At 50.6% G+C, this 115,343-nt stretch carries 97 protein-coding genes and 1 tRNA gene (1 of these 98 running past the window's edge); 46 read left to right on the top strand and 52 right to left on the bottom strand.

What is annotated here, in order from left to right; all coding sequences use genetic code 11:
- The 4 genes from NTU47_04405 to NTU47_04390 all read left to right on the top strand — a co-directional run.
- Positions 1 to 1,335: the 3' portion of a serine/threonine-protein kinase gene (locus NTU47_04405; GenBank protein MCX6133038.1), read on the top strand. The gene continues 1,062 nt to the left of window position 1, outside the view; 1,335 of the gene's 2,397 nt are visible here — the last part of the coding sequence; its start codon lies beyond the left edge, outside the window; it ends in the stop codon at positions 1,333 to 1,335.
- A 26-nt stretch (positions 1,336 to 1,361) separates the two neighbouring features.
- Complete coding sequence (locus tag NTU47_04400; GenBank protein ID MCX6133037.1) at positions 1,362 to 1,799, top strand: hypothetical protein; 438 nt, start codon at positions 1,362 to 1,364, stop codon at positions 1,797 to 1,799.
- A 45-nt stretch (positions 1,800 to 1,844) separates the two neighbouring features.
- On the top strand, positions 1,845 to 2,750 hold the full coding sequence (locus tag NTU47_04395) for a class 1 isoprenoid biosynthesis enzyme (GenBank protein MCX6133036.1): 906 nt from the start codon (positions 1,845 to 1,847) through the stop codon (positions 2,748 to 2,750).
- Between the two features lie 135 nt (positions 2,751 to 2,885).
- Positions 2,886 to 5,786, top strand: coding sequence for a PAS domain S-box protein (locus tag NTU47_04390; protein ID MCX6133035.1), 2,901 nt, complete (start codon positions 2,886 to 2,888; stop codon positions 5,784 to 5,786).
- Positions 5,787 to 5,843: 57 nt separating this feature from the next.
- On the opposite strand, the gene NTU47_04385 is transcribed toward NTU47_04390, so the two are convergent.
- Complete coding sequence (locus NTU47_04385) at positions 5,844 to 7,655, bottom strand: DUF4153 domain-containing protein (GenBank protein ID MCX6133034.1); 1,812 nt, start codon at positions 7,653 to 7,655, stop codon at positions 5,844 to 5,846.
- 166 nt (positions 7,656 to 7,821) lie between these two features.
- Here NTU47_04385 and NTU47_04380 point away from each other — a divergent pair, with 166 nt between their 5' ends.
- The 3 genes from NTU47_04380 (at position 7,822) to NTU47_04370 (ending at position 12,720) form a co-directional block, all read left to right on the top strand.
- The gene (locus tag NTU47_04380) at positions 7,822 to 8,430 is read left to right on the top strand and encodes a mobile mystery protein A (GenBank protein MCX6133033.1); all 609 of its coding nucleotides are present in this window, start codon (positions 7,822 to 7,824) and stop codon (positions 8,428 to 8,430) included.
- Positions 8,421 to 9,017 (top strand): mobile mystery protein B, encoded by a 597-nt coding sequence (locus NTU47_04375; protein MCX6133032.1) that lies wholly within the window; start codon positions 8,421 to 8,423, stop codon positions 9,015 to 9,017. Before NTU47_04380 ends, NTU47_04375 begins: the two co-directional genes overlap by 10 nt.
- A gap of 643 nt (positions 9,018 to 9,660) precedes the next feature.
- The gene (locus tag NTU47_04370; protein MCX6133031.1) at positions 9,661 to 12,720 is read left to right on the top strand and encodes an Eco57I restriction-modification methylase domain-containing protein; all 3,060 of its coding nucleotides are present in this window, start codon (positions 9,661 to 9,663) and stop codon (positions 12,718 to 12,720) included.
- 134 nt (positions 12,721 to 12,854) lie between these two features.
- On the opposite strand, the gene NTU47_04365 is transcribed toward NTU47_04370, so the two are convergent.
- The 22 genes from NTU47_04365 to NTU47_04260 all read right to left on the bottom strand — a co-directional run bounded on the left by NTU47_04365 (position 12,855) and on the right by NTU47_04260 (position 39,908).
- The gene (locus NTU47_04365; GenBank protein ID MCX6133030.1) at positions 12,855 to 16,649 is read right to left on the bottom strand and encodes a PAS domain S-box protein; all 3,795 of its coding nucleotides are present in this window, start codon (positions 16,647 to 16,649) and stop codon (positions 12,855 to 12,857) included.
- A gap of 472 nt (positions 16,650 to 17,121) precedes the next feature.
- On the bottom strand, positions 17,122 to 17,370 hold the full coding sequence (locus NTU47_04360; GenBank protein ID MCX6133029.1) for a hypothetical protein: 249 nt from the start codon (positions 17,368 to 17,370) through the stop codon (positions 17,122 to 17,124).
- A gap of 70 nt (positions 17,371 to 17,440) precedes the next feature.
- A tRNA-Pro gene (locus tag NTU47_04355) sits at positions 17,441 to 17,514 on the bottom strand.
- A 337-nt stretch (positions 17,515 to 17,851) separates the two neighbouring features.
- A complete protein-coding gene (locus NTU47_04350) occupies positions 17,852 to 18,847 on the bottom strand; it encodes a hypothetical protein (GenBank protein MCX6133028.1) in 996 nt (331 codons plus the stop codon).
- A complete protein-coding gene (locus tag NTU47_04345; GenBank protein MCX6133027.1) occupies positions 18,837 to 19,184 on the bottom strand; it encodes a hypothetical protein in 348 nt (115 codons plus the stop codon). The genes NTU47_04350 and NTU47_04345 overlap by 11 nt, the downstream gene beginning before the upstream one ends.
- A 13-nt stretch (positions 19,185 to 19,197) precedes the next feature.
- Complete coding sequence (locus NTU47_04340; protein ID MCX6133026.1) at positions 19,198 to 21,615, bottom strand: CHC2 zinc finger domain-containing protein; 2,418 nt, start codon at positions 21,613 to 21,615, stop codon at positions 19,198 to 19,200.
- Positions 21,615 to 22,328 (bottom strand): hypothetical protein, encoded by a 714-nt coding sequence (locus NTU47_04335; GenBank protein ID MCX6133025.1) that lies wholly within the window; start codon positions 22,326 to 22,328, stop codon positions 21,615 to 21,617. The genes NTU47_04340 and NTU47_04335 overlap by 1 nt, the downstream gene beginning before the upstream one ends.
- An 89-nt stretch (positions 22,329 to 22,417) precedes the next feature.
- A complete protein-coding gene (locus tag NTU47_04330; GenBank protein MCX6133024.1) occupies positions 22,418 to 23,011 on the bottom strand; it encodes a hypothetical protein in 594 nt (197 codons plus the stop codon).
- Positions 23,012 to 23,085: 74 nt separating this feature from the next.
- Complete coding sequence (locus NTU47_04325; GenBank protein MCX6133023.1) at positions 23,086 to 23,484, bottom strand: hypothetical protein; 399 nt, start codon at positions 23,482 to 23,484, stop codon at positions 23,086 to 23,088.
- A 74-nt stretch (positions 23,485 to 23,558) separates the two neighbouring features.
- Entirely contained in the window at positions 23,559 to 24,008 is a 450-nt protein-coding gene (locus tag NTU47_04320; protein MCX6133022.1) for a hypothetical protein, read from the bottom strand.
- Positions 24,009 to 24,195: 187 nt separating this feature from the next.
- A complete protein-coding gene (locus NTU47_04315) occupies positions 24,196 to 24,975 on the bottom strand; it encodes a hypothetical protein (protein ID MCX6133021.1) in 780 nt (259 codons plus the stop codon).
- Between the two features lie 250 nt (positions 24,976 to 25,225).
- Positions 25,226 to 25,411 (bottom strand): hypothetical protein, encoded by a 186-nt coding sequence (locus NTU47_04310; GenBank protein ID MCX6133020.1) that lies wholly within the window; start codon positions 25,409 to 25,411, stop codon positions 25,226 to 25,228.
- Positions 25,412 to 25,457: 46 nt separating this feature from the next.
- A complete protein-coding gene (locus tag NTU47_04305) occupies positions 25,458 to 26,027 on the bottom strand; it encodes a hypothetical protein (protein MCX6133019.1) in 570 nt (189 codons plus the stop codon).
- A gap of 92 nt (positions 26,028 to 26,119) precedes the next feature.
- Entirely contained in the window at positions 26,120 to 27,202 is a 1,083-nt protein-coding gene (locus tag NTU47_04300; protein ID MCX6133018.1) for a phosphopantetheine-binding protein, read from the bottom strand.
- A gap of 38 nt (positions 27,203 to 27,240) precedes the next feature.
- On the bottom strand, positions 27,241 to 27,885 hold the full coding sequence (locus NTU47_04295) for a hypothetical protein (GenBank protein MCX6133017.1): 645 nt from the start codon (positions 27,883 to 27,885) through the stop codon (positions 27,241 to 27,243).
- A 12-nt stretch (positions 27,886 to 27,897) separates the two neighbouring features.
- On the bottom strand, positions 27,898 to 28,338 hold the full coding sequence (locus NTU47_04290) for a DUF488 domain-containing protein (protein MCX6133016.1): 441 nt from the start codon (positions 28,336 to 28,338) through the stop codon (positions 27,898 to 27,900).
- Positions 28,335 to 28,964 carry a DUF488 domain-containing protein gene (locus NTU47_04285; GenBank protein MCX6133015.1) on the bottom strand — a complete coding sequence of 210 codons (630 nt, stop codon included), beginning with the start codon at positions 28,962 to 28,964 and terminating at the stop codon, positions 28,335 to 28,337. The genes NTU47_04290 and NTU47_04285 overlap by 4 nt, the downstream gene beginning before the upstream one ends.
- A 126-nt stretch (positions 28,965 to 29,090) precedes the next feature.
- On the bottom strand, positions 29,091 to 29,840 hold the full coding sequence (locus NTU47_04280; GenBank protein MCX6133014.1) for a hypothetical protein: 750 nt from the start codon (positions 29,838 to 29,840) through the stop codon (positions 29,091 to 29,093).
- 95 nt (positions 29,841 to 29,935) lie between these two features.
- Positions 29,936 to 32,854 (bottom strand): DUF499 domain-containing protein, encoded by a 2,919-nt coding sequence (locus NTU47_04275; protein MCX6133013.1) that lies wholly within the window; start codon positions 32,852 to 32,854, stop codon positions 29,936 to 29,938.
- An 11-nt stretch (positions 32,855 to 32,865) separates the two neighbouring features.
- The gene (locus NTU47_04270; GenBank protein ID MCX6133012.1) at positions 32,866 to 33,441 is read right to left on the bottom strand and encodes a hypothetical protein; all 576 of its coding nucleotides are present in this window, start codon (positions 33,439 to 33,441) and stop codon (positions 32,866 to 32,868) included.
- A gap of 17 nt (positions 33,442 to 33,458) precedes the next feature.
- The gene (locus NTU47_04265; protein MCX6133011.1) at positions 33,459 to 36,200 is read right to left on the bottom strand and encodes a hypothetical protein; all 2,742 of its coding nucleotides are present in this window, start codon (positions 36,198 to 36,200) and stop codon (positions 33,459 to 33,461) included.
- Positions 36,201 to 36,503: 303 nt separating this feature from the next.
- Entirely contained in the window at positions 36,504 to 39,908 is a 3,405-nt protein-coding gene (locus NTU47_04260) for an SNF2-related protein (protein ID MCX6133010.1), read from the bottom strand.
- A 765-nt stretch (positions 39,909 to 40,673) separates the two neighbouring features.
- Between NTU47_04260 and NTU47_04255 the strand changes: the two genes are divergently transcribed.
- The 6 genes from NTU47_04255 to NTU47_04230 all read left to right on the top strand — a co-directional run bounded on the left by NTU47_04255 (position 40,674) and on the right by NTU47_04230 (position 44,433).
- Complete coding sequence (locus NTU47_04255) at positions 40,674 to 40,895, top strand: DUF3276 family protein (GenBank protein ID MCX6133009.1); 222 nt, start codon at positions 40,674 to 40,676, stop codon at positions 40,893 to 40,895.
- Positions 40,896 to 40,922: 27 nt separating this feature from the next.
- Positions 40,923 to 41,891 (top strand): DUF932 domain-containing protein, encoded by a 969-nt coding sequence (locus tag NTU47_04250; GenBank protein ID MCX6133008.1) that lies wholly within the window; start codon positions 40,923 to 40,925, stop codon positions 41,889 to 41,891.
- Between the two features lie 114 nt (positions 41,892 to 42,005).
- Complete coding sequence (locus NTU47_04245) at positions 42,006 to 42,281, top strand: WGR domain-containing protein (protein MCX6133007.1); 276 nt, start codon at positions 42,006 to 42,008, stop codon at positions 42,279 to 42,281.
- 8 nt (positions 42,282 to 42,289) lie between these two features.
- Positions 42,290 to 43,192, top strand: a complete 903-nt coding sequence (locus tag NTU47_04240) for a hypothetical protein (GenBank protein MCX6133006.1) — start codon at positions 42,290 to 42,292, stop codon at positions 43,190 to 43,192.
- 256 nt (positions 43,193 to 43,448) lie between these two features.
- Positions 43,449 to 43,985 (top strand): host-nuclease inhibitor Gam family protein, encoded by a 537-nt coding sequence (locus NTU47_04235; GenBank protein ID MCX6133005.1) that lies wholly within the window; start codon positions 43,449 to 43,451, stop codon positions 43,983 to 43,985.
- The gene (locus tag NTU47_04230; protein ID MCX6133004.1) at positions 43,972 to 44,433 is read left to right on the top strand and encodes a hypothetical protein; all 462 of its coding nucleotides are present in this window, start codon (positions 43,972 to 43,974) and stop codon (positions 44,431 to 44,433) included. The genes NTU47_04235 and NTU47_04230 overlap by 14 nt, the downstream gene beginning before the upstream one ends.
- Before the next feature lie 69 nt (positions 44,434 to 44,502).
- Here NTU47_04230 and NTU47_04225 read toward each other — a convergent pair whose 3' ends face one another.
- The 9 genes from NTU47_04225 to NTU47_04185 all read right to left on the bottom strand — a co-directional run bounded on the left by NTU47_04225 (position 44,503) and on the right by NTU47_04185 (position 52,472).
- Positions 44,503 to 45,090, bottom strand: coding sequence for a hypothetical protein (locus NTU47_04225; GenBank protein ID MCX6133003.1), 588 nt, complete (start codon positions 45,088 to 45,090; stop codon positions 44,503 to 44,505).
- 247 nt (positions 45,091 to 45,337) lie between these two features.
- Entirely contained in the window at positions 45,338 to 46,237 is a 900-nt protein-coding gene (locus tag NTU47_04220) for a hypothetical protein (protein ID MCX6133002.1), read from the bottom strand.
- A gap of 13 nt (positions 46,238 to 46,250) precedes the next feature.
- Positions 46,251 to 47,249: a hypothetical protein gene (locus NTU47_04215; GenBank protein MCX6133001.1), complete on the bottom strand. Its 999-nt coding sequence runs from the start codon at positions 47,247 to 47,249 to the stop codon at positions 46,251 to 46,253.
- A 120-nt stretch (positions 47,250 to 47,369) separates the two neighbouring features.
- Complete coding sequence (locus NTU47_04210; GenBank protein ID MCX6133000.1) at positions 47,370 to 48,377, bottom strand: hypothetical protein; 1,008 nt, start codon at positions 48,375 to 48,377, stop codon at positions 47,370 to 47,372.
- An 18-nt stretch (positions 48,378 to 48,395) separates the two neighbouring features.
- Positions 48,396 to 49,040, bottom strand: coding sequence for a hypothetical protein (locus NTU47_04205; protein MCX6132999.1), 645 nt, complete (start codon positions 49,038 to 49,040; stop codon positions 48,396 to 48,398).
- Positions 49,041 to 49,205: 165 nt separating this feature from the next.
- A complete protein-coding gene (locus NTU47_04200; GenBank protein ID MCX6132998.1) occupies positions 49,206 to 49,718 on the bottom strand; it encodes a pyridoxamine 5'-phosphate oxidase family protein in 513 nt (170 codons plus the stop codon).
- Positions 49,719 to 49,759: 41 nt separating this feature from the next.
- The gene (locus tag NTU47_04195; GenBank protein MCX6132997.1) at positions 49,760 to 50,590 is read right to left on the bottom strand and encodes a 2-amino-3,7-dideoxy-D-threo-hept-6-ulosonate synthase; all 831 of its coding nucleotides are present in this window, start codon (positions 50,588 to 50,590) and stop codon (positions 49,760 to 49,762) included.
- Between the two features lie 25 nt (positions 50,591 to 50,615).
- Complete coding sequence (locus NTU47_04190) at positions 50,616 to 51,347, bottom strand: SDR family oxidoreductase (GenBank protein ID MCX6132996.1); 732 nt, start codon at positions 51,345 to 51,347, stop codon at positions 50,616 to 50,618.
- 357 nt (positions 51,348 to 51,704) lie between these two features.
- A complete protein-coding gene (locus NTU47_04185; protein MCX6132995.1) occupies positions 51,705 to 52,472 on the bottom strand; it encodes a hypothetical protein in 768 nt (255 codons plus the stop codon).
- A gap of 407 nt (positions 52,473 to 52,879) precedes the next feature.
- On the opposite strand from NTU47_04185, the gene NTU47_04180 reads away from it, so the two are divergent.
- Positions 52,880 to 53,806, top strand: coding sequence for a M48 family metalloprotease (locus NTU47_04180; protein MCX6132994.1), 927 nt, complete (start codon positions 52,880 to 52,882; stop codon positions 53,804 to 53,806).
- A gap of 64 nt (positions 53,807 to 53,870) precedes the next feature.
- Entirely contained in the window at positions 53,871 to 54,875 is a 1,005-nt protein-coding gene (locus NTU47_04175) for a hypothetical protein (protein MCX6132993.1), read from the top strand.
- 342 nt (positions 54,876 to 55,217) lie between these two features.
- Here the strand turns inward: NTU47_04175 and NTU47_04170 are convergent, their stop codons facing one another.
- Together NTU47_04170 and NTU47_04165 are read right to left on the bottom strand one after the other, a co-directional pair.
- Complete coding sequence (locus NTU47_04170) at positions 55,218 to 56,303, bottom strand: tyrosine-type recombinase/integrase (GenBank protein ID MCX6132992.1); 1,086 nt, start codon at positions 56,301 to 56,303, stop codon at positions 55,218 to 55,220.
- Positions 56,304 to 57,005: 702 nt separating this feature from the next.
- Complete coding sequence (locus NTU47_04165; protein MCX6132991.1) at positions 57,006 to 59,030, bottom strand: DUF5906 domain-containing protein; 2,025 nt, start codon at positions 59,028 to 59,030, stop codon at positions 57,006 to 57,008.
- Between the two features lie 383 nt (positions 59,031 to 59,413).
- Between NTU47_04165 and NTU47_04160 the strand changes: the two genes are divergently transcribed.
- Positions 59,414 to 59,761, top strand: a complete 348-nt coding sequence (locus NTU47_04160) for a hypothetical protein (protein ID MCX6132990.1) — start codon at positions 59,414 to 59,416, stop codon at positions 59,759 to 59,761.
- A gap of 64 nt (positions 59,762 to 59,825) precedes the next feature.
- Here NTU47_04160 and NTU47_04155 read toward each other — a convergent pair whose 3' ends face one another.
- The 11 genes from NTU47_04155 to NTU47_04105 form a co-directional block, all read right to left on the bottom strand.
- A complete protein-coding gene (locus tag NTU47_04155) occupies positions 59,826 to 60,296 on the bottom strand; it encodes a hypothetical protein (GenBank protein MCX6132989.1) in 471 nt (156 codons plus the stop codon).
- Positions 60,293 to 60,985 (bottom strand): hypothetical protein, encoded by a 693-nt coding sequence (locus NTU47_04150; GenBank protein ID MCX6132988.1) that lies wholly within the window; start codon positions 60,983 to 60,985, stop codon positions 60,293 to 60,295. The genes NTU47_04155 and NTU47_04150 overlap by 4 nt, the downstream gene beginning before the upstream one ends.
- 91 nt (positions 60,986 to 61,076) lie before the next feature.
- Positions 61,077 to 61,676, bottom strand: coding sequence for a hypothetical protein (locus NTU47_04145; protein ID MCX6132987.1), 600 nt, complete (start codon positions 61,674 to 61,676; stop codon positions 61,077 to 61,079).
- 163 nt (positions 61,677 to 61,839) lie between these two features.
- Positions 61,840 to 62,817, bottom strand: a complete 978-nt coding sequence (locus tag NTU47_04140; GenBank protein MCX6132986.1) for a hypothetical protein — start codon at positions 62,815 to 62,817, stop codon at positions 61,840 to 61,842.
- Between the two features lie 107 nt (positions 62,818 to 62,924).
- Positions 62,925 to 63,215 (bottom strand): hypothetical protein, encoded by a 291-nt coding sequence (locus NTU47_04135; protein MCX6132985.1) that lies wholly within the window; start codon positions 63,213 to 63,215, stop codon positions 62,925 to 62,927.
- A 224-nt stretch (positions 63,216 to 63,439) separates the two neighbouring features.
- Entirely contained in the window at positions 63,440 to 63,871 is a 432-nt protein-coding gene (locus NTU47_04130) for a very short patch repair endonuclease (protein MCX6132984.1), read from the bottom strand.
- A 2-nt stretch (positions 63,872 to 63,873) separates the two neighbouring features.
- Positions 63,874 to 65,073 carry a restriction endonuclease gene (locus tag NTU47_04125; GenBank protein ID MCX6132983.1) on the bottom strand — a complete coding sequence of 400 codons (1,200 nt, stop codon included), beginning with the start codon at positions 65,071 to 65,073 and terminating at the stop codon, positions 63,874 to 63,876.
- Between the two features lie 10 nt (positions 65,074 to 65,083).
- A complete protein-coding gene (locus NTU47_04120) occupies positions 65,084 to 66,625 on the bottom strand; it encodes a DNA cytosine methyltransferase (protein MCX6132982.1) in 1,542 nt (513 codons plus the stop codon).
- A gap of 47 nt (positions 66,626 to 66,672) precedes the next feature.
- Complete coding sequence (locus NTU47_04115; protein MCX6132981.1) at positions 66,673 to 69,627, bottom strand: Z1 domain-containing protein; 2,955 nt, start codon at positions 69,625 to 69,627, stop codon at positions 66,673 to 66,675.
- A 13-nt stretch (positions 69,628 to 69,640) separates the two neighbouring features.
- Positions 69,641 to 70,624 (bottom strand): PD-(D/E)XK motif protein, encoded by a 984-nt coding sequence (locus NTU47_04110; GenBank protein MCX6132980.1) that lies wholly within the window; start codon positions 70,622 to 70,624, stop codon positions 69,641 to 69,643.
- A 1-nt stretch (position 70,625) separates the two neighbouring features.
- Positions 70,626 to 72,116 (bottom strand): ATP-binding protein, encoded by a 1,491-nt coding sequence (locus tag NTU47_04105; protein ID MCX6132979.1) that lies wholly within the window; start codon positions 72,114 to 72,116, stop codon positions 70,626 to 70,628.
- Between the two features lie 946 nt (positions 72,117 to 73,062).
- Between NTU47_04105 and NTU47_04100 the strand changes: the two genes are divergently transcribed.
- The 9 genes from NTU47_04100 (at position 73,063) to NTU47_04060 (ending at position 81,987) form a co-directional block, all read left to right on the top strand.
- A complete protein-coding gene (locus NTU47_04100; GenBank protein MCX6132978.1) occupies positions 73,063 to 73,278 on the top strand; it encodes a DUF3276 family protein in 216 nt (71 codons plus the stop codon).
- Positions 73,279 to 73,305: 27 nt separating this feature from the next.
- Positions 73,306 to 74,274, top strand: coding sequence for a DUF932 domain-containing protein (locus NTU47_04095; protein MCX6132977.1), 969 nt, complete (start codon positions 73,306 to 73,308; stop codon positions 74,272 to 74,274).
- Positions 74,275 to 74,629: 355 nt separating this feature from the next.
- Positions 74,630 to 75,172, top strand: coding sequence for a host-nuclease inhibitor Gam family protein (locus NTU47_04090; GenBank protein ID MCX6132976.1), 543 nt, complete (start codon positions 74,630 to 74,632; stop codon positions 75,170 to 75,172).
- Positions 75,159 to 75,623 (top strand): hypothetical protein, encoded by a 465-nt coding sequence (locus tag NTU47_04085; GenBank protein MCX6132975.1) that lies wholly within the window; start codon positions 75,159 to 75,161, stop codon positions 75,621 to 75,623. The genes NTU47_04090 and NTU47_04085 overlap by 14 nt, the downstream gene beginning before the upstream one ends.
- 294 nt (positions 75,624 to 75,917) lie before the next feature.
- Entirely contained in the window at positions 75,918 to 76,568 is a 651-nt protein-coding gene (locus NTU47_04080; GenBank protein MCX6132974.1) for a zinc ribbon domain-containing protein, read from the top strand.
- Positions 76,569 to 77,390: 822 nt separating this feature from the next.
- Complete coding sequence (locus NTU47_04075; protein MCX6132973.1) at positions 77,391 to 77,723, top strand: hypothetical protein; 333 nt, start codon at positions 77,391 to 77,393, stop codon at positions 77,721 to 77,723.
- A 50-nt stretch (positions 77,724 to 77,773) separates the two neighbouring features.
- Positions 77,774 to 78,115: a hypothetical protein gene (locus tag NTU47_04070; GenBank protein ID MCX6132972.1), complete on the top strand. Its 342-nt coding sequence runs from the start codon at positions 77,774 to 77,776 to the stop codon at positions 78,113 to 78,115.
- 193 nt (positions 78,116 to 78,308) lie between these two features.
- A complete protein-coding gene (locus NTU47_04065; protein ID MCX6132971.1) occupies positions 78,309 to 80,402 on the top strand; it encodes an ATP-binding protein in 2,094 nt (697 codons plus the stop codon).
- Complete coding sequence (locus NTU47_04060) at positions 80,341 to 81,987, top strand: hypothetical protein (GenBank protein MCX6132970.1); 1,647 nt, start codon at positions 80,341 to 80,343, stop codon at positions 81,985 to 81,987. The genes NTU47_04065 and NTU47_04060 overlap by 62 nt, the downstream gene beginning before the upstream one ends.
- A gap of 203 nt (positions 81,988 to 82,190) precedes the next feature.
- Here NTU47_04060 and NTU47_04055 read toward each other — a convergent pair whose 3' ends face one another.
- From NTU47_04055 to NTU47_04035, 5 genes are all read right to left on the bottom strand, one after another.
- Positions 82,191 to 82,901 carry a hypothetical protein gene (locus NTU47_04055; GenBank protein ID MCX6132969.1) on the bottom strand — a complete coding sequence of 237 codons (711 nt, stop codon included), beginning with the start codon at positions 82,899 to 82,901 and terminating at the stop codon, positions 82,191 to 82,193.
- Between the two features lie 499 nt (positions 82,902 to 83,400).
- Complete coding sequence (locus tag NTU47_04050) at positions 83,401 to 85,431, bottom strand: hypothetical protein (GenBank protein MCX6132968.1); 2,031 nt, start codon at positions 85,429 to 85,431, stop codon at positions 83,401 to 83,403.
- A 795-nt stretch (positions 85,432 to 86,226) separates the two neighbouring features.
- Positions 86,227 to 87,312, bottom strand: a complete 1,086-nt coding sequence (locus tag NTU47_04045) for a tyrosine-type recombinase/integrase (GenBank protein MCX6132967.1) — start codon at positions 87,310 to 87,312, stop codon at positions 86,227 to 86,229.
- 371 nt (positions 87,313 to 87,683) lie between these two features.
- Positions 87,684 to 88,226 carry a DUF3332 family protein gene (locus tag NTU47_04040; GenBank protein MCX6132966.1) on the bottom strand — a complete coding sequence of 181 codons (543 nt, stop codon included), beginning with the start codon at positions 88,224 to 88,226 and terminating at the stop codon, positions 87,684 to 87,686.
- 486 nt (positions 88,227 to 88,712) lie between these two features.
- On the bottom strand, positions 88,713 to 90,404 hold the full coding sequence (locus tag NTU47_04035; protein MCX6132965.1) for a T9SS type A sorting domain-containing protein: 1,692 nt from the start codon (positions 90,402 to 90,404) through the stop codon (positions 88,713 to 88,715).
- Between the two features lie 462 nt (positions 90,405 to 90,866).
- On the opposite strand from NTU47_04035, the gene NTU47_04030 reads away from it, so the two are divergent.
- The 13 genes from NTU47_04030 to NTU47_03970 all read left to right on the top strand — a co-directional run bounded on the left by NTU47_04030 (position 90,867) and on the right by NTU47_03970 (position 103,353).
- Positions 90,867 to 91,256 carry a co-chaperone GroES family protein gene (locus tag NTU47_04030; protein MCX6132964.1) on the top strand — a complete coding sequence of 130 codons (390 nt, stop codon included), beginning with the start codon at positions 90,867 to 90,869 and terminating at the stop codon, positions 91,254 to 91,256.
- A gap of 5 nt (positions 91,257 to 91,261) precedes the next feature.
- Positions 91,262 to 91,516 (top strand): hypothetical protein, encoded by a 255-nt coding sequence (locus NTU47_04025; protein MCX6132963.1) that lies wholly within the window; start codon positions 91,262 to 91,264, stop codon positions 91,514 to 91,516.
- 641 nt (positions 91,517 to 92,157) lie between these two features.
- Positions 92,158 to 92,592 carry a BrxA/BrxB family bacilliredoxin gene (locus NTU47_04020; protein ID MCX6132962.1) on the top strand — a complete coding sequence of 145 codons (435 nt, stop codon included), beginning with the start codon at positions 92,158 to 92,160 and terminating at the stop codon, positions 92,590 to 92,592.
- Positions 92,593 to 93,011: 419 nt separating this feature from the next.
- Positions 93,012 to 93,743: a carboxypeptidase regulatory-like domain-containing protein gene (locus NTU47_04015; protein MCX6132961.1), complete on the top strand. Its 732-nt coding sequence runs from the start codon at positions 93,012 to 93,014 to the stop codon at positions 93,741 to 93,743.
- A 9-nt stretch (positions 93,744 to 93,752) separates the two neighbouring features.
- Positions 93,753 to 94,868 carry a hypothetical protein gene (locus NTU47_04010; protein MCX6132960.1) on the top strand — a complete coding sequence of 372 codons (1,116 nt, stop codon included), beginning with the start codon at positions 93,753 to 93,755 and terminating at the stop codon, positions 94,866 to 94,868.
- A gap of 155 nt (positions 94,869 to 95,023) precedes the next feature.
- Entirely contained in the window at positions 95,024 to 96,871 is a 1,848-nt protein-coding gene (locus NTU47_04005) for an ATP-binding protein (GenBank protein ID MCX6132959.1), read from the top strand.
- A 7-nt stretch (positions 96,872 to 96,878) separates the two neighbouring features.
- On the top strand, positions 96,879 to 98,288 hold the full coding sequence (locus NTU47_04000) for a sigma-54 dependent transcriptional regulator (protein ID MCX6132958.1): 1,410 nt from the start codon (positions 96,879 to 96,881) through the stop codon (positions 98,286 to 98,288).
- 272 nt (positions 98,289 to 98,560) lie between these two features.
- Positions 98,561 to 99,385 (top strand): T9SS type A sorting domain-containing protein, encoded by an 825-nt coding sequence (locus NTU47_03995; protein MCX6132957.1) that lies wholly within the window; start codon positions 98,561 to 98,563, stop codon positions 99,383 to 99,385.
- Between the two features lie 102 nt (positions 99,386 to 99,487).
- Complete coding sequence (locus NTU47_03990) at positions 99,488 to 99,961, top strand: hypothetical protein (GenBank protein ID MCX6132956.1); 474 nt, start codon at positions 99,488 to 99,490, stop codon at positions 99,959 to 99,961.
- A gap of 26 nt (positions 99,962 to 99,987) precedes the next feature.
- A complete protein-coding gene (locus tag NTU47_03985; GenBank protein ID MCX6132955.1) occupies positions 99,988 to 100,389 on the top strand; it encodes a hypothetical protein in 402 nt (133 codons plus the stop codon).
- Between the two features lie 44 nt (positions 100,390 to 100,433).
- The gene (locus NTU47_03980; GenBank protein MCX6132954.1) at positions 100,434 to 101,102 is read left to right on the top strand and encodes an alpha/beta fold hydrolase; all 669 of its coding nucleotides are present in this window, start codon (positions 100,434 to 100,436) and stop codon (positions 101,100 to 101,102) included.
- A 59-nt stretch (positions 101,103 to 101,161) separates the two neighbouring features.
- Complete coding sequence (locus tag NTU47_03975; protein ID MCX6132953.1) at positions 101,162 to 102,079, top strand: site-specific DNA-methyltransferase; 918 nt, start codon at positions 101,162 to 101,164, stop codon at positions 102,077 to 102,079.
- Positions 102,080 to 102,168: 89 nt separating this feature from the next.
- Entirely contained in the window at positions 102,169 to 103,353 is a 1,185-nt protein-coding gene (locus tag NTU47_03970; protein MCX6132952.1) for a C40 family peptidase, read from the top strand.
- Positions 103,354 to 103,489: 136 nt separating this feature from the next.
- On the opposite strand, the gene NTU47_03965 is transcribed toward NTU47_03970, so the two are convergent.
- A complete protein-coding gene (locus NTU47_03965; protein MCX6132951.1) occupies positions 103,490 to 104,605 on the bottom strand; it encodes a dipeptide epimerase in 1,116 nt (371 codons plus the stop codon).
- Positions 104,606 to 104,808: 203 nt separating this feature from the next.
- On the opposite strand from NTU47_03965, the gene NTU47_03960 reads away from it, so the two are divergent.
- From NTU47_03960 to xerD, 8 genes are all read left to right on the top strand, one after another.
- The gene (locus tag NTU47_03960; GenBank protein ID MCX6132950.1) at positions 104,809 to 105,186 is read left to right on the top strand and encodes a response regulator; all 378 of its coding nucleotides are present in this window, start codon (positions 104,809 to 104,811) and stop codon (positions 105,184 to 105,186) included.
- An 87-nt stretch (positions 105,187 to 105,273) separates the two neighbouring features.
- Positions 105,274 to 107,502: a response regulator gene (locus tag NTU47_03955; protein MCX6132949.1), complete on the top strand. Its 2,229-nt coding sequence runs from the start codon at positions 105,274 to 105,276 to the stop codon at positions 107,500 to 107,502.
- A gap of 141 nt (positions 107,503 to 107,643) precedes the next feature.
- Positions 107,644 to 108,510, top strand: a complete 867-nt coding sequence (locus NTU47_03950) for a DUF4115 domain-containing protein (GenBank protein MCX6132948.1) — start codon at positions 107,644 to 107,646, stop codon at positions 108,508 to 108,510.
- Positions 108,470 to 110,539: an NAD-dependent DNA ligase LigA gene (ligA, locus tag NTU47_03945; protein MCX6132947.1), complete on the top strand. Its 2,070-nt coding sequence runs from the start codon at positions 108,470 to 108,472 to the stop codon at positions 110,537 to 110,539. Before NTU47_03950 ends, ligA begins: the two co-directional genes overlap by 41 nt.
- Positions 110,540 to 110,640: 101 nt before the next feature.
- Positions 110,641 to 111,180 carry a hypothetical protein gene (locus NTU47_03940; protein ID MCX6132946.1) on the top strand — a complete coding sequence of 180 codons (540 nt, stop codon included), beginning with the start codon at positions 110,641 to 110,643 and terminating at the stop codon, positions 111,178 to 111,180.
- 61 nt (positions 111,181 to 111,241) lie between these two features.
- Positions 111,242 to 111,574 (top strand): STAS domain-containing protein, encoded by a 333-nt coding sequence (locus tag NTU47_03935; GenBank protein MCX6132945.1) that lies wholly within the window; start codon positions 111,242 to 111,244, stop codon positions 111,572 to 111,574.
- A gap of 77 nt (positions 111,575 to 111,651) precedes the next feature.
- On the top strand, positions 111,652 to 113,106 hold the full coding sequence (locus NTU47_03930; protein ID MCX6132944.1) for a sodium:solute symporter: 1,455 nt from the start codon (positions 111,652 to 111,654) through the stop codon (positions 113,104 to 113,106).
- A gap of 32 nt (positions 113,107 to 113,138) precedes the next feature.
- Complete coding sequence (xerD, locus tag NTU47_03925; protein MCX6132943.1) at positions 113,139 to 114,086, top strand: site-specific tyrosine recombinase XerD; 948 nt, start codon at positions 113,139 to 113,141, stop codon at positions 114,084 to 114,086.
- Between the two features lie 306 nt (positions 114,087 to 114,392).
- Here the strand turns inward: xerD and NTU47_03920 are convergent.
- Positions 114,393 to 115,343: hypothetical protein (locus NTU47_03920; GenBank protein MCX6132942.1), on the bottom strand; the 951-nt coding region annotated here is incomplete at its 5' end.

Raw genomic sequence — 115,343 nt, 5'->3', positions numbered from 1 at the left:
CCGCTGCTGCGACTGAATGCGAACATCAGGGAATCGTTCGGGGAAGAGAATCCGCCCCGTACCGACAGATTCCTCTCCTTCCTGAGAAACCAGACGGTCGACTATGTGATCGATGGAAGCATTACCAATTCGCCCGGGGGAGGAAGAATCCTTCAGGCAAGTCTGGTGAAGGCGAGTTCCTTTGACCCGGTTCAGGTGTTTCAGGGTGCGTTTGCTTCCCCGCGGCAACTCGACTCGCTCTGCCGGAATCTTGCCCGGCAAGCAAGCGCGTTCCTGCGTCTGGAGATTCTCGAGGAGAAACCGAATCTGGGCATTTGGAGCAAGAACAAGCCCGCCAACTATGGCGCACTCGAACGGCTGTACAGAGCATATGAGTTCTATTGTGATGGGGAGTTGTCGGCGGGGAGTGCAGCGCTTCAGGAAGCGGTCGCGCTTGATTCAACGTTCATCTCTCCCCGCGTGTGGATCTCATCGTACTACCGAAAGGTGAATCCGGAAGCTGCGCGGCAGAATCAGAATACGCTTCTTCGGTTGCGGCCGGCGGCCGACAAATTCGAGCAAGCCATGATAGATTGGGCCGGGGCTTCTATTTCCTATGATAGTGAGAACCAGATCCGCCATCTCCGCCGTGCGCTTGGTTTTGAACCTGCCAATCGCATCCTCCTCGCGAACCTCGCGGTTCCATTCTTGGAAAAACACGACACGCTGCGCGCCCTCGAAGCATATAGATACTGCGTGACGAGCAAATGGGAGCATAAGCCCATATACCGGGCCGCGGTTCCCCTCCAGCTCAGTGTTCGCTGGTATGACTCAGCCAAAGTCGCCTTGCACAATTGGACTCAGGTCGATACGTCGGTCCATGCGTATTCTCCGGAGATGTTCGGCTGGCTTCACGCACTCCACCTTCGTTCGGGGGAACTCAAAGAGGCAAAGAAGTGGAAAGACCGGTTCGACATGGCCTGCTCGGATCTCGCCGGCGTTGGTCCGATCGCCTTCACGCTTGGAGCATGTTATGCCGATGCGGGCATGTTTACAGAAGGGGATTCGTTGATGCAGTTCGCCATTTCACTGGACAGCCGCAACGCTGCCTACCATCAAAAATATGGATACGTGTTGTTGCAGTACGGTAAGATCGATACCGCACTTCAGGAACTGAGTCTTGCGGCACAGCTCATTCCTCCATCGAAGGGATTGACACTGAAGCTGGGGAACATCTATCGTATGAAAGGAAACATACCACGAGCATACGAATACTTCAGAAAGTATCTCCAGCAGGATTCAACCAGCTATGATTCGAGACAGATTCAGAAATGGATTGCCGAAAACCACCAGTAACGTAATCACAATCTGAGGAGGTTCTCATGCCAGAAACAGGGACACTCACCAAGATCCGAATACCCCTCCAACTTCAGGTGGGGGACGTAGATCAGTACTCTCTCATATCGTTGATGCACTTGTACAACGCTTGCTCGGGAAACGTGTCGTATTTTGATCAACTTGTCGCAGCCGCTACATCCCAAGAAGATGCAGACAGCAGAAGCAAGAACCTCGGCATTCTGCTACTCAAGGACAACAGGGTTTTGCCGCTCAAATGTTTCGACGAACTCTTCACAAGGCTCAACGACGAGAAGCTCGTCGCTTTCGTCAGGCCGCTTCTGGAGGTCAAAGTGGACTGGAAGAAGATGCAGAAAGCTGCAAAAAAACAGGCCAAGAGCAAGACCTTACGAAAGTACGTGCTTGGCACAACCCGCGGGGAAATCATGTGTGCCTGGCCCGACTGCCCGGATGAGAAGACATAGCATCGGGTATTACAGCGGACGAATGACCACGGTGACATCAAGCGCATGAAAATTCCAAGCACGTTACTTCTACGCAGGGCTTTCGTAGCGGCACAGCCAGGTGGAGTTCGAAAAGTCTTCAACTCGTTCTTTCGAAGGAAGTCCGCCGGCGCGCAGAAACGCAAGTCCGGATCGGACTACTGGTTGCGCCTGCCGTACTGGCGAATCCTGCCGGTCGCGCTTCATAGGCACCCTGGCATGAACCGTCGGCGAATCCCGGTGCCGTCCGGATTCCTCAGAGACATCCAGTGGGCGCAGTACTGCCTCTTTCTCTTCATCCGTTTCCAGGACGACGTCTTCGACGGGCAATCTGCTGATTCTGCGATGATCTATGCTTCCGACCAGTGTCTGTTCGAAGCGGAGCGCATATTCGCGAAGTACTTCGATCGGAGATCCTGGTTCTGGAGGGAATACCGCCGCTCCCTTATCCTGACGACACAATCGATCGTGGAGGTGGACGCGCTGCAATGCAAGTCCACCTCCCGGCCTGAAGATCTTCTCGGGGGATACGTCAACGTGAGCTCGATCCTGAAGGTCGGCTCCGCTGCGGTGTGCGCGAAGCTTCATCAGAAGTCAGTCTACAGGCGAGTATCCTCTTTTTGTAATGAAATGGCGAAGGCAGGGCAACTCATTGACGATCTCCGTGATTTGAACGAAGACCTTGTGCGAAACCGCCACAATTACGCTGCGAAGGTCCTTTCCCGCTCAGAGAATCGAATGCTATCAAGTGGAGGGACCGATGAAATTATCAGCGGTCTCCGCGTTCTGGCGGCGAGCGAACAGATCTATCTCGAAGTTCACTCTCATATGAAGGCGGCTTCCAAAGCAATCGGGCCGCTGGCGATTCCGGAGGTGAACAACTACATTGAGCATCATTCGAGTCTCGTCCCAACGACGATGCCTTCCCGCTAACAGACTGTCCTTCCTGCGCCGAAACCAGCGTTGTGGTCAAGTTGCTTTCATACAATGAATCGTTTATCTTTTTCAGACAATTGCTATGGAGAGATTAATGGCAATCCATTTCGAATTGGCCAAAGGGGAGAAAACTTGAAATCTGGGAGAGACAACACTGCGATAGCGTTCCATCGTCACGGCCTGCACTTGGTCCCGATTCTCCTGATCGTATCGGTCTTCGGGGTCTTGATTCCGCCCGTTCTGCACGCTCAGCATCGCGGTCCCTTGATTCTGACGAACTCGCAAGGTTCCTACAGGCTTGGATTGCATCTGGAGTATCTCGAAGACAAAGATCGATCATTGACAATCCAGGATGTGAGTTCGCTGGGTTTCGCAGGCCGATTCGTCAAAAGCGATTTCGAAGTTCCGAACTTTGGCATCACGAGGTCCGCTTTTTGGGTTCGACTGAAAGTGAAGAATGAAAGCGACAAGGAATACCGTTGGATGCTTGAATATCCCGGATCCGGGGCGAACTCCATTCGGTATTATGTCCCGAGGGAAGACAGCACCGGCTTCACGATCAAGACGACCGGGAGCGCGTATCCTTTCAGTTCGCGGGATGTCCCGCACCGCAATCTTGTTTTCAAAGCGGAACTTCCCTTTGGGAAAGAGACCACGTTGTATCTGCGGGTTGAGGATGACGGACCCGTGAGTATCCCGCTTGTGCTCTGGGCCAGCGAAGAGTTCGGTGCCAAAGACCGCAATGAGCTTCTTATCATTGGACTTCTTCTCGGCGTCCTCCTCATCATGCTGGTGTACAATCTGATCCTGGGCGTGATGTTGCGCGACGTGGGATACCTCTCGTTTGCACTCTTTCTCTTCGCGCTCGCAGGAATGTATGCCGACGGTCGTGGAATAAATCAGCAATACGTTTGGCCGAATCATCCTCTCAGCCTCTACGCAGGTCCCGGGTTCATCGCTCTGGCAATCGCAGCTCTCTTCTGGTTTACACGATCGTTTCTCGTGACGAAAACCAGTTTCCCTCTTGCTGACCGGGTCATTCGCTGGCTGCTTGTACTTCTTGCTGTCGATATTTTCATGGTCTTCACTACGGTGTGGACGGTGCCAAGATTTGTCCTGGCGTTCTTGTTCCTGACGGCTGTTTCTACATTGAGCGCACTTGCAGTCATCGCGTGGCGGAGAGGATTCAGACCGGCAGTCTTTCTGCTGATCGCGTGGCCCCCGGTTGGAATCGGATTTATTCTGTATCTCCTGGCCCGCCTTTCTGTCATTCCCAGCGACCCGATCACGAGTCAGATGGCCTGGGCCGGAACGGTCGTCCTCGTCACACTGTGGTCTCTCGCGCTTGCAGATCGGATCACGGTTACGACGAGAGAAAAAGATCGGGCCAAGGAGGATCTCCTGCGCGGGCAGCGTGATGCGCTGACATTGAAGGATGCATTCAACGCAGAATTGCAGCACAAGAACCGGGAGCTTGAACTTGCCATCGCAGAACGTGAGAAGACAGCGGAAGCTCTCGGGTTGAGCGAACGGCGATATGGCAACCTCTTCCAATCCGCCCGTGATGCAATGTTCACCCTTTCCCTCGAAGGAACGATTGTCACAGCGAACAGGACTTTTGGAGAGATCACAGGATGGCCAGAAGAAGAATGCAAGGGGGCCTCGATGGAGAAATTCCTTCATCCGAAAGATGTGGCAGGGGCGGTCGAACGATTCCGGGAGAATCTGGCAGGTCGGTTTCACGGTCCCATGGAACTTCGGGTGCTGTCGAAAAACGGCGGAGTGACTGTGGCCGAGGTTTCCATTACGCCCGAAATCCGGCATGGGAAAACTGTCGGTTTCCTCGGGATCGCCAGGGACATCACCGCCCGTAGAAAGTTCGAAGAGCAGATCCGTGAAGCGCAAAAAATGGAAAGCATCGGCTTGCTGGCTGGTGGAGTGGCGCACGATTTCAACAACATCCTTGCTGCAATTATCGGCAATGCAGACCTTATCGCTGGCAGTCCCGACAACAAGGAAAAGCTCGAACGACGCCTCCATGCGATATCATCGGCTGCTCAGCGCGGCGCTGATGTCGTCAGACAATTGCTGACCTTTGCCCGCAAAACTGACACCAAGATGGTATCGCTCGGCATCGGTGATGTAATTCGGGAGACCACAAAACTGCTCGAGGAGACGTTACCGAAAACGATTGTAGTCCGGGTCGACGTGCAGCCCGGGGTGCCGGAGATCATCGGTGATTGGGGGCAGCTTCATCAGGTGTTCCTCAACCTGAGCGTGAATGCGAGAGATGCCATGCCTGCCGGCGGCGTTCTGTCATTCTCATCGGATGTTGTTCGCGGGGAAGAGCTGCCGGAGAAGTTCCAGACGGGGGATGACAGCGCGTACGTTCGTGTCATCATCGCCGACAGCGGGACAGGAATCAGAGATGAGTTGTTGAAGAATATCTTCGATCCGTTTTTCACAACGAAGGGGGTCGGTGAGGGGACGGGCCTCGGTCTTGCTGTTGTCTTTGCCATTGTGCAAAGTCATCGCGGCTTCATCGATGTCAGGAGCAAGGTCGGAAAAGGAACGGAGTTCCTGATCTATCTTCCGGTCAGTGCGCCCGGACCGGAGAACCAGAAAGAACCGCAAGTCTCCCGTATGGGCGATGTTCGCGGCAACGGTGAACTCATCCTTCTTATCGAGGATGAAATCCTGGTGAGCGATGCGACCATGGAGATGATTGAGGCCAGCGGCTATCGCGTCCTGTTGGCCAGTGATGGAATTGAGGGTGTGGAGACCTTTGAGAGGCACAAAGACGAAATCGCTCTTGTCCTGTCAGATTTAGGATTGCCGAAGTTGAACGGTATTGAGGTGTTTCGAAGGATCCGTGCGATCAAACCGAACGTTCAGTTTATCCTTGCCAGCGGTTTCATGCAACCCGAGGAAAAAAGCGCTCTGGACAAAGCGGGCCTGGAGTTCTTCATACAGAAACCTTATCTCGCGAGCGCTCTCCTTCGTATGATGCGGACGGCGTTGAATCAGAAGTAGTTGCCTGCCGGCTTGATGATGCGGTCGTCGAATCAAGATTCTGTTCGAAAGAACGTATCACCGGCCAATCGTGTAGAGGATATCCCCGTCGTACGCCATCGGCTTCAACACTCCCGCCTTTCGCTCGATCCTCAGAAACGTCAGATTCACTTTGACCTTGAAGTGCTCGTTGGCGGCACCCGCACTCATTTTCTCCGGTGCCACCCGGTTGTTGTTGCCGAAGCCGTAGCTCTTCACAAGTCCGTCGATCGCAGGACCGAGATCAACCACGAGCGAGTCTGACGGCGTTCCATCGCCCGGGGCAAAGATCGTCACGGAATTCATCCCGGCATCCAGACGGTAACGAATGGTTCCGTTTGAAACGGATTTCGTTTCGCCGGCAATAAAACGCTGGCCGCGCCACATCTGATCGTAGCCGCCGATCTCCATCGGGCGTTCCTTGTCGGTGAAGAAGACCATCATTCCTCCCCCTCCGGTTCTCCACACCTCGACATACTCAACGCCCATGAGCTTCGCGATCCCTGCGGGATCCTGGTAGGCCGACAGGGAGCCGCCTGAGTCTTTCAGCAGACTTTGCGCGAACCAGGGCTGAATCCGGCTGTACCCATGAATGTCATGCAGATACGAGATGATCGCACTAATCTGTTTCGTGTCCTCGAATGGGATCGAGTCGCGCTGTGCGTGGACCGAACCATTGACGAGAATCTTGTTCTTCGTCAGCAAGTCCTGAAGGCGCGCAATCTGACTCCGCTCCGAGACGGCGAACGTGCTCCACGGGCCAAAGGTCACAAGAAACGACGCGAGGCAGAGGGAAGCGGGCAGCATCATGATGTTTTTCGCCTTGCTGATGATGAAGTACACCACGATGATGCAAAGCCATATCCCAAGCGCAATCGCGAGATATCTCCCCTCGGTGACGCCATATTCAGACACACGCCGCCAGATTGCCAGGAAAAGCATGATGATAAGAGGAATGATGACAACAAAGAACCATCGGGAAGCGGTGTTGATCCAGACATTTTCGGTCCGGCCGTTGATCGGGTGGAGGAGTACGATGGAGAACAAGCCGGTACTGATGAATCCAAGTATGAGAGCGCTGACCCAGCCCTGAGGCCAATCCCACGCGAGTAGAATTTTCCCCAGATATGCGTAGAGAATAACAAGGTACGTAAGGACGAGAGGAAGAAGAATGTATTGAGAAAAGATTTTGAGCCCTTTCGGGTACTCGGTCAGCGTGTCCAGTTCGTTAAGATCATCGGGCATGCCCGCCAGGAAAAACCAGGGCGTGAAGATCCCCTGGAGTGCCACCCAGAGTTCGAAGTAGCGTCTCCCCGGGATTTCGACTCCGAACAGGTTGTTGAGGGCAGCGAGTGCAAGGGCAAGTCCTATCCAGAGAACCACGGCGTAGAGAAAAGCGATGAGAAGTCTGAGCACAATCGTCTTGCAGTACTGCCAGAATCCATGCACGCTTCCTGTCAACATGTACGGAGCCACGAGCGCGGCCAGAACCAGTCCCGTCCCCAGAAGTGCCATGCGGATCATGTGGATTGCCGGTGCGTTGATGAGATCCTGAGGAACCGAAAGCGAATATAGCGCCACCAGGACCAGGCCTACGAACTGGGCACCAAGTGAAATCGATTTGCCCCACTTCTTTTTTTCGGCCGTGATGGCCAGACAGGCGAGGAGAGGAAAGCCCAGAACAGCGGCAGACACCACCTGGAAAAGGAAGGATGGATTCGGGGGCTGCTCATGATCTATCAGGATCAACATTGCGACCGTTCCGATCAAGGCATCTGTGATCACCAAAGGGAAACGAACGAACGTGAGGCGTGCATCGCGCACGGCCTGGGTGATGGAAGGGAGTTTCATGTGCCCTCGTGATGATGATTGGATACGGTGGTGGCTGGTTCGCCGGTCGCGTGAAAGGTATGTCAAGAATTCCGGCGGAGGAATCTAGCACTCCTCATGTTTGAAAGCAAACGCGGGGAAACAGGATACCCGTCCTAAGGTCTGCCTTGATTTCCTTGGGATTACTATGCGTATAGCGGTATACGTTATCCTTATTTCTGGTTTTAGCCATAAAACCATCTTATTTTCTTATGGCTATAGCCATAAAATTGACTTGCTTGTTTCAGGCTATAGCCTTAATTTCAATGGAACAATTGAGGGTGACATGGCTTCAAAAATACCAAAACAGAAACTTCTGATCGATCAACTCGAGAAGAAAATGAAGAGATTCGCACCTGTTGAGACCGTAGAAACCCCGCAGAGAGGGTGGATACACACGATCAGGACCGCCATGAGAATGTCGATGAGACAACTCGGAAAGAGGATCGGAAAAACAGCGCAGACAGTGAACGACCTCGAAAGGGCCGAGTCAAGCGGGTCCATCACAATCAAATCTCTGCGCGAGGCGGGCAGAGCCCTGGATATGAAACTCGTCTACGGATTCGTGCCGTGCGGAGAGTCCCTCGAGAAGCTGATAGAAAAACGTGCGCTCCAGGTTGCCAGCGAGATAGTCACGCGCACTTCTCAGAGCATGAAACTGGAGGATCAGGAAAACGTCGGCGAACGAATAGCGAAAGCTATCAAAGAGAGGGCAAGCGAAATCAAAAGGGAGATGCCAAAATATTTATGGGACTAGATTTTGACATCACCAATGGCCAGACGCCGCTGGAAGAGGACGAAAGAGAAGGACTCCTCGTAAAGTCCGTTACCACGCGTGGCGAACTTGACGAGTTCGAGCAGCTGAACATCGAGAAAGCGGTTGAGTGGTCGATACGAAGATCGTTGAGCCGTGAAACTCTGCTGAGTGAGTCTTTTGTGAAGGAACTGCATCGCCGGATGTACGATGAGGTATGGAGATGGGCAGGAGAATTTCGTAAGACAAACAAGAACATCGGCGTGGATAAACAAGAAATCGGAATCGAGCTCCGCAAACTTCTGGACGACACAGCGTTCTGGCTCGACAATATCACTTTTCCTGCAGACGAGATCGCCGTCCGCTTCAGCCACAGGGTTGTGAGCATTCATTGCTTCTCCAACGGCAATGGAAGGCACTCACGCCTGATGGCAGACATTCTTGTGAGTCACCTCCTCGATCGCCCCGTCTTTACCTGGGGAAGTGCAAATCTTGTGAAGCAGGGTGATCCAAGAAGTGTATATCTGTCGGCGATACGCGAAGCAGACGGTGGAACAATCGCCCCGCTCGTTGCTTTTGCGAGGTCATAAGACCAGGACCCTGCAGATAAAGCAATTCTAGTATCTTGTCTCTGAAGTTGTCTGAAGAAGTCCCGTCAGGGACGAGATGTACATTGATCTGAAAACAAGCTGTCTTCTGAGAACTCCGTCAGGAGTGACATCTCAAATTATTCAAGGTGCTTACGAGATGGGCCACTAGGGCCCATCTCAAAAACGCCAACCGCGTCATTGCGAGGCGTTTCTTGCCAAAGCAATCTCTCTTTTGCCCCGGCATACGTTGGTGAGATTGCCCGCCTGCCCTCTTCGATTCGCGGAGGCGGGCAGGCTTCGCTCGCCCTTGCGGGGCATCGCTCGCAATGACTTTGAAGGTTTTTGAGATAACCTCTGGCAGGCTGTTGAAATTCTAGTTTCAAAGAATAAGATGAACCGCCCCCGAACCAACATCGTTCGGGGCAAGCAAGGACGCCAAGAGGCGCCAAGAAAAAAATGAGTGGTGATTCTATTCCAAAAACAATGACTTTGCGTCTCTCTGCGGTTTCGCTTTCTGAATCCCGCTTATGAGCGGAATCCGAGAGCGGGACTTGGCGGTTTGATTCTGTCAATTGAAATATGAATTTCAACAACCTGCTAGTATGTTTTTGAGACAGCTTCTCATCATAAGGATAGAGATCACATGGACCGAGCATTCGATGCAGTAAAGCGACTCGTGACCGATTTCAAGGCGCAGGAAAGCGCTTACCTCGCGCCGGGCTATCAGGAATCTCAGGTACGCCAGGATTTCATCGATAAGTTTTTCACGGCGCTGGGCTGGGATGTCACACACGAGAAACAGAAAAATCCATACGAGCAGGAAGTCCACATTGAAAACAAAGTGAAGATGGCCGGATCGTCGCAAAGGAGAGCCGACTATGCGTTCTTCCTCAACCCGAATTTCCGTGATCCGAAGTTCTTTGTCGAGGCAAAGAAGCCCTCCCGCAACCTTGCCAACCGCGACGACTATTATCAGGCGATCCGCTACGCCTGGAACGCCAAAACCCCGCTTGCCGTGCTGACAGACTTTGAGGAATTCCACATCCTCGATTGCCGCTTCAAGCCGGACATCAACGATGCATTGAACCGCAAAGTGGCCTCCTTCCACTATGCCGACTACGCGGACGCAGATACGTTCGCCTATATCAATTACCTCTTTTCACGGGAGGCGGTTGCTGCAGGCTCGATCGAAAAGCGGGCTGCAGAATTGCCCAAGCCCCGCGGCAAAGGCGGACAGAAAGGAGCCTCCAGAGGCGCGTACCAGGCCGTCGATGAAGCGTTTCTGGAAGAGCTTGATGCGTACCGGTCGACGCTCGCAAAAGCATTCAAGAAAGCGGACGACAAACTGGACGGAGAGGAGCTCACCGAAGCCGTTCAGCGAACCATTGACCGGCTTGTGTTCATTCGCTTCCTCGAGGATAAGGGGATCGAAGAGAAGGGAATCATCGGCATCAAGGGGCAGAAATCGGCGCGGAAGGCCTTCGTTAATATCTGCAAGAAATACGAGCCGAAATACAACGGACTTGTTTTCAAGCCGCATCGCATACTCGACGAGATTACGTTTGGACCAGCAGAGGAGAAGACGTTTGCCGGGATCTGCGCCGAGCTGGCCGACCCGGCATCGCCGTATGATTTCAACCAGATACCGATTTCAATTCTTGGCAGCATCTACGAGCGCTTTCTCGGGAAGGTCGTGCATGCAACCGATAAGCGGGTAAAGGTCGAGGAGAAACCAGAGGTGCGCAAGGCGGGGGGCGTTTATTATACTCCCGAGTACATCGTTCGGTACATCGTGAAAGAGACTGTGGGGAAGCTCATCGAAGGCAAGACTCCCGCCGAGATTGCGCCGATGGCTTTCGCAGACATCGCTTGCGGCTCGGGCTCATTCCTGATCGAAGTGTATGCCCAACTGCTCGACTATCACGTTCGCTATTATGAGGCGAACCGGGAGAAAGCGAAGCCGGATGAGGTCTTTGAGCGTGACGGGCATCTACAGCTCACGCTGAAGAAGAAAAAGGAGATTCTCCTTAACAATATTTACGGAGTGGACATAGATTTCCAGGCAACGGAGGTGACGCAGCTTTCGTTGTATCTGAAGCTGCTCGAAGATGCGACGATGAGCGATGCTCATCAGTTTGGGCTGTTCAAGGAAACGATTCTTCCTGATTTGAAGCAGAATATTGTATGTGGAAACTCGCTTATCGGGCGTGATATCGCTGAGGGTTCATTGTTCTCGAATGTGGATGAGGCGAAGTTGAAGCCGATGAACTTCAATGAGGTGTTTCGGAAAGTCATGAAGCGAGGAGGATTTGACGCAATTGTTGGCAACCCGCCGTACATCAAGATTCAGGCGATAACAGAGAACGATCCAATAACTGTCCATTACTTGAAATCGCACTATGAGAGCGCAAAGAGTGGTAACTATGATATTTATGTAGCTTTTGTCGAGAAAGCAGCCGCTACATCGAAGAGTGGAGCCCTAGTGGGTTATATTCTTCCTTACAAGTTTTTCAATTCTGGTTACGGCGTAGGACTGAGAGATTTCTTGTGGAAAAACAAACTGGTCTCGAGAGCGATTCACTTTGGTGATCACCAAGTTTTTGAAGGGGCAACAACCTATACGTGTCTCCTGTTTCTAATGAAAGATTATCACGAATCAATCGAGGTTGCAAAGCTTCAGGGAGATGAAGCGCCGGAAAGGTTCCTTCTCAATCCGCAATTTGAGAAGATTGCAATTGGAAAATGGAGCGAGCAGGATTGGTTGATTCAGGACTTGAAATCTGAGAACATATTCGGAAGACTAAGTGCACTTCCAAGGCTGGGCGATCTCACAACAAATATCTTCCAGGGACCCAAGGCGGGTGCTGACAATGTCTTCATTTTGAAGCTTCTGACGAGAGGCACAGGCAAATGCCGCTGCTATTCCGAATCTCTCGATAGGGAAGTTGATCTAGAAGCCGGGATTCTACGAACCTATGTAAAGGGCAAGTTCATAAGGAGATACAATATTCACCGCGAAGCCAATGAAGTGACAATTTTTCCATACGACAGTAACGCGACATTGTTGTCCGCTGAACATATGGCAAAAGAATTTCCATTGACTTGGCAATACCTAAACGATTCAGCGAACAAGAAGATCTTGAATCAAAGAGAAGAGGGGAGGTTCGGGAAGAATTGGTGGTGCTATAGCAGACCTCAGAACATGAAGATTCTTTGGCATAGGAAGATTCTTACGCCCTTTAATGCTTTCAAATGTTCCTTCGGACTGGACGATCGCGGTGACTTTGTTTTCAGTGCGGGGGTCAGCGGGGCGTATGGAATTGTGCTTAAGCATGAAGCTAAAGCCTCTTATGAATTCCTCTTGGCCATATTGAATTCGAGCCTGACGTTCTTTGTAATCAAGAATATCTCAACGGCGCTGCGAGGTAACTTCTGGTCCTTTGAGAACAAGTACCTTCTGAAACTTCCAATTAGGACCGTGGATCTGGAAGATCCAAGAGACAAACAAGCGCACGATCAGATAGTGAAACTTGCCAATGAAATGCTTCAATCGAAGGAGAAGCTTGCAGGAGCAAAAACCGATGCCGAAAAGAATCGACTGGAATTACAATGCGAAAGCCTTGATCGTCAGATTGATGAGGCTGTTTACGAGCTGTATGGATTGACGGAAGAAGAAATCAAGATTGTGGAAGGGAAGGAATGACAACTTCCCACGCTGCCGTCATTTCGAGGAGCCCCGCGATGAGAAATCTTACACGGGCTCTGATCAGATTTCACCCTATCGGTCGAAATGGCAGTCTAGTTGAAACGACAATACAGGATGAAAGCAGTCGTTTTTCAAATCAGGCGTGAAATTCGTTCCAGGAGTGCAGCTGGCTGGTACGGTTTCTGTATGAACCCAGCCGGCCGGATATCACCAAAGACAGCTGACGTTTCCTCCTCCGAATATCCCGAGCACAGAAGAACCTTGACGTCTTTGTTAATTCTCGCCAGTTCCTCAAAGGCTGCCTTTCCGTCCATTCCCGGCATGGAGTAGTCCAGTACCACCGCGGCGATGTCAGGCTGGTGACGGCGATAGAGTTCGATACCTTCCAACGGGTTGAGTGCTCCGATCACCGTGAACTTGGCGTCAGAGAAGATATCCGTCAAGAGCTCGAGCACGGAAGCTTCGTCATCGATCACAAGAATGGTTTTTCCTGCGCCATCGGTCACCGGTGCCATCTGCTTTTCCCGGGCATCGGCAGTCAGAGAAGTCCCCACCAGCGGGAAGACTACGTCAAACCGCGTTCCTTTTCCTTCTTCACTTGTGATGTGGACACCTCCTTTGTGTCCCCGGATGATACCCAGAACGGCTGCCAGACCGAGTCCCCGGCCCGTGAACTTGGTGGTGAAAAAAGGATCGAAAATGCGATCCAGCACCTCTTGCTTCATCCCGTGTCCATTGTCGCTTACCTGCAACAAGGCATAGCTGCCTGGTGCGAGCGGAGTGGCGGAATACTTCCAATACTTCGTTTCATTCTGCGCGAGCTCGATGCGGCCTGTGCGAACGGTGACGGTTCCGGGATTCGGCCCCACGGCCTCACCGGCATTGATGATGAGGTTCATGATAACTTGCTGGATCTGACCGACGTCTCCCTGAATACGGGGAGGGGGAGAGCCCAATTCAAAACGTATCTGAGTAGTCTTGGGGACTGAGACTTCGAGTATCTGGACGTTTTCTTTCACGACGAGGTTGAGATCGATTTCTTCGACGAGGAACCTCCCCTTGCCCGAGTAGGCGAGCAACTGCCTCGTCAGATCGGCCGCCCTATCAGCCGCCTTGATCGACTTTTCGATGTGACTCCTTGCCGGACTTTCGTGAGACAGTTTTCCCAAGGCGAGGCTCGATTGACCGAGCATTGCATTGAGAAGATTGTTGAAGTCGTGCGCAATACCGCCCGCCAGCGTTCCGATACTTTCCGACTTCTGTGCCTGACGCAAGGCCTCTTCAGAACGCTCGCGTTGGGTGATGTCGCGAAAAAGGGAAAGGAGCATTGTTCCGTGACCGGTGATCTCGATAAATGAGCTCGTCACCTCAAGGTGAACCACTTCACCAGTTCGGAGCGTCGCCCTGCCGATCAGATTGGTAATAGTCTCGCTTCTATCGAATCGTTTTTGGTACACGCTGAGATCATCAGTCGGACCTTCTCTCTGGTAGGTGATTGAGAATAGTTGGCCCAACAACTCTTCACGCGGTATCTTCACAAGTTTGCAGTATGCGTCGTTCACATCCAGGATCCGACCCTCACGATCAGTCAATCGCATACCATCCGCGGAATTGTTCCATACGGATCGGAACCGCAGTTCTGAATGAAGTAGTTTTTCTTCCGCCCGTTTACGTTCGGTGATGTTCTCATGCATGAGAACGAATTTTTCAGGCTTGTCATCGCTGTCGTTGAGCGGGAAACCGATAGCCCTTATCCAGGCAGGGACATCCGGGAACTCCGGGACCGAATCATGCGCGTTGAAATACGTATCAGGAAAGTGAACAATCTCACCATTTCTTAGATGTTCGAAGATCTCTCCCATTCCGAGTTGTGCTAATTGAAGATCATGAAACATCGAATAGTCCGAAGGTGGAACAGATCCGAAAAGCACTTTGAACGACGTGTTCACTTCCAGTGTGAACCCCTCCTTATCCAGAATTTGAATCGACATCGGATTCTTGAGCACAATTTCGTTCAACATTCTCTCCGCCTGCTTGCGCTCGGTGATGTCAAGGCAATGGCCTATATAGCCGATGAAAAGCCCTTTGCTGTCGTAGCGTGGGTTGCCATTGTCCAGAATCCAGCGATACTCGCCGTCGTGTCGGCGGAGTCGATACTCCATGCTGAAAGGTTCGCGCCGATCGAATGCGCCCACATAGATGTCGAAGCAATGCTGCAGGTCGTCTGCATAGACGCCATCCGCCCAGCCATTCCCCAACTCCTGTTCCAAGGTGCGTCCTGTGAAGTTCAGCCAAGTGTTATTGAAATAATTGCAGAGCTTGTCAGTCCCTGCGGTCCAAATGAGCGCCAGGCCCGAGTCGGCCAACGTTCTGTAGTTCTGTTCGCTTTCCCGCAACGCGTCCTCGGCCCGCCTGCGACGTAACGAGACAGCTATGATGTTCGCACACGACTCAAGGAATTCAGCAGCTGGCTCCGGTTCACCGGTCTTGAGAACCAGCATTGAGGCGCCATAGAGTTCACCTTCAATGACTGAAGCGATACCGATGAATCGATCGACGCCCGTCAGTTTCTCTATGGCAGCACCGATGATTGGTGGAATCGTTCCAAAACTCACGTCGGTTAATGTGTGTCGTGTCCCAACTACCTCAGTGGTTATCTTTTTGTAGATGTCGTCATTGACAGAGTATTTGAGATCGCCTATCTTGTTCCCCAATATTTTGGTAACCTTCTCAAGTATTCCAGGATCCACTTCGAGATTCGTCGTTCTGAGAACTCTGTTGTCCGGCTCGTACACACTGAATGCAACCGCATAGGCACCGGTTGTCTCTTTGAGCTTCTTCGCGATAAACTCATGCATATCCTGACTCGAAGGTAACGATGCAAGTCCAAGTGCCAGCGCGTTCAATTTGACCAGCACAAGGTTTTGCTGTTCGAGAGCTTTCTCCGCCTTCTTGCGCTCGGTGATGTCCTTGTCCACGCCGCGGTAACCTTTAAGATTCCCCTCTTCGTCGAGTATGGGCACACCATTGGTGAGGAGGCAGATTCTCTCGCCATCGTTCCCAATGATCCAGTTTTCGAGATCCTTGATGGGCGCCTTGGTTGCCGCGATCTCAGAGAATATCGCTGCCACTCTCTTGGCTTCATCGGGTGGCATGAAATTGAATGGTGTCTTCCCGATAATCTCTTCATGGGATTGCCCAAAAAGGTCAGCGCGCTTCTGCGAAGTGTACGTATAGACACCATTCTCGTCAACCTCCCACACCCACTCTGCCATGCTGAACATGATATCGTTCATCCGCTTTTCATTCAGACTCAGTGATTCCTCCGCCTTCTTTCGCTGCTCAAGTTCCTGCTTCGTGCGGGCAGTGGATTGGTCAATGCGGTGAATGGCGATTCCGGTAAAAAGTGCAGTGAATGAAAGATACACGGCGAAATCGGCGAAGATATTCATCTCCGAATATATAAGCACCGGCGGAGGCAACAAATCGTGATGTGAGAGGTAGACAAGGAGTCCCGCCGCAACAATACTTACACCGGCGGTGGTAATGGCGCCCCGCAGGCCAAGCACCAGCCCCGCGAAAATGATGATCGCTACGTTCCCTGCGAAGGAACTCGACGTGATGCCCCCCTCCGTAAACGCTCCAGCTGTGAAGACAATCCAAAGCGTGGAAACTGTCAGAACACTCGAGAGATGGAGATAGCGAAAGCGGAGGAGAAGACTCCCAATCATGCCGCACAGCATCGCCGCACCGTAGTACATGCCTTGTCCGGCGAGGATTGATGACGGCAGGATGGCATAGAGAAGCCCGGCAACAAAGATGAGGATAAAAGAAATATGGAGTACCTCGGCCTGACGTTGTTGTTCGTCGTTCCACTTGCCGGGAGGTCTTGCAAGGCTTCGCAGGCGTTGCCAAATAGTCTTCATTACATACCTTTGAGGGTTGAGTTTACAGAGGCGCTATGGTCGCCTTTAAGAGGATACTCCGCATCATGGCACGTCGCCTCGTTTGAACAATGAGGGGCCTGATTCGCCACGGTGGGTATCATGGTGCACAGGTCAACCGCCATCCGGGATGACATACGTCCCACATTGTTTCAAATGTGGCTGTTGCCCCAACACTCAATAGAAGGGGGAAGCCGTCTTCTGTGCGAGGAGGGTTCGCACACTTCGATCAACGGCTTCGACTATGAGAGCTGTGCATTTTCCGCAACAAAGTAAGCTATCGATATGGCAAGCATCTCACAATACACGATAAAGCGTATTTTTTTTGTTCGCTCTCACGTTGGGCAATCGTCAGATAACTCAACAATTCTTCACAAGCGGCGTGATCAATCCTCTGGAGAAACCGCCGTGACAATCTGTTGGTCCGCGAGGCTGGACGGAAGCAGCGAAAACGTCAACCGAGCTCGTACGAGCCGCGAAAGTCGTTCGCTTCTGCAAAGGCAAGGAACTCCTTCGTGAACTCTGAGAGGCTTATTGATTTGGGCTGATCGGAGGGAGGCTCCTGGAAACTTTTGAGACGCTTCAGGGCTTCAGCTTTCTGCTTCGTCTTCGTTGAAATCCAACGTTGACGACCCTGATGGGTGTAGAGGATATACCAAACGCCGTTGGCGCGTTTGAAGAGAGATGCAAATAGAAAACCCACTGGCTACCTCGACTGTTATGAGCAGTCTATTAGCAGTGGGTTTCAGTGCTCGTGAAATTGCCGCTTTTCGTCGGAACGGCGGGATTTGAACCCGCGACCCCTTGCACCCCAAGCAAGTGCGCTACCGGGCTGCGCTACGTTCCGAGGTCTTTCCCGGCATTTTTCGGTACACGCCTCTCAGAATCCCTGAATTTGCTCAGAAATTGAGAGCGCTTCAAATGCCACTATCATTACTTTCTAGCCTGCTTTGAAAGAACTGGGTAAAAAGTGTTACCACCTTGTTACCACTTTGTTACCACCTGTCTCGGTGTGTTTTCAATATACTAAAAAGGAGTTCCGTCTGCAATCAGGAAAATCCTTCCCACCCGCCGCGGTAGCAGAGGGTGGGTATTAATATATCATAGATATATCATAAAGGTCCAAATGGTCGATGAAACCGCGATGGACATGGATCGATATGATGCTCACACTACCAACAGTACTAGACTCCGCTACTGATGATGGTAGACTTTCCTACCATAGGTACTAGACCCAACTTCCCTCTGATTTCTTCGAACTTGGTCTTGTTCAGGCCGAGGACGTCGACAAATCTGGCTTTGGAGCCCGGTTGATCCACTGAGTATGAATCCAGGAAACCGATCTCCTTGCCAAACGCATAGAGATCGTTTATCGTCCCCCGCAATCTTGACCTCTGATTTGCCGATATCAGGCCTTCAAGCCGAAGCCGATGAGCAATCACTCCTGGTTGAAGCCTAACTTCGTAATCTGAGGATTCTTCGTCTCTGACCTCTTTCCGCCTTTTCATTTCCGCTTGGTATAGCAGAAACTCGAGAAAGCGTAATCGAGTCGGTGATCGTCCGTCAACCAATGTGAAGATGTCAGCTGGCTTTAGAACATAGTAACTGTCAATGTGATCCACAAGAACAGGATTGGGGACAATTCTTATCATCCGGTTCCCCTTCATCCATTCGAGTTTTATCAATGGGGCCACAGCCTCAACTCGGTGCATTTTTCGAGTGTCTTGGCCTCGGCTCTTGTCGTACGCTAAAAGATATTTCTGCTCGTCTAAGCTCCGCAGAACGTCGAGAGCGTCCCGCCTCGCTTCTGGACTGTATTCATTCTTATGCCGCTGTGTTTTCAACTTCCGAACACCATATGCGTCAAGATACTCGGTCGATTTGATCTCGAGAACCGGCAGCTCGTCATAGTAATAGTACGTGTCCGGCATGGTTGATTTGACCGGCCGTGAATTACCCTTGAAGTCTGTTCTGTCGAGCAGTTTCTGGACAGCAAAGAGAGCCCTATCCTCGGCATAGCTCAGATTGTATCCTATACTCGTGATCCCTTCTTTCTGGGCGTCAGCAAGGACGGAATTGTCAACCACAAGGTCCTTCAGATCAGGCTTGAGCGGATCTGGTGTTTGCCCAAACTTCAACGCCTCAGAATGTATGCTTACTCGAATGCATTCAGTTGGCATTTTGCACCTCCACGAATCCATGCATTCGCTCGTCGGCGGAGTATGACCCAATCTGCGTGAGTAATTTGGCCATATGTTCTTTTGTTGCCACGATCTGCTTCCGTAGGTATTCCCGCTTGTCCTTTGCTCTCAGGCGCAGATACTTCTGATTCGCATCTCGCAGCCATTTCAAACTACGCGTGTATTCCTGTTTGGTCGCGAGGATTTGCGCCTGTATAATCTTGACCAGACGATGATCCCCAGGAAGGTCGAATACTTGTGGAACAGCAGGTGCAGCTGTGGTAGCCTGCACCTGTTTTTGTTTCATTTGTTGGATTATGTTATGCACGTGTCCCATGATTTTGTTCCTTTCAGAAAAGTTGTTGAGAAGCAGTTGTCGTAACGATTCCACCCATTGGAATCATTGTGGATTTCGCACGAATGAATTTGAGTTCGATTCTGCCACGGAATGACTCCAGCTTGTTCTTGCCGAACTCCATCAAGATGATCGGTTCATCCTCAGTGGCATATTTGTCTGGATCTTTCGGAGACAGCAACCAGATCAAATCCGCGTTGTAACCGTACTTGCCAGTTTCCATGATATCGTGAATAGTTCTGGCTCCCCGACCTGCGGCTGGCTCTTCACGCCCTTGCTTGCGGAATTCTGCGGTTGCGATGACTGGAATCTTGAAGAGTTTCACCAGCTGCTTCACTTGATTAGCACGTTGAATGTTCTCTTCACGCAACGACCGGAAGTTCTCGTCCATCGGAACGTTATAGAGTCCATCGATGAAAACCACAAGTTTATCCCGATGTGGATGACTTTGGATGTCATTCTGTATTGCGCTCATCGTTAGCCATTCTGAGATCTCCTTTATGTCGAGTCTCCCTGAGGACGCCCACTGTCCCATTTCTTTGTAGGCTGTGTCGATCATCTGTTCCTCGGGTGTGCCGACTGGCTTAAAGCGGATCGAGTTGATTGCCATATCTGTCCGGTTCGCCAGGAATCGATTAATTATTGTATCCCGGCTATCATCCATCGTATAGAACAGAGAATGAACGTCTGGATTGGCTTTCAGGACATCGATGGCCAGACTGACCATGAATGCGGTCTTACCGATATTCGGATCAGCTGCTGCAATGTATAACCCTGCCTGGAGCCCACACAGCTTTGAATCGACCTCTGAGAAGGTGTTGAGCTGATAACCGATCCGTTTTCCAGCAGTCCGATTGCGATCAGCCAGTTTCTTTTCGCCAAGATATTCCGACAACGGGGTCTGTGGCGCTTGCTTTGTCTTCCGAAAATCCGCCAACAGGTCGAGAGGCGCTACGGCTACAAGTCGAGCAGCTTCCTCCGGCTCACCATTTTGGATGAGCTGCCTCACCTGTGAACCGACATTCGCGATGCCTTCCTGCAGACGCTCGGCTGCCTTTTTCTGCTGCGTGCGCTCGAACTCTTTCTCCAGGTTCTCCGGTGTCAGGCTGAGTTCTAGTGCAAGAGCCCCGACGATAGCCTCAGCTTCCAGTGCGTTCTTCAGCGAATCGGCATAGTCGAGTGCCTCATCGATTGCATGTGTTCGGCCAAGATCAGACTTGAGATCGTGCTTAGACATCAGGCGTTTCGCCATCCACTTCGAGGCACTCTCTGCGTTCGCCACCAACTTTTTGAACGCATCGATTCCATTGATCTGCACATACTCATCAGGATCTTTCTCTTTCCCCATGGTTGGCGGATCGATAACGAATACCCCGATGTCAGAATCGGCCAAACGCTGGCATATATCTTCCGTGTTTTTGTCACCTGTACCACCGTCATTGTCGAGTGCAAGGATAATTCGCCTGACCTCTTTTGACAGCAAGCCGTTGATGTACTTGTCCGAAAATGCAGCTTGCCCCAAAGCGACAATATTCGTCAGACCCAATGCCGGTAGGTACGTAGCGTCCGGATATCCCTCCACCACGACGAGATCCTCGGCTTTTCGGATCCGATTTAGACCAAATAGATCCGACTTGTCGAGTCCAGGAGTTGAATCCCACCGAATACCTGGTTTGCCCCTCAAAGTGAATCCAGCCTTCTCGTGGGCCCGTTTCATAAAACCAGTGATGACTCCATGACGGTCTCTGAACGGAATTGCTAGACGGAAATTGTCACCGTATCCGCCCTGCAGTCTGAGAGCTTCGATCTGATCCTGCATTTGAGGTGCTTTTGAGACCAGATACGCCCGGATGTCCTTGTCCGTGTCCCAATAGATGAACTCCGTATCCGCCAACTTTGTAGCATCATACCCACGATCCTTCACCAAGTAGTCCATCACCAGTTGAGCATTTGGTAAAGAGAGCTGACGTTTCCCTTCTTCGAAAATCATTTGGTACAGGACGCCTCGTTGGTGATATTCCTTTTGCTCGGGCGTCTCCTGGTCAGCGGCGGCATCCAACTGAGAGATAACGCTCTGATCGAACTGTTCAGCAATCCACCGGACGGCCTGAAACCTCCCAATGTGATTGACTAAAGCGACGAGCTCTACAATGTCTCCTGCCTCACCACAGTGAAAGCAGTGGTAGAGATTGTTAGCTGTATCCAGACTGAAGCATCGCCCACTGGTAGAGGAGTGCCCGGTTGGGCACTCCCCCTGAAGTGAACTACCTGTCTTCTGAAGATTGAGTTTCTTTGGAAGGCCTAGTCGCTCAACCACCTCCTCCAAAGTCACCCGATCTTTCAGGGATGCAATCAGCGACCCCAGCTTCGGGGTCGCCTTTCGTTTGGTATCTTTGAGATTGTAGTAATTCATTAGACACCTCCTTCAACTGCTGCAACTGCACCGGTAAGGGTTTCGGAGTTGTCATTCGCTTTACCTGCCGAGAACTCATCCATAAGGGCATGGATAATCTCGGTCTTCACGCTACTGATACCTGAGATGGTCACGTAGTGTGACGGATCGAACTTCTCGACAAACTCATCAAACGCCGATCTGAAACCCTTTACATCATCGTTGACTGCAAGAGTTGTCAGGAGGTCGAGTTCCAGAGCTCCACCATTCCTACCTTCTTTCTCTAGAATGGCTTTGGTCTTTCTGAGAAGCGCTCTTGCATCACGGCGAAGCCGGTTTTCTTCACGCACCATTTTCACCGATTTGCGTGCCACCTGGATGTTCTGTTCCACTGCCTTTCGGTAGGCTCTCTTCCATTGGAGATAGTCCCCAGATGCAATGGCCAGTTGCTCTTCGATGCCAGTACGTTTCAACCGATAACCCTCGACCTGCGCAGGATTTAGCTGAAGCTGCGTGGTCGCATTTCCTTTGCTATCCTGACGCTCGACATATTTGCGCCGGATAATGGCACGGCACTCAAGTAGCTCGGTCTTGAGACGGAGCATGCGCCTCTCGGCTCCGTCCATCGCCAACTTCAACTGGGCCACCTTTCGAGCAGGAATTGATCTGACCACGACGGTTTTGTCGGTATCAGAATCGTTGATTGTATTATCTAAAGCAGACATATTTTTCATTGCTTCGTTCCTTTCTTGGTACTTTGCTGAGAGATCCAGCTTACTCTCAGTCGTTATTGTTTGGGTGCTGGTTTTCAGAGTGAATAACTTTAATGCATGTTTGTAGTGATGGAAGGACCGGGCAATATGCCCCTTTCTTCCAAGTACTGGATTCTTCTTACTACTCCTTTCTCTATGGACTCCAGTCCGCTCAGTGTGTCAGAGAAGATCTTCTCACCAGCCGCTACAACTGCTCCCACCGTGTGACCCTTGCAGGGAATCACCGCCGCAACAAGTGAGCTGTGCTCGCAGCAATGGTCAACGAGGAGCTGGATGTCTTTCTGTTTTTCCTCGCGTTGCCGTATGAGATTTGCTGCCAGACCGAAGTGCACGCTGCGGTCGAGAAGCATTGGATCATCTGGCGAAGTGCGAGTGAGGATGACTACCTCTGCTCCCGTTTTGGTGATTTTCTGGATCGCCTGGACGTGAAAGCCGGCCCCTTTATCGGGGAATTCGACTATCGAGCCTGGGGGAAAATCGGACAGGCTGATGCTCTCAGCGTCTCTTCGATCCATCTTAATCGCTCCGCGGACAATGGGATATTCCTTCCCAGCAACTGCCACTTTTCCTTTCTCGCTGGATTTGCGTTCGTGATGATTGCCACCGTTAGCCGGTGAATCTGTATTTCCTTTTGGTTTGCTCATGGTGTTGCCCTTTATGTTTGAAATGCGCCAAGCGAATCAGCGACGCCCAGCAGTTGGTTTTGTTTGGTTGCTGATTATGCTGCGAGTTCAAGCTCCATTGTTTCGTCCAATTCGAAAATCTCTTCCTGCATGAATGCGGAGTTGGCGTCAAAATACGGCCGGCCTTTGTCGTCAGCGAAAACGACAAGTCCAACAAGCTGTTCCCAGGTAATCAGCAGAGGCTCTGCATTTTCGATGCGAGCTACGATTTCTCGTCCCGTGACTTGCACCGACATCACTGGGACTGTCTGATATCCGGAGATTGTTTGAAACCTGGTGTAAATAGGCAATTGAGCCGATTTGCGGGCCAAGAGCCTGACGAGCTTCTTTACTTCGTGAAGATGACGGCCTTGGCCAGTGGACCCGTTGGTGGAAATCAAAGTCCGACTGGGTATGTGGTTTGAACTGATATAAGAAAGCGCTGTATGTGACATAGGAACCTCCGTGTGATTGAATTGTGCCGGGCGAATCAGCTGACGCCCGGCGATTGGTTTTGTTTGGTTGCTGATTATGCTGCTAGTGCAAATCGGTACGCACGTTTGCGTGAAGCCATTCTCCTTGCTTCCCACCAGGCCTCACGAGCATCATCCTCCGACATATACTCATGCTGATGCTTGAAGCGGATAAGGAGCATTTGATCTGAGTTTTCCTCAAGCTCAGAGAAAATGGTTGCGGCGATGTCGCTGCCGTTGGATATTTCAGCCAGGAACACTGGCTTGCCATTACCGTCGACGAAAGTGACTATGTCCAGCAATTCGTCCCAAGCAATCTGGGATGGTGCGCCGTTCGAGGTGTGGACCGTGATCCCAGAGTTTGAGACTTCAATAGAAGTCACCGGAACTGTCAGGTACAAGTCTGTTTTCTGGAACCGGGTATATACTGGGAGCTGAATGAAGCTAGATGTGAGAATCTGGTTAAGGCTGATCGCCTTGGACTGGCAACTGGTGATCTGGTTCATGATATCCTCTGAAGTAGTGGTGTGTAGTTTTGCGCGTTATCGCGCTCACTAGAAGAGAGGATATTCAGGGATGGGTGTGCGGAAGGGGCGAACTGGTCAATACAAACAAAAAACGCCAACCGGGAGGCTGGCGTTCTATTCAACAGCTATTCAATGTGGTGTTTCAGCGGCTATTCATCCAGCCCTTTCACGGGAACAGTAGCTTGGCTAGTAGAGTTCTCAGCTTGAACAACGGTTCTCTCTCGAGATCTCCAGGAATAATATCAGGGCGTTCGTTAACTATCGCACGAATGAGCTGAGGTCTGGTCATTTCATCAATAAGGTCCTTAGCATCAATCTTGTCATCGATGTCATAGGAGTCGATTTCCTCGATACTCGCAACATTCACCAAGTCAACATCATCGCGTTTATTGGTTTCAGTCACCTCCTTAAGCTTGAGCAACTTGTCATCAGCGTCATTTGCTGCTTTCACCATCAGGTCTTTTCGGTCGTTAGCCTTCTTCAATTCCTTCACTTCTTCATCGACTCTTTGATTGCCAAGCTCACGCACTTCGAGCCAGAAGCTTTTTCGTTTGTAAGCTCTATGCCAGGTGGGCTGCGACACAGGAGTGCCAGATTCCAACTCAGGGGTAGAGGGGAGTGATTTCCCACTTTGCGAACAATACTCCAAATACATCAAAGCGAGTTCCTGATTAGAATACTTGGCAACCTTTCGACGAGCACCTTGTGGTAATTCACCATATTGGTTTTTGAATTCCTTGCTGAAATTCTCAAGTTCTTGGCCGAGGGTTACCTTCAAGCTCTCGACGGCAGGCTTGACTGTTGAATCGGGTGGGTATTGAGCGGCAATCTCACCGAGCTGATCGATCCATTGTGAAAGCTCTTCGAACTCGTTTAAGTTCCGAAAGTAATGGTTCTTGTCTCCTTTCTGGAACTTGATCCCTCTCGCTCTTTGCCCCAGCATCATCCTGTTATGCAAGAAGTTGTTAAGGTCCGAAAGTTTGGAGGTCTTGCGGTTTTCGGTGACTTTGCCAAATGAGCTAGAGGGCGGGCCCTCAAAGAATGTGATTGTCTTTCTCCGGAGTCCGCGTAAGCCGAGAGTCATTTTTTCAATCCGCGTCTAGATTTGTTCAGGATGAAAGGTCAAGCGAGGGGACTAGGCGGATGGTTTGACCTTTTTCGAATTGCTACTTGCCTACCACCATTCGCCTGGATGTTCATTCTTCCGCAAACTTCTTTATCGAATCAAAATACTTCACGATCGCTTTCGCTTTATTCTTTCCAAACGACATCCAATGCCAGGTGGTATCGGGATTTGGCTTGTCGACGGTTGGGATGCGTATGATCGGCTTGCCCTGATATTCACCAAACGTAGGCCCTACTTCCTTTTGCTCTTCTTCCATTGTTGCCTCATTGATGTTTCAGTAGTCTGTTATTTGTCGAGAATCATCACCGATACGGGTAGCAGCCTTGATCAATCCAAGACCAGAGAGCCATCTTGTCTCCAGTCAGTTCTGTAAACACGGAATCACGTTCCTCGTCAACCGTCTCTTTCTCATCGAATCGACTCAACCAAAGGGATTCAAATAGGCCGTTGCGCCCTCCAAGTCCTTTGGTAATCGCCGTAACCACTTCTTCCCGAACGCTTGACGCCAGAACCCGGATCAAATCATCGGAGGCATAATCCTCGATATCATTGTCATCGATATCCTTCGAGCGACCGATTAGAACTCCGAGGATAAAATCCGAAAAGCCAAGATCTGCAATCCACGCGGAATAGTCCGACTCACATTCTTCCTCACGTCCCACCTTGCAGAAATCAAGATATATGTCGCAAAGAGAAATGAAACGAAGACCAACTTTATGACGCTCTAGCTCAGTCGAGTATTCTGCCAGACCCGCGTCTAAGATGGCAACCCAAGCCCTTTCAGCCCATCGCTGCTCAGCTCCTCCGACCCAGACATTAAGGGCGTTCTGGGCAACCGGGCCGACATCTTCCCAAGTCATCACTTCAGGCATTGCGATGTCTCTTCATGGTTGGCATATCCGTATCTTCTGCAGAGGAGCACAGGGCAGAATCAAACCACACCCTAACTCCACATTCTCGACCTTCAGTGTTCGTTGGTTTGGTGCCTTCCTTGTTCGCGATCTTTGACCGTGAAGATTCTCGCCATTAGAGTCATGTCGCTTTTTCGATAGAGCGATGATGCAGACTTCACTTTCCCATCCGCTACGCTGTCATGGCTATTGAGTCGGAATATGATCGAGTCCTCAATATTGCAGTTCGCAAAATAGTGAACGTCACGACAACTCGTCGAATAATCTGTTTCCCACCTTGATGACCCATGGCCACCGTTGAAGTACTTAGATTCACAAAAGTCAGCGATCACGGGATAAGATGCGAAGTAGAGCAAACCCACACCATTGAGGTCATAATAAGGATTCAGAGTGTATTCGCGCTCGTAGATATAGTCATCGCCAACTCTAAATGAATGACCAGCAATATCGATCTGATCCGATAGTCCTTTCTTGATCAAACGGTACTCATTCAGGAACTCCGGGGTCGTAGCATATTCAGGTATCCCTCTGATCTGCTCGGATGGCTGACACTTCAACAATTTCGTGTTGTCAGTCATTTCCCTTGACGCAAAACAAGTCATGAGTCTGGCTTCTAGAGCAATTCGGGTATTCTTTAGCGCTGCCTCAGATACGAAAGTACCTTTGCCGAAACGTCGAATAGCCGCATCGATCGTGATTTCGTCATTCTCCTTGTAGGCGCTAAGCGAAGCTGAGCAGAATTGGATACGTGCGAATGTGGCATAGAGCCTGTTGCCATCCTCGTCAACTACTTCGCTGGAACATTTGCCCAATCCTCGAAACAGAAGGTCCCAGTGTATATCCCCCAATTCTTTGAATAGCCAATTTTCCGACAAGCCCGATATGGCCATCTGGGGCATGTTGATCGAATATTTCCTGGCAAGAGAAGGTGGTTGATCAATATGTTGAGAAATCTCTCGGTGAGATCCCATCTGCTCGCAATACTGGATTGCCTCCCCAATCGAATCGAACCCGAACCAATCCCCGTCAGGAATCTCCAGCCCAAAATCCTTTTCCAACGTAACCCTCACAACCACCAAATCGAGACTATCCAGGCCAGTTTGACGGACAGGACTATCAATATCCTGAAGCTGCATTTTGGGAACAACCTCCAAAATTCGCTCCCGACAGTTGTTTACCATATTATTGCGGCGACCAGTTTAGAGTACCACCCTTGATGAAGGACCCCAAGGGACAGAGTAATGAATAGTTCACGAACACCTGTCAGAACATCCGGATTTAATTTGTACTTATGCAGGAATTGTGGATCCGTCACTGGCAGGTCGTAGGTATGTTCGTAATACTTGAAGACAAGCCTGACCTGAGCTCGTCCAGGAGAATCTGAATATGTTCGCTCGATAACCTCGTAAACTGATAGTTTGACGAACATCAGTGAATGTGAAAGAGTGGTTATGGCGTCAGGTGCTACCGCCTTCCCGTAGTTTCCAAATATCTTAGTCTGGTCTGAACATAGGTTATTGAGCAGCGTTTTATTGAAGACGCCAGTTCTTTCCAGCGATTTTTCATCGAAGTAGACATTCTCTGACTGATATCCATTGTTCAGCCTCTGCGTGACCTGCACGCCAAGAATATCCAGAACGTTCAGCCCCTGTACCAGACCTGTAGGAACCTGACCGTGTTGAGTGTTGCAAATCGGTCTGATCCATTTCGGCCTCCCACGATCCCTGACCGCATTATAGTGATTATCAATCTCAATCCCTGCTAGACAACGCCCTCCCTCCTTGTATGAATTCGCGAGACAAACAAACTTAGTAGGCATGCGGGTGGTTACTCACTTTAGGTGAACTATTTCGATATCATTGCGAAGGGACTGAAGATACTCTGCGAGCAATCTTCTATGACACTTGTCCGGTTCATGCTCGCTACACAGCAGGCAACTCTTATCCAACCCCTCGAATACCATCTTGCCCGCAATGTCTCTTGTTTTCAACAGCTTGAGGTATTGTTCCTCATAATTGGCCCAAGTCATCTCTTTTGCACGATAACCCGAGAGTAGTTCTTTCGTTGGGGCGAGGTCTATCCTATGCTCATAATTGATGTCTCCAATCTGTGAAAGGAAGAACTGAAGATCGGATCCTTTCGAAAAACCGGCGAGTTGTGACACATTGTTTAAGCGGGTATCAATAACTTTCCTGACACCGTTCTTGGTCAGAAGGCCAAAAAATTTCTCTGCTGATTTGTTTGTAAATCCGATAGTGAACAGTTTGATCATGCTCCCTCTTCAGTTTCTTTGTCGAATGGAGAAAATGCGATGTCCTTGTTCCGCAGCCTATACGCAACCGCCAATTGTTGATCAAGGGTAACATCTGGTTCGAATATATCGGGCTTCGGGATTTTCTTGTCGTATTTCTTGAGCAGTTGGTTCTCCAATTGAGCGTTACGTTTTGTAGTCTTGTCTTTCAATATGTGAATGACGTCAAACCCCTCCCGATCCAAGGCTATTGACACCATAGAAAATCGGTGACAATCGAATGGCTCTGCCTCAGAGCACATCAAAGCAATGATGTATCCTTTATCTACCCCTTGCTTTATCCTCACTACACCACGCTTGAATGCCTCTGTCTCCCTTACCTTGTCAAAATCGACTTTCCCATCTTCATCGAGGAGTTCGGGTTCAGAATGTCTGGCACCGAATTCCTCGGCAAAGTGCATATAAATGATACTGTGTTCATCCAAGAAATGTGATAGGATGTCCTTATTGTACTGCGGGTTGTATGAGCTTGCTGCAACACTCCTCACATCAACGAGACAATTGATGGAATGAGCTTGCAGAAGCTCTAGAAAATACTCCAAGGTGTGAGTCGAGTGTCCTACAGTGAATATCGTCGGTTTATCCAATTAGAATCTCGCCATATTAGAGACGGCACTTAATCAACACAGCTGGTTCAACATAGTAACGCGTTAGATTGACAACCAAGATAGAATTGGCATCACAAGGAGAAACTCCTCGACATTGAACCCATTCTAACCAAACAAAAGGCTGAAAGCATCTTTGTTCACAGAATAGAGCTTATCCGCAAACTCGTTTACCCAAAACATGTCCGGATTGTACTTCTGGGCTCGTGTTCGAATGGTGAAATTCGGATTCTGGATATCGGGTGTGAATAGAACCAAGCCAACGCCAAACAACAAGCATAGCGCTTCAAGTCTGTCGAGATCTGCCGGACTCAAAGTGACCGGTTCCACGATATAAACCTTCGAACTGAACAATCTATAAGCTATCGCCTGACCAAATGCCGTAGTCGGGTCCTGCGCCGACACTTTGATTTCGGCCGAAAGAACCTCAGGATCGAATTGTACGACATCCCGCTTTCTCGGGCGATAGACACCTATCACATCTGGTGTTCCCCATTTCTTGCTCAGAGAATTGCCACCAAAGGCAACGGCTTCGGTACATTCACCGAGCTCATTTTTGATCCACTCAGCAAATGGCGCGTAGAAGTTTTCTTCCTTTACGCTGGCCGGGACGACAACCTCTTCGACCACCTCATCAGTTTCTTTCCCCTTGTATTTCCAGAGACCTCGTGCAGGTTTGTATACTTGATCGGGTGCTACCAAGTCCAAATTCCAAGTACTGCCTGCGATAGTCTTTGGCACAATGTCCGGCAATGCCTTTTGCAACCCTTTGAGGAGTTCCGTCCAGCGAAGGCCTTCAGGATTGGCCTTCAGCAATTCTATGGCTTTCTTTCTGATTGACTCGCGCTTGCTCGGCATAGGGTCTTATCTCCACAAGAATGTGATGGACATTGGCTAATGTAGTCAGGAGCAGACTATTTACAGAGCATGATCTAGGTTTTGGTGACGAGACCTTATTCGACCGTCAGCTTGTCATCGAGCCCAATTTCACGCAAGGCCACTTTGGTCTCTTCTACCTGTTGCGTAGAAACCCCTCCCTCAGGAGCCACATCGAAATTGACGGAAAGTTTTAGTCCTTTTCCAGACACGAACTTTGCCAATATTTTGGTATAGAAGTTCATCCACTTTTGCGGAGGTACTTCTCCGGACCAGCGGAGTGTAGCCACGCCGGTAGCCGGCGGCGGCTGTGGAGGGGGAGTCTCCTCCTTCGAGACGACAACCTGTGCTGTCGCGGAGACCACCCCACAAGACACCGTGATCAAATAGTTACCTTCTTTTTCCCCTGCCTCGAAAACTTCATTCTCGATAAAGCGGCCACCCGTTGCCTTCCAGGACGACTGCGTCAATTTTAAATCGTTTCCGTGCTGGTCAATTCCTTTTGCCGAGAACGCTTGCTGCACTCCCGGCTTTAGGTGAGCATAGGCTGGCAGGATTTGAATGGAAACTAGTTTTGGCGGTTCAAGGTGCTTCTCTGCTTCTGTTCCAGTGATGATGAACATCTGATCAGATACATCTACCTCCGTGCTGCTCATAGCCTTCTTGAAGAAGAATGGATCATACTTGCCGCTAGGGTCCTTTCCAACGTATGCGAGATAGCCATTCTCAACACCCTTGGTTATGGATTCCCTAATGGCTTCTGAATTCAAGAGGCGAGGAAACTGTGGTGATGCAAAGAATGCATCCCTAGCAGACTTGGTGCTCCACTCTTTGAACGCGCCAGGCCAATTCTTCACAAGAAATGTTGGACTGACATCCTTGACGATTTCATCATCCTGTCGCAGGCGATTAATCACATAAGACATAATGGACTCTGAGGCGCTTGAGTTGATCATTCCAAGATCGATGAAACGAATCTGATTATCTTTCCCAAGCAAATACAGATTCTTGTAGGTCCTCCAAGCGCTCTCTCGAAGGTCGCGCAACGCTTTCTTCAGATTCTCAGATAGTTGACGCGTTTGTGATTCGTCGAGTTGAAGTTCTTGAGCTTCTACTTGAATGTCTTCCCAAGCAAGGGTCTTACGGGCATCCTCTTTCATAAGATCCCCAGATTCCGGAACACACCAAATCAACGCGCTCTTAAATGTGCGTGCAGAAGTCCCGCAATCCCGGGTCATTGCCTCAATCATAGGAACTGTCCCAGGTTCCGTCCTTGACTGATCTGCGGAAAGAATTACGAATGTGATGATTGGCCTGTCCGAAATTTGTCCGCTCTTTTCCGGAAAGAATATTCTTTCGACACCCGCGGCAGGGGGGAAAGCTTTCTGAACTTCGGCCTTTACTCTCTCGTCAATACGTGAAGATTGAATGCTCGCCCTTCTATCTGCTAGTAGCTTATTGAGATTGGGCGTGAGACCGTAGCGATATCGGTTTTTGTCGACATTGAGAAAATAGCTCGTCTCCGTTAGTGCTTCGAGGATTGTTTCAACATTGCCGATGTCAAGATCTGGGTCCGCTACATCTAACCTAATCTCCGGAATCGTGGCTTCCGTCCTCGCCTGCCCTCCGTTGGACTCAAAAAAGATTGCTGTCGAGGCTTTGCGATGTAATCTGGCGTCTTTGATGGTTTGGACGGCCTCTTCGTCCAGACGCGAGGCATGCGATGAGCTCTTTCCGACAATATCCGTAGTTACAGAGACTTCAAGTCGCGATTCACCGAGCTGTTCGAAAATTGCTGCGCGGAAAATCGGATCATCGAGGGGAGCCGTCCCCAGGCTGATCAAAGGATCTTTGTGTGCCCCTTTGTAGCCTTCGCTATAGGCTTTTGAGACCCAGAGTGCCAGAAGGCGAAGAACACCTCGTGTGCGTTGGAATCTCGGCAATGCTTGCCATTTGCGCTCGAAGACAGAAATTACCGTAGGATGAAATGGATATGTCGCTGCAAATTCATCTCGGATCTTTCCTTTTGCGAAATCATCCGGCAACTGCTTTTTGTGGGCACTAATCCATTCAACGTATGCTGCAATTGTCTTGTTCGCATCCTCGGGTAGACCGTGCCATTCGAACAATCGGCGTCGGATAATTTCCGATGTCTCAGTTTCAGCAGACATGAAGACTGCCTTCCCTAACCGATTCAAAACGTTTTTGAACCGCTCATGATCTGATTGATCCTCGGGAGTCATCTCGATTTCAGACTTTGGTATTGAAACAACCAAAACCAGATTGGACCGACCACGTGCTTCTTCTGATAGGTTTTGGAGGAAGGTGAAGAGCTGGGCCGACAGGCCGGATTTTCGATTTCGCCCCACATAGTTGAGCACCTCATCGAAAAGGATTAGACAGGGCTTGTCTTTCGGCAAAAACAATCGAATTACATCCCCAGCTGGAGCAATCAACTGCTTTTCGTGTTCAGCAAGGACAGCCAATGCATCTGCACCTCCCAATTGAAAGGCAATCTCTCCCCACGGCGTTTTCCGAAGAGGGTTCCCATCTTTTCCACCCCTTCCGGTCAGGGAGTCGAATTCAGTTCCAACAAATACCGCAGTAGCGGCCTTTGGGATATCTGGCATCCCCGATTTCTCAATGATTTGTTTAACGCCGGGCCACTCCTTTGAAGCGGGGCCATGGGCAGCTAGATGATATAGAAGTGTGAGAGCGTGCGTTTTGCCACCCCCAAACTGTGTTGCCAGATTAAACACAGCCGACGTTTCCGTTCTCTCACCATTGAGACGTCGAACCACTTCTGCGGCCAGTCCCGCCAAGTTTTGTGTCAGGTAAGTGCGCTCAAAGAACTCCTTGGGATTCTGATACACATCGGGAGCACGTCCATCACGCACCTGGTCAAGGTGGACCGCAAACTCTGCTGCATCCAGAGGCTTGCCTTCTCTGAGGTCTGAGCGAGGCTTCACAACATCGTACCATGGTCTTAGTTTCATGACGTGCTTTCCTACATTAAGCTGAGAGAAGATGTATTGGCATCTAATATCCACCACTTAAAATATCCATATGGAAAGATCTCTGCGTCGCCTCTGTGACCCACCACGAGCACTGTTTCTCCGCTAAATCCTGCTCGGTCGGTCAATGCCATGGATCCGACAACTTTTTCTTTGAGATGTGAAATGAGTGAAGGGATTTCCGATACCTGATCACGGTAGCAGAACACCAAGCGGAAATCAGCTCTTATGCACATGACCTTCCAAAGTGAATATGCAATCTTGTCTTCATCACGACTGTTTTCTAGCTCAGCTACCGCCACGGGAAATGCCCAGTGCTTGTCGCTCCTCCGAAAGGCGACTACATCCAGTGAAAGATACTCACTCCTCGCTACTGGCAATATGGTTGCTTTATTACCTTTTGCGCTCGCCTCCCACCCCATGCCTTGGAATGATTTCACAACGGCGGTTGTCAAACCTCTCGTCCAGTCAGTCAGATTGCCCGAAGTTGCGGCGACTCGCAGGAGATCCTGAAGGTTATCGCCTTTCACGACTTCCGTAAATACATTTCGCCAATCATTGGAGAACATAGCGCCGATTCGAATGATTAGAAACCGAGTCCTTTTTTTCGCGCCATCACACCATCAACCCAACGTTTCTCGTCGCTGGCTTTTGGATAGAGCGCTGATAACGCTTGGCCAAGTTTCCAGAATCGTTGATCCTTGCCCAATCCATCATCAACAAGCAGGCGCTTCATTGCATCTCCCCTTCCCGTTGCGAAGAGGATCATGCATTTATGTAAATTGTCGAGTACAGTTCCTTGGGCGTCCACACTTCGCCCTAATGAGAGCTTTGGCTTGGACTCCTCCGCTTGCTTTAGGAGACCGAACAAATCACCTTGGTCGGCTGTTTTCTTCTTCTGAGAGCCAGCCTCCAAAGCGTTTACTCCAAAAAGATATGATGCTCGTTCAGCAACCGGCAAAAGCCGTGCGTTTTCTCCCTTCACTTCAATCAAGGAGACGAGCTTTTCAAGATGGGCACCAAGTCCTTGCGCTATCTTCCTCGCAGCGTCATATTCTAAGAAATAGCCTGATAAGCTTGTCTTGATTCCTTCAGATTCATCGTCATTCTCGCTCGCTTCTTCATCATCGTCGAGCGCAATACTCACATCCCCGCGCAACGTCCACAGCCACATTGCAGTGAGTCGAGCATCCTCTTCGAAACCTGTGACATCGGCATCTGTGAATATCATGGTGAGCGCTTCTTTGGCAACTGCTGCCCAAACGTTTTCTAGGTATTCTCCCAGAGTCACAACATCACCACTGGTTTTCTCGACTCGAGCATACCGGGAGAAAATTTCTAGCGCTGGACCCAAACATGCAAAAATCGCATCTGCACCGACGACACCTTCCTCGGCTAATCGAGGCATCCACGTATGGATGCGGCCAGGTAACTCACTCAAGACATCACGCCAATTTCCGATGTCATTGGCAAAGTTGGCACCATTCATTGTCTCACGAGGACGACAAACTAGATGAATTGACGACGCAAGCGCTGCAGAATCGCGGGCGCGGAGCCGCGTTGCGAGTTCTGTGTCAATTGGCCAGGAGCCCGTAATCGTCCAGCCCGCGTCGATCATTGCCTGAAGCTGCGCCTCCCAGCCCGAGGTCGATTTGTGTGCAAAAACGACGAGACCAATTCCATTCTGGGCAAGAATGCGCCGGGCTTCGGTCATTGCCATCCTCATCGTTCGTACAAAGAAGGCAGTGTCCTTACCCTTCACTTCGTCGACGATACATTCGTCATCTTTTGGTGTGAGCTGTTCATGCCAGAAACCCGGACAACTTCTCTTCAACCAAACATAAAAGAAATCTGCTAGATCAGCATAAGGGACAGCATCATAGTAGGGTGGATCTGTAACTAGCGCGTGAGCAGATCCGTCTGGTAATGAGTGCGACTGCGCCGAGTCTTGCGACGCCGTTCCAGGGCTGGCGTCAAAATTCGCCACCTCAAGGGCTGAGACTATGCAGTCCACTGTAGATTGCCAATCGCCGACCGACCCGCCAAAAGGGTTGATCTCACAAAAATCCCACACAATTGGTATTGCCTGGCGCGCATAAAGGTGTTGCATTTTTTGTCCGGATGGATTCCATGAGCAGCCGGAGTTTAAGTGGTCGCTTTCCCTACTCACGGCAAGGGCCAGTGTAGTCTGAACAACGTCTCCAAACGAACGATCACTCTCGCGCACCTTGTCACCAACCTTCCGAACCTCTTGCGCCAGAAGCCCCAGTGTAAGTAGTTGACGACTAGCGAACAAGTCAGCGAACGTGTCCATTCCATAATGGCGTTGCGAAAACGCTCTGCCTGCTCCGCTGCCACCGCCCTGAGGTGTGGGTTCTTCGGGTGTAAAACTTAGGACACTTTTTGAGTGTGATATGACCGTTCTCAGTTTGATCTCAGCAGCGTCTATAGATCGAAAGTCATTCGAATTGGGAAGCCTAAAAGTCCGCCCTGCTTTTTCCTCTTGCGTCGTGACCACTACCATCAGTCTTGCACTGTTAGCACCGCCCTTTTTTGCCTTAAGCTGCACCCTAACACGAGTTACAGGCGTCGTGAATCCACAGCATGGGCATGTCGCGGACCCACGCTTAACTGTGCCATCAAGTTTCGGATCCTTGATTCTTGTATTGGAACTATTCTGATCAGCCCAAACATTTCCTTTCTTGACTATGATTTGAAAATCAACTTGCTTCGCTCTTGGCTTTGGCACAAGTTGTAGTGCTACGGATCGATCCTTTTTTTTGGCCAGCCAAAGCGATCGGATCAGCGGCACTTCCGCACCACAACCCGGGCCCTCGCATTTGATCGTGCGAGCCCAAAGATAGGCGATGGGAGTTGCCCCGTCATAGTCTTTTGGGTAGAACTTGGCGAGTTCCTTCTCGGCTTCCTTGTAGATCCACTCGCCCCACTTGCGAACCTCGTCGACGAGGCGTTGACCGTACTTCGGGACATATTCAAGAACTACCCTGTTGAGGAGAACGGGGATCGGATTCAGATCGCTTGCAAATGCATCTGCGCCAACCCTTAGAGCTTCAAGAGGAATCGAACCTCCACCAGCGAATGGATCCACTATCAACGGTCTAGTGCCAAGTGAACCACCAAGAGCCTCATGCGCAGATTGCGTGAGCGCACGACTTGTGCCAAGGTATTCGTTCTTCCTCGAGTTGTCCCAGTTCGCAAAGTCGGCGATGAAATCAAGCAAGGCTTGACGCAGCTCCATCGGATCATCGAACCGAGCAGGTTTTTGTCGAGCCTGCTCAAACCGTTTGCGACTTTCGCCACTCAGCAAAGCCTGTCTCTCATGAGAAGTCCACGCAAGCATTTCCGTTTTTGCTTTGGATATGAACGCGACTGGACATCCCTCACTCGCTGGATCGGGCCAGAGGGCTGCACATATTACGGCTCGACAAGCGGCCAACGGTCGCCGCGCCCACCATAGGTGCAGTGAAGTAATAGTTCCAATGTATTTTTCCCGTCGGGCGTGGATAGATATCCGCTTTATTGGAAGGTCGACCTCAATTAATCGTCTGCAGTATTCCACGCTTCTATCCAATTCATTCTATCAGTGTGTGTCGCGAGCCCGCGAGTCTGGTTACTCGAATAATTCCCTTGGCCCGATATGATATTGCTCAATCTGCATAATTGGTTGCCAGTTCAATCGCGCCGGATTCTCGATGACATGGAGCTCTGGCGAAGCCGCACAATTGAACACTACATACAGAAAAAAATCGCTCTTAAGGCGTTCAGCAGTCTTGTACTCATTGGCAGTTAGTAGAACTTCACCTACGCCGGAGCGCCCTTTCACTTCGATGAATCGTACTTCAATTGCTGTTTGTGGGTCTTCCGGGTGGGGTCGCCTTGAAATTAGGTCAAAGCCTCGGTTGTCTTTCTCTACACTCTCGACAATCCAACCGCGCGTTTCTTCATACTTAATTGCCTCTTGAACCGCTCTCCTTTCCACATCATCATCCCTCACCATCGGAGCAAGCTCGGGTGACAATCGATCAGGGTGGGGCAGTATCCATGCCCGTCCCTGATGGACAATATCGCTTATGGCACAATGTCTCTCTTTCTCCAACTCTTCTCGCCGCCTCTCCAATCTACCGTTCAACTCGTCCAACCAATTTTCAACTGTCTTGATGTTGGCCGACATCAAAGGTGATGCATCTCCATCCTGTTGCCTTTGCACCAACTCAGCGAGGCGGAGATTCTGACGGTTTATGAGTTCGTTCAAACTGATCTCGATGTGCCTTGCGATTACGTCGGTCTCCTTTCGACGCTGTTCAGATACCTCATTTAACAAAGGATACAAAGCCTTTTCCACGAGCGTTGCTTCAACTGTGCTAATATCCGGCAGGGTTGAGTCAGTTGGAACAGAGTAGCCAGGCAACGCGGGAATGAGGTCAAGGAGCAGGGTTGGCTGCCGAATATCAGAAACACCCGCGCTCGATTCGACTGCAAACAAACGCTTATGGAGCACATTGCCGCGTCCATCTCGAATAGCTGCAGAGAGTATATCCAAGCAGGCCGGTTTAGATCGGTTCAAATCGAAAAACACAGCCCCCTTCTTCAGATCGGGCAGAACTCTACCCAGCAGATCCTCACGGACAGTCTCAAAAAGAGGATGCCCCGGGGTGATCCAATCGAGAGTCGGATCGGCAATCAACTTCTCCTTATCGAATGCAATTGTCTTGTACTCTCTCCCAAGCTTCCCAAACCGTGGTTCAAGCAACTCTCCGGTTGGCCACAGAGTTCGCGGAACGCGACCTATTCTGTAAACATGGGACCCTTTGCTTGATTCCTTTGGGTGGATTCCCGAGTGAGGAGCCGATTTTACAAAGAAATCCTCGATGACTTCCGGAACTAACCTGCGTTCTTTTGCCTCTGCAGATCTTCCGATAATAGCTGATAGATTCAACTCTCTTTTAGCCAGTCCTTCGAGAGTAGAATTCGTTATGTTGCGGAACCGATTCGGGTCAACCTGATCAACGATACGACTTTTAATCACCTCTTCAGTCAAATTGCGGGAGTACATCTCTCGCAACATCTTTTCCAATTGGTTCGCTGGAAAAACATCGCCCAAAACATTGAAGATCTTACCTGTTTTCTTAGGATCTAGGTCATCTTCAATATTCTTCAACCTTTCAAACAACTTCTGAAGAACACGCCCTTCTCTTGTGTTCGTGGATACAAAATTGAATATCAGACAGTCTTTCTCCTGGCCATATCTATGGATTCGCCCCATCCGCTGTTCGAGGCGCACAGGGTTCCACGGAATATCATAGTTAATCATGAACCAGCAAAACTGCAGGTTAATCCCCTCGCCGGCAGCCTCTGTTGCTACCATCACCTGGCACTGTTCCTTAAACTCTCTCTCTGCGTATATGCGGGAACCCGGCGTATCTCGATCACCGATCTTCAGCCCGCCGTGGATTTGTGTGACTGACAAGCCCCACTCCTGAAGCTTTCCAACCAGATAGTCCAGCGTGTCCTTGTGCTCAGTGAAAATGAGGACCTTCATCTTCGGATCCTTGAAGACCCCGTTTTCAGAAATAACCTCTTTCAACTTTACGAGCTTTGATTCAACTTCTTTCTTTTCGAGAATCCTCGCTTGGTCGATAAGCAATCCCAATTGCAGAATTTCTTCCCTCAATTCATTAGGATCGATGGAGGCGACCACGTCTTCGAGTTGAGCCACAATTTCTTGCTGCTCTTCCTCAGGCAAATCATCAAAATCTTCCGGCAAACGCTTCGCGACGAGTTCTCTTTTGTATTCTTCCGGATCTGCGAGAATCCTCTCTCGTTTGGATTTCATCCGTTCGAGAGTCTTTCTTACGGCAGATATGCTGGAAGCGAACCGTCGCTGGAGCATAGCCATGGTGAAGCCAAGAGCTCGCCCCCTGGAAGTATCATCCGCAGCAGCTTTAATAGACTGGTCCTCTACGTACCTTGTAAGCGCATCATAGAATTCCCACTCATCGTTGTTGATCTGGAATTCTGTTGTCTGGACAAACCGTTTGGTAAAAAGGGTCTTCACTTCCCCAGTATCCGGATTGGGGAAGCTGACTAGCGCTTCTTTTACCCGACGCAGATAGAACGGGGCGGAATTGCGACGCATCGCCTCTTCTAGACTCTTGACATCTCCATAGACATCCTTGTCGAGGAGTTCGAGGAACAAACAGAAGTTTTCGGGATCGCCCTTGTGCGGAGTGGCCGTCATCAGCAGAAAATGGTCGGTCATCTGGGACAACGATTCGCCCAACTGATACGCGAGCGTTTTCTTGTCCGAACTGTATGCGCTCATCTTGTGGGCTTCATCAACGATGATGAGGTCCCAGTGGCTACGCAGAAGGCTCTCACGAGCATCATCTATGCGGGACACCCATGAGACAGATGTAATGACTTGATTTCTTTCTTGCCAGGGATTGCTGCCGTAGTTAGCCCTAAGAACATCACTCCGTATGACTTCAAAATTCTCACGGAATTTATCTTTGAGTTCCCGTTGCCATTGAAAGGAAAGATTGGCAGGAGTGACGATGAGAGTCCGCTTCACGAGTCCCCTGATCTTCAATTCCTTGATCAAAAGACCTGCCATAATTGTCTTGCCCGCACCTGGATCGTCAGCGAGAAGAAACCGGATCCTGGGAAGCTTGATGAAATAATCGTAAACGGCCTCCAGCTGATGAGGCAAGGGATCCACCCGTGCAATCGAAAGTGTGAAGTAGGGATCATACTCATACGCCAAGCCAAGCCGCAGAGCTTCGACACCCAAACGAAACTTGTTCGGGTCACCGTCGAAGGGTTGTCTTTCGGGGCTAACGTCCAGTTTACTGATCTGAGCATCGTTGAAAACATATTCGCGGACGAGCCCACTAGTAAGACCTTTTCCTATGATTTTTTGGTTCCCGCCCAAGGGAATCACAGCAATGACCTGGACAGCCTCGGGAAATGCTGGGCCCTTCAAAATCATATTAGGTTTTATCACTTCACTTGGCATTTATTTTCACTAGTTGCCTGAGAATAGGCACACATTCGATTACAAGCGCCACTCGAACGCAATCTGATCAGCTGTTTGGCGTAGAACGGTCTCTAAGGAATGAACAGCCTGTCGGTGTCAATGAATTTCGTGAGAATTTACGCCAAACAAGCCCTAATAGCAACGAATCCTGATGGGAAGTTGGGCGTTATTGTGCCAAATCGTTTTCCGCGTTCACATTCGACGCGTTAGTCTCATCACCTCCGATGAAAATTCCGGTCCTTCGCCCAAAGTTCTCTCGGAATTAATCTCAATTGAAGGTCAACTCTTCCATTCGCAATGGTTTAGCATGCATACGCTTTTGTCACATTTCGGCGACCCTTTTCTGACACATCTGTCAGACTTCTACAATGCTTCACCCACCTTTTGACATCCTTTTGTGACGCTTTCTAATCCCCTCGTCGTCACTCGACCATAAATAGCCGCAATTTTACCCAAACAAAAAATAATGAAAACACCTTACTCGGGTCGGATGGTACCATCGCGCCAATAGGGTCCGATTTACAAAACCCAAAAAAATCTTAGGATTCACTTCACCCAGTAGAAATCCGCGGTCATCCTGCTTCGCTCGTTTGCTTCCTGGATCTATGTCGTAGTACCTCCGCCGATAGGATCTGATGTAACATTACTTTGGGTTGAGGCTCATTCTCTGGAAGAATGGGTCCCCTATTTTATGGTATAAGAGGGTGTGACCGCGTTACATCAATCATCATAAGGAGAAGCCAGATGGCAAACGACAGCGCACTCTATTCGACCATGGTTAGATCTGGCCGAACGACATACTTCGTGGATTTGAAAGAGGCGAAGAACGGGAACAAATATCTCTCCATAACGGAATCGAAAATCGACGGCGACCAGAAACAGAAGATGACAATCCGTGTTTTCGGCGAGACCATCGAAGAGTTCCGCAAGGCAGTCAACGACGCGGCTGCTGCAATCATGCAATAGCCAGATCACATAAGAAAGGAAACAGCAATGGCACACAATCTTTATGTCGGCAAATCAGGTCAAGCCAGCATGTTCTATTTTGGGGAAACCCCCTGGCATCGCCTAGGCCGAAAACTGGCAGACCCTGCCACAGCTGCACAAGCAATCGAAGCAGCAGGACTCGACTACAACGTGATCAAGCGACCTCTGTTCACAAAGATCAGCCGGCAGAGTGTTTTGGTGCCTGATCATTTCGCGACTGTTCGCTTGGACACAGGTACAGTCCTAGGAGTTGTTGGTTCACGTTACGAGCCGGTACAGAATCGCGATGCGTTCAGCTTCTTCGATCCGTTGGTCGACCGTGATGAGGCGATTTATCACACCGGAGGAGTCTTGGGCAAGGGCGAAAAGATCTGGTTGCTAGCCAAGCTGCCTGGATACATACGAGTCGGCAAGTCAAATGATCTGATCGAGAAATACCTGCTGCTCTATAACTCTCATGACGGCAGCTCTCACATCCGAATAAAGCTCAGTCCTGTAAGAGTAGTATGCCAAAATACACTTTCAGTCGCACTCGCTGGCACCGAGCAGGAAGTCCGGATAAAGCACACAGCAACCGCTCCTGCTAAGCTGGAAGAAGCACACAAGCTACTCGGGCTCACGAATCATCTCTTTCAGCAACTAGATTTCGTGTTCAATCGAATGGCGCTTCGGAAGGTCACGGACCGTGAACTGATGCAATATGTGAAAACACTCATCCCGGACAATCCGGAAGCGGAGAGCTACACCCGGACAGAAAACCTTCGCAAAAAGATCCTGGATATCCACGCAACACAGCGCGACGCAACAATGCACCGGGGCACTCTGTTCGGCGCATACAATGCCGTGACCGAGCTGGTGGATCACGTCAGCACTACAGAGGATCCGAGCAAACGCCTGAAGAGTATGTGGTTTGGGTCTGGGGAAAAGCTCAAGCAACGGGCTTTCTCTCTCGCCGAAGACTACCTCAAGAACTAACCCACCTTTTCCATTCAATTCGAAACGCTCCTTCATTCAGCTTGGACAGTGACAAGCTCGGCCTTGCATTGTCTTTTGAATGTTGGGGCGTTTCCAGTTTACGAGAGGAGAACTATGATACGGCTTGAATGCACGACTGGGGGCCACAACAAGTTCTATGAATTTCACCCCTTGCAAAACAATGGCCGATTCACGGTGAAGGCCTTGTATGGAGCAATTGGCCAGGCTCCCAAGGTCTCGATCATCTACGATGGCGATAACAAGGCAGAAGCCAATGAGGAGTTCCAGAAGAAGCTGAATCAGAAACGGAAGAAGGGCTATATCGTCGTCACGCAGAATGGTGAGCCTGTACCAGCCACTGCAGAAAAAAAAAGACTGATGTTCCCGTAATCTGGCCGATGAACGCTCAAGGGATCAAGAACCAAGATCATCTCAATTGGCTCATCTGCAACGAGAACTATGCAGCTCAAGAGAAGTTGGACGGGATGCGCTGTATTGCCCATGTCACAAAGACCGGACTGAGGATTTTTTCTCGAAGCGCTGGGGTGGAGGATCCAACGAGGCCACTGGAAAAGACCGCTGCACTTCCTCATCTAGCGTCGCTACGATTTCCACAACTTGCGAACACAGTCCTCGACACAGAAATATTGGCACCTGGGGTCGATGCTGCGAGCCTGTCTGGAGCTATCCACAGCCGTGAGGTGGGCAGGACATACGGACAGGTAAAGGCATTTGTGTTCGATGTTCTGAGATATCGGGGTGAGGATCTGTCACACAAAACGCTGCGAGAGAGAATTGCCGTCCTGGATATTCTGAATGGCGCATTGCAATCGCCGTACGTGATCTTCCTTCCGTGGGCTTTTACGGCCAAGGGAAAATGGAGTCTGTATGAATCCGTGCTCTCACGAGGTGGTGAAGGAATCATGTTAAAACGCCTCGACGCTCTGTATGTGCAAGGTGGCAGGCCGGCCAACAACTGGCTCAAGGCAAAGAAGTCAGCGACGTTCGACTGTGTGGTGATGGGATTTACAAAAGGAAAGGGCAAGTTCAACGACCGTATCGGTGCCATGATCTTCGGGCAATATGTGGACGGCAAGCTCACCGAATTGGGGCAGGCGTCTGGAATGTCCGATGCAGAGCGCGCGGATATGTCCCTCCGTCCTAACAATTACATCGGGAAGGTTGTCATGATCAAAGGAATGGAGAGATTAAAGAGTGGGGCGATTCGCCATCCACAATTTGCTGGTATGCGCAATGACAAAGACCGGCATCAGTGCAGATGGTATCAGAACGAACAATAATCTGGAGCCGCCAAAGACACACTCTAAACCTCAAACCGTAGGGGTGATGATCGGCGGCGGCTTCATTCTATTTCAAAGGAGATGACAATGAATATCAACTGGAAACGTATCTGGCGAGCACTTCGCATCATTTTTGCAACTCTCGCCAGTGGCATTAAGACATGGAGGGTTCTGTGAAACATCTCAAATTCGTGTATGCGATTCTATGCAGCGTGCTTACAGCGCTCGAATCCATCATCGCATGGAGGAGAAACAAATGACATCGTTCATGGATGAGTTGCTTGCAGAGGTCGAGGAAAAGGAACACAAAGTCAAGATTGAACTGGACCGTCTGAAGGCAGATCAATTGCTAATGGCCGTGGCGAAACTGGAATCACAGATGGATGATGTCAACAAGCTTGCTGACGATGAAATCAAACTCATCGAGCGGTATCGCAAATCGGAGATTGAGCGATTGGACAAAAAGCGGTCATGGCTTCTCTTCAACGTTGAGAGCTTCTGGCGCGTGCAATCCGAACAAACCGGTGAAAAGACCCTTCGGTTACCACACGGAACGCTCGCACTTCGCAAAGGTCGAGACAAGATCGAAATCGACAACATGGCTGTCTTCATGAAGATCGCTCCTCGGTATGGCTTCCTTAGGACGACTCCGGAGAAACACGAGCCTGATCTTCAGGCCATCGCAGCACACATCAAGTCATCGGGTGATATTCCTCTCGGTACCAAGCTCATCCCGGCTGCAATCAATTTCTCATATCAACTCACGAAAGGAAACGGCAATGGGACAAAATAACGGAAATGGCAACAACCCACCGAAGGTTGAGCTTGAGCTGAACCAAGAAGCCCGGTTCAAAATCCTCAAGCCAGTCTACGCTGGACAGAGCAGTTTTGGAAAATTCTATCTCTATAGCGTCAAGGACTTGGAGACCGGAGAGACTCGCAGCCTGTTTGCGACAGATGAGATCCATTCGATCATCGAGGAGAAGCAGCTCGGAGTTGGAAGTGAATTTGCTCTCAAGCGTGTACCGAATGGGAAGAAAGGAAGTTCGAGGCTGGAACTGTCGATTCTGGGCAAGGCGCCGGAACCGGAATCACAACGAAAGGATAATCTGAAAGAACTTCTTTTTCAGTCTGTTCGTGATGCTGTTGATATCGTAAGGGATTCAGGCATCCAATTCTCGAATGATGAGATCCAGAAGCTGGCGACGACTCTGTTCATTCAGCGGACACGGTTGACGTGAAATAGAAAAGCAGCCAAATGTTGCTGGCTGCTTTTTTTTCGGATCAGCACCACTGAACTGATCTGATGCTCAATTTATCTGCATTCCATCGGCTGATAAATGTAAATGGGGAACCAACTGGACAAACTTATGAATGAAATCAGGCATCCCATCATAAACCACCTTCTTCGCATTTGTATACACGTCGGAGGATCCTTCCATGATGCTAGGAAGTACTTGCTTATTCAAGGGCGTAAAGAAATAGCAGCCCTTTCCTTTGGCAAGAGCGTATCCCGACTCAAAGAAAATGCTGCTGTGGACCTTCTCTGGAATTACAGCGAGGAAGTGATCGCAGTTGTCGATTGCCATCATGTACTCATCAATATTGATGTCATCTCTGGATACAATATGGTGAGAGGGATATTTCTTGTTGAACCAATAAACCTTGACGTCTCGATTTAGTCCTTCTATTATATCAATAGTCTTTGAGACATTTCGGTGTATCTCTTCATACTCATTTGGTTGGAGATTGTTCATCTGGATTGAAACAAAGAGTTTCAGGACGTGTTTGGCCTGCTGCTTTTTCCAAGTTCTCCAAGCGATGTAGGCGAGCACGGATGTAGCAACACCACCGAGGATACCTCCGAGCACGAGCAACCACTGACTTAAGTTATCCATGGTTTTACTTTCATTTCACGCGTAGGTTATTGTATTTGATTTCGTCAACATTTCTGGTGCAAGCAGAAGCAATTCAACCCGATGCAATGAAAATGGTGAGGCGAGAAGCATCGGAAAAGTTTTCGACCAAGGATCCCGGCTGCTTTACCTTGCGATTCGGCGGGCCTAAAAGGTCTCTCGTGGTCGCGCACACACTCTGAAAAAAAGAGTATTCTTGCCTCACATTCTTGCTATCTTCTATCGAGCCTCATTGGGCTATGGGTCTCGCCCACTTCAAGATCTGATCAACAATAGATGCGGGGTCAGGTTCCAGCATATGATCTCCCCCCTGATCGTACACTCTCTTTACGCTCCTTGTCCGCTCCTCGAAGTAGCTAAACATTTGGTCGACGGTACCCGTCTGGAGCCTGTCATTTCCACCGATATAAATCAGGCAATCAGAATTGATTCGAAAACGAGCCGGATTCCTGAGTCTGATCAATTTGTAGACAGGTCCTTCCATTATGCTCAGAAGAGCCTTCATCGAAATTGGTATGGGATAAGTCCAATCATCTCCTTGACGTATCCCGTATTCTTTGATTGGTAAAAGCGGATATTCCTCCGGAAGCGTCGCTCGCAATCGTTTTAGCTGTGATTCGACCGTCTCGGGGAATATCCACCTCTGTTGAAGCTCGTAGCTGTCGCATGGGCAAAGCAGCACAAATGGAAGAGCTACTTTTGTCTCGATGAGGTAGTGTAGTACTCTGTCGCACCCAAGGCTGTGGCCTTGCAGAATCATCCGGGAGTTGAATGACCTCACAAAATCAACAGCCCCTTCAATGTCGGCGACACACTCTCCGAATGAACTTAGCGCACCTCCCAAATACTCGAATTTTCCTTTTCGATAGCCCTCCGCAATTCCGTCGTGAGCACTCGTATTGAAGGTAAGAAAGTTCAATCCAGCTCTCGTGTAGAACTCAGCCATTACCGAGATAAAGGCATTTGAATAGAAGTTCCCGAAGCTTCCGTGAACATGAATAATGCAAGTGCCGTTTTGTGGTTCAGCAAACAATAGTCCCTCAAGCTTCACCCCCTGCGAGCTTTCAAAAGTTACCAACTGTCCTCTAACCATCGACATAGATTCGGGTTTCTTTCTTGTTGTAAGCAAATTGGGTTCTTGCTCAAGGTGTCCGAGCCGCTCGTGCATCGGTTCGTTGTCGATCAATCTCTTGATCAAATTGGAACAGACCCTCCAAAGTCATCCTAGGCAAAGCGCGCTTCGGCAAGGTTTTTGCCTCCGCGCACTTCCAGACATTCTCGAAGAACTTAGTGTATTCAGAGATGGTCTTTTGGTCTTTCGAAAAGTGGCCAGAGGTAATCGGGGCATACTGGAGCGTCTTATAAATGTATCGTGTGCCATATATCCCGAAGTCCTGATATTGCTCACTAAGCCTCTGATCTCGTGTCCATTTCTCATATGTGGAGAGAGCGATATACCTATAGTCAAAGCCTTTTTGGTGAGCGTAATACCCGAGAAGTTGTTTTGCCATAGGATGGTTTTCTAGCCAGCCGTCCGGGCCAACCAAAAGTGCTTTTACCGATTTTATTGACCCCCTCTTTGCTCCCTTTTCAATCTGTTTGCAATATTCCTTCCACTTTTCGTCAAAGAACTTCGAATCAGACTCGAGGACCCAGACGTATCGAATTACTTTTTCCTTGTCGCTTTCCATTGCGCTCAGCAACAAATCGGCATTGTCAAAGTGGTAATCCTTGACATACAGTTCCTCCTTGATAACTGCATCTGTGCACAGAATCTCGAGATCTTGGATACTCCTATTGATGTGCTCCTGGAACAAATCAACGGGCTTGTAGAATTTCGTTGACAAGTCTTCAAAGTGTACACGGAGATTCAGAAGTCTGACGTTGAAGTCATTTCGAATATTTTGCAGATCTGAAAGCCCTTTTTCAAGCCTAAATAGTTTTTGCAGTGTGATCAGTAGCTCGATGGATGTCCAGAAAAGATATGTGAGAAAACCGATGATTATCTTCTCTACCAGGCTTGTTGGAATCGAGGAATAGCCAAGGGCGATTGGCGTTATGATGGACACGGCGAACTTGGCTAAAGTCATCACCAATGTAGAACCAGGTCCGCTTCTCTGCGCTGTCTCTTTGTCAGCCATTAGAGTTGCCTCCTAATCGAGTCGCCCCGCATCCTATCGCGAACGTGATCTATAGGAAATCTGATCCACCTATTTTGCTCGACACCGCTTAGACCGGATCCCACCGTCAGAGCAGGCTATTCACACGACGGGCACATTGCTCAAACATTCAATCAGCGCTTTGACATCTTGTGTTGCTCCCGTTGGACTCCCCTTTGAAGTCGGGGCGACCGAATTGTCCCAGAGTCTCACAAAAAAAGCCATGTACTGCCGAAATTCCTCTGGTTTGCCTGAGAACACTCCAATCGACTTGTACTTGCCAGGACCTGGATTTCGTCGTGAAATGTGTTTCACATAGTCTTCCAACCCAAATAGAACCAATCCACCGTAGAGTCCGAATTCATAAAAGGGAGGGCCACTGGAGAAACCAGAGGGCTCAATGAAACGGTCGTAGTCTTTTTTGAAGATGTACTTCACCGTCATACCTTTGCCAGAACGGCTGGAATAGTAATCCAGAAGGCTCTGCATTGCTGGACAGCCGGGATTGACATCGTCCTCTAATACGAGTATTACCTCAACCTTCGCAATTCCCTTGATTCCATCATCATTTGCATCCGAGATCTTCCGAAAGAAATCATCCCACATGACATCACCAAATAGAGGTTCACTCCTATCGATCTGCCATGTATATCTAAAAACCGAGTCTTTGTTGTCCCTGCACAATTCAACTATCATATTCGTTTCTTCGAACTTATGATCCTCCACCCGAATAATGAGATCCCTCGCCTTCTGCAATTTCTCAAGAAAAGTTACCTGCTCTCTCTCCAGAAGCTTTCTGAAGAACTTTGGGTGGTCGGTGCTTTGACCTATAAGCTCTAGCATCTGGACTGTGTTCAAAAAAGACAATGCCCGGAGGTTCTTAAGAATCTTGTCTGCATCTGCCCACCTTATTCGATCTATCTCGAACAAGAAAACCAGAGGAATCACGTAGCCCAACAGGAACGAAAAAAACGCCCCGAAAAATGGGTGCTGCGCAAACATCCAACCGTGCACTAGGTTTAAGTAAGCTGCACCGAACCCAATCACGAGCCGAGTGGCTAACGACAGCAGTGGAAAATTCAGTTTGAAAAACGAGAGTATTTTGTCCATTTAGGCCTCAATGATATCTCATTTCTTGATGCTCACGAATATCTTGAGCCCCTTGGCATATGGACTATCAAGACGTTCATCGAATGAGTGGACACGCCGTAGACCTGGACAGTATTCGTTTTCTAGGTCCGACCACGGTTTTCCATACCACCAAATGCAGTCCCGCGGTGTTACTCGTCGCGAAAGAAATGCGAATTTGCGCAGCACGGGATCGGAGAATCGCTCCTCCAAGAGATCGTAAAATCTCGAGGAATCAACTCGATACTCCGCGTCGAGCAGTTCGCTGTCGAACAAGTACTCGCAGGAGAAGTGATTAATGTGCAGCAAGTTTAAGGGAAGGGTTCGATATTTGTCGTCAAGGTGCTTCAGTTTCTTTTTTTTCTTTCCATGAGTAAGAACCTTGTCTATGAAGATCCCTCCCCTCACGAGGCTCTGGTTGACAACATAATAGAATTTCATCCGGTCCGAGTATTCTATATTGCCACTTGTCAGATCAGAGAGAATTGCTGCGAAATAGTTCTTGAACTCAGGCAACACCTTGATCCAATCACCAAATTCGAGCTTGTCTGTCGAAGGATAGGCCCTCATGCCGTTCATGATTCGGACTGAATGGCGATTGTTATCAATGTAGTGGACCCGAGTGAACCGAAGCTCAAATAGCATATCCCGGAACTCGGGAGTACAGCCAAGAATTCCGATGGGCTCTTTCTTCGGGACATCTTTGAGAATTGTTCGAAAATAACCTAAGTGATCCAATGACGGACGCGAGGGCGGTAACACAAGATCCCAGGTTTGAATATTATCCCAAGTAGCCAATTCCGGCTCCGTTCATTTCTTGCGATTTGGTACAACCGTGATATACACCTCTTCGCCAAATCGCGGCTCGTCGAACAAGCGAACCCAGTGCACATCAACAACAAAAAACTTAGACTTGAACTCAAGCAAGTCCTTTTTTGTCAAGAGCGAATACCAATCCTTGTAGCTCACAAAACGCTCAACATACGAGAGCTGAGCCGAGAGTTTTTCTCTCCCTTGTGCAAGTTTGCAGGTGCCCAAAAACTGAAGGCCTCGTTTCGGTTCTTGCCATGGCTGATGATTGTCTGCGATAGCGACGGCTACGCTGGGATTCTTCTTAATATTTACACAATGTTGAGTGCTAGGATCAGAAAGAAAATAGAGTTTCAGGGAATCTGTGAATGCGAAATACGCAGTGTGAATGTAGCTGGTGTTCTTGTCTTTGACTGTTGCAATTGAGCAAAGTTCCGATTGTGAGAGAATACCTCTAATGCTCTCAGTCAATTCTTCGTCCGAATACTTTTCATGAGCGAATGAAATGCGCATTGCGATCTCCTCTATTTTGCTGATCGACGATAGTGGGGAATCTATTGATCCTCAAAAACGTCCTTTGGCAAGGCCTTCTCAAATACAATCTTTTTCAAGGCCCGGATTGCTTTGCCGGAATCTTGCCGATTGAATACATTGCGGCCGAAGCTTACCCCAGCAGCGCCTGCTTCAATTGCCCCCGCAGCCATATTCAACATCTCACCAAACGGAAGAAGTGGCCCACCCGCGATCACTACAGGCAATGGCGCACAAGCCTGTACGACAGTTCGAAATGTATCAGCGGAGCCAGTGTATTTCGTTTTGATTATATCCACACCCAAATCAGTTGCGACACGAACTGCATGTGCAACGAGTTTCGCGTATTCAACCGGATCAGCAGCGCGAAGATCATCATAGTTCTCATCCCCATCTTTGTTTTCCGTTCGGGGATACATGATGGCCAAAACCGGAATACCCAACGGCTGACATTCGGAGACGACTTTGCCAAGGGTTGCCAACATGCCTTGTTCAAACCGTGAAGTGATATTAACATGAACAGCCACTGCATCTGCATCAAGTCGGATGGCCTCGTATACATTCGACACGAGTATTTTGTTTGTGTGCTGCATCCTAGATGTGCTAGCGGAGAGGTTTATTATAGTTCCGGTCGACCGAAACGCCTCCGGCATTTGACGAATTATTCCTTGAAAGGTGAGAATTCCGTTTGGTCTGCCATTCACGATCTGCTGCAATTTCGATGGCATATCAGCGAGACCATCGAAGGGACCGAAAATCAGGCTGTCATCGATCGGAGTGATGACAGTTCGCATTGTCTTCGGGTCAAACAATCTGGAAAGCCTCTTGTTTTTACCCACCATGGCGAATGACATGACAAATCCCATCCTTCATTTGAGTTTATGCAACGAGTCCACCATCGACGGTGATGGACGCACCATTAATGTAACCCGCCTCTTCTGAGGCAAGGTAGATAGCCAGGGAAGCAATTTCTTGTGGCTTCGCCAGTCGCTTGGCCGGGATGGCAGCAGCAACTTCCGACAGGTAGTCGTCTGCAGATTGGTTCAACTGTTCCCCCTCCCGAGTGGCAATTCGATTCATAAGATCGGATGAAATAGCCCCCGGACATATCTCATTGCACGTTATTCCGTATTGGGCATATTCTTTGGCGACAGTTTTCGTCAATCCTGAAAGTCCGTGCTTCGATGAGTTGTAAGGAAGATTCCATTCAACTCCTCTGAGCCCATAAATTGAGGAAATATTTATGATTCTTCCCCATCCTTTCCTCATCATCTCCGGTAGCAAAGAGCGTACGATTTGGAAGGGAGTGAATAGATTCACCTTCATCGTCCTTTCCCAACTCTCGATCGAGACTTCGTGTGAGAGACAACTCGTGATGTTGATTCCAGCGTTATTCACGACAATGTCAAACCCTCCCGGAGGAAGATCAAAGTCAGACAGGAAATCAAGTCGGATTGGGGTAGCGCGGGTATCTTGAGACAAGATTTTCGCCTTCGGCTCGTTGGAGAGATACTGGAACGTCACAGCATATCCTTTTGCGGAAAATGCTCTGACGATCGATTCCCCGACTGACCCAGTTCCACCTGTTACTAATACGGTTCTTGATATCATGCTAGCCTGTCTCCATATTCGTCTTGTTTTTTCAGAAACGGGGATCCTTCGACAACTCTTTTCGGCCGCGTTTACTCCAAAGTGATTGGTCCATTTAAGAAAGCAACTTGGAGGGTGAATGATGTATCGGAATGATTGCTGCGCCGCTAACATGGCTCCAGCGCGGTGCTACTCTCTTTTTCAGTTTCGGTCCGGAGTCCAATGCGAGCTCAAAGGCTATGTCACGAAAGTCAAAATATGACAATTTTGGCGAATAAGTCAACTTTCTCTTCTGCCAGATATGAAGAATGACAGCCCATGGCCCATTGAAAAGCACAAAGCGGCCGTATTGCTTTTGGCTCTTGAGAGAAGGGCGCTTCACTCTGCCGATTGATTGTATAACCTCTTGGCACCGGTCTTGTAAATCTCCTTTGATCCGAGGGGAAACCAAAATTTCATATTTGAAAACACAGAGATGGGTGCCACCTCATTCACTATGTTGTTCAAGAAATACGCAGGCGCTAGTCTCTCAAGGTGGTACGAGTGCCACTCCTCATATGGTGTCCACACATGGGACTCCCAAAACTTGAAAAACAAAGAATCATTGAGACAGAGATGATTGACGACTCTGCTCCGCATTTCCTTTGCCTTATGATATAACAGTTCAAGGACAATGTCGGGGTCTTGAATATCGGTCTCAAAAGAGAATATGCCGGTGAATAGACTGTAGTGACTAAGTTGGAGCTGTGTAAATTGCCGATAGTGTTGTTCGACGATGAGAACATTATGGATCAAATTGTCGAGTGCCTTTGATAAGGACTTTGCAGTAGTTTTGGTCTTAACTTCAATAATCGCCCTAACAGCGTCCGGCGTTACGAACACCAGGTCTTGTTCCCGAAAAATCACGGGAAAAGAAGAGTCATATACAAGTAGGTCGATTTGCTTTGAACATCCAGTTGGCGTGAATATGAATCCCCGTCCGATTTCGTACTTACCCGGCAAGTGTCTGCGGAGAATATTTCTCAGGATTGATTCCTTTATCTCTCCGTCAGTCAGCCAGTGAGGATTGTTCATCAGATCACGAATCTTGTGCTTGACGGCGTTCAACTCTTCGGCAACCGATCGATGATACTGCAAAATGTCCATTGTACGACCTTTTTGAAGTCCCTATTTGACAACACAAACGAAACTGCGCACGAGTATAGTGTAGCATTTGCTAATAATCAATGTCCGCAAAATGCCGTCAGAGCGTTGATCAACGCTCACAAGCGTGGATATTACAAGCCCCAATGGAACGATTGATTTTCTTTTTGTCATCCATCCTGTTATCTTCGATTCGTGACCTACGCACTTGCACCGACCAAACTCGAGCAATAATCAGAAGGATGATGAAAATCAATGCCAGCTCAGCAATGCCCATCTACTGGCTCAAGCCAACTCAATGAGTGTGGGTTGTGCACTCGCAGATGCTGTGAGGAATCAGATATATATCTTACGCGGAAACACATCGAGGGCTCATTTTTGACACCATAGATTAAGGAGGTCCGTATAAAATGTATGCCTACTTTCTAGCCGTCGCTGCCTTAAATATCGCACTCGCCATCAGACAGTTAAAACGTATTGGCCTTCCATACCGCGATTTCTTTCTTTCCCTTACGGTCTCAACCCTCGCACTTGCGGTAGTCTTAGAAGCGGGATGCTGGATCTTTCTCGTCAACAAGATCCCCGTGGTACTTCTACTCTTGATTCAGGCAATACTTATTGGGTTGACTACGGAATGGTGGCTTGTCGAGATGTTGAAGTTTCGGCTGCACCGCGTTACCAATCGGTTGCAGAAGATGTACAATCTCGAAGTCAAATCAGACCTCATTTACGATGAAGAGAATGCGTTTGCCACCTACGACAAGGACAATCGGCCGCTGATACTATTCTGCGTAGCTTTCGCCAATCAGCACAAGGCACTTCTGACTTTTTTGGTTGGGCACGAACTGGCCCATCTTGGATTGGGACATGTGCAGGAACGTATGCAGAGAGCACAATCCTTAGACTCGAGCCAACAGCGACGCGGAATTGCAAATTTCCTTCCTACTGCTCTACTTGGGATTCCAGTCTGGCATTTCCTTAATTTTTTTAATCCGGGCTTGAGCGTCATCGCCGGTGCACTCACGACCATTACAAAGAAGGGAATTGACAACTGGATGAACTCTGGCTACAACCACAGCCAAGAGTATCAAGCGGATGCCGCGGGCATCGTGGCAACGATGGAGAGCGGTTATAGCGAAGAACTAGCTGTCAAGCTTTTTAGCGGTTGGGCCGCTCAGGAGCCCCAACGAGGGTGGTTCCGCCGCCATATCAACAAGTTGATCCGGGAAGAAACCCATCCCGCTAGCCAGGAAAGAGCGGAACACGCTCAGCAAGTGGCACAACATTTCCGGCTCCATGGTCCTGAAGCAACCCGGAAGAAATATGTCACCAACTGAATGTCTCCGAGCTGGGTGTTCTGTGTACTCAGCTGCCCGCAAATGATTTGGAAGGAAAAATGGAATGAACATATTCGAAATAATTCGCTCGACTGCCTCACGGAACGAGCCATTTCATTCTCTCTACTTCACAGAGATGTTGAAGGAGAGCAATCATTCTGGTAGTGGTCTTATTCGAGCCTTCTACATTTATTTGGGAGCCAGCGGTACAGCCAAGGTGCCAGGATTGTCAATTGATGCAGAAGATTCCTTCAAAGATGGATCGAGAATCGATATTACCATCAAGGATGGGGCAAACAGGAGGATTGTCGGTATCGAAATCAAAATGTCAGATAGCAGTGTGTCCTATGGCCAGTTGGATAGATACTATCACTTGCTAGCCGAAAAATACCCAGGCTATCGAGTCGCGATTGTCTACTTGACTCCATTCAGCCGAGGGAACCTCCCAGTAGGGTCGAATACGAAGATTAGGGCGACGAAAGAGTTCGAGGACTTCAAGAAATTGAATCCAGGTGCAGAGTGTGGTCATCTGAATTGGCATGAAATCGCAGATCTATACACCGAGAATTCAAATGACTTTCTTGCAGAACAACACAGAGAGTACCTTATGAAATATGTTCTGGATCCTGTTCGAGCGGGAGTGTTTATGCATCAGAGAAATCGAACTCTACGCGATTTCCTTGGAGACCAAGTCGTAGATCAGGCATATAAAATATGGGATGACAATAACGTAGTCTATTGGGATGAGGTGATACCACTACAAGAGAATATTGAAAAGCTTGACGCCATAGCAGACGGGCTCGAAATCCTACTCAAATCAGATCGCATCAAGCCGGATGTGATGAAGAATGATAATCTTGAGAAACACGTGAGAGACAAATTTCTCAGCTCAAGCGCTTTTGAATTGTTCTACCGGAGAGTTTTCGCCTTCTCTGTAAACCACCGATTTGCCTGGTTTCAGGGCAAGAATAATGTCGGTTGCCGTGTAGCCATTCCAAATCAGCCTGGTGGCGTCAGCGTCTTCACCCTGCAGGATGACGATACTATCAAGTTCGACTCTCCGAGGTGAACACGGGAACTCTCGCGATTCAACCCTCTTAGAGACCTTTTGTTCGACGATCGTGAGAGAGCGTTCGCGTATATCATACTCTCGCGCGCGATTACGCGATTCCATTGAAGCTGCTGATGAACCCCTTGAATTTAGAGCGCATTGCCCAAAATAGAGGGGATTAGTAGAGTTTTTTCCTTCCGCTTGTAACATTCCTCATTGAGGTCGGATCCAATCCATCTCGTAGCTCCGCGGAGAGATGGATGTATAGATATCATATAGATATCATAAAGGTCCAAAGCATCGATTTCAGTACCGTCGTAGTTGAGGTTTGTGAGGTGAACGCTACCAACGGTACTAGACTCACCTACCGGTAGTACTAGACTTTGCTACCGGTGGTGGTAGACTTCCATCCACCGGTTCATTTGGCTTTTCCTCTCCAAGGTGCAATTGAAGTTTGTTCACCGTCAGGTGCAACGTCTCCGGAGCCAGATGGCTGTAAATCTGCGTAGTGGAAATGTCTGCGTGCCCCAAGAGCTTTTGAACTTCATAGAGCGAAGCGGACTTTTGGACGAGCCACGAAGCGAAGGTATGGCGTAGGGCATGAAAGTTCAGGTTTTCATCTAGGCTCAGCTTGCGCACATATTTCTTTAGCTTGTGGCTAAGCCATGGGGGAGAAAGCTTCTTGCCTCTCCTAGTGAACACATATTCCGTATCGGGAAATGAAATTCGCCTTCGGTCGAGTATCTGGTAGGCCATTTCACCGAGTGGGACAGATCGTTTCTTCCCGGCTTTCGTCTTGAAGGTCGCCGTGCTCTGAACAATGATCAGCTTCCGTTCCAGATCCACTTGTGGCCACTGCAGATTTACCACCTCACCTCGTCTTAACCCTGTCAATACTGTAAATGTAAGAACATCCTTCAGCCAATCTTCCTTCACTACTCCAATCATCTTCTCGAACTCCTGAACCGTAAAGAATGCTGGCACAGGTTCGGGCATACGAGGCAGTGGCAAACCGGCAAATGGATTACTATCTAGGAGTTTCCAACGGAGGGCAATATTCAGCGCAGTACGAAGAGTCCTAGCTTCCGCGTTCACCGAAACAGCTGTCACTGTCTTTAGCCGACCCGCCACGTAAAAATCATAGCTCTGAGCTGATAGGTCTCGAAGAGCAACATCTCCGACGACATTGATCAGATTGAGCAGGCAACGTTTGAAGAGATAGGCTGTGCTCTTGGCGTGGGTGGAGGCGACATATGATTCCACTTCAGGGATGAACTCGGATATGAGCTTCTTTCTTTTACCGTCCTGAGTGAGCGTGCGCTTGAAAGACTGGATGAATGTGTAAGCGCCAGCCTTTGTGCTGGAATGAGTGGAAACCTTGAGGCGTCTGCCATCCTCGTGGAGATAATGGAGGTAGTAGATCTTGTTGCGGCGATGGAGGAACATCGGCTGTCTCCTTGATTAGGAGACAGGTGTACCCAGCCCTATGTCCAGCAGGTGAGAAATGCGAAATGGATTAGTAATGGTAGGTATGAAATGTACCGAGGACCCGACCCCAAGCAAGTGCGCTACCGGGCTGCGCTACGTTCCGAGGTAATACCAGTCATTCTAGGTACAGTCAAAACACCATAGGCCTAAAAAACTCAAAACATTGGTAACCACTTTGCTTACCGATGGGTAACCACTTGCCGTTTGGTTGCTGTGTCTGCAAGTCCAATATAATATTATCCTTCCGGTTAATCAATGATGAGTTTGCGATGTCCTAAAGCTGATGAATCGGGTTCTAACTGGTAGGCAACACGCACAACCGATCAACACACTCCGTGTAAGAACCGGTAGCGAGTCGCCATGAAAGTGTCCAGTACCGGTGAGGAGTGGACACCTTCTGGGCTTCGAGGACATTCAAATTGTACTGATTTTGTTACGTCAAACCATGAAGTGTCCACACTGTCCACAGTGTCCACCTGTTTTTCAACTTCTCTTATATATTCTATACACACTCTCTTATTATTATCTAAATCTTTTTTAAGAAATATACTGGACACAGTGGACACAAATGCATTTCAGTACCGTAAACATTGAACAAAGTGGTGTCCAGTAGCACCCAAACAAGTGGACACTGGCTGGACACCCTGGACACATTCTGGGTTAAATTTCGATCCTTTCTTGGGCTTCTTGGGTCACTGGCGGCATCGGCTCAGATGGGGCTGTCACTGGTATGATGCCGAGCAGCTTCTTCAGTTTGTCTGTCATTGTGTAGCAACCACGTCGTTTGTTATTCCTCTCGACCTTTGCAGCTTTATTCTGCTCAAGGTAACCTCGTTCACGCAACGCCTTGACGACCTTATGCACACCGAGCTTCGTGATCATTAGACTATCCTCCAGCATAGCGGTCGGAAGAAATCCATCCTTCAGGTGATCAGCGTACTCAAATCCAGATTCCTGAGATTTCTCCAGAACCCTGTCGATCATTTTCTCTGCCGCCATTTCTTCTTCAGTCACATTGCTGTCGAAGAGGCCGGCTTCCTCAGGCGTGATCGGCACTTTTATACTGTACCGATTACCACTGAAATCGAGCTTATCAAAGACATCCTTGAGTGTCGTTCGGACATAGTGTCCGATGCGCTCCTCCAATTTTTCGCCCAACCGGGCATCGATCGGACCCGCAATCGGTTTGAAGTCGTATACAAAGAACTGATTGGTCTCTGGCGATGTGGGCGCTTCATAGCTTGCGACATATATCGGCATCGCTGAATTCGAGAGGATGATGATGTTCATATTATTCTCGACTTCGTAGGGTATCACATATTTCTTGTTAACCGTGGCGTGCTTCGATCCAGAGTACTGCTTGATCAGTCGGTAGACTTCTTCGCTTTCGGACACCGTCTCATCGGCTACGAGGAGCTTCTTCTCCGCTTCCTGTGTAAAAGCGCTCCTCTTTGCCTCCCACATCTGCGAGATGGCCGGGAATATCGAGTAAACCATTTCGGCAAACGTGTTTTTTCCACTACATCGGGCCCCCTTCAGTACCAGCGTGGGCAGATCCCTAAAGTCGCTGTAACAGTATGTAGCCAGGTATTCCTTGATGAATTGCTTGTATTGACCGAAGGTGTTCGTAAGGTAGTCTTCTATGAATTGATTGTCCTGCGTTCGCTCGGGAATGGGCGCGTAGTTCACGATGACGTCTCCGGCATCGTTGTCAACGGAGTACGTCGTTGCTTCTGGAGAGGGATCAACGACATGCTTCACAAGATTCACCGTAGAGATGTGTTTTGAGCTGAGCAGATATCTGAAAGCTTCCTTCTCCTGCTTGCTCCCTACGGCATTCACAAATCCAAAGAATTTCTTCAGACCGATCTTGGACATAAAGAATCGGCCTCCCTTGATTCCAAATTCATATACTTCACTCTGGTAGGACCAGTAGTTTTTGCAGCGCTCTACAAGAGGCCTCTCCAACATCCAATAAGTCTTCCCACATGCAGAGCAATGGATGAATGGTTCACCAGTTCCTTTTTTCCGATCTACAAAAGCTGACGGCGACGCATCATCGTGAAAGGGACAGTAAATCGGAGTCTTCTGTTGCAGGAGGACCGCAGAGGTCTCCTCATCGTGGCCAGTGGTGACGAGCAGACTATCATCCCAGGCATCCTTTATCTGGCTCCCCAGATTGACATCGGGATCATAGTCAACACCATTCCATCTGCTCGAGTAGTGGCTGCCCGCTGGTGAGTAGTAGAAGAACCGTGCTGCATCCATAGCATTGGGATCCATCGAAGGAAATAGTGAATCACGTAACTCACGAATGACCCTTTTGTAGTCCTTTGCCGAAAGAATCTTGCGTTGAAAAGGGATGATTACACGAAACCGATGCGCTGCTGGAGTGTGACTTTTGCTAGTTATGAGCGCATAATTGAGATTGTGCTTGCCGAGAGTTGCTTCAGCGTTCTGGATTGTCAGGCCTGCATCGAAATCAAGCGGTGCTGCCGTTGCGAACGAGAAGTTCTCTACCCGGCGACGGTCACGCCAAGCAATGGAACTGTAGTTGTTGGAGGTTAGAACAGATTGAAGCGAGGTTACATCGAAGGACGCAGTTGAGAACCGCGTGTTTTGGGCTGCTACTAGGTTCTTATCTTTGACTGATAGAACAATTTGTTTCCTTGTGTTGTTGGACATAAGTTGCTTTCGGTTTGGTCAGACTAGAGTGTGAATGAACCACACTCTTCAGGTTGCGTATCGCATTACCATAAGCGGCGGGATTGATTAGGGCCGTCATATCGTAATATTTTCGTACCGCGTTTCTCGTCTGCTCCATATCCGGAAATTCAAAGGTCGTTCTGTAATTATCCTGCGAACTGTTCACCAGGTCAATGCCTGATGCTACCAGATAGGCTGAACAGTAGAAATCTTGTGTTTGGATCGTCTTCGTCATATGCTTGTTTTCTCGATTCGGTATTGCTTATTCAAGATGCTTTTCGTATCATAGCTTATGTGGCTTTCGTCACAAAGTTATTATACGAATAGTAATCGACAATTTCAAGTAGAAGGTGAATTACTTTATGAAACGCATGCCAAAGATGTATATCGACAACGAAGCCATCGCTGCGATTGTCCGTGAGGCAGTTAATAATGGCCACATGAGCTTGAGTGAGATCGCATCCCTTGCGGGCCTGAGCGTCACCACCCCTGCCCGGATTTACCACGGTACAAAGAACCAGGTACAGACCAAGACAGCACGTAGGATCGCTTCGGCTCTTGGTTACGAGGTACACACCTCCTCCTCCGGACTAGTAAGATTTGAGAAGCTGGACGAGAGAAGTGAGCGATCCAAGCTAACTGGAGCCCAGAAGGACAGGATCCTGAAGGCAGTCGAAAGGACGCTGAGGGAAGAGCTGGACAAGCTATAAACAAAAAAGGTGGCAAAGCTCATCACCTTGCCACCTCTAGGGACCTCGAATCGTCTCACCGCAACTAGCCGCTCCGAACAGTGGGGGCTGGCTCCAGATTATCGCCTTCCTTTGAAGCTGGAGCCAATTTGGCGCACTTCAGATACGAATCGAAAGCATCCTTAAGAACCTTATCCAGGAATTCGCCCGTCAGCTTCTGCCCCATCAGATACACTCCCATCCGGTAACTTACGTGAGACGAAGCGGGAAAAATGAGATAGCTTCCTATGAGTTCGGTCGAGTTCAGCGCGTTCAATCGGAACAGAACCCTCGTCTCGTCTTTTAGCTCAACGGGAATCGCCCCGCTGACTATAATAGTGACGATATCTTGACTGCGACTGTATGAGATTACAACCTCAGCCACATTGTTCTCATCACCGTAGTCAGGAATAACCACCGATGACTCGACTCGATCTGTGAATGGGATGTTTCTCGCTAGCAGGTACTCCTTCACATGATCGATAGCGACTATCCCCACGTGATTGTCGTTCTTCATGATATCACCTCCTCGGACTGCAGGCTCGATTCATCACCCACCCCGACGACGATGTCCTTCCGCTCGTATTCCCTCCAGATGTTGCGGAGAACAGCCATCTTGACGGGCTCAAAGCGGCTGATACTGCTCCACAATGCCGGCTTGTGCTCCTGCAGCAGATCGCCCAGCACCTTTTCGAACTTGTCCCAATCTGAACCTAACACGATGGTCTGGATTGGATCTGCGGAGCCACTGCCCGTTGCAGCGACCCACATTTCGGTGTGAACGCTCGCACGGACATCTGCCGTGAACGACGGTACACGGGACATCAACCGCCTCATAGCTCTGTGATCGGCGAGCCTCCGACCAGCTATCTTGTTATTGTTGTGCAACGCACTGCGGAGCGACCGAGCATAGACCCGGTACTGATCCCGTGCCTGCTCCAACTCGAACTCGACGTCCAGAATTGACCGTCGCACATCCCGGCGTTCTGCCAGGGTGAGCTTCAAGATCTTGCTGTCCAACTTGGCGTGTAGGACTTCAAGATCCCGTTCACGGGTGGCAATACGTTTATCTGCCCCCTGCATCTTGCGACGCAAGGCCACAACACGAGCTGAGGGAATGAGACGGACTGTGTTCTGTACGTCCGTATTGTTGTTAGATTGTCCGCCGTTAGCCGGTGATCCTGTTTTTGTTTTTGAAGAGTGCATTGTGTAGCTCCTTTCTTGTTGCTTTGCCGAGAGAACCAGCTCACTCTCAGCGATTGTTTTGGTTTGGTTGCTGGTTGTGCTGCATGTTCTGTTACTGCTCTCGATAGATCAGATTGGATTTGTGATTGCGGAGACGAGGAGCCCGCAGCTGAGGCGATTCTGCATATTCTGCATTGCCCCATGTCTTCTTGGTCCCTGTGTTGAATACAATCAACTTCAAAGACACACTTTCGTCTTCTGCAGGTAGAATTACTTCAACTGGTTGTTCAACCGAACTTGAACCCACTTCCCATGGCCTCCTGAGAGTTTCACGGGCATCCTCCATTTTTATGTATTCATGTTGGTGTTTCAGGCGATACGTTATTTGTTCCTGTATCTCCTTTTCCTCGTCCGCACGAATTTCCTCTATGATATCCCCTCCGTCTGGGTGCTCGTTCAGAAACACGGGCTTGCCTTTGTCGTCGACGAATGTGATGATGTCGAGCAATTCCGCCCAAGCAATCTGGGATGGTGAGTCGTTCGAGGTGTGTACAATGATTCCAGAGTCCGAGACTTCAATAGAAGTCACCGGAACCGTCAGGTACAGGTCCGTCTTCTGGAACCTGGTATAAACTGGAAGCTGGATCGAGCTGGAAGTGAGAATCTGGCTAAGGCTGATGGCCTTCGACTGGCAACTGGTGAACTGGTTCATAACGACCTCTCTTATCTGGGTGAGTCATACCGGGCTCTATTGCCCTCATAAGTAGGTCTATTATTCAGGGGGGGAAGCAGGAGGCTATTCGATGGGCCAAAACAAACAAAAAACGCCAACCGGGAGGCTGGCGTTCTATTCACGACCTATTCAGGGAAATTTCTTATTTGTAGCTCAGCGCCACGATGCAAACAATGAGCTGTTCCTTATTCATCTTTTGCAGTCGTGACGGATCAAAATCTGGCGCCGATCTTTGGGCAATAGACACTAGTTCGGCCATCTCTTTCTCAATTAGAGTTTCTTCCAGTTCAGCCATCGTTGGGATTGATTCAGGTTGTGCGAGCAGAGTTGATTTCTTCTTCTTTTCCTCTGGTCTTTTTTCCAATTGACCCCTCTCCAATACGTGTGGATCATATGACAATTCCTTGTCTTTGCGCCGCTGGAATTTGAGCACTGTGTCCTTCTTGGCAGCAATCGAATGAAGATGGAAAAGGACATTCTTGGTCTCTTCGATCTTGCTCAAAGATGCTTCTGCATCGGCTTGAATCTGTGTCCAGAACTCGGGTTCGTTATGCCACCTGCTCCAAGTTGATTGCCCGATGCCGTAGTGCTTTGCCATTTCAGATTGAGACGGCGTCGGATTGGATTCTTTGATGACGTATTGAACAAACATTTTTGACAGCTCTGCTGTCGTATACTCTTTCTTTTCAGGCAACAGGGCGCGCTGTGGAGGAGTTTGATAGACGGCCTGGTACATCCGTCCAAACACGTCCAACGATTTTTGGATGTTGTCCAGCTTGTTATGAAGATCTTGCATTGCTTGGGGACTGTCTTGTAGGATATCAACCGCCCTCAAAACTTTGTCATATAGAACCGAAAGCTCTTGAAAGGCGAGATCGTTGTTCTCTCTTATTTCCTGTTCCGACAGCCCTTTCATTTTTGATAACGTGATTCTGGAACCCTCCAAAGCTCTTTGGAGATATCCGAAGAGAATCGGCTTGAGAATTCCTGTACCTTTTGGGAAGTACTTTGCCAACTTACCCAAACCATCTTTCAGGACGGGTGCCAACCTTTTCAGGTTTGAACCTTCTACAGTGAAGATAGTTATTGGGATTTCCGGTCTAGCTTCTTGTTTGCCCATAGTGTTTTCCGACATAAATGAGAAGGTTTACAATCGCTAGCCCAATTCTTCGCGAAACAGATCCGATGTTGTTTGGTGTGGAGAAATCAACCGTAGACAATTCAAACTCAAGCCACCCGGGTTACATTCACGGAATACCACTGCCCCACGGTCAGCTTATCATCTCGAATCTCCATTTTCGCACAGCTGAGACAGACATGTCGATTCAGCGGATCACCCAGCCATTCAAGAACCATCCTACCGTTGATCTCGGCATCCGAATGTGTCTTGAAAAGGAAAGCTTCATCGACATTCGCCGACCACTTGATGGAGTTGCGATCCCAGAACTCGAAATGCGTCAGGTATTCGTTGGTGTCGGTGCGGTGAAGGATGGTGTATGTGGATGAAATGTGGTGCATTCTGGTCGAATTTTCTCAGATGAATTACTTCTGCCCGAACTCAGCGTTGGGCATGTTGGGCGATACGCCCAATGGCAACAACTGGACACCGCACGAAGCTAACATCCCGGCTCAGCGGTCAGGCCTTTGATTAAACCCACCCAACGCCGGCGGTAGGTGTAGAGCGCTACCGCGACGCCGAGCTGGCTGACCGGCACATAATCATTATTCGCCGAATTCTCCCGTTATCCTGTAGGTTTAGCTCTAGTTTCACTGAACATGGCGATGCTGGCTGCGATCCGTTCTTCCTTCCCACTCGCCAACTCATGCTCCCAGATTCGAACAACGCGCCAACCGGACCTTCGCAACGTCTGATTTACACGGCGGTCACGCGCCCGATTGGCCGAGAGCTTTTTTCTCCAGAAGGCGCGGTTGTTCGCTGGAGTGTTGAAGTGCTTAGGGCAGCAATGCCAAAAACAGCCGTCAACAAATAGTGCGAGACGCACGTGCCAAAACACAAAATCCGGTTTGCCGAACACTTTTTGGTTTCGGCGCCAGCCGGCGATGTGATGGCGGCGCAACAGCTTCATCAATGCGAGTTCGGTATCCTTATTGCCACGTCCGCGAATTCGGGACATGACCGCTGAGCGTTTGGCCTTGGTGAAGACGTCAGGCATATTCAGTCGTCTGAAATGGGGCTTTGATTTTCATCGAGTGCGTCCAGCCAGACCGAGTTGATCTTCTTTCCGTCGACGATTTTTCCGAGTGCCTTCAAAAAATTAACCAAATCCATGCCTGAAAAAAGCCGGACAGGATACTGATCTTCGCGGACCTCTTTTTGGGCATCTTGGGTGTAATATGAGGTTGTAACAAATATACCATACTCCCCCCGCTGCAAGCGAGCGACCAGCCGGGAAACCTCCTTGGGGCCAACTCCGTTCCCTTGATGATATTTTTTAGCCTCACCCTTGAACTCAATTTCATAATTCAATGGTTCGGGAATAATAAACCTGCCAAAAAAATCAAAGCCGCCGTCCCTGACATGCCGTGTTTCCCGGATATGATGTTGCAGGCCGGTATGATTGGCCATTTCCTGAAACAGTCGCCGGCAAAACCTTTCAAACTGGACTGGGCTCAAACTGCAAATCTGTTCGAGGATGCGAGCCTCATCGGAATCCTGCGGGGGCAATTGGTCGTCTCTTGTCCTGATCTTACCCATCCAAACAAAAAGTTTGTTGGTGTGGCCCTGCAAATATTGACGCCATACAATGGGACAATTCTGATCCATTTTTTCCGTTGCGTCCGCCAGTGCCCTCTGGTGAAGCCACTCTAAGGGCACTTCCTTGATATCGAGAATGGAAAGATGGCAACGAAAATTGATGATGGGGCGCCCCTTATCTTCAAACCAAGTCGTTTCCAAACGGTCCAGAACACAGAGACCATTAAACAGAACCCATCCTTTCTGGTTGCGTGAAAAATGCAGAATTGGCGGAAGTAGGTGCCGTTTCTGCTGGAGGTTCAGTAGATGGATTTGATTAAGTATTTTGTTTCCGCTGAAATTGAGATGAGTTCGCTCGCGGTCATTTGGATCAAATTTGGCATCGCCCCAATAAATAATACTGCCTGAATTGTAATCCACAACATCCTCCCAAGGGTTGTGGAATTGTTGCGAAATATTGGTGGTGGTGATGACTAGTGAGGATGGCACTTTCAAACCGCCCAAGCTTTGCAGCAACATAGAAGACAAGAACTTTTTTGGACGGATCCCACCGGTAGTCCCAATGGTGCTGCCGTTGGTGTCTAGCCAGTTGATGAACTCATCTTCGGGGACGCGTTTGGTCAAGTCACGATAAGAATGCCCTACCCGATATGATTTCATAAGATGTCCATCAAAATAAACCAGCAACGATTTCGGCAATCTGTTTTGCGAGCAAGGGCGGGACGGCGTTGCCAACCTGGTGATATTGTTCAGTCCGCGGGCCTTCAAAAAAGTAGTTGTCAGGGAAGGTTTGCAGACGCGCCGCTTCGCGGACGGTCAGGCTGCGACACTGCGATGGGTCGTAGTGAATGTAATAGTGGCCGTCCTTGGAAATGTGTGACACCACCGTTGTCGATGGGCGGTCGGCAAGCTGGACGCGAAAACGGTCATTGAACTTGGTCGTTTTCAGCGCCTCATCCACATTCTCGTGATCTGGAAGTAAACTGGCCGGTAAATCCTGTAGCAAGGGTGAGCGCGGCGGGTCGGAGACGGCGGCGAATACAGCCGCAAAAAAGTAGCGACGCAAATCCCCCTCAATGTGGCCACGCGTTTCGTGATTACAGACTCCGCCCAAGCGCCGGTCAACATACCAACGCTCATGCCGTTCGGGATTCGTCTGGCAGGGGACAAAAGAACTGCCGACGGAAAGGTTGGGACGAATGCGGCGCAATCTATGCTCCAAAGCTACACGGATCACTCTGGCCTGATTTGATTTGTCGCTCCATCGCAGATTCTCTAGGGACCGAATTGCTGCAGCCCACGATTCCGGGGCATCTTTTGACGACAGCCGGCTTCGGAGTGGCGGCATATCTCCGATGACCTCTCTTACTGTGGTTGTGCGTGTGGATTTCAGAAGCCCGGGTTGAAATGCGGTATCGCCACGCACTCCGAGAATGATAACGCGATGCCGGGCTTGAGGTATTCCGTAATCCTCAGCCCGGACGACGAAATCCGAAGACTCGAAATCAACCGCGAGATCGCGCTTAACGACCAGAGAAAATAACGTATAGTGGAGATTTTTCCGACGGGATTGATTCCGCAGTTCAGGGAAAACCCGCAGAGGGTCTTGGAGATCGGCACGGATGAGTGGGAACATGGGTTGGTCACCGACCTGCGCGGACAACAGACCTTTCACGTTCTCCATGACAAAAACAGCCGGCTGATGCCGGGCGATGATTCGCAGATACTCTCGGTAGAGAAAGTGACGATGATCCCTCTCGAATTCAGCGCGCCCCTTCTCGCCAATCATACGGGAACGACCCACCAACGAGTAAGCTTGACACGGCGGGCCGCCAATCAGCAGCCAGTTGTCACGTTCCCGGCCAAGAGCCGAAGTAATCCGTGAGCTGACTTCCTTGGGATCGGTTTCCCCAAGTGTGGCTCGCCACGCATCTAAGCGCGCTGTGGTGAATTCACGTTTGAATCTTTTTTCGAGCTCATCAAATTCCATTTCTCCGCGAAGGTATTGATAATATGAGCACGGCACATTGGCGGGTTCGAACTGTCTGTAGAAGGATCGTAGCAGGAGGGTGCGGTGCGCCCACGGGTCCATCTCAATCGAAAGGCGGATCTTAAAAACCGGCTTTCCGTCGCGGCCACGCCAGCGGGAGAAACCCTCGCCAAGGCCGCCCGGCCCGGCAAAGAGGTCTATGACAGGGATGGGGAGTGGCATTTACTTTGCAATCGAGTGTGACATTTGGGAGACAGGCTTGCCCTTACTCATTGGATGCCCCGGTCGGCAATATCTTCTTCTCGAGCGGCCTCAGCGGCGATATGCGAAGCTGGAACGATGATCCGCGTGCTTTCGGATTTTCGGCGCACAGTGAAGCCGAGGTCGAATGGCAGATTGTTCGCAGGAAACAAGAGTTCGAAGCCAATTGAGACTGCTTGAGCTTCCGTCTCGCGAACTGGATAGAACAGGGCAATGCCGCGTTGTCGTTTCTGAAGTTGTTTGGTCGCTTCATTTAAGGAAACAAGCTGAATCTTCTGCTTATCCTTTTTCGAAACCAAGGATTCAGCAATGGCGTGATGAGACGACTCGCCAAATATCCCGAACCGCCGCTCTCCAACCCGGTGGCGTTCTTTAACGGTGAACTCGCCAAAGGGGTTCAGCGCAAGCTTTGGTCCGAACGAGATCTTGCGTTGTGGAAACAGGAGCAGCCAAGAGGTGATATCGTGTTTCTGGTTCTGAAGGAATTCAATCTGGAGATTGACGTCAGTAGGACGCTCTGGGTATTTGTATTCTGATTCAAGCCAGCGGTAGTCATGTAGAAAAGAAATCAATTGTGCATTAGACACTTCAAAGACAAGACAATCAGCGAGCGCAGTTTTCCCGTCTCCGAAGGTTCCACCCAGAGCACGCCGCCCCATGGTTGATCCTGTACCGAGGAGTTTCTGTAACGCCCGAAGGTTTTCCTTCAGAGAAGCTGCTTTCGCAGCCGTAAGCGTGAGAGTTGACCACCGGCCCCCAAAATTCTTCCGGTCAAGTTTCGAGTTAAACATCTTGTTCCGAGCCGTGGGAGGCAAATCGCCCGAGATGGCAATCAACGGTGGAATCTGACGAGGTGTGATCTTCGGTGCGCCGGGCCGTCTAACATAGCGTTTGATCTCCTCGCGGAAGCTCTCCTCCATGCGGCAAACCTCCTTGAAAAGCGCAACCAAATCGAGAGACTTGTCCCTACCCTCCTGAACTCCGAGGAACACACGGACCAAATCGCGATAGCCCGGACGGAATCCAAACCACCGACCCATCTGCATCAGTGTATCCGCCGTGTTGGCAACGCGCCGGTAGTAACTTACCGTGAGACCCTCGACCGTGTAACCGCGCGAGAGCTTGTTACCGCCGACAACTATTTTCCATACCGGACCGTGGCTAAAATCTGGCGCTTCATCCTTGTCGCTGTTCACGACTCTGACGAAATGCGAGTCGCGGGTGATTTTTTGCACCGAGACGGCAAGGTGTGGTTTTAGTTCATTGAACGAAGTGGGAACAAGTTCGTCCTTCCCTTGAATCTTGCAGACTGGAAGAAAATCCGATTCCCACAACTTCCTGAGTTCGTTGAGGCCATCTGGGCTGTTGAAGGCACACTCATCCCAAAGCTCGAGAATCCGTTCTGCCAGGGACGCATGCACACCTTTGCGGGATGAGGTGTGAATGAGCATGGTGTGGTGCTTCAGGGACTCGGGCTTGTAACGAGTGGTGTCCTTGTTCAGGCGGTAAAGTTTCACCGCGCCAGCGAGCACATAGCTGCGAAGCGCCTGTTTCAAATCCTCGTCGTCGTCTGCTTGTGGGGTCTCCACGCGCCGGATGAACGCCAGTTCCGGCTGGGAAAAATCATTCTTCTTCAGATCATGATAGTCAACGAATGGGTCAAAGAAATCAGAAATCCCCATGTAACCGACCGGGCGATCCAAAGAAATGATGAAGTCTTTCGGGAAAAGGTCCTCGGGGTCATCTGGATTCACCAACGCATTCGCATAGGGGGTGGCACTGTAGCCCACATACTGGCCGCGGCGCAGCAGGTTCAATAAGCGGATGATGCCCTTGTTTGTCGCCGTCCTTTCCCTGCCGACCTTCGCCTTTTTTGGGTCGACTGTGTTCAATCCCGCTTGGTCTGATTCATCATCGATCACGAGCGTTGGAATTTCAGCGAGGCGTGTTTTCAACTTGCCCAAGTCGCCCGCAAGCTTCCCCAGAACCGAGCTGTTTTTCTTCACTACCAAGAGCTTCACGGGGAGAAGGTGCAGGTTTTCAGGATGATGCAGTGGCAGATGCCTGTAACGTTTTTCATACTCAAGGTTGTCAATGGCGGCCTTGAGTCCCCTGAAATCAATATCGGGACGCGTCAACCGCTGCCATGTGTAGTGGCCAAGATCGGGCGGGTACGCCCCGTGCTCAAGAAACTCATCCCAGTCAGCCGGACGTTGATTCTGATAAGTGTCGTCGTTGTGGAGCAATTCCTTGCCCAAGAGTTCTTTATCGAATCGTCGCTGAGTCTGGTTGCGCAAAATGTTCCAGGTGCCAGCCAACACAATAATAAGGCGATAGCCGACGTCCGCGGCTCGCGCCACCAAACCCGCAAAGTTGGCCGTTTTGCCGCTTTGGACGTAGCCCATGACCAGCCCCCGCGACGAATACATGCCCTTCGATTCTGGATTCGACAGGCATTCAAGTATGCTTCGCGTGCTGTTATCGAGATTCAGCAAAGACACGTCGCCCCAACCGCGCCGCTCCCGGAGATACTTGGTGTATGTGCGCCAATAATAGTCACGCACCCCGACCGACGGGGAATACCAGTCAGCGTGTTCTTCAGCGATGATTAGCGGCTCTTCCAGTGGGTAGTAAGGCAAAAGAGCATCAATGCGTATGATAAGATCTTTGTCCGATTTCAACAGTATGTGGATAAGCGCTCGCCGCGTCGAAGAGTTTCGGACAGTTTGCCCCACCCACTCCCCATCCTTCGCGTTATCCCAAGAATGCAACAGATTTGAAAATCTAATCCGTGTGGGGTCATTCGGGTCAGGCGAGAGAATCACAGAAAGCATCTTTTGAATTTCCCGCGCGTCAGCTGATTCGAAGTCCGGGCCGGGCTTTCGAAGATAGTCAACCAAAGCGCGTGGGCGATCTGTCATCGCGCCAAGCGCCGCATTGATTCTGTCGACGTGATTTTTCATGTGTGTATTCCAGTTACGAGAGAACGGCGGCAGCGAATTGCGGACTGCCATCCTCCTTTTCGAGGCCCTCAAGGTTCACGGCATATTGCATTGATTCGATTCGCTGAGAGAGCGACCCGATGGCCTTCTGTATCACAGGCCGGGTCAACGCCGGAAACTTGTTGTCCACAGGGATGATGGCAAGAGCACGGCGAAAAGAATATTTACGACCGTAGTGGGCGAGGTCGGTCTTGCGCAGGCCGGCTTTCTCCAATTTTTCGAAAAATCGTTTCTTCCGGGCTGCATTGGCAGTGAAAAGTCGCTCGACGTCGCGCACTTTGCCGGCGAGCGAAAAGCTCGAAGAGTCGCCAGGCGGGCCGAGTATGACAGACAGAAGGAAAAGCGAGCAATCCTTGGACGCAACCAACTGTTCGGCACCATGGATGATATGCACCCGCTTCGGGGCAACGGTCGTCTTCACCTCAAATTCGCGCGTGTCAACGCGGAAGTCATGCGGCTCGGCATCCGGACCGACCCAACAATCCAGCATTTGAATTCCCTTCGAAGCAGTCAGCCGCTCTAAGAACAAGAGCTCCCCGAGCAATCCTATCTGGCGTTCAACCCCAAGAACCAAGCGCTCTGCAAGCAATTCGGCGAAACACTGCAATTCGGCAGTCACAGCATCCAGCGCTGAGACCTCGCCTGACAACATCTTCTCCGTCACTGCGACTGCGAAGTGGTAGAACTGCCTTCTCAACGATTTCGATGTGGTGGCAATTTCGAGGAAGTTTCGGGTGCCAACTTTTACGACATCGAGGTCGACAAAAGACAGCTTCAGCAATTCAGGCGATAGGGTCGTGTCCGAAGCTGTTTCAAGCCATAGGCCAACGCGCCTCCCTTGGCCATCCCAGAAGAAATCCACTCTCGGGGAATTGGAGACTTTGTGAGTTCGCTGCTCTCCTTCAACGATGATGGTTGCGCAGAAATTCTGCCAGGATATGTATGCCGGCTTCTTCATGCTATCCAATGCTCCGCTCGTACTTCACGGCATAGGCAAGAATGCGGTTTGCCTGCTCTATCCGTTCGCGGACCTTAGCGCTGATGCGCTGAGAATACAACACATCACGAAGGACAAGGAAAAGCAAGCACTTCACGACGGGAATGTCCGTCGAGGAGCCGTCGAGACCATGTAAAAGCTGGCGGCGATATAGTTTGTTCATCCGAAGCATATCGCTGTCACGATCCAATTCAAAAAACGAATTCGGGTCCAGATTCGTCCAAGCGAAGCGGAGCTTTCGGTATCGCTTCGTGCCATCAATTCTAAGCTCCTTGAGGAGAAAATCACAGAGATCGGCGGGCAGACCATCCACGGGAATCAAAGGCAGTTCGTCTTCCGTCACGGGTTTAGTTCGATATGTATCCTCGGCAAGGGACAGGTATTTCTTGAAATCAATCCCAGAGGCGGTTTTTGATCGCTGGATGGCTTTCACGAGATCCGGAGGCAACTGGATTTCAACCTTCTTTACGTCGAGGCTGACATCGACGTCGAAATCCGGATGCATGTCTATTTCGAGACGTGCAAGCGAGCGATGGGGCTCGGCTTCGCGCATTCCGTTCCAACCGCCGCCCTGAATCAGCCGGTTGTTCCGATAAAAATAGAACCCCTGACGACTGTTGGCACCACCTGGGAGTGCATATTCCGCCACCGAGGAGTTCGGCGGCCAGATGTGGCCAACAATCTTGATGCGATTTTCATATCCGTCAGCGGTAACCAATTCAGCCGGGAATCCCTTGAGTCCCGTAGCGTTGTATCCAAATGGGTTCAAGGGCTCCAAGGGAAGGGGCAGTCCCTCAAGGCTTGAGTCTCCATCAAAAATATCGATCTCCATATTGACCAAGCGCGGACTACCTGCAAGAAATCGGTGGAAGGCCAAGGAGAGGTATTCCTTGAGCCGGCGCATCAATTTTTGCACATGTTCGTTTGAGTCGGAATGATTTTGACCTACGCGATAAAGATTTGACCACCACACCACCGTCCCCGATTTTTTCCAAGGCCGGTCGGGCACAAGCGACTTGAGCATCTTGCGACATTCGGAGGGATCGAGGATGGTTGACATGAATCCCGAGGAAATGCCTTCCTCGAGCCATCCCCGGCCCGAGGTGGTGGAGCCATTGTAGCTGACCACCCTGAGTTCCTTTGCCTGACTCAGAGAGGCGAGTTTCAGCCCAAGGCCAAATTTGCCAAGCCTGTCCAATTCCTGAGCAACGTCCGCACCGAAGCGCATGGCCTCCTTCAGGGTGGCAGGACTCATTCCAGTGCCGTCGTCTAGGATAGCAAGGTCCAGCGATTTGTTTTTTCGGAGAATGAACCGAACGAGAACATGTCGTGCTTTGGCGTCAATTGAATTATCAATGATGTCGGCAACTGCAGCCTCGAAGCTATATCCGATTGAGCGCAGGGCCTTGTCGAGTCGCTCGAAATTCGGCGACAGGCGTTCAGTTCTACTCATGGATTGAGTGCTCGTTATCTAGTGTTTTTGCCCTCATCGCGCCGTTGACAGATAGGTCTGGGCAGGGGTTTCACGTCGAACAATTGTGGTTTCGACTTCTTGCATCAAGTCGGCGACATCTGAATTAATTAATGTATGTTGATTCCTCGTTATCGACAAGTCTTTATCGCTTTGGGCCTTTTGCGTAAACTAGACCAGAAAAGCACTCCGACTTTCACATCTATCCTGATAGAAAGACGATGCAAGACTGAATACTTCATCATTTCAGCCGAGATAACTGGGAAAAATCGATCCGTTGAGTGCACCAACGAGGCACATTCATCGATGCTGAGAGGGGCGTGAGTCAAATTTATGCGAAATGATCGGCTGATTCAACACAAACCGTAATTCTTAGTCGAGCAATTGTGGGCAATTTGGAGAGTTATCCACTGTTCGTGTCCCAATTGCTCAAGATTCTCGGTCGGACATCGGTTCTCTTTGATTCAACCAGCTAACTTGAAATGACTTAGGTCGTATACACTTTTGTCACACATCCGGTATACTCTTCTGACACATCTGTCATACATTTGCCATCCTTTTCGATGCGTCCGGGACACTTCTGCCACACATTTGCCATCCTATACGACACCTCGACCTCATATAACCGCAATTCTTCCCAAACAAAAAATAGTGAAAACACCTTATTCGGGTCAGACGGTACTATCCCGCCAATAGGGTCCAAATTCCAAAACCAAAAAAAATCTTGGGATTCACTTCTCCCCATACGAAATCCGCGGTCATCCTGGTCCGTTTGATCTGCTTCCCGGTCTATGTCGTAGTACCTCCGCCGATAGGATCTGATGTAACACTGCTTCCCGTTGAGGCTCATTCTCTGGGAAAACGGGTCCCCTATTTTTCTGGTATAAGAAGGTGTGGATGTTCACATCACTAACCCGAAAGGAGTTCTATGGACAGTGCACTTTATTCAACGATGATCCGCTTGGGTCGAACGACATACTTCGTCGACCTGAAAGAAGCAAAGAACGGCAACAAGTATCTCTCGATAACGGAGTCGAAGATCAACGGAGACCAGAAACAGAAGATGACAATCCGGGTGTTCGGAGAAAGCATCGAAGAGTTTCGCAAAGCGGTGAATGATGCAGTAGCCGCAATCACGCAGTAGCCGGCTTACACAAGAAAGGAAACAGCAATGGCACACAATCTCAACATCGGCAGATCGGGCCAAGCCAGTATGTTTTATTTTGGGGAAACTCCTTGGCATCGTCTGGGCCGAAAATTGGCAAACCCTGCCACAGCTGCTCAAGCAATCGAAGCAGCGGGACTCGACTACCAGGTGGTCAAGCGACCACTGTTCACAAAGATCAGTCGGCAGAGCGTTTTGGTTCCGGATCATTTCGCAACCGTCAGATCGGACACAGGTACAGTCCTAGGAGTCGTTGGCTCACGCTACGAGCCTGTTCAGAATCGCGATGCATTCGGTTTCTTCGATCCATTGGTTGACCGTGATGAAGCGATCTACCACACGGGAGGAGTTCTGGGTAAGGGCGAGAAGATCTGGTTGCTCGCAAAGCTGCCTGGCTACATCCGAGTCGGCAAGTCGAATGATCTGATCGAGAAATACCTGCTGCTCTACAACTCTCACGACGGCAGCTCGCACATCCGAATCAAGTTGACCCCTATCAGGGTCGTATGCAACAACACGCTGTCTGTTGCTCTTTCAGGCACTGAACAGGAAGTGAAGATTAAGCACACTGCAACAGCTCCTGCAAAGCTGGAGGAAGCGCACAAGCTGCTGGGGCTCACGAATCATCTCTATCAACAACTGGATTTCGTGTTCAATCGTTTTGCATTGCGCAAGATGACGGACCGTGAACTGATCCAGTATGTGAGAACGCTGATCCCAGACAATCCGGAAGCAGAGAGCAACACCCGGACTGAGAACCTTCGCAAGAAGATCCTCGATATTCACGCAACACAGCGAGATGCGACGATGCACAAGGGTAATCTGTTTGGCGCATACAACGCCGTCACTGAACTTGTGGATCACGTCAGCACAACCGAAGATCCGAGCAAACGGCTGAAAAGTATGTGGTTCGGGTCGGGCGAAAAGCTGAAGCAGCGGGCGTTTTCTCTTGCCGAAGAGTACCTCAAGAACTAACCCACCATTTTCCATTCAATTCGAAGCGCTCCCCCATTCAGCTTGGGCTTTGCAGGCTCGGCCTTGCATTGTCTTTAGGACGTTGGGGCGTTTCCCTATCTGGAGCCGCCAAAGTCACACTCATAACCTCAAACTCTAGGGGTGATGATCGGCGGCGGCTTCTTTCTATTTCACTAGGAGATAAATATGAACATCAACTGGAAAAGAATCTGGCGGGCGATTAGGATTATCTTCGCGACGCTCTCTAGCGGACTCAAAACATGGAGGGTTCCGTGAAACATATCAAATTCGTGTATGCGATTCTCTGCAGCGTTCTTGCTGCGTTGGAATCGATCATTGCGTGGAGGAGACACAAATGACTTCGTTCATGGATGAGTTGTTGGCTGAGGTCGAAGAGAAGGAACAAAAGGTAAAGATCGAGCTGGACCGCCTGAAAGCAGATCAGTTGTTGATGGCTGTGGCGAAACTTGAGTCCCAAATGGACGATGTGAACACACTTGCTGATGACGAAATCAAATTGATCGAGCAGTATCGCAAATCGGAGATCGAGCGATTGGACAAAAAGCGGTCATGGCTTCTCTTCAACGTTGAGAGCTTCTGGCGCGTGCAATCCGAACAGACCGGTGAAAAGACCCTTCGGTTGCCACACGGTACGCTCACACTTCGCAAAGGGCGAGACAAGATCGAGATCGACAACTTGGCCATCTTTCTCAAGATCGCTCCTCGTAATGGGTGGCTACGAACCACGCCTGAGAAACACGAACCGGATCTGGCAGCAATTGCTGCACACATCAAACGCACTGGCGAGATTCCACTTGGGACCAAACTGATCCCTGCAGGAGTCAATTTCTCATATCAACTCAACAACAATGGAGGTCCGTCAAATGGGACAGAATAACGGAAATGGCAACAACCCACCGAAGGTTGAGCTTGAGCTGAACCAAGAAGCCCGGTTCAAGATTCTCAAACCTGTCTACGCAGGTCAGAGCAGCTACGGAAAGTTCTATCTGTATTCAGTGCAGGATCTGGGGAGTGGAGAAATCCGAAGCCTGTTTGCGACTGAGGAGATACACTCGATCATCGAGGAGAAACAGCTCGGGGTTGGCAGTGAGTTTCTTCTCAAGCGTGTGGCAAATGGCAAGAAGGGAAGTTCGAAACTGGAGCTTTCGATTCTTGAGAAATCATCTGAGCCGCATTTGACACCATCAGGTGATAATCTCAAGGAGCTTCTCTTCCAGTCCATTCGCGATGCGGTCGAAGTCGTGAGAGATTCTGGGGTTCAGTTTTCGAATGAGGAGATTTCAAAGCTAAGCGTCACGATTTTCATACAGCGCTCCCGCCTCGCTTGATATTCGATCCACCAATTCCTACCTTGTTTTCGGCTGACTTAGGTTACATTTCAAAGTATCAGATGATACTCTCGTACGCATCTTCGGGCAACTCTACCCATTTGGGTTCTGTTGCCCCTGGTGCTTTGCGTACGAGATGACGCCTAAGTCAGCCGACTTGGAGTTGCCTTGGAAACTTAGCCCAGGGGTTTTTGTTGGGTGGTCGGCAACTGGAGAGATTTTCGTGAACCTCTGGATTCCATCGATGATGGATGAAAGAGGTTTTTTTGTACCCGTTAGAACAGAGGAGTGAGCGTGAGAAGATGCCCCTGCTGCGCCGAAGAAATCCAAGATGCGGCAAACAATTGCGAATACTGTGGCTCGGATCTGAGCGATGTGCAGGTACGATCCAAAGGTGATGGGTCGAGCTTCGATGGGGGCAATATCATCCCAAAAGGAGTCGTATCGTTCGTCAAGCATTGGTATGCCATCATATTCGTCATGATGGTGCTCGCAGTCGGCGTGATCTTGAATATTCAGAAGGAAGAGGGACCACCAAGACGTAGCCAATCTGCAATGCTGTTCCCAAGCGATTATGAACCGGTGCTAAGTCTAGGAAAATCAGATCTCGTTGGATTCTTGGGCACCCCAACTCGAAGCCAGACTCAAGAGTTGAGCACAGTTCTGATCTACGAAAGAGCCTCTGGTTTTGACATGGTGAGCACCCAGGGGGACGGCAAGGTAACAGTAGTGAAAGTATACGCGTGTGTGTCAGAAGAAGCTTCAGTAGATCAGGCGAATCGTATGGTCAACAGCCTACTTGAACAAGGTTACACCAAATCGAGAGTGCAACCATATCAGAGCATACAGAATTTCGAGAAGGGCCTTATTAACGTCGGAGTCGGGTACATGCAAACAGACGCGGGTAGTTGGCGTGTCCTCGGAACGCTTACAACGAAGAAGTAAAATCAACCGACTGATAAATCACGAAGCAACAAGAAAGGTAGTTGAGAAATGAAGAAATGCCCCTACTGCGCCGAAGAAATCCAAGATGAGGCCATACTCTGTCGGTATTGTCATGTTGATTTGAGATCGAAGCAATCAGTTGAGCGCGGTCAACACGGGGGATACGGTGATGCGGGCACGAAGTCTGATGCGCCTAGTCAAGGATCCGCTCTGATTGAGGTAATCCAGACCACCACGAGATCATTAAGATTCATGTTCATTGGTGGCTTTGTATGGATAAGTTTGTGCTTCTATTTGGGCAACCTATTCCGTGAGCAAGGAAATAATGATGCTAAAGGCTTGACTCTAGTTTTGGCATTTCTTTATGCAGTTATTTATCCGATAGTTGGCATCACACAAACAAAGAAGGCGATAGCCAAAAGTGAGGCCATCAAGCCATTGAAATACCTGAGAATTACACTCATCATCAGCCTTGCATGGTATCTCTTTTGTTTCATTCTAGGCGTTACAACTGGGAAGACTCAACTCGGGTTTGGTATGGTCCTGTTTTCTGCATGGGTGTTGTCATTTGGGGGCATAATCCAAACCACATCATTTCGGAAGGCTAGCTAATCAGACCGAGAATTGGTCTCATCAGCATGAAGCCCGGTCGATATTGGCCGGGCATTTTCTTGAACGACAGCCGATCGCACTACTCTTCGATCTGCGACGACGGCCATATACTGAACGCACTAGTTATAGCCCTGTTTGTGGGAAAGCTAGGAACTCTTGAGCAGTTTCCATTTGTGATATTCAATGTGTACATTCACCGGAGGTAGTGTTATGTCACAGAATGTCAAAATCGTAAATGCGAGCGCGTTGTTCAAACAGCTCGTCGTAACGCTTGGCAAGGACGACGTCAACAACCTTCTTTTCAATTGGAAAGAATCGGAATTGGGCGCCGACCAAACGACAATCCTCTCTAACCCATTTCGGCGAAATGCCTCGCGTGGCAAGGGTCCGACTATAAAGCACAGCAAGACAGAATTCATCAGTTGGCTCTTGAGTAATGCCCCATTCGACACAGAAGTCTATGGAGTTGAAATATTGTCGGATGGAGAATGGGTAGATCTCATTGCCAAGGCCAGAGATTGCCTGGAAAATAAGAAACCATAAGGGATATCCGCAAGGTCCTATTTCCACATAGGAGTTGCCAGGAGCGCATCATGGACATCGAGAAAATCTTCAAGGCAGTAAGGGATGAACCAGACCAGTACACTTTACTAGTCGTGGCCGCAGCCATCGAGGAACAGGGCTATGAAGTGACTGTCAATGAAAAATATGTTGGGGTGCAAGCACTCAGGTTCGCCGAAGAGAATGGAGATCTGGATAATCTACCGATGCGGAACGGCGTCCTCATTCACGTGCAAAAGGGGAGCGAGCGGCAAGGCTTCCGCCTTCACTTCTTGGATCTTGACGCAATTTGCTTCACAGATGTTGACACTCCGCCCGTGATCTACAACCCAGAATTCACAACAGGATTCTACAAATCCGGTGCAACCAATTGATGCGCGAGGAGAAGCGGATCTTCTTCCTCTGACCCTAGTCGCAATACCATTTTTCGCGCTAACGCGAGAACTTGACCAATCCTTTCGAGATCGTCCAAAGTGGAAGTTGTATTGAGATACTCAAATATATCGATGTTGGTGTTTTACCCCTAACCGCATTCAACTTCGGAAGTTCGAAAAGGAGCTAGTTGTTGTGAAACAGGAACTTGTATTCAAACCGAGAGCCAGACTGCTGCTTCAACTTGGGGATCAGTTAATCAAGAATCCAAGCATCGCCCTTTTGGAGCTTGCCAAGAATTCGTATGACGCAGATGCTAACTTCGTACAAATCACCATGTCAAAGGTATCAGATGACGCTGCGGGATCCATAGTCGTTGAGGACGATGGCATTGGAATGGATCCAGAGATCGTCAAGAATGTATGGATGGAACCGGGGAGCGACTACAAGACGCAGCTGTTTGCAAAGAGAATCCGTTCGCACAGGTTTGGAAGATTGCCACTTGGTGAAAAAGGGATTGGCAGATTTGGAGCGCATAAGCTTGGGAACGTAATAGAACTTGTCACTCGCCAGAAAGACTGTGATGAAGTGTACCTACAAATTGATTGGCGAACATTTGCGAAGGAAAAGTACTTGGACGATGTTCCTGTTTCCGTTTACACCCGGAAGCCCGAAGTGTTTATCGGCGACAAGACCGGCACCCGAATTACCATATCAAGTCTCCATGCGCCATGGACACGTGGAATGGTCAGGGACGTGTATCGTTCCACTAACGCCCTGTCCTCCCCATTTGATACTCCCGAGTCCTTTTTTGTGGTGTTTGATGTTGACGAAAAGGAGTGGATAAAGGGACTGATGTCCTGGGATGAGGTATCTCAATATGCATTGTACAGATTCAACTGTAGGATGGAAGGGAAAGTGATCACATCTTTCAAATATGAATTCACTCCCTTCCCAGCAATGAAGAAGTTGAACGGAAGGTCGCTGGACGAGAAAGACAATGAAATCAAGAATCTGTTGAAGATGGTTGATGATGAGGACGAGGCGATCGACTTGTCCGCCTCCAAGATGGGTCCAGTGACTTTCGAAGGCGTAATTTTCGACAGAACTCCACGAGTCTTGTCTCTCGGCGTCCAAGACAAACGAGGCCTACGGGATTATCTAAATGCAAACGGGGGTATAAGAGTCTATAGAGACGGCATCAGGATAAACGAATACGGCGATCCAGGAAATGATTGGCTAAGTCTGGATATCCGCCGCGTGAACGTCCCGGTTAAGAGAATCAGTAATAACATAATCCTTGGAGCAATTAATCTATCACGAGAAGCCAGTGAAGACCTGATTGAGAAAACCAACCGGGAAGGATTTGTTGAGAATGAGGCCTACGAGACTTTTGTAAAGGCAATCCTCTACTCTCTGAACATCGTTGAGACGATGAGGAACGTCGACAAAGACAAGGTTAGAAAGTTCTATGGGACGGAATCGATCCCAGAACCTGTTGTCGCGAGCCTGGATGAACTTGAGAAGGTTATTGAGAGAAAGATCAAAGACGAGGATCTCAAACGGGAGGTCAAGAAGTATATTCACAAGATACAGAATGACTATAGAAGCATGACTGAGATACTTCTTAGAAGCGCCGGTGCGGGATTGAACCTAAGCATAGTAATACATGAAGTCGACAAAGTGATAAAGGAACTAATCATAGTCACACAGAACGACAAGCCTTCAAAACGAATCGTCGCCTTGGTCAAGCACCTATCACAGCTGCTAGAAGGATACGGACTGCTCATAAGGAACACCGGAAAAAAGAAAGTCGATCCTAAGTACTTGCTAAGCCAAGCACTTTTCAACGTTGAGTTCAGGCTTAAGGTTCACAAGATTCGTGCGCGCAGGGCTTTTGAGTACTTCCCAGGAATCGACAGGATCGAGTGTGCTGAGAACCTTGTGTTGGCGGCCCTTATGAACCTCATTGATAATTCGATATGGTGGCTTGAATACAGTGAAACAGAGGACAAAGAGATTTATTTTTCGATCTCGAAAGAATTACACGGCTACACCACAATCATAGTTGCAGATAACGGCCCCGGATTCTCCATGCCAACCGAAGAATTGGCAAAACCATTTGTTTCGACGAAGCCCTATGGAATGGGACTCGGTCTGCATTTGTCCAGGGAGATAATGGAAGCCCACGGAGGCCTTCTGATCTTCCCTGACCAAGGAGATTTTGATGTACCTCAGGAATTCAAAGACGGCGCGATGGTTTGTCTCGCTTTTAAGGATAGTGCTTAGCCTAGTTGTGGATGTTGCACTAGGACTCCGAAAACTTATCGATCGAGAGCTTATGGTTACGCCCGGCAAAGAGACAAAAGATGCCGTTCAGGCTAAATTGACTCAGAAAGCGGCGACAACAGTTCACGAATCTTCGACGATGAATATTCCGATGAATGGTCGGGTGATCGTAATCGATGATAACATAACCGAGAGCCTTCCACTACTGAAAGTGCTTTCAAGAAATCACATCCCGTTCACATATTACAATGGAAGAATTGGAGAATTACCCGCCAAACCACTTTCGTGCACTAGATTGATTTTTCTTGACATCGAACTTGAGACAGCAGGGCAGAATGACATCACGAAAGTTTCAAAAGTCATCACTGTGATGGAGAGGCTCATACCACGGGACAATGGTCCATATTTCATTTTGGTCTGGGCTAAGGATGACCACCTGATCCAACTCTTGTCGGAACGCCTAACGCTGTCGGAGACACTTAAGCTATGCCTTCCTCTCGGAATCATCAGCTTAGAGAAAGCTATCTATTTCGATTCGAAGAGTGATGAGAAGGGGGGACTTGAATACGTTGAAAAAGGAAACGCGATTGAAAAGATTGAAGAAGCTTTGGATGAAAAACTGAAATCACTCGGAGTATTTCAAATCTTCATTATTTGGGAAAATCTGGTTCACAGATCTTCGGCCCGCATTGTGAATGGTTTCGCAATCCCTACTAGTCCAGCCAACGTCTGGAATGAAAACATGAGTGCCATCTTGCAGCGAATGGCCAAGGCAAGGCTTGGTTCCAACGTGGCTGATGCAGTCGCGCTGCTTAAGAACTCACTCGGCACTTTCAATGCATCTTTCGAAGACGTTTTGGAAGTCGAAACAAACCGAGCCTACTCGGCCATTGATTATCTACGAACGACGGATCTTTTATTTTCTCTGATTAAGGATAAAGATCTATATGCACTCGAGCTGAATGCCGATGACTTGTATACCTTGAAGAAGAACGGGAAGACTATAGGCAATGGAAAGAACTTACAAAAAGTAATAAACAATCTCACTGAACCCGACAAGGGATTCTGCATCCAGATGGTAGATCTGTATGAACAATCCGCTCAGCTGATAAATACCCGTCTTCATCTCGACACTGCTCCTTCGCAGGAGCTTCTCCCAGGGAATGTATATGAGATCCCCCCGAAGAATGGAGACCATAAGAAAGAACTTCTTTCAAACTATTTTGCAAACCCAAACAACAAGAATCTCGATGACTATACTTTCATCGAATTGGAGGTCTCGCCGGTTTGCGACTACGCGCAGAACAAATGGTTGAAATCGAGAGTCATATCTGGGTTAATGTATCATAGCAGCGATAACCTCGACGCGAAAACGAGCGAGGCTTTCTACAGAGTTAAGCCTTCATTTCTAGTTGACGGCGTCTCGATCAGTATCATTTTGGACTTCAGACTCTTCAAATCGATAGATCTTGAAAAAGCTAGAGAGCGGTCAGTCAAAATCAGAATCAAATCGGAGCTTTTGGGGGATATTGTTGCGAAGCTTGCAAATCATGTCAATCGACCGGGCATCGTGTTTATTGAGTAATCTTTTCATGCCAAGGGGATATTCTTATTGAATTCGGATCCTTTTCCAACTCGGAGTTTCACGAAGAGTTGGAACTTCTATTACTAATAGCATTTGTTTCTCAATTCACCCCAATCACTCCGCGCGTTTGCAGGCCCGGCAGAATCTGCTGCCCGAGGTTGTGACAGACTGGCCCGCCACGGAGATAGAATTCGCACATCCAGCTAGTAAATCTGGTACAGGATTTCCTTTCCCCATGCGCTTACTACCCGCTTCGCGCATCCTTCCATTCTGACCTTATGCCGTTCCTGGACCGCCAAGAAGAACAAGACATTCGATGTTTTGAATGCGATTACGCCTTTTGCCCCTATGTTCTTTTGTAACTCCGAGGTGAGCCTTGCTATGAAAGGCTCCCTCAATGCGAACTGAGGAAAGTGCTGATACACAAGGAGCGAATGGCCGGCATCGTATGCTGCTTTCAGCTCGTCCCAATAGACATACTTCGAAGACCCCTTCCGCCCGACTGGCTTACTGTTAACCTCGAAACCAATATCCGGATCAAAAAATATCAGGTCCAGGTTTTGGGAGAAACCTCCCAGAACGTTTTCGAAGTATTTCTTACGCTCCATGCGATCGTCTGTCAGAATCTCATTGAAGTAGATTGCGTTCGACACGATTTGGCTTCGGGATATGTCCCCAACACCACGAGCACGGACTGGATCCATTTGTTGGACCAGAAAATCAAACAGGTCTGGATCATAGTGGCGCCATTTCCTGGGGTCCTTAAGATATTTCGTCTTCGACCCATGCGTTCCGCCATCGTCTTGGGTCAGCATCCAGCACACACCTGTTCTCATCCTGCCTTCATCGGATAAGATCCTCAGTAGGCCGTACTTTTTGTAGTCGTTGATGTCGCCGAAGTATTGGTTTTTCATTTATTGTGGTGCAGCAGGCTGAAAGATCGTTCTGGCGACGCGGTCATTCTGAAGCGAGCAGAATTGGCTGGGATGTTGTGTGAATATGGAGTCGGAGGTTCAGGTTCAATCTAGTCATTGAGTATATTATTCATCAGCACGCGACGCCCCATATCGTCAAGTTCTTCCTGACTAAATTCGCTTTTCCCCTTATTACCTTTGTTCCTTTTTTTTCCAGCATCCTACGCAAACCTTGATATCGATCCATCGCCTCTTGCCAAAAATCCACCAATCTGACAATTGCTGACGTTCTTTCACGTCGAAAAGACCTCTTGGATTATCGACGACCATCCCGCAGTCGTGGCATTTCATAGTAAGCCTCTAAAGGTTTTGGGCAAACCGCAGTGCCGTGGAAATCCGTGCGCAAAGATATTCAGGCCGTTTGTAATGCTCAATACTCAAACCATCAAATCTTCACATCTATTAGGTAGTTTAGTGTGCACCTTGAACCATCGTCTATCTATTCTCCCTTGTAACCGGCTTTGATCGCATACTTGTTGCCCAAAGACCACTTCAAGTCTTCCTGTAGAAGCGAGCGAATTGCTTTATCTAGGATCGGAGGTGTTTCATGACTCAGCCCCTTCTTAATTAGGATCATGCATTGCATGATGAGTGGCTCGACGTGGACTTTGTTCAAGTTGGTTGTACCTATTAGTTTGAGCGCCGCGTCGTATTCGGATCTCAAGTAGTAGAAATATGACAGCGGTATTCTAAGCCTATCATCCAGTGGATTAACTTCAAGGTCCGTTTGTATGAGACTCAGTTTCGCGGGATTTGATCGTTCTACAAATTCAAGGATCTGTTTCAAACACCCTTCGGGTCTGGATTTGTTCAAGTCCGCATCCAAAAACTGTGAGCACTTCTCGAGTGCTACATCGGTCAAACTCAGGCTCACAGATATGGCTACATCAATGAGCAATTGAACCAACTCATATTTGTGGCACGCCCTGTCTTCTTCGGAATATTCGTCGTACAGAGTTTTATGCGACTGTAGTATCGACTGCGCTTTCTTAAGGCATGACCCGCCAATGTGGTACTTGGCTAACAGAATATGCGCACACGATTTCAATGTGAAGTAGACAAATGAATAAGGAGCTTGATCGATTCCTTCGTCACAAAGATTGACTGCCTCTTCATAAGCTTCTGCAAACAGAAGGCTGTGGATGGCCAGCACTCGAGACCCGTGATGATTGGGAGTCAGTTTCACTATCCTACAAAAGTCAGCAGCAGCGTCAGGGTATTTCTGTTGAAGTAGGAGCGCGGACCCACGGCAATGCAATGCAGGTACAAGGTCTGGTTTGAGATTCAGAGCGACCGTGAAATCCTCTATGGCCTCAACAGTCTTGCCTTTCCACAATTTCACCTCGCCTCTTCCGCGATATACTTCTGGGTCCTTGAGACCTTTTGCAATTGCGGTGTTGTAGCTATCAATACCGCCTTCTGGAGTGTTCCAATCGTACTCTGCGCTCGCCAGAAGTGATGAAAAGGATTGACAATCTGGAGAGATTCGGGTTCCGTGCAGAGTGGCTCCCTCGAAATCATGTGCCCGGATATGAATTCTTGCCGAAAGCGCAAGCGCTTCCGCCAGATCGGGGTTGGCCTGTGATTCTCCACGATTGTGTGCATCAGTCACACCAGAATCGTGAGCTTCCGTCTTCGGCAATTCTCCTGGCAACTCAGCATAATCGCCCTGAAGATCAATCCCGTCTTCTGGACTCTCGTCGTCGATGGAAACGGGCTTATGTTCGATCTCATGAGACAATTCCTCGAGCTGCTTTTTGAGACAGTGCACTCCTACAATGAGATTCGACCCCCGATACGGCCGCCCATCCTCGTCATCGAAAATGTCTTGGTCCCACTGAAAATCCAATTTCGGATATCGATTTATTGGATCCAAAGGAACTGTCGCAGCCCAGCCACCTGATTTGTCGCTACCGTGTTCGTCTATGGGAACGTCAAAGAAACTGAATTCCAGGAAATACTCCACCGATATTGGTTTCGCAAAATGGTTAAGCGCTTCGCGATAATCAGCAGCAGCGGAGTAGTAGTTCCTCATCTCGAAGTGAAGGTTGCCTCGATAGAAGTAGGCAGCGACATATTCGTGATCAAGTTCAATTGCTTGCGTAAAGGCGTGTATTACCTCTTGGTCTGATAGCCTCCCAGCAGAATGAAATCCATGATAAAACCATGCCGGAGCAAGCTCTGGGTGCTGCCTCGTCAGAAATTCAGCCGTAGATGGAATTTGAACAGCAAGATGCATCAAAGGGCGAATATCATCTTCATTCAATTCATTTGAACGAATAAAACAGGCCCTAACGTTTTTGCTTTCGTCCATGTGTCGTCGCCAGAGACATATTCCCTTCAAGTAGAATAATTCAGAGTCTGAGGGGGCCGCTTTCAGTTTGGCCTCGATCGTGTCAAGGGCCTCCCTAGTGTGGTCAGTCGAAATCAACTCCACGATCTCGGGATAGCTTGTATGGCTCTTCTTCATGCTATCAATCACAATCGGCACCTTTCCGTTGCATCAAGGCCAGTAGGCATCAGACGATATGAATTGCACTCAAGCGCCAATGAACACATGAGGCCGAGCAATACCTCGAGCTCACTCATTAGTCCCCGAAAGAATGAGAAACGATGAGAGGGGAACATGGATTCGAACCCCAGGTAAATGCTCGACTGCGAACTAGAGTAGATGATGCTAGGTCTGCGGTGCTTTCATATTTACAACGTTTCAACATATCGCAGGAATCGCTCAATTGCAACGTGTAAAGTACTCGTCAGCTTGTGGTTAGCGCATTAACCAAATCCGATTGTCATTGGCATCCGTTGGATTCTTCTTTCCTCCACGATCTCGAATCGCAGGACACAAGACCGCTCTGGGTTTCCTCGGAGTTCTGCTTCTCGTCCCTACCCTCCAATTGTGGGCGTGGTTACGCGAATCGAATGAACCGGCAGATGAACCCCCTGAATTCAGCGCGCATTTCGCGATTTAGAGGGGATTAGGAGTGTTTTGTTCTTACTGCCGTAGCATTCATCATTGAGGTCAGATCCACCGGCATGGACAGTGTCCACCTCCCGATCTGCATGTGGACACCCTCAACTCGGTACACTCTCATGACTTACGCGGAAAGTGTCCAGTGTGTCCATAGTGTCCAGGGTTTTTTCAAACTCTTATATACTATTCTCTGTACCCTATTCTATTATTTCTATCTTCTTTATTAAAAACATATGGACACAGTGGACACTGTGGACACATTGGGGTATTTGCTAAGGAAATCATGGTGTTTTAGTGTCCAGTTGTATTTTCGGGAGTGGACAGGGTGGAGACATCGGGGATGCTTTCAGGTTCTAGTAGCAACCGCTGTGGCAAAACAAAATCCAACCTCTCAACCGTTCTATGTAGGGTTTCCGGTTGAAGATGACTGTAGATCTGTGTTGTAGAAACGTCAGCGTGGCCGAGCAACTTTTGAACTTCATAGATCGACACCCCGTCCTGTACCAACCAGCTCGCAAACGTATGCCTCAATGCATGGTAGTTTAGGTTCTCCTGTAGCCCGAGTTTTCGGACGTATTTTTTCAGCTTGTGGCTCAACCAATACCCCGACAGTTTCCTTCCCTCCACCTCGAACAGATACTCGGTCACACTCACAGGTTTTCTTTTTATTACAAGCTGCAGGGCGACATTGTTCATGGGTATGAATCGGCTCTTGCCGGTCTTAGTCCGAAATCCCCCCTGACTATGGATGAGTATTACCCTCCGTTCCAAGTCCACATCATTCCATTTGAGGTTGATGACTTCACCACGTCGAAGCCCCGTCACAACAGTAAATATGACAACATCTCGAAACCATGACTCTGTGACAATGTCCAACAGACGTTGGAAGTCAGCCTTTGTGAAGTAAGGTGGCGTTTCGTAAGGGACACGAGCCAGCGGCAACCCAAAGAACGGATTCCTCTCCATCACTTCCCAACGCACGGCGAGGTTCAAAGCCGACCGAATCGTCCTCAGCTCCACGTTCACCGAGACGGGTGACACTTGCTGAAGACGGTCAGATTTGTATTGGTCGAAATGCTTCGGTGTTAGCTTGGACAAGAGAGCGTCGCCGACGATCCTCTTGAAATTACGGAGAGCATGATCGTAGAGCTTGGCTGTCCCCTTGTTCAAAGTGGTTTCAGCATAGCGGACGGCATCAACGGAGAAGACTGAAAGATGTGTTCTGGCTCGACGAATGGCTTCACGCCGCTCATCGAATGAACGGAGGAACTTTAGTGCGTCACTTTTGAGGCGGGCTCTGGTGCTGATCTTGCGCTTGCGGCCATCGTCATCGTCATACCAGAGATAATAGATTCCATTGCGCTTGGAAAGAAACATACCTTGCCTCCTTGAAAAAGGATGCAAGGATTACCACAACGATAACCACAAAGGGAGAACAAATAGAAGTTTGTTAGGTAGGTTTGTACCCCGAAGAATTCGGAACATCACCCCAAGCAAGTGCGCTACCGGGCTGCGCTACGTTCCGAGTTGTATCTCTCTCCGCACGATTCCTCTTAGGTCTTACTCAATATACAAAAAACATCCTGACTCTGCAATCACCAGAATACCGCTTTTTTTGCAGGTAGGTCAGCCTCGAGTCCTGAGATCTGTCCCCTGCATGCGTGTCTGGCTTCACCTCAAAACAAAAGGGCACGCAATACTGACACCTGCCCTCACATTTCCTGATCGACAACTGAAGACAGTGAGAATTATTTCGAAGATTTGGAGGCGTCGCCAAGATGCTGGACCTGCGCAGCTGAACAGTCTGCCACAAGATTGCTGTTCCCATCGTAGATACGCATTCCACCGTCTTGCGTCATGGTGCAGCGAGCCAATACTTTCCCGCTGACGTCTCTGACAACCGTCCCGTCAGTTCCCTTCTGAAACACGTATTGACTGATTCCCTCGTCCGTCATTGTGGTGAGGAGCACCGATCCGTCTGCCCCCCTCAAGGTCAAGGTCGAAGTCGGATCAAGTGGCACGACGGCATCGTTCGATGCTGATACCGGGTTTCTACCGCTCCAGAACTCGATCGTATTGAGCAGCACTGCGTCTATGAAAGCCGCCACGCCGTACACGGGGACAATATTCATAACAAGAAACCCAAGTTCATTCACGAACTTGTTCCCGAGGCCGCCGTTGAACTTGTAGACCTTGTTGATCAACGGAAAGGAACCGTAACAGCCAAAAGCAGTCGTTAAAAGTACTGCGATCAGCATGCTTGAGACTATGTTGACGAACGAGCGTTTCATACTAACCTCCCTTGAATAAGGTGTTATGATGTGGTGCGTTTGGAAGCACGGACGGATGTACGGGCTCATTTGAATCAAACTACGGAGAGATGTGGGGGAGGACAATCGTCCAAAAGAATGAAAGAGGGCTTAGTCCTTTTCATCGTGAGTCCTGGAATTGGGTAGAATCCTTATTTGTATAATAGTCCCTAAACGCATAGGCGCTGAGCACGCACCAGCCCGCCACGCGGTCTGGCGGGACCGCCTGCCCGACATAGCACGTAGTGCGAAGTCGGGCCGTTCCAAAAAAAAGGTCACTGCGACCGACTTGAACAGCCGGCAGTGACTCTTCCGCGATCGGGCTAGCATTGTCCTTAGGGAGCTCCGTTTAGACGGCAGACTGGATTCTCAAGATCACAACGACTCACGAAAGTCCCCACAAGAGTTGATCGTGTGTGAGCAGTCTTTCCTCGGAATTCAAAATGAGAACTAGAGTCGCAGAAGAGACTATCGGGTCAGTATCATCTTCTTCGTCTCCACGGACTCGTTCGTCCGCAATTGGTAGAAGTACGTCCCGCTCGGAACATTTGCCAGCCATCGAACCGTGAAGTATCCTGGCCCAAGATCCTGAGATACCAACGTTGCGACTTCCTTCCCCAGCAGGTCGAAAATTTTCAACGTAACATGGTCATCCTTTGGCAATGCAAAACGAATCGTTGTCGAGGGATTGAAGGGATTCGGATAGTTTTGAAAAAGCACATACGACGACGGGAGAACGATTTCAGCCGAGCTGCTGCTGAGAACATGATTCGCAGAATTGGAGAGGCTGAAGCGGACGGTGAACGTGCCTTGTTCACTATCCTCGAAGACGATTTCCATGCTCGCATTTGATCCCCTCGTTGTGTTCGGAACAAAGAGCGTATAATGAGACTTCGTGGTCTCAAAGAAGTTGGGCTCGGTCGTGTATGGGCTGCGAGGATCGGACGAAGGAGAGAGAATTCGTCGGTTCGATACACCCGGGAACGGAACCCCATCATCTGTCTCAGAAGGATTGCCTTCAGGGTAAGTTCTTCCATAGCGACCGCTTGCGTAAATCAGTCCTTCTGCCGAATAACCTGCTGGGTCTCCGATGCTGTCAATGCCGTTCACGCGCCAGACAAGCATACCTTGCCGTATTGATGCATGGCCCCAAGCCGGAGGAAAGAACGCCGCGTTGTTGTAGTCGGGTACTTTCGTATCTCCAATCATCATACATTGATCGAAACGGCGGTTATCCACGACGAAGAGATCACCACGGTTGTTTTTCATTTTCACGTAGGTCGGATCGGTCAATGAATAACTCACGACGACGGTCTGGATTGAAGAATCCTGAACCGATATGACCTGGGCCCATCCCAGTCTCATTCGCGCCAGCGCATTCAGGGGAGCAGGAGCGTTCCCTTCGATCGATCCGTTCCGCACTCCGCTTTCCATGAGGTCGGCTCTGCTTCCGCTGCTGTGAACGACACCAAGAGTGTGCGCAAACTCATGACAGTGCAAGCCGATTCGCGAAAACCTTGGATGCGATGCTTCCTGATTGTAGGGCCTTCCCTGCAGTTCGCTCATGATATAGGAGCCCCCCCACCGCAGTGGATTGAGACCTGCATTCATCCAGGCATTTCCCGCGTAGATAATTGCCAGCCTGGTGTCTTCAGACGTCGATACATCCAACCCCGACTTTCTCGCAGCATCCAGCGCATCATCGAATACCGGAAAGTTGTAGTCAGCATGATAGTACTGTTTTGTGTGACGCAGCGTGATCCAGAGTGGCCGGTTGCTCTCCGCGATCGACCGATTGATAACTGTTGCGTGAAGTCGTACTCTGCCGCCGGACATGATTCTGAAATAATCATTCATGCTTCCGAAAATCTCATCTCCGTCCGGTGAATGCATTTTCGGAGATACATACATGCCTTCCGACCCAAGGAGATCTTCAAAGTTCTTCGCAGTGTACAACGGTAATCCACTCTCGGAGTCTTTCTTGCATTCGATGTCCGTAAACTGAACAAGCAATATTTTCAACTCGATGTGCATCGTATCGGCATCCAATTGTGAATCACTCACTCCCGTGGGAATAGCGGTGATGGTGCTCTCGGCAGCAGCATCACGCGTCGCAAAAGACAAGAAGAAAAACACTGCAATGAGGGTTGAGAATTTCATGACTGCCTCGCGAATGATTCGTTGACACCGAGTTATCGCAGTGTCTTTCGTGCACGTGGCAGGCCACAATACTTTTCTTCGAAAGGATCAAAAAAGGGTGATCAGGAGCTGTGAGCGGCTCGGAATCGAACAGAGGGAAGTTCGGAATCGAACAGAGGGGAGTTCGAGCCCAATCAGCAGAAGAAAGCGGGTGATCGTCTGCAAGAGGGAATATCAAACGTTGGATCACACGTGAGGCAGCCTATCCAAAATGGAGAGCCAGAAGAAGCCGCAAATACAATATGATAGCATTCAGCTCGTTCGATTGCTCCATCGATCAGAACTGTCCAGCACACACTGAATAGTTGCGGGCCCTCCTGATGATCGTGTCGCATAGCTTGCGTTCTCAACGGGACTTCAGTATCTTGAAAGAAACAGGTCAATCGCTGGTACATTCGAATCTGGCAATGTGCAGGGGCAACCGTGGAGATAAAATCCCGCAAGAAGATTATCCTTGTCGGCGACAAGGTGCTCATCGCACCGGATGCCGATGCGGAACGCACCAACCACGGATTATACCTTCCTCCCGGAGTCAAAGAGAAAGAAAAAGTCAACAGCGGTGTTGTTGTCCAGGTCGGCCCGGGATACGCTGTTCCCAATCCCCACTTCCTCGACCAGGAACAATGGTCGACTTCTCCGAAAGACCCGATCAAATACATGCCTCTTCAGGCTGAAGAGGGAGACTTCGCTGTGTTTCTCCGCGACTCCGGCATTGAGATCGAGTACGACGAACACAAGTATCTGATTGTCCCCCACTCGGCAATCCTGATGCTCATCCGCCGCAACGAATATGTCCAAGGACCGGAGCAGTAAGGCGTATGGTTGGCCGTGACCTTCGATGTTTTACCCACGAAAATCTCCTCGAGCAACTGGAGACGTCAGAGTACCGGAACGGGTACTACGTCCTCGAGTTTTATTCCGAGCAGCATAAACCTTCTCCCAAACCCACCGGCACGATCGAACAATTCTACCTCTACCCGTCAGGCGGGACATTGAGAGACAGCAGCTTCCAGCTTGTCTTCTATGATTCCCGGTACGACACGTATCGGGGTTTCAAGCCGCCGCACTCCTGACAACCCAACTTCATGATTGGACATTGTGAGTTCAATATTGGGCATTCCATTGCGAGATCGGATGTTCCGGGCAACATCCAATGTCGAATATCCAATAATGACGTTTGAAGTTTCTTGAATCCGGCAGGTGCCACGCACCTTCTGGGTCGAAGCTGAGGCTTTAAGCCGCCCCACATAGCACACAGATAACACAGAAACTCAACGAGACTTTCACATCATTATTCGATCCTGTACATTTTCGGGATCGTACAATCTCAAGCCCCCGACTCGCAGAATCGAAAACCTTACAAATTTCTGCCGCTCCTGACGGAGCTTGACCAGGGATCGATTCCTGGTTATCAACATCACGCCCCTACGGGGCTGATGACTCTTGCGACAAGATGCGTCGTCTCACGATTGACCTCAGAAGCGCTCCGTAGGAGCGCAACGTCTATAACCAACGACCCTAAGTGTCGCACCGAGCTCCGTAGGAGCGTAACCGGCGGGCTCCCCGTCACCCCGCTTGGTGAATGGTAAACGTGGAACATCCGAACAGCAAATTGCTGATCTTCGGTTCGAAAGGAACTAATTCCCCCCGCAATTGTTATCATTTCTGCATAAGCGACTAATTTCTGACTGATATTTCGAGAAGGAGAGCAGACATGTACAATATTCTGATTCAGCAAATGAGAGACGAAGTGACGCGGCTTGGGGCACAGGAACTGAAAACACCTGAAGATGTTGATGCGGCGCTTCCGAAGGCGAAGGGAACGACACTCGTTGTCGTCAACTCAACCTGCGGATGTGCAGCAGGGGCTGCCCGCCCTGCTCTGGCGAAGGCCATGCAGAATCCGGTTGTACCGGACAAGCTTGTCACCGTGTTTGCCGGACAGGAAAAGGAAGCAACTGCCCGTGCCCGTGAGTACTTTACAGACCAGCCGCCATCATCTCCGTCGTTCGCGATCATGCGCGATGGAAAATTCGTTCACATGATTCACCGTTATCAAATTGAAGGTCATACGGCGGATCAGGTGGCGGCAACAATCGCTCAGGCGTTCGACCGGTTCTGTGTCTCCGAGGCAAAACACGCAGTCTGACCTGCTGGCAAAGAGCAATCGCAATCCCGTTTCGAAGCAGTTCGGAACGGGATTTCTTGTTTCGTGTCACAGGAAGTCAACGAAACGATTGTAACGTGGTTGTTGAAGGATGATGATCCGGATCGGATTGGACTTGTTCCGTATCCGGGCAGGGCGGGTGAACTTCTTCTCAAGGATTGAACAGTCCCCTCTGAGGGTTGCTTGTGCGGAGGGGAGAGGGGACGATTGGTTCCTTTGCTAACGCTCCCGAAATCGCCGTGCCGTTCGTCGCTTCGGCTCACGAACGCCGGGGCGGTTTGAATTGGAAGCGCAGCTCCCGACGAATGGGGTATCAAGAGAACCCGACAGATCGTTCGTTTGATTGATTCTGAGACCAAATTTCGTTAATTGTAAGTCAGCTGCACACGGAGACCATGCCTATGGATAGCCCTCGACACACGAGAAAAAGGACCCTCCTCGGGCTTCTGTTTCTCGGGGGAGCGCTGGCTTGCGGTCAACACGCACTGGCACAGGATGCAAAGAAGCTGGGGGAAATTCGCGGGAAGATCACCATTGCCAGGGTAGATGTTGACACGCAGAAGCCTCCCATCATTGACCGCTACAGCACGCATCGACCGGCACTGACCGGCCCGGAACACACATCAGCTACGCCAGTTTCGTACAAGTTATCGGAGAAGGCCGTCATTTATCTTGAAAGTGAGGTGATGAAGGCGCACAGCTTTGCTCCTCCGGCAGTTCATCCGATTCTCGATCAGAAAGATCTCATGTTTCATCCCCAGGTATTGCCGGTACTCGCCGGCACCACCGTGGACTTTCCAAATCGAGACAACCTTTTTCACAACGTGTTTTCGTACTCTCAACCGAAAGAATTCGACCTGGGCCGCTATCCGACCGGAACCCAGAAGTCTGTCCGGTTCGACCAGCCCGGGATCGTGCGGGTCTATTGCGATATTCACGCGCACATGAACGCTACAATCCTGATTCTCGAGAATCCGTATTTTGTCGTCCCCGATGACCAGGGATCGTTTTCGATCAAGAACGTCCCTAGCGGTGCCTACACAGTCAGGTTTTGGTACGGCCGCGAGCTTGCCGGAAGCCAGAGTATCACCGTCAAGGGGGGCGACGTTGTCAACGCAAACTTCACCTACTGAGAACCGACTATGAAGAACATCCTGGTGTCTCTCGCATTCGTGATGACCATCGGTGCTCCGGTCTTTTCACAAGTGCAGCTGAGCGGTGAAGCTTCTGCGTACGGGCTCAAGAGCTCCCGCTCGCAGAACCAACGTGTCGTCAACAAGGGAACGGGGACATTCGGGTGGCGGTTCGATCTCTTCGTCGATTCCAAGGTGACGGACAACGTCTTCGTCCTTGTCAACACCAGGTCCTTCGAAGAAAACCTGCTGAGCATCGATTATGCGGCCATTCGCATCACTGACTTTGCCGGGCTTGGTTTCAACATCCAGATGGGAAAGTTCGACATGCCGTTTGGGAACCTCGCAGAACGGCGGTTTCCCACCAGAAATTTTCTCTACGGTCTGCCGTTGATCTATGAATACCGTATGTCCCTCACCAATCAGGTTGCCGGACGGTTGGAAGTCCTCAATAACAGGGGGAAGGGACTCGGCATGCGGCTGCTCGATTTCGGCATCTATGATATCGGTGCCATGCTCTATGGCGATCTCGGCCGGCTCCACTACGCAATCGCAGGCTCGAACGGAACGATCAGTACGGCAAGCGCTGGCCAACTGAACCAGAATGGGGATTTCAACAAGCTTATCCGACTCGCCTACACGCCGCTGATGGGGCTTACAGTAGGAGCTTCGGCTGCGATGGGAGCATATCTCGCCGACGGTGGCAAGTCGCTGCCGCGTGCTGAGATGAGCAACCACTACCAGCAGCTCATTGGTGAAGCTGATGTCGAGTTCAGCTGGGATCGTTTCCTTCTGAACGGTGAAGCGGTCTACAGCCAATGGACAGTCCCGTTCGAGAACGAAGATACAAAGCTCTCCGTCATCGGCTACTTTGCCGAGGCCAAGTACACCTGGTTCCCGCGTTTCTACACAGCAGCCCGTGTGGGTGGACTTCTCTTTTCGACATTCGTCGTTGGAGATACGAATCCGCGTTGGGACAACAACGTATTCGAAGTGGAAGCCGGGATCGGCTACCATATCGACCGGAACACTCTGATCAAGCTCGTGCGGCGTGAGACCCGAACGCCGGAAATCACCGGCACGAATGACAATCTTACCGCACTGCAGCTGGCAGTCTCATTCTAGCCGGGTGTTGAGGAAGCAAACCGCGAAGCACGCGAAGAACCGCCAAGAAAAGATCGAGGTAGTTGGTATTCCGAGATTCTCAAATTCTTCGCGTTCCTGGCGCTCTTGGCGGTTTGTCGTTTTGTTCCTTTCGCGATTCTCTCTGACGGGGAAAGATGAAATTCCGATTTAAAATACTCCTTTCCATCTGGGGGGTTGTTCTCAGCCTGTTGGTGATTACGTTTTTTATTATCAACTATTGGACCCGCAGCAGGATTGAGGACGCATTTTCCGAACAACTCCGGAGCAATCGCTCCACACTGAACGGCATCGTAGGGCTCCAGTCAGAAATCCTTTCGCGCGGGTGCCAGGTAATCGCAGAATCCCCCCGCCTGCGCGCCGTCGTCGAACTTCAGGATCCTAAAACTGCCTACCAGCTGTCGCAGGAACTCAACCAGACTACCGCCAGCGATCTTCTGGTTCTCACCGACAGGCATGGCAAGTCCCTTGTGCAGCTCGTGTTCGGCAATCGCATCGAAGACGATGTCGCCGGACGCGCCTCCGTGCAACAGGCTCTTCGCTCCGGCTCAACCGCCGATGTATGGTTTCTTGGGAACAGGATTTTCCGCGTCTCATCAGTACCTCTGCTGGTCGATCGCGAAATGGTCGGAACGCTGACACTCGGATTTGCCATCACGCAGGAGGAGCTGGCGAGATTGAAGCAGTGGACCAACCACAGCGAGATCATCCTCACCAACGACCGGGACGTTGTTCTTTCGACGATCAGTTTCGCAGACCATGACGGACTTATGACATCGCTCGCGAGCTCGGGAATGCTTGCCGAATCCGACTCCGCCATCGTTCTCAAAGTGAAGGCAGCGAACGATGTCTTCCTGGGGACCGCATTCCAGTTGAACAAACCGGAATCCACGGCCAGGCCGATCAAGTACCTGATCATCAAATCCACCGACCGGGAGCTTTCCAGGTCACTCAATCCAATCCTGGGAGCATTCGGACTCATTTCAGTGGTCTTTCTTGCGCTGACGACGCTCATCGGACATGCAATTTCCGTTGGAATGACACGGCCCATCAATGCACTTGTGCAAGGGACGACCGAGGTCAGCAAGGGGAACTACGACCATATCATCGCTGTGAGCGGAAGAGACGAATTGAGCTTTCTGGCGCAGCGGTTCGGGGACATGAGCCGGTCGCTCAAGGAGAAAATCAGTGAGCTGGGGCGTCTCAACCAGGATCTGATCGCCCGCAACAGCGAGCTTGATGAAACAGTGCAGAAGCTGAAGGAAGCGCAGGAAGAACTCGTCAAGAGTGAACGGCTTGCAGCGACAGGAAAACTCACGGCGCAGCTTGCACACGAAATCAACAATCCCATACACAACATTCAAAGCTGTCTGAAAACCAGTCTCGGACGGCTTCCTTCGGAAACGCAGGGGCGTGACCTCATCGAAGTCGCATACGAAGAAGTCACTCGTATGTCGAAGCTGACCCGCCAATTGCTCGATTTCTACAGAACCTCGTTCGTGCCGGAAGAGACGATGCCTGTCGATCTCAACGTGCTTGTGAAAGAAGTCCTTCAATCCTTCGGTGATGAACTGATCAGGAACCGGATCGATGTGAAGCCCGATCTCAGTGCTGATCTCCCGATGGTGCAAGGGTCATTAGACAAACTCAAACAGGTATTTCTCAACCTCGTTCTCAATGCGCGGGATGCGATGCCGGGAGGAGGTCACCTGCAGATCAGGACTGCACAGGAAAACGGATTTGTGAAGGTCTCCATCGGTGATTCCGGTGTGGGGATTCTGAAAGAGAACCTCGGCAAGATTTTTGACGCCTTCTTCACCACGAAAAGCAAAGTGAGCGGCGTTGGCCTTGGTCTCTCCGTAAGCTATGGGATCATCAGCCAGCATCGGGGGACTATCCACGTGACAAGTACTCCGGGAGAGGGATCAACATTTGTCGTGTCACTTCCGGTACAACCACAGGAACAACGATTAACTTCAGCCTGACCTCGCCATGAATGAACATATCTTAGTCGTCGATGACGACAACGCCTTTAGAATCGCGACACGCGCGCTCCTCCAGGACAGCGGGTTCACCGCGCATATCGCCGCCACAGCGAAGGAAGCGCAGCAGGTTTTTGCACCTGACAAGTTCGATCTCGTGCTGACGGATCTTGTGATGGAAGGAATGAACGGAATCGAGCTGCTGGAGTGGATCAAAACGCGGGCCCCGGAGACACCTGTCATGATGATCACGGGGTATGGGTCTGTCCGGACGGCGGTGGAGGCGATCCGACAGGGAGCTTACGACTACATCACGAAACCGTGCGACAACGATGAGCTGCTGATCAAGATCCGGCGCGTGCTTGAAATGCGGAAGAAAGATCGCGAGCTGCGACAGCTGCGCGAAGAACTTCGCGGGAGGTACAGTTTCGCGAATATCATCAGCCAGAGCGATTCGATGAAGCAGGTCTTCAAACTGGTCCGGCAGGTGGCGGATACGGACGCGACGGTACTTATCATGGGTGAGACCGGAACCGGGAAGGAGATGCTTGCCAAGGCGATTCATTACAACAGCCCGAGAAAATCGAAACCCTTTGTCGTCATCACATGCTCTGCACTGAATGAATCGTTGCTGGAGAGCGAACTCTTCGGTCATGAGAAAGGGGCCTTCACGGGAGCCTTGCGGGCTCGTATCGGCAAATTTGAAGATGCGAACGGCGGAACGGTGTTTCTTGATGAGATCGGAGACATTCCTCTTCACCTCCAGACCAAACTCCTGCGTGTCCTGCAGGAGAAGGAAATAGAACGGGTGGGAAGTAACAAGCCGTTGCCCGTCGACCTTCGTGTCGTTGCCGCAACGAACAAAGACCTTCAGGGCATGACGAAGAGCGGGCTGTTTCGTGAGGATCTTTTCTATCGGCTCAACGTGTTCCCGATCCATCTGCCGACGCTCAAACAACGGCCGGAGGATGTGTCTCTGCTGGCCGACCATTTCCTCGGCAAGCACCGCAGCCTGTCGGGGGGCAGAGTGACGTCGTTTTCTCCTGCAGTGATTTCCACCCTCATGAGCCATCATTGGCCCGGAAACATACGCGAGCTTGAAAATGTAATCAAGCGCGCCATTATCAAAACAGAGGGGGAAGTAGTCGGTTCAGTCGAAATTCCGGGACGTACCGAGATAGAGAATTTCCCCGAAGCAATGATTCGGGAGGTCTCGGTGGATGCCCCCTTCAAGGATTACATGAAAAAAATCGTCGGCGACGCAGAATCCCGGTACCTGGCGCACATGCTCGAAGAGCACCAGGGAAACGTGAAAGTTGTCGCAGACTCGATGGACCTCGATCGGAAGACTGTCTACAAGAAGATCGAGGAATATGGTATTGACCTGGCCAGATACCGCCGGGATGATCCCGCTTCGTGAGGATTTGAATCCCCAGTACCCCCTTCCATGTAGCTCTGTTTCCACAGCAGCCCCGTTCCGCATTGGTTCGACACGCCTGATTTTGCTTTGAATTCGAGGCTCCGGCAGCATCTTCCCCTGGCATTGGGTTTGCACATCCATTTTCTGCCAACCGGTAGTTAGGTGCGAATGGTGCAATCATCCAACCGAAAAAAGTGCCTTTGCTGCGATAAAGTCAGGTGTTGTTTCATATTCACAAAACACAATCATACACTTACAGAAGAGGAGTCGCTATGGATTTGGCTACGCAGTCACCTAAGAGGCACTACGGTGCTTATGTCGTCTACGGTTTCCTGTTTCTTGGCATGGTCTTCTATGCCTCCTATGTATTTGCGCATGCGAGCGGGATGACGGGGGTGACGCGTAAGAACGGAAACGGATGTACATGCCACGGCACGAGTCCAACAACCGGTGTGAATGTGACCATTGACGGGCCCGCCGAACTCTCTCCGAATCAGACTGGGAATTACACAGTCACCGTACAGGGAGGCCCGGCAGTTCGCGCTGGGACAGATATTGCTGTTTCCGCAGGGACGCTGAATGCCTCTTCTCCATTACAGAAAGTCGGCGATGAACTCACCCATGTCTCTCCGCAACCTTTCACCGGTGGACTGGCGACGTTTTCGTTTTCATACACGGCTCCTGCCACACCGGGAACCTACACAATCTATGCGAATGCGAACAGCGTGAACTTCAACGGAGCCAATTCGGGTGATCAATGGAATTTCGCGCCCAACAAGACGGTTACGGTCAAGGCTGCCACTGCTGTTGAGAACGTGTCGACCATTCCAAACGAGTTCTCTCTGTCGCAGAACTACCCCAATCCATTCAACCCATCAACGACAATTTCATACCAGGTGATGCGTTCGGGGCATATCTCGCTCAGGGTCTATGATGTGCGCGGCGGTCTTGTCTCAACGCTCGTCGACGATCAACGGGAACCCGGAACCTACAAAACGAGTTTGCATGCAGATAGGCTTCCCTCGGGCGTGTACTACTACAGGTTGGCTGCCGATGGGGTCGTGATACAATCGAAGAAGATGACGCTGCTAAAGTAGAGAGAGGATGGAGCGGTTGATGGAGGCGCCCGGTCGGACAGGCGGGGCGCCTTCTGGCAGCAGAAGTGCCGAGGCGGCGTTGTGCTGGAAAGCAGAAGAAAATTGAACTATCATGACAAGAAAAAGGTGCACGTGACTACACACTGGGGACACAATCCGCGTTTTTCGTTTGCGCTTGCAGCAGCGGTAGTATTGACGACCATCGTGTTGGCGGGATGCGCCGATATCGGAAGCTCCTCTGTGGCGCCTGATCCGTCGACGACAAATCCGCCTCTGCAACAAGGTCAGACTGTCTCGTTCGCCAATCAGGTCTCGCCGATATTCCAGCGCTACGGGTGCTATGGATGTCACGGTGGCAGCGGCGGCCTGTTTGTCGCGACTGTCGCGCAGCTGGTGCGGGGTGGCGACCACGGTCCGGCAGTCGTTCCGGGAAAAGCGGACACAAGTATTCTGGTGCGGAAGCTCTCTGCGGCTTCTCCGTTCGGAGATCGAATGCCGCAGGGAGGTCCATTTCTTCCCGACAGCACGCTTCAGACAATCAAATCCTGGATCAATCAGGGAGCAAAAGACAATTGAACTCAACACTACTTGCAAGAGGACACGTGAAGCGACTACGCATTCTCCCGCTCTTTCTAACCACTGCAGCTCTCGCATTCACGTTCAGTGCGTTCGCTCAGGATAGCAGCTCATCGAAATCTCCGAAGGATATTTCGTACTCAAAGGCCGTGACGCCGATTCTTGATAAATTCTGTGCGACCTGCCACAATGCAGATGAGGATCATCCAAGTCAGCTCTTCATGGATTCCTACGAATCATTGATGAAGGGGGGCAAGCACGGCGCGGCGGTGAAGCCGGGGAATTCCAAAGAAAGCCTGCTGCTGCAGAAAATGGCATCTGAACCGCCATTTGGCAAGATGATGCCGCCGCGCAGGAAACCGACCCCCACGCCGGAGCAGGTCGAGATCCTGCGGCAATGGATCGATCAGGGCGCGAAAAAGAACTGACGTTGCTTTCTTGTTTCCAGGCTGCTTTGGGATCACCACACACCATGACACAGTCACCAATTTCATCTTCGCTTATTCACAAGATCCGAGAGCCGGAGTGGGCTGGGGCAGGGAATCATCCTGCCCTGATTCTGCTCCACGGCCGGGGCACGAATGAAGACGACCTTCTTGGACTGGCTGACTCTCTCGATCCGCGTTTCTTCATCGTGAGCGCCCGCGCTCCATTCCCGTTCGAACAGGGTTTCGGCGGTTACACGTGGTACGACATGGAGGATATCGGCACGCCGCAGCCTCAGCAGTTCGAAGAAAGCTACGACCGGCTGGTTCAATTTGTCGCCGATGTCAAGCAGCACTATCCGGTCGACCCGCTGCGTGTGTTCCTGCTTGGATTCAGCATGGGGAGCATCATGTCCTTCGCGCTCTCGCTGACGAAGCCCGGGTTGGTGCGCGGCATCGTCGCTCACAGCGGCTACGTTCCGGAAAACACATCTCTCAAGTTCGCGTGGGATCGGCTCGAGGGACTCTCGTGCTTCGTGGCGCATGGTGTTGATGACACCGTGATCCCCGTCCAGTATGGGCGGCGCGCACACGATCTGCTCGCGCGAACCCGGGCGGATCTCACCTACAGAGAATATCCCATTCCTCACACGATCAGCGAACAGAGTATCTCCGATCTCTCCGACTGGCTTCAGAAAAAGCTTGCTGTTCCATAGTATATGGTGTAGATTTCCGGCGCACATAACCGTTGTATTCACTCTTTCTCAGTGCGCTTGTGAAGAAGCCATCCCGCAGGAAAACAGCAACCTCATCGTTCGGTACCTCAGGCCGCATCAGTCACGATTCTTCCCGCTTCTACAACACCCGTCTCTATCCGGTTTCCGCCGATGCGGTTGCCGGCCCCGCTGAGGAACAACCGCCTCGCGGCGATGTCCTGGACCGCGTGTTCCGCAAAAGCAGCGAACGCATGGATGAACTTCCCGACAATTCCGTCCATCTGATGATCACGTCACCCCCGTATAACGTTTCGAAAGAGTATGATGAGGACCTGACGCTGGACGAATATCGCGACTTACTCCGCCGCGTGCTCAAAGAGACTCACCGCGCACTCGTCGATGGCGGGCGAGCATGCATCAACGTGGCCAATATCGGGCGAAAGCCGTACATACCCATACACGCGTTTCTCGCGGAAGACGTGATTGCGCTTGGGTACTCGATGCGGGGGGAGATTATCTGGAACAAAGGGGGGAGCGCAGGTCCCTCCACAGCGTGGGGAAGCTGGAAATCAGCAACGAATCCCACTCTTCGCGATGTTCATGAATACATCCTGATCTTTTCGAAGAACAGCTACGCGCGCAACGGAACCGGGAAGAAGAGCACCATTGAGCGAGATGAGTTCCTGGAGTACACGAAGAGCATCTGGACGTTTCCGTCCGAGTCCGCCCGCCGCGTTGGTCATCCTGCCCCGTTCCCCATCGAGCTGCCCCGCAGGCTCATCCAGCTGTACAGTTTCGAAGGAGACATCGTGCTCGATCCGTTTGCAGGAAGCGGATCGACATGCATCGCAGCGCTCCAGGCCAAACGGCATTTTGTCGCGTATGAGAAAAGCGCCCGGTACGCGAAACTGGCTGAAAAAAGAATGCGGGACTTGTCACTCATGGGAAAGAAGAAGAGTTCGAAACTGGACGATTGAAAGCATCCGCGATTCGATGTATATTTCCCCGTTCGCAAACCCTGCTCTGCATGCAGGACCACTCTTGGATTCATTTCTTGAAACGACTCATGAAAAAGACCATTCTCATCCGCATCGCTCTCGTCCTTGTTCTCTGCGCACTGACCGCAAGCGCACAAACACAAAAAGTTGACACACCGGCTTCGGTTGCGCTTGATTCGCTCAGGGCTCGCTACGCTCCCGATAAACGCGTCGCGGTCTTTGACGTTACCTATGCCCAGCAGGGGAGCCTCGCGATCGCGCGCGGGGAAGTGGATGATCAGAAAGCGAAAGAGGACGCACTCTCAACTCTTCACACGATTCTGGGAGGTCAGGTGATTGACAGCATCAAGGTTCTGCCCGATCAGCAGCTCGGCGAGAAGCGATTCGGCATCGTCGCGGCGAGTGTGGGCAATGTCCGTACTCATCCGCGGCACTCCGCTGAACTTGCCACACAGGTGTTGATGGGAACGGCAGTGAAGCTCCTGAAGAAGCAGGGAGGGCACTATTCCGTTCAAATGCCGGATCATTACATCGGCTGGCTGGAAGAAGCCGCGATGAAAGTGACGACTGCTGCCGGCGTGGAAGAATGGAATGCCGCTCAGAAGGTGATCGTCACAACGTACTTCACGATGGTGCGCGAGAAACCGGATCCGGCCTCTGTGCCTGTGAGTGATGCTGTTGCCGGCGTGTTGATGAAGCGCGTTGGCGCTTCAGGGAAATGGGATAAGGTGGAACTGCCTGACGGCCGCAAAGGGTACATCGAGAAATCGAATGTGGAGGATTTCAAGAGCTGGAAGAAATCACGTAAACTCAGCGCTGAGAACGTCGAAAAGACAGCGAAAATGTTCATCGGAATCCCGTACCTCTGGGGGGGCACCTCGACGAAAGGCATGGATTGTTCCGGATTCACGAAAACCGTGTATCGTTTGAACGGACTCGAGCTGTATCGCGATGCAGATCAGCAGGCGGGCGCAGGAGACGAGGTCAAGCCGGGCGAGAATTTTGAAAACCTGAAGAAGGGGGATTTGCTGTTCTTTGGCAGGAAAGGGGCGGCAGACAAACCGGAGCGGATCAGCCACGTCGCCATCTTTCTGGAGAAGCAGGAGTTCATACACACGCCCGGCGGGTCATGGGTGAAGTTCAACAGCTTCAACCCGGCCGCCCTCAACTACAGCGAGTCGCTCCGCAAGAGCTTCGTTCGTGCCAGGAGATACGTCGGGACATCCCAGATCCCTGAGGTGCCGAAGAAGTAGGAGGGAGGAAATTCGAAATCCTAAACATGAAATCCGAAGGAATCCTCAAATACGAAATCTAGAATGAGAAGACCCAAAGCGCTCGCTGCAACTTCATTTCGTGCTTTCGAAGCTGCCCGTCCAAATGTCAGTTCCTTCACTTCAGCTGCTTCACCCCGATGCCCGGCCGGTCTGTCAGTGTCACCCTTCCGTCGATGACCCTGGTTCCGTCGAACACATCGTTGCTGATGAGGAGCGCGCCGTCGAGATCAGCGTAATCGACCATCGGTGACAATTGTGAGGCGGCCGAAATTGCGCACGATGTTTCGGTCATACATCCCATCATGACTTTCATATCGAGAGCACGCGCAAGCATGATCATTTTGTGCGCTTCGCGCATCCCCGTGCACTTCATCAGCTTGATGTTGACGCCGTTATACACGCCGTGGGCTTTTTTGACATCTGCCAGGCGCTGCACCGCTTCGTCGCCGAATGTCGGGAGCGGACTTCGTTCCGTCAGCCATGCCATATCTTCGATCTGCTCTTTCGGCATTGGCTGTTCGACGAAGACGACCCCTTTTCCCTTCAACCAGTGAATCATGTCCAGGGCGAAAGAGCGGTCCTTCCACCCCTGGTTGACATCGACGGTGATCGGTTTGTCGGTGACAGAGCGAATGGTCTCGATCATCATCTTGTCCGTTTCGCGCCCGAGTTTCACCTTGAGAACCTTGTACTCCGCAGCCTCTTTCGTCTTCTGCCGTACCACATCCTCTTTGTCGATGCCGATGGTGAACGATGTGTAGGGGGTCGCGTTCTTCTTGAACCCCCAGACGTTGTACCACGGCTGGTTCATCAGCTTTCCCACCAAATCGTGCAGCGCGATATCGACCGACGCTTTCGCGGCCGTGTTTCCCGTGGAAATTGCATCGATGTCGTTCAGTATGGTTTCCATCTCGAACGGGTTGTCGTATTTCTCGAGGTTGATCCTCGAGAGAAACGCTCCGGCCCCTTCCTGTGATTCACCCAGGTACGGGGGCATGGAAGCCTCCCCGTATCCGACGATGCCGTCGTACTCTATCTCGGTGAGCATCACCGGCGTGGTCGTGCGGGAACTCGTCGCGATGGTGAACACGTGTCGCAGTTCCAGAGTGTAGGGGCGATATCGGAGTTTCATACGAGCGTTCTTCTGTTGCGGGACAGAGGCCTGTCCGCCAGAGACTTCCGAGATCGGTGCGAGGAGCGATGCGCCTGCGAGCATCGATGATGTCTTCAAAAACCCTCTTCGGTCCTGATTCATGGCGACTCCTTGTTGTCGATGTGGTTGCGCGGCGTCACAAGGTAGGGAAATCGGGAATCATATTCAAAGCACGGGCGTTGAGAACTGCGTGAGGGTCGGTTTTCCGCCCGGGGAGAGATCAATTTGCTTTCGGCACAGGCAGTGTGTACATTGGGTGCATCTGAGGAATGGTGAGAGACATGGCGAGTAAGAAGAAACAGATCCTGGTTGTCGATGACGAGCCGTCGTGGTTGAAGAGCGTCAGTCACATACTGCGGAAAGAAGGATACCAGGTGAAGGCCGTGCAGAGTGCAGCCGAAGCGCTCGTTCTTCTGGCGAAATACCGGCCCGACTTGATCGTCAGCGATCTGCGCATGCCTGACATGAATGGTTTCGATCTTCTCGACAAGATCAAGCACCTCCCGAAGAATTCTTCAACCCCTGTCGTGTTCTTCTCCGCAATCGATGACTACCATGCGAAGAAAGTCGCCCGCGAACTCGGCGCAACGGCCTGTCTCCTCAAGCCGTACGACGAGGGCGATTTGTTCAGCGTTCTCAAGCAGTACCTCCCGCACTAACATCACCGGCCGGGTGCACGCCGCCGTGTCTCACTTGCTATTGAAGGACTCTGTTGGTACTTTTTCCGCGGCATTCCAATCCCTCTCATGATAAAAATTTTTAAGATCTTAAAATTCCGCACGTCCCTTGGGCCCGTTGAGCAGGCCCAGGTGGTTTCCTCGATGGTCGTGGTCGCGACGATGGCCACCATTGTCAGCATCCGTCTGTTTACAGTCGGCAAAACGATCGACTGGCTGCTGATCGGAAGCATCATCGCTACGGGCGTGTTTGGTTTCATCAACGTTTTTTTCACCCTCAAGTACGGCCAGCAGCTTGAGGAGCAGAAACGTGAACTCCTTGCGCTCAACACGATTGCCGAAGCGGTCAACCATTCCGTCGAGATCAGCCTGCTTTTGCAGGAGGCGATCAGGGAAGTTCGGCGGCTTCTGGAAGTGGACTTTGGGTGGATCTATCATGTGGAGGGGGGAAAGCTCGTCCTCAGGGCCTTCGATGGGACGCGGCCGGCCCCCTCGCTCGTTATCACGCCGGACATCGAAGCGGATGGAACTTCGATCGTCTGGGCGCGAGCGCCGGCCACCGGCAGAAAACCGCGCGGTGCGGCCGGGGCGAACTGGAAATTCGGCGCGCTTGCATCCTGGGCATCGGTTCCCATCACAGCAAAAGACCGGTTCGCGGGCGTCATCGTCGTCGCCAGCCAGGAACGGAGCGAGATGACGGGAAAGCAACTGGGGCTGATGGGGGCTTTTTCGAACCAGATCGGCGTCGCCCTCGAGAATGCGACGTTGTTTGAGCAGCTGAGGAAGTCCGAAGAACGGTATATGGATCTCTTCGAACACTCGCCTGACATGTCGCACATTCTCACGCGTGAAGGTATTATCGTCAGCTGCAACCAGACGGAAGTGGACCGGCTCGGGTACCAGAAAGAGGACCTGATCGGGTTTTCCGCCCTGATACTGTACCCGCTTCAGTACCATCTTGCGGCGAAGAATCTTCTGAACGATGTGTTTGAAAAGCGGCTCGAAGTTTCCGGCCTGGAGGAACAATTTGTCGGAAAGTCCGGCGAGATTGTGGATGTAAGCATCAGTACTTCGATCGTCTATGACGAATCGCGGAAACCGGCGTTCATGCGCGTCGTTGCGCGGGATATCACCGAAAAGAAAAAGCTCGAGTCGAAGATTCTGCACGCCCAGCGCATCGACAGCATCGGCAATCTCGCGGGGGGTATTGCGCATGATTTCAACAACATCCTCACGTCGATACTGGGCTCTACCGCGATCATGAAACGGAAGATGCGCAAGAGCAACGCATGGTATCATTTCGCGGATATCATTGAGACTGCAGCCAAACGCGGGGCCGGACTCACGCGGCAGCTTCTGACGTTCGCGCGGAAGAGCACTCCGCAATTCCGACCCATTATCCTCAACGATATCGTCGAGGAAACACTTCGGCTCTTCGAACGGAGTATCGACAAGAGCATCGTCATCATCAAGGATCTCTCGAAGGACATGCCGATCATCAAGGGCGACGACGGACAAATTCAACAAGCGCTCCTCAACCTGTTGATCAATGCCCGTGATGCCATGCCAAACGGCGGCTCGGTCACCATCAGTACACAAGAGGTCAATCCGGACGTGCGCCACGCGAGCGTCTTTGGAGAGCCGCGGGTCGGTGAGTTTGCCTCGATTGTCATCCGCGACAACGGCGTGGGGATGAGCCAGGAAGTCCAGCAGAGGATCTTTGAGCCATTTTTTACGACGAAGGAAAAAGGTACCGGGCTGGGGCTTTCCGTGGTCTACGGAGTGGTCAATTCCCATGGCGGGTTCATTACAGCCCAGAGCGAGCCCGGCAGCGGAACACAGTTTTCGATGTTTTTCCCCCTGTTGGCAGACAGGGAGAAGTTCCACCGCTCGCTCAAACAGCCGAAGCTCGTGCAAGGGCACGAACGTATTCTTGTGGTGGATGACGAAGAGCATGTCAGAGAACTCATCGGCCGCATGCTCGACCACCTCGGTTATACAGTGACGGCCGTCGAGAGCGGCCAGGATGCCATCAAGCATGCCGCAAAGAAATCGAAGATCGATGCCGTGATTCTCGACATGAACATGCCGACGATGAGCGGGAAGGAAACGTTCGAAAAGCTCAAGAAAATCAGACCAGAGATGCGCATCATCATTTCGACAGGGTACAGCAACGAGAGCCTTGACCCTGTGATGATTGAAAACCTGGTGGACGGATTTCTTCAGAAGCCTTATCAAATGGAAGAGCTGTCGAAAGTGTTACGTGAGGTGTTTGACGGAAGACAGGATGGTCCGTAGTGCCGTGGCGCGAAGGATCGGAAAGACACGACACCGATACCCGCAGTGTTGTCATTGCAAATCGGTCAAATAATCGCTACCATTTTCGAGCAACAGTGCCCCCGCCTCAATGTCGCATCAACTATCTGATACAGACAGAGTATGAATCTCGAGACGTTTGGAGAAGAACTGCGGAGTCAGCGCGAGAGGAAACAGGTTTCGCTCGCATCGATCTCCCAAGCGACGCGCATCAGCGAAAAGATGCTCCAGGCGATCGAGTCGGGGAAGTTCTCCGTTCTCCCGCAGGCGTATATTCGTGCGTTTCTCCGTGCCTACGCAGGCACCATCGAACTCAACGGCGACGAGGTGCTCAGGCGTTACGACTCGGTCAATCAGGAAATTCGCGCCGCAGCTGAAGAATGGGTGAACCGCACGAAGCCGCACGTGCTGCGCGCAGAGCAAACTTCTACCGAAATCATACGGTCTCCAAGAGTATCCCCGTCGTCAATCGTTACAGCGGTGGTTATCCTTCTGGCTGTGGCGGCGGTGGTCTTCTACGCGAACCGGGAATCCGCCGTCCCGACGCAGGAACCCCTTTCAGGAATTCCATTTGACAAAGCGGTGCACGAGACAGAGGCGGCAGCCGCCCAGCCCCAGCAGACGCCTCAGCAGACGCCTCAGCAGACACCGCCGCAAACATCTCCGCAGACCTCTCAGCAGCTGCCTCCCCAACCAACTCCGCAGACGCCGATAGTCCGACCGTCAGCCGATAGTCTGCGACTGGAGATTACCACCAAAGATTCTGTGTGGGTCGCAATTGTGATCGACAATGTAAAACGCGGCCAGTATCTCTTTGCCCCGGGTCGAATACGCTCATGGGCTGCAAAGGAGCAGTTTTCAGTTTCGATGGGGAATGCAGGTGCGGCAACCTTCCGGCTCAATGGCTCGAATCTCGGAGCTCTTGGCAAGCGCGGCGCAGTTGCCAGAAATGTCCTCATCACCCAGTCCGGAATCCAGCCAATTCAATAACGCAATTGATTACATGGCTGTCAGTACGAGCATAGTCAAGCGCATGGAAGTACTCCGCTCACGTCTGCGGGAGCACGATTATCGGTACTACGTGCTGGCTCAGCCTGCGATATCAGACGGAGAGTACGACCAGCTCATGCGGGAGCTCTTGGATCTCGAGGCCGCGCACCCCGAGCTTACGGCTTCGGATTCCCCGACGCAGCGCGTCGGCGGGCAGCCCACGAAGGAATTCCGGACGGTCACGCATGATGTGCCGATGCTTTCCCTCTCAAATACCTACAGCGAAGAAGAAGTGAGGGACTATGACCGCCGTGTGCGCACATTGCTGGGAAACGAACCATTACGATATGTGTGTGAGTTGAAATTCGACGGCGTGGCGGTGAGTCTCCGCTACATCGAAGACGTGTTTGTGCTCGGTGCGACGCGGGGTGACGGCACACGGGGGGACGACATCACGCAAAATCTGAGGACGATTCGATCGATACCTCTGCGGTTGATGGGGAAGAAGAAGGGGTTGAGCGAGTTTGAGGTCCGCGGCGAAGTCTATATGAAGCGCGAAGATTTCCGGAAGATGAATGAGGACCGGGAGCTGGCGGGGGAAAAAACATTCATCAATCCCCGGAATTCAGCCGCAGGCACGCTGAAACTTCAAGATCCGAAAACTGTGGCGCGTCGCCCGCTGAATTTTGTCTCCTACTTCATCAGGAGTGAAGCGGCTTCCCTCTCGAGCCATTACGACAACCTCAAAGTACTGCATGAGTTTGGATTTCCGACGAGTGAACACACTCGCGTGAGCACGAACATCGAGGGAGTCATCGGATTCTGGAAGGAGTGGGAAAATCGCAGAGACAGCCTCCCGTACGACATCGATGGGGTTGTGGTGAAGGTTGATTCGCTGAAACAGCAGGAGCAGTTGGGGATGATCGCGAAGAGCCCGCGTTGGGCGATCGCGTTCAAATTTGCCGCCCGTCAGGGTACGACTATTCTGAGCGACATCACTCTGCAGGTCGGGAGGATTGGAACAATCACCCCCGTTGCGGAATTGGAACCGGTGTTTGTCGGCGGTTCCACGGTCTCAAGAGCAACGCTGCATAACGAAGACTATATCAGGGAACTCGACATCCGGCCCGGCGACACTGTTGTTGTCGAGAAGGGGGGAGATGTCATTCCCAAGGTGAGCTCTGTCGTCAAAGAGAAACGCCGCCGGGGGACAAAGCCATTCTCCATGCCTGCCAGGTGTCCTGCATGCGGCTCGCCCATAGCAAGGCCGGAAGGGGAGGCAAACTACTACTGCGAAAACAGCGAGTGTCCGGCCCAAATCAGGGCGCGTATTGAACATTTTGCCCATCGCGGCGCGATGGACATTGAAGGGTTAGGCGAGGCAATCGTCGATCAGCTTGTGAGCCTTGAATACGTTCACAACTATGCCGATGTGTACGAACTTCAACGAAGAAGAGGTGAACTCGAAAAACTCGAGCGATGGGGCAAAAAGAGCGTCGACAATCTTCTGAAGGCGATTGACGAAAGCAAGCAGCGGCCGTTTGCCCGGGTTCTCTTCGCGCTCGGCATCCGCCACGTGGGAACGAGCGTGGCGCAGCTTATTGTCCACCGGTTCCAATCGATGGATGCCTTGATGCAGGCCTCGTTCGAGGAGCTGCAGGGGGTTCAAGGTGTTGGACCCCGCATCGCAGAGAGCGTTCGCAGGTTTGTGGAAGACGCGCACAACGCGAAGATCATTGATCGGCTCAAGAAAGCGGGACTCCAGTTCGAAGAGAAGCGGCGACGCGGTGTGAAACAATCTGCGCTGACGGGAAAGACGGTGGTCTTGACCGGCACACTGTTGTCGTTCACGCGTGAACAGGCGAAGCAGATGATTCAAGATGCGGGAGGACACGTGGCGGCGAGCGTGAGCAGCAAGACCGATTACGTTGTCGTGGGGGCGGACGCCGGGTCGAAACTGGACAAGGCGACGAAGTTAGGGATTCAGACCATCGGAGAGGAAGAATTTATCAGGTTCGTGAACAGCTAAGAGCGAAAGGCGACTGTACAACAACCGTGTGTTGGCATTGCGCTTCGCATCCGGTCGGCATCGTGTGAGTGGGGCGTGGCAGATCAGCACGGCAGAACGCTATGTTAGAAAAACTACGACTACAGATTGGAACATCGTACGCGCGGTTTCATTTTCGCACGGTGCGGGATCCGATTGTCCGGTTCACCGAAGCGATCTCCGAGGCGCGCAGACCTATCGTCTTTCTGCCCGAACTCTCCACCGAGGCCGCGGTCATCGAGGGAGTCTTGAAGTTTCTTGGCCAGCGATTTCACACGAGCAAGGTCATGCTCGTCGCGCGCAAGGACATCGTTCCGTATCTGCCGGACCTGCGCGGGTTCAACGTTCTCACATTCAGCGCTGAAGAACTCAATGCGTGGTACGTGCCGCGCTCTGATTTGCTTCGAAAGATGAAAAAGAGTACATTCGATCTGGCGTTAGACCTGAATATCCGCTTCGCACTGCCAAGCTCATTTCTGTGTCGCGCCTCGCAAGCGCCGCTGCGCATCGGATTTGTCAAGCAGGACGCCGACAAGTTCTATAACTTCCAGGTTCAGACTGGGCCTTCGAACAATCTCACTCAAGTATACTCTCAGCTGTTGAAGTGCATTGAAATGTTCTAGCCGGATCGGACTGCTGCAACGAGGGTCGGTCAGGGGCACGCGGTGGCAAGAGGAGGAAGTCATGCAATTTGAAGTGAAGAAGAATGGTGAAGCGACGATTCTGAAGATCAAGGAACGCAAGCTTGATGCGAGTGTTTCCCCTGAACTGAAGGGAGAGTTCCTTGTCCTCTGCAATCGCCAGACGAAGAACCTTGTCATTGACCTGAGCGATGTGGAGTTCTGCGACAGTAGCGGTCTGAGCGCCCTGCTCATCGCCGAACGCAAGATGAGGGAGAACGGAGGAGTTGTAAAACTCGCCGGGCTCCAGAAGAAAGTACTTGCACTCATTCGCATTTCCCGCCTTGACCGAGCTTTCCGCATCCATGACACGGTAGCGAAGGCGCTCCGGGCCTGACGTAGCTCCCGGAAATTTGTCCGCAACGATCGCTTCAACGGCAATCGAATTTCCATCGTACCAGCAAGGAGTCTCCCGTGGGCTTCCAAACGCTCGATTACGTTATCCTCGTACTCTATCTGATCGGTATTGCCGTGCTGGGAATTGTGCGGGGAGGGAAACAAGCCTCAACACGCGACTATTTCCTCGGCAGAGATGCGATACCCTGGTGGGTTGTCTGTTTCTCCATCGTTGCGGCAGAAACAAGCACGCTCACGTTCATCAGCATTCCCGGCCTTGCGTATCTTGGCAACCTGAACTTTCTGCAGGTGACGATAGGATATCTGCTGGGACGAATCGTCATCAGTTTCATATTTCTGCCCGCATATTACAAAGGCGAACTCTCAACTGCCTACGCGTTTCTCGAGCGCCGGTTTGGCATGAAAACGCGGAGTTTCGCGTCATTTGTCTTTCTCTTCACCCGGCTCGCAGCGGAAGGCGTTCGCCTCTTCGCATCGGCGATCCCGCTGAAATTCATTCTCAACATCAACTACCCGACAGCGATCGCGATCATCGCCGCCGTTGCACTTCTCTATACCTATATCGGCGGAGTACGGGGGGTTCTTTGGGTCGACGCCCTCCAGATGGTCATCTATCTCGGCGGAGCGATTCTCTCAGCGATCCTCCTTGTTTCCTCGTTTGACGGTGGATGGGCCGCGATCACGCAAAAAGCCATGGAGGCCGGAAAGTTCACCATTTTCAATCTGGGTTTTGGCGACAACTTCTGGGGCTCGCCGTACACTCTCTTCGGCGGATTGATCGGCGGTGCCTTCCTCTCGATGGCATCGCATGGAACCGATCATCTGATCGTGCAACGCGTCCTGACGACAAAATCCCTCCAGGCCAGCCGCAAGGCGATGATTGGCAGCGGCATCATCGTCATTTTCCAGTTTGCCCTCTTCCTGGTTGTCGGCCTGCTTCTGTACGGACACTACGACGGTGCAACACTTGCGCAGATGGGACTTACACGCGCGGACGAAATCTTTCCCCGGTTCATCACGCAGAGTCTTCCGTCGGGCGTCGCTGGGTTCGTGATCGCGGGCCTCACCGCTGTGGCTCTTTCAACGCTGGCAGGCTCTCTGACTTCCATGGCATCGTCGACCGTGCTCGACCTCTACAAACCGTACTTTGGTAAGAACGTCTCTCCGGAAAAAGAGCTGAAACTCTCCCGCTTGGTGACCGTCGGATGGGCTGTGCTCCTCGTTGGATCGGCGCTCTTTTTCATGAACACGACTCAAACGGTCGTCGAACTCGCCCTGAGCATTGCTTCGTTCACATACGGGGGACTTCTGGGAACATTCCTCCTCGGCGTGCTGTTCAAAAAGCCGACACAGGAAGATGCCCTTGCAGGATTCGTCGCCGGCATCTTCATCATGATTACGGTTATCTCGTTGAAACTCGTTGCGTGGACCTGGTTCACATTCGTCGGTGTTGCCGCAACGCTCATCGTGGGAAACGTGTTGAGTGCCCTCAGCAAGCGGTCGACAGACTAGAGGCGCGTATCGTGTAAGGAGTGAACATCGGCATGAAGAAGAAGACGCACACACGCGTGCGGTCATTGTCCGATGGGGAACACCTCGCGTTGGACAGCGAGATCCGGCAATATTTCGATTTTCTGCGCCTCGAGAAAGGCGTCACGCCCCATACCTTCCACTCCTACCAGTTCGACCTCGCGAAATATCGCACATTCCTGGCCGGCAAGGATGTCCCGACGGGGCAAAAAGTCTCAGAAGAGATTATCGCCGGCTTTCTGAGAGAGCTTGCGAAGAATAACCTCTCTCCACGCAGCGTTGCAAGGATTCTCTCCGCAGTCCGCGGATTTCATCGCTTTCTCGTCGGCGAAGGGATGCATGATGACGATCCGACGGAAAACATCGACACTCCGAAACGGTCGAAGAATCTCCCGGGAGTTCTCTCTGTTGCCGAGGTGGATACGGTGCTGAAGCAGCCTGATATTCGCCAGCCGCTTGGCTTGCGCGATCGGGCAATCCTCGAGGTCCTGTACGCAACGGGTGTAAGAGTATCCGAACTGACCGGGCTCAAGCAGTCCGACCTCATGTTCGATTCGGAACTTGTCCTTGTGTTCGGCAAGGGCTCCAAGGAGCGGCTGGTACCGATAGGGGAATCGGCGATGGACTGGGTTGCCCGTTATCAACGGGAGGTGCGGCTGCATCTTGCGAGACCGGGGAAGTCTCAGGATATTCTCTTCCTGAATTTCCGAGGCGGGAAACTCTCACGTGCCGCAATCCGGGACATGGTTGTGAAATACGGAAGGGGGGCCGGCATCAAGAAAGATATCCACCCACACACATTTCGCCACTCGTTTGCCACGCATCTGCTCGAAGGCGGTGCAGATCTACGTGCAGTACAGGAAATGCTCGGTCACGCCGACATTTCTACCACTCAAATTTACACCCATATCGATCGCGAATACCTCAAGGAAGTCCACCGCACGTTTCACCCACGCGCCTGACCGTCCAACCAAACGAAACCGTTGTCCTTCGGATCGCAGACCCGACGCAATGTTCAACTCCTGGTAGTTCAGTACGATGGGACTGGCGTCCCGTTGGACGATTGCAGACACTTGCCAGTCGATCGCAGATCCGACTCAATGTTCAACTTTCGTAGATCAGCACGACTCGACCAGCGTCCGGTCGGACGATTGGAGGCACTTATCAGCCGGATCGCAGACCCGACTCAATGTTCAACTCTCGCAAATCAGTCGGACGGGACTGGCGTCCCGTCGGAGGATTGGAAGCACCAACTGCACTGATTGGCGTTACCGTCTGATAAATGCGATCAACGAGCCGACGATGAAGTACAGAAGGTAGGCGAGCGAGGCTATCAATCCCCCTTGTAATCCCCCCATCACGATCGGACCAAATCGAGCCGGCCGTTCAAGAACGCGAAATGAATCAACGGCCTGGTCGAATGCGCGCTTGTAGTCGCGGTCCTGCTTCGCATCTGACGTGCATGTGATGATGTATGCGCGTTTCTTTCCAGGTACAAGGGTTTGGGTCATTTTCAGATCGAACGATGCCCAATGGGCGGGAGCATCTTCGGTGTACCTCGGCCAACCGGGGATCGATTCGTTGACAGACACCTTTGCATCTGCAACTTTGATTTTCAGAGTGCCGCTGCTGCTGAATTGCGCACATGTCAGTTCGTCAACCGTGATGAGTTCGGATTTCTCCAACTTGTACGAAGCCAGTAACCTCTTGAACTCAGTTGACAATACCCGGGCCCCCTCTTCAAGCTGTTTTTCATCCAGCTCGGGCACTTCAGTCTGCATCACGACGACATTGATGTTGGGAGAGAAGTTTGGTTCCTCGAGCAGCTTGATGAATCCAACCTCAATCCGGCGATTAGAGAGGCCATCCTGCAGGCTTTTCGGAAGTCTGTTACCCAGTTGCTGCAGCATTTCCTGGTAATTGTCGGGGCTCAGTGCCACCCAACCCGGAGGAGCTTCCATTGCAAATTGATGTTTCGCGTTGACGTACGAGTTTTCGGAAACGGCGAGTCCCGCCGGAGTCCAGAGCCACCACAGTGCGGCAGCCAGGAGTGTTGCACCGGCGAGTGCGCCGAGGAATGCAGCGATCGATGGTCCGGACGTCACAGACTCCAAAGATGGTACAGCCGCGATCGTTGGTGTCGGTCCTGTCCGTTGAGCAATGGGAAAAATGAACCGGCACTTCTGGCACTGAGAAAATACATCAGGTTGTTCGTGGCC

Source organism: Ignavibacteriales bacterium (genome assembly GCA_026390595.1).
GTDB lineage: Bacteria > Bacteroidota > Ignavibacteria > UBA10030 > UBA10030 > UBA9647.
This window is presented reverse-complemented; position numbering and strand designations above follow the sequence as displayed.

What these genes read in the sequence shown, in the direction of transcription:
- NTU47_04180 (MCX6132994.1), top strand. Translation starts at nt 52,880, where the DNA reads ATGTATGCCTACTTTCTAGCCGTCGCTGCCTTAAATATCGCACTCGCC.
- NTU47_04270 (MCX6133012.1), bottom strand. Translation starts at nt 33,441, where the DNA reads ATGTTCTCCAATGATTGGCGAAATGTATTTACGGAAGTCGTGAAAGGC.
- NTU47_04125 (MCX6132983.1), bottom strand. Translation starts at nt 65,073, where the DNA reads ATGAAATCATATCGGGTAGGGCATTCTTATCGTGACTTGACCAAACGC.
- NTU47_04035 (MCX6132965.1), bottom strand. Translation starts at nt 90,404, where the DNA reads ATGAAATTCTCAACCCTCATTGCAGTGTTTTTCTTCTTGTCTTTTGCG.
- NTU47_04260 (MCX6133010.1), bottom strand. Translation starts at nt 39,908, where the DNA reads ATGCCAAGTGAAGTGATAAAACCTAATATGATTTTGAAGGGCCCAGCA.
- NTU47_04330 (MCX6133024.1), bottom strand. Translation starts at nt 23,011, where the DNA reads ATGAGCAAACCAAAAGGAAATACAGATTCACCGGCTAACGGTGGCAAT.
- NTU47_04085 (MCX6132975.1), top strand. Translation starts at nt 75,159, where the DNA reads ATGGGACAGAATAACGGAAATGGCAACAACCCACCGAAGGTTGAGCTT.
- NTU47_04275 (MCX6133013.1), bottom strand. Translation starts at nt 32,854, where the DNA reads ATGAAACTAAGACCATGGTACGATGTTGTGAAGCCTCGCTCAGACCTC.
- NTU47_04210 (MCX6133000.1), bottom strand. Translation starts at nt 48,377, where the DNA reads ATGGACAAAATACTCTCGTTTTTCAAACTGAATTTTCCACTGCTGTCG.
- NTU47_04395 (MCX6133036.1), top strand. Translation starts at nt 1,845, where the DNA reads ATGAAAATTCCAAGCACGTTACTTCTACGCAGGGCTTTCGTAGCGGCA.
- NTU47_04255 (MCX6133009.1), top strand. Translation starts at nt 40,674, where the DNA reads ATGGCAAACGACAGCGCACTCTATTCGACCATGGTTAGATCTGGCCGA.
- NTU47_04350 (MCX6133028.1), bottom strand. Translation starts at nt 18,847, where the DNA reads ATGCCAACTGAATGCATTCGAGTAAGCATACATTCTGAGGCGTTGAAG.
- NTU47_04175 (MCX6132993.1), top strand. Translation starts at nt 53,871, where the DNA reads ATGAACATATTCGAAATAATTCGCTCGACTGCCTCACGGAACGAGCCA.
- NTU47_04370 (MCX6133031.1), top strand. Translation starts at nt 9,661, where the DNA reads ATGGACCGAGCATTCGATGCAGTAAAGCGACTCGTGACCGATTTCAAG.
- NTU47_04305 (MCX6133019.1), bottom strand. Translation starts at nt 26,027, where the DNA reads ATGCCTGAAGTGATGACTTGGGAAGATGTCGGCCCGGTTGCCCAGAAC.
- NTU47_04150 (MCX6132988.1), bottom strand. Translation starts at nt 60,985, where the DNA reads ATGCACTCTTCAAAAACAAAAACAGGATCACCGGCTAACGGCGGACAA.
- NTU47_04010 (MCX6132960.1), top strand. Translation starts at nt 93,753, where the DNA reads ATGAAGAACATCCTGGTGTCTCTCGCATTCGTGATGACCATCGGTGCT.
- NTU47_04130 (MCX6132984.1), bottom strand. Translation starts at nt 63,871, where the DNA reads ATGCCTGACGTCTTCACCAAGGCCAAACGCTCAGCGGTCATGTCCCGA.
- NTU47_04200 (MCX6132998.1), bottom strand. Translation starts at nt 49,718, where the DNA reads ATGCGCATTTCATTCGCTCATGAAAAGTATTCGGACGAAGAATTGACT.
- NTU47_04325 (MCX6133023.1), bottom strand. Translation starts at nt 23,484, where the DNA reads ATGTCACATACAGCGCTTTCTTATATCAGTTCAAACCACATACCCAGT.
- NTU47_03970 (MCX6132952.1), top strand. Translation starts at nt 102,169, where the DNA reads ATGAAAAAGACCATTCTCATCCGCATCGCTCTCGTCCTTGTTCTCTGC.
- NTU47_04280 (MCX6133014.1), bottom strand. Translation starts at nt 29,840, where the DNA reads ATGCCGAGCAAGCGCGAGTCAATCAGAAAGAAAGCCATAGAATTGCTG.
- NTU47_04105 (MCX6132979.1), bottom strand. Translation starts at nt 72,116, where the DNA reads ATGAGTAGAACTGAACGCCTGTCGCCGAATTTCGAGCGACTCGACAAG.
- NTU47_04045 (MCX6132967.1), bottom strand. Translation starts at nt 87,312, where the DNA reads ATGTTTCTTTCCAAGCGCAATGGAATCTATTATCTCTGGTATGACGAT.
- NTU47_04310 (MCX6133020.1), bottom strand. Translation starts at nt 25,411, where the DNA reads ATGGAAGAAGAGCAAAAGGAAGTAGGGCCTACGTTTGGTGAATATCAG.
- NTU47_04075 (MCX6132973.1), top strand. Translation starts at nt 77,391, where the DNA reads ATGTCACAGAATGTCAAAATCGTAAATGCGAGCGCGTTGTTCAAACAG.
- NTU47_04100 (MCX6132978.1), top strand. Translation starts at nt 73,063, where the DNA reads ATGGACAGTGCACTTTATTCAACGATGATCCGCTTGGGTCGAACGACA.
- NTU47_04365 (MCX6133030.1), bottom strand. Translation starts at nt 16,649, where the DNA reads ATGAAGACTATTTGGCAACGCCTGCGAAGCCTTGCAAGACCTCCCGGC.
- NTU47_04020 (MCX6132962.1), top strand. Translation starts at nt 92,158, where the DNA reads ATGTACAATATTCTGATTCAGCAAATGAGAGACGAAGTGACGCGGCTT.
- NTU47_04340 (MCX6133026.1), bottom strand. Translation starts at nt 21,615, where the DNA reads ATGAATTACTACAATCTCAAAGATACCAAACGAAAGGCGACCCCGAAG.
- NTU47_04005 (MCX6132959.1), top strand. Translation starts at nt 95,024, where the DNA reads ATGAAATTCCGATTTAAAATACTCCTTTCCATCTGGGGGGTTGTTCTC.
- NTU47_04380 (MCX6133033.1), top strand. Translation starts at nt 7,822, where the DNA reads ATGCGTATAGCGGTATACGTTATCCTTATTTCTGGTTTTAGCCATAAA.
- ligA (MCX6132947.1), top strand. Translation starts at nt 108,470, where the DNA reads ATGTCCTCATCACCCAGTCCGGAATCCAGCCAATTCAATAACGCAATT.
- NTU47_04025 (MCX6132963.1), top strand. Translation starts at nt 91,262, where the DNA reads ATGGTTGGCCGTGACCTTCGATGTTTTACCCACGAAAATCTCCTCGAG.
- NTU47_04345 (MCX6133027.1), bottom strand. Translation starts at nt 19,184, where the DNA reads ATGGGACACGTGCATAACATAATCCAACAAATGAAACAAAAACAGGTG.
- xerD (MCX6132943.1), top strand. Translation starts at nt 113,139, where the DNA reads ATGAAGAAGAAGACGCACACACGCGTGCGGTCATTGTCCGATGGGGAA.
- NTU47_04240 (MCX6133006.1), top strand. Translation starts at nt 42,290, where the DNA reads ATGAACGCTCAAGGGATCAAGAACCAAGATCATCTCAATTGGCTCATC.
- NTU47_04120 (MCX6132982.1), bottom strand. Translation starts at nt 66,625, where the DNA reads ATGCCACTCCCCATCCCTGTCATAGACCTCTTTGCCGGGCCGGGCGGC.
- NTU47_04140 (MCX6132986.1), bottom strand. Translation starts at nt 62,817, where the DNA reads ATGGGCAAACAAGAAGCTAGACCGGAAATCCCAATAACTATCTTCACT.
- NTU47_04205 (MCX6132999.1), bottom strand. Translation starts at nt 49,040, where the DNA reads ATGCTATTTGAGCTTCGGTTCACTCGGGTCCACTACATTGATAACAAT.
- NTU47_04170 (MCX6132992.1), bottom strand. Translation starts at nt 56,303, where the DNA reads ATGTTCCTCCATCGCCGCAACAAGATCTACTACCTCCATTATCTCCAC.
- NTU47_04070 (MCX6132972.1), top strand. Translation starts at nt 77,774, where the DNA reads ATGGACATCGAGAAAATCTTCAAGGCAGTAAGGGATGAACCAGACCAG.
- NTU47_03980 (MCX6132954.1), top strand. Translation starts at nt 100,434, where the DNA reads ATGACACAGTCACCAATTTCATCTTCGCTTATTCACAAGATCCGAGAG.
- NTU47_04155 (MCX6132989.1), bottom strand. Translation starts at nt 60,296, where the DNA reads ATGAAGAACGACAATCACGTGGGGATAGTCGCTATCGATCATGTGAAG.
- NTU47_04055 (MCX6132969.1), bottom strand. Translation starts at nt 82,901, where the DNA reads ATGAAAAACCAATACTTCGGCGACATCAACGACTACAAAAAGTACGGC.
- NTU47_04400 (MCX6133037.1), top strand. Translation starts at nt 1,362, where the DNA reads ATGCCAGAAACAGGGACACTCACCAAGATCCGAATACCCCTCCAACTT.
- NTU47_04375 (MCX6133032.1), top strand. Translation starts at nt 8,421, where the DNA reads ATGGGACTAGATTTTGACATCACCAATGGCCAGACGCCGCTGGAAGAG.
- NTU47_04300 (MCX6133018.1), bottom strand. Translation starts at nt 27,202, where the DNA reads ATGCAGCTTCAGGATATTGATAGTCCTGTCCGTCAAACTGGCCTGGAT.
- NTU47_03955 (MCX6132949.1), top strand. Translation starts at nt 105,274, where the DNA reads ATGATAAAAATTTTTAAGATCTTAAAATTCCGCACGTCCCTTGGGCCC.
- NTU47_04195 (MCX6132997.1), bottom strand. Translation starts at nt 50,590, where the DNA reads ATGTCATTCGCCATGGTGGGTAAAAACAAGAGGCTTTCCAGATTGTTT.
- NTU47_04230 (MCX6133004.1), top strand. Translation starts at nt 43,972, where the DNA reads ATGGGACAAAATAACGGAAATGGCAACAACCCACCGAAGGTTGAGCTT.
- NTU47_04225 (MCX6133003.1), bottom strand. Translation starts at nt 45,090, where the DNA reads ATGGATAACTTAAGTCAGTGGTTGCTCGTGCTCGGAGGTATCCTCGGT.
- NTU47_04160 (MCX6132990.1), top strand. Translation starts at nt 59,414, where the DNA reads ATGAAACGCATGCCAAAGATGTATATCGACAACGAAGCCATCGCTGCG.
- NTU47_03960 (MCX6132950.1), top strand. Translation starts at nt 104,809, where the DNA reads ATGGCGAGTAAGAAGAAACAGATCCTGGTTGTCGATGACGAGCCGTCG.
- NTU47_04110 (MCX6132980.1), bottom strand. Translation starts at nt 70,624, where the DNA reads ATGAAGAAGCCGGCATACATATCCTGGCAGAATTTCTGCGCAACCATC.
- NTU47_04060 (MCX6132970.1), top strand. Translation starts at nt 80,341, where the DNA reads ATGTACCTCAGGAATTCAAAGACGGCGCGATGGTTTGTCTCGCTTTTA.
- NTU47_04190 (MCX6132996.1), bottom strand. Translation starts at nt 51,347, where the DNA reads ATGATATCAAGAACCGTATTAGTAACAGGTGGAACTGGGTCAGTCGGG.
- NTU47_04320 (MCX6133022.1), bottom strand. Translation starts at nt 24,008, where the DNA reads ATGAACCAGATCACCAGTTGCCAGTCCAAGGCGATCAGCCTTAACCAG.
- NTU47_03995 (MCX6132957.1), top strand. Translation starts at nt 98,561, where the DNA reads ATGGATTTGGCTACGCAGTCACCTAAGAGGCACTACGGTGCTTATGTC.
- NTU47_04115 (MCX6132981.1), bottom strand. Translation starts at nt 69,627, where the DNA reads ATGAAAAATCACGTCGACAGAATCAATGCGGCGCTTGGCGCGATGACA.
- NTU47_04145 (MCX6132987.1), bottom strand. Translation starts at nt 61,676, where the DNA reads ATGAACCAGTTCACCAGTTGCCAGTCGAAGGCCATCAGCCTTAGCCAG.
- NTU47_03940 (MCX6132946.1), top strand. Translation starts at nt 110,641, where the DNA reads ATGTTAGAAAAACTACGACTACAGATTGGAACATCGTACGCGCGGTTT.
- NTU47_04250 (MCX6133008.1), top strand. Translation starts at nt 40,923, where the DNA reads ATGGCACACAATCTTTATGTCGGCAAATCAGGTCAAGCCAGCATGTTC.
- NTU47_04050 (MCX6132968.1), bottom strand. Translation starts at nt 85,431, where the DNA reads ATGAAGAAGAGCCATACAAGCTATCCCGAGATCGTGGAGTTGATTTCG.
- NTU47_04090 (MCX6132976.1), top strand. Translation starts at nt 74,630, where the DNA reads ATGACTTCGTTCATGGATGAGTTGTTGGCTGAGGTCGAAGAGAAGGAA.
- NTU47_04335 (MCX6133025.1), bottom strand. Translation starts at nt 22,328, where the DNA reads ATGAAAAATATGTCTGCTTTAGATAATACAATCAACGATTCTGATACC.
- NTU47_04165 (MCX6132991.1), bottom strand. Translation starts at nt 59,030, where the DNA reads ATGTCCAACAACACAAGGAAACAAATTGTTCTATCAGTCAAAGATAAG.
- NTU47_04235 (MCX6133005.1), top strand. Translation starts at nt 43,449, where the DNA reads ATGACATCGTTCATGGATGAGTTGCTTGCAGAGGTCGAGGAAAAGGAA.
- NTU47_04315 (MCX6133021.1), bottom strand. Translation starts at nt 24,975, where the DNA reads ATGATGCTGGGGCAAAGAGCGAGAGGGATCAAGTTCCAGAAAGGAGAC.
- NTU47_04185 (MCX6132995.1), bottom strand. Translation starts at nt 52,472, where the DNA reads ATGGACATTTTGCAGTATCATCGATCGGTTGCCGAAGAGTTGAACGCC.
- NTU47_04040 (MCX6132966.1), bottom strand. Translation starts at nt 88,226, where the DNA reads ATGAAACGCTCGTTCGTCAACATAGTCTCAAGCATGCTGATCGCAGTA.
- NTU47_04295 (MCX6133017.1), bottom strand. Translation starts at nt 27,885, where the DNA reads ATGCCTACTAAGTTTGTTTGTCTCGCGAATTCATACAAGGAGGGAGGG.
- NTU47_04135 (MCX6132985.1), bottom strand. Translation starts at nt 63,215, where the DNA reads ATGCACCACATTTCATCCACATACACCATCCTTCACCGCACCGACACC.
- NTU47_03950 (MCX6132948.1), top strand. Translation starts at nt 107,644, where the DNA reads ATGAATCTCGAGACGTTTGGAGAAGAACTGCGGAGTCAGCGCGAGAGG.
- NTU47_04245 (MCX6133007.1), top strand. Translation starts at nt 42,006, where the DNA reads ATGATACGGCTTGAATGCACGACTGGGGGCCACAACAAGTTCTATGAA.
- NTU47_04015 (MCX6132961.1), top strand. Translation starts at nt 93,012, where the DNA reads ATGGATAGCCCTCGACACACGAGAAAAAGGACCCTCCTCGGGCTTCTG.
- NTU47_04095 (MCX6132977.1), top strand. Translation starts at nt 73,306, where the DNA reads ATGGCACACAATCTCAACATCGGCAGATCGGGCCAAGCCAGTATGTTT.
- NTU47_03935 (MCX6132945.1), top strand. Translation starts at nt 111,242, where the DNA reads ATGCAATTTGAAGTGAAGAAGAATGGTGAAGCGACGATTCTGAAGATC.
- NTU47_04000 (MCX6132958.1), top strand. Translation starts at nt 96,879, where the DNA reads ATGAATGAACATATCTTAGTCGTCGATGACGACAACGCCTTTAGAATC.
- NTU47_04215 (MCX6133001.1), bottom strand. Translation starts at nt 47,249, where the DNA reads ATGGCTGACAAAGAGACAGCGCAGAGAAGCGGACCTGGTTCTACATTG.
- NTU47_04290 (MCX6133016.1), bottom strand. Translation starts at nt 28,338, where the DNA reads ATGATCAAACTGTTCACTATCGGATTTACAAACAAATCAGCAGAGAAA.
- NTU47_04385 (MCX6133034.1), bottom strand. Translation starts at nt 7,655, where the DNA reads ATGAAACTCCCTTCCATCACCCAGGCCGTGCGCGATGCACGCCTCACG.